Origin of the sequence: Methylobacterium sp. E-065, from assembly GCF_022829605.1 — a bacterium.
Lineage (GTDB): Bacteria > Pseudomonadota > Alphaproteobacteria > Rhizobiales > Beijerinckiaceae > Methylobacterium.
In genome coordinates, this window is sequence record NZ_JAKSYD010000112.1 from 53,801 (window position 1) to 165,638 (window position 111,838).

Consider the following 111,838-nt stretch of genomic DNA (forward strand, 5'->3'; position numbering starts at 1 on the left):
CAGCTCGCCAGCAACTGAGCGGCCCATTCCGATCACAGCGAGCGGCGGCCCCGAGGGGCCGCCGTTTTCGTTTCCGAAGGCTCAGGCCTTCGGAACCTGCAGCGTCCCGTCGGGGCTGTGGTGATCCACCGCCTGCGGCAACGCCTCGGCCAAGGCTGGGAACAGCTGATCGATCGGGATGCCGAGCTTCTGTGCCATCTGGCGAACCTGCTCGTTGTCCAAGACCTTGTGCAGGTCGTCCGCGGTGATCGGCTCGTTCGGGCCGCGGCCGAGCCAGGAATTCACCTGGCTCTCGTAGCCGGAGCGGCGCAGCTGATCGAGCAGCGCGTTGAGGCCGCCTGGCAGCACCTGCTGGATGAGGCCGGGCAAGGCCTTCATCGCCATCTGGCCCAGCGAGCCGCCAAACGCGCCGCCAAGTGAGTCGAGCAAGCTCATGCGGGTCCCCCGTCGATCGATCGGTCCGATATCAGTCTAGGGCAGTTTGCCGACGGGGGGAGGTCGGCGCCGCGTGAACCGCAATTTAGTCGACAGCGCCAAAGGCTTGGGCCGGAATGCCGACCCGGTTCCCGCTCCCTGGTCGCCCGGTCATGAGATGCCTCGCCCCGTCCCTGCTGCTCGCGCTCTGGGCAAGCGCGGCTTTGGCGTTGCCGGCCGAGACCGCCCGGCCGACAACGCACGACCGCGCCCTCACGGACGCGGTGTTCGTCCGCCCAGTTTACGGCACCTACCGGCATTGCGGTGGCGCCTGCCTCAAGAGCGGCGAGCTGTCCTGGTTCTGCTTCCAGAAGCAGAGCTGCTACCTGAGCTGTGCGACTGCCCCGCCCCTGATGCGATGCGCCGTCCCGTAGCTCAGCGGATCTGCGTGCTGAAATTCGGCTGCGGCTTCAGCGTACCGTTCTCACTCTGCGCCGCCACCGCGGCCGGCAGGAACTCCGCGAGGGCGGTGGCCACCCGCCCCTCGGGGATGCTGAGGTCGTAGGCCAGACGCTTGGTGACCGCGTCGGGCAGGCAGGTTGCGACGGCGGAGGCCGAAACGCCCTGCCGTTCCTCGGGCAATGCCCCCGCCTTCAGCCAGGAATCCACTGCCCCGCCGTGGCCGGTCTCGCGCAGGCGGTCGAGGAAGGCCACGAGGCCGCCGGGATAAAATTTTGCCAGCGCCAAGGTCAGCTTGCCGCTGCCGGTATCCTCCAGGGCGCGGTCCATTGCGGCCACGACATCGCCGATCAGGTTCTTCGCACCATCCAGCAGGCCCATCATCTTCCCCCGTCACGCTTGCGTTGCGTGTCGGAAGGTCGGGCGCAAAACGCTGCCGGCAAGCGCATGCAGCGGATCCACGGCGGATCACGTAAGTTACGCTGCACGAAGCAGCGAGATTCATCATGAAAACCGTGTGCGCCGGCGTGCTCGAGGTCGCCTATCGAGAAGCCGGACCGCCGGACGGACCGGCTGCCGTGCTGCTCCACGGCTTCCCCTACGATGTCCACGCCTACGACGTCGTGGCCGAGCAACTCGCCGCTGCCGGCGTGTGCTGCCTGATCCCATACCTGCGCGGCTATGGTCCGACACGCTTCCTGGATGCCGCCACGCCGCGCTCGGGCGAGCAGGCTGCGCTCGGAGCGGATCTCCTCGCCTTCCTCGATGCCCTCCACATCGACCGTGCCGTGCTCGCCGGCTACGATTGGGGCGGCCGGGCGGCCTGCGTGGTCTCGGCCCTGTGGCCGGAGCGGTCCAAGGGTCTGGTGAGCTGCGGCGTCGGCTACAACATCCAGAACATCCCCGGCTCCGGGAGGCCCGTCGCGCCGGAGGCCGAGCATCGGCTCTGGTATCAATACTACCTCCACGGCGAGCGGGGCCGCGCCGGGTTGACGGCCAACCGCGACGCCTTCTGCCGCCTGCTCTGGCAGCTCTGGTCGCCGAGCTGGGCCTTTGACGCTGAGACCTTCGCGCAGACGGCCCGGTCTTTCGACAATCCCGATTTCGTGGACGTAGTGGTCCATTCCTACCGCCACCGCTTCGGCCTCGTGCCGGGTGATCCGGCCTTCGTCGAGATCGAGGCGCGGCTGGCGGCACAGCCGGAGATCGCGGTGCCGTCGATCGTGCTGCTCGGCGCCGATGACGGTGTCGGTCCGCCGCCCGCGACCGACACCGATGCTCACCACTTCACCGGCCCCTATCGGCGTGAGATCGTCGCGGGGGTGGGCCACAACTTTCCGCAGGAGGCGTCGGACGCCTTCGCGGCGGCGGTGAAGGGGCTCCTCTGAGGACCGCACAGGGGTCCGTCGCTTCGACGTTGCTTTCGGGAAGCCCCTGGCTATAGTCCGCGCGCTTTTCGATAGGTCTGTCAGCGCCGAAAACCGGCGGCAGGCCCGATCGCCATTTGCAGGAGACGCTCGTTGATCACCCCCGCCTTCGCGCAAGGGGCCGCTACGGCCGCTGGCGGAGCGGAGATCGCCTTTCAGGTGATCCCGTTCGTCTTGATCTTCGTGATCATGTATTTCCTGATCCTGCGACCGCAGCAGAAGCGGGTCAAGGACCACCAGACCCTGCTGAAATCCGTGCGCCGGGACGACACGGTCGTCACCAATGGCGGCCTCATCGGTCGCGTGACCAAGGCGTCGGACGACCAGCCCGAGATCGAGGTGGAGATCGCCCCGAACGTCCGCGTGCGGGTCGTCCGGTTGATGATCTCCGAGGTCCGCGCCAAGGGCACCGTGAAGGCCGCCTGAGCTCCCGGTTGAAACGGCCGGCGTAACGCGCCGGCCCATAAGAGAAAAAGACGGCCGATGCTGCGCTTCTCCCGTGCGAAGATCATCGCGACGCTGGGCCTGATCCTGGTGGGGCTGATGCTCGCCGTGCCGAGCTTCTTCTCCCCCGAGCAGCGCAAGGGCTTCGTCGCCAGCCTGCCGCCGTGGTTCCCCGCCTGGATCGTGCCGACACGCGCCATCGTGCTCGGCCTCGACCTGCAGGGCGGCTCGCAACTGCTGCTTGAGGTCGATCAGAACGAGCTGATCGCCTCCCAGGCCAAGGCCCTGCGCGACGACGTGCGCCGGGTGCTTCAGCAGGAGAACGTCCGCGCCGATGGCGGCATCGGCCTGCTTCAGCGCGGCGTGCAGGTTAAGATCGCGGATGACGCGGCTCGAGCCAAGGCGCTGCCGAAGCTGCAGGAATTATCGCTGCCGATCACCACGTCGATCGGCCAGACCGCCGCCCGTACCCTCGACGTCACCGAGCAGCCCGGCGGCCTGATCCGCCTGACGCTGACCGATGCGGGCATCACCGATCGCACCCGGCGGGCCGTCAGCCAGGGCATCGAGGTCATCCGGCGCCGCCTGGATTCCACCGGCACCACCGAGCCGTCGATTCAGCAGCAGGGCGCCGACCGGATCCTGATCCAGGTGCCGGGCGAACAAAATCCGGAGCGCCTGGAAAAACTCCTCGGCTCCACCGCCAAGCTTGAATTTCGCATGCTCGCCGACAGCCCGTCCGGCGACGTCGACATGTTGCCCTCCAAGGACGAGAAGGGCGCCAAGGTCCCGGTCGAGCGCCGGGTGATGGCCGATGGCGGCGAGCTGACCGACGCGCAGCCGTCCTTCGACCAGCAGTCCCACGAGCCGATGGTGAGCTTCAAGTTCAACCTGCGCGGGGCGCAACGCTTCGGTCAGGCGACCTCGGAGAATGTCGGCCGGCGCATGGCGATCGTGCTCGACAACGAGGTGGTGTCGGCCCCCGTGATCCGTTCGGCGATCACCGGCGGCTCGGGCCAGATCACCGGCAACTTCACGGTCCAGCAGGCCAACGACCTGTCGGTTCTGCTCCGGGCCGGCGCGCTGCCGGCGAAGTTCACCGTGGTCGAGCGCCGCGTCGTCGGCCCCGGCCTTGGCCGCGACTCCATCCAGGCCGGCAAGCTCGCGACCCTGGTGGCGGCAGCCCTCGTGGTCGCCTTCATGTTCGCGACCTACGGCACCTTCGGCTTCATCGCCAACATCGCCCTCATGGTCCATGTGGGGCTGATCCTGGGCCTGATGTCGGTGCTTGAAGCTACTATGACCCTGCCCGGCATCGCCGGCATCGTGCTCACCATCGGTACCGCGGTGGACTCCAACGTGCTGATCTACGAGCGCATGCGCGAGGAGCAGAGGGCCGGCCGTTCGCTCATCTCGGCACTCCAGGCCGGATTCGACCGGGCCTTCGCCACCATCATCGACTCGAACTCGACTATGGCGATCGCCGCCCTGATCCTGTTCTTTCTCGGCTCGGGCCCGGTGAAGGGGTTTGCGGTCGTCTTCATCCTCGGCATCCTGACCACGGTCATCACGGCGGTGACGCTGACCCGGATGATGATTGCGGTGTGGTACAAGACCTTCCGACCGAAGGCCCTGCCGTTCTGATTTTTTTGGAGGGTCGACGAAGGAAGCGCGGGTGGCGCGACGGACAGCCTCTCCCGTGCGGGAGAGGGTTGGGGCGAGGGATCAGGTCTCTTCGGAGAGGTCGCACCCCTCACCCTGCCCCTCTCCCTCACGGGAGAAGAGACCCGCGCCCCGGCTTCCTGCGTCGCGGCTCCTGTAGAAGAGACACGACCATGCGCCTGCTCCGCCTCTGGCCCGATGAATCGCATTTCGATTTCATGCGATTCCGGCGCTTCACCTTCCCGCTCTCGGCGCTGCTCTCGCTCGCCACGGTGGCGCTGTTCCTGACGATCGGGCTGAATTTCGGCATCGACTTCAAGGGCGGCACCCTGGTGGAGCTGCAGGCGAAGTCCGGCACGGCCGATGTCGCAGGGATCCGGCATACGGCCGTCGGCTTCGGCTTCGGTGAGCCGGAGGTGCAGGAACTCGGCAACCAGGGCACCGTGCTGGTCCGCCTGCCGCTCCAGCCCGGCGAGCAGGGTCAGACCGCGGTGATGAACAAGGCGCACGCCGCCTTCGACAAGGATTACGACTTCCGCCGCACCGAGACCGTCGGCCCGCGCGTCTCCGGCGAGCTGGTCCAATCCGGAACGCTCGGCGTCGTGCTCTCCGTCGTGGCGGTGCTGCTCTACCTCTGGTTCCGGTTCGAGCGGGAACTGGCGCTCGGCGCCATCGTGGGCACGCTCCACGACATCGTGCTGACGGTCGGCGTGTTCATCATCACCCGCATCGAGTTCAACATGACCTCGATCGCGGCGATCCTCACCATCGTGGGCTACTCGCTGAACGAAACGGTCGTGGTGTTCGATCGGACCCGCGAGCTGATGCGCCGGTACAAGACCATCCCCACCGTCGACCTGCTCAACCTGTCGATCAACTCGACCATGTCGCGCACGGTGATGACCTCGATCTCGTCCGGCCTGTCGCTGCTGGCGCTCGTGCTGTTCGGCGGTGAGGCGATCAAGGGCTTCGCCACCGTGATGCTCTGCGGCGTTCTGATCTGCACCTACTCGGCGATCTTCATCTCGACTCCGGTGTTGATCTATCTGGGGCTGATGCTCTCGGGGGCCCGCGCGGCGTCGGAGCGCTCCGGCGTCCCGCAACCGGCGGAGTAGTTCGTTTTCCGCGATGGCCGATCAGGCAAATCCGAAGACCTTCGACTCCGGCTTCGTGCCGGGGCGCCACATCATCGACACCTACGGCAATGGCGGCTTCCGCTTTGCCGGGATGTCGCATCGCGGCTCGATCCTGATGCTGCCCTCCGGCGTGCGCGCCTGGGACGTGACGGAGCCGCGGGGCATCGACCGGACGGCGCTGCGCCCGGTCCAGGCCGAGGCGGCGGGGATCGAATTGTTGCTGGTCGGCACCGGCCTCGACATCGCGGCGATCGATCCGGCCCTGCGCGGCTGGCTCAAGGATTTCGGGGTCGGCCTCGACGTGATGCAGACCGGGGCCGCGGCCCGCACCTACAACATCCTGGTGGCCGAGAACCGCAAGGTTGCCGCCGCCCTGATCGCGGTGGCCTGATGCCGGAGGTGGAGGGCCAGACCGCCGAGACCGGGCTCGCCTTCGCGCAGTCCCATTGCGAGGGCCTCGTGCGGGATGGTGATCCGGACCGCTACTACGCCACGCTCTTCGCCCCAGCCTCTGCCCGCCCGCACCTCTTCGCCCTCTACGCCTTCTCGCTGACCATCGCGCGGGTGCGCGAGGCCGTCTCCACCCCGATGGCCGGGGAGATCCGCCTGCAATGGTGGCGCGATGCCCTCCAGGGCGAGGCGCGGGGCGACGTCCGCGCCAACCCGGTGGCGGCGGCATTGGAAGAGGCGATCCGGGTGAACCGCCTCGGCCGCCAGCCCTTCGTCGACCTGATCGATGCCCGGGTGTTCGACCTCTACGAGGATCCGATGCCCCGGGTGAACGACCTGGAGGGCTATTGCGGCGAGACCGCCTCGGCGCTGTTCCGGCTGGCGAGCCTCGTGATCGGCAACGGCATCGAGCCGGGCGGCGCGGGGGCTGCCGGGCATGCCGGCGTCGCGTACGGCATCACCGGCTTGCTGCGCGCCCTGCCCTGGCACGCCCGATCGGGGCAGGTCTACCTGCCGGCCGAGATCCTCGATCGCTACGGCGTCACCCGCGAGGACATCGTCACCGGCCGTGGTGGCCCCGGCCTGCTCCGGGCCTGCGCCGACCTGCGCGCCCTCGCCCGGCAGCACCTGAAGGCCTTCGAGGCGGCGCGCCTTACCATCGCGCCCTCGGCCGGCGCCGCGTTCCTGCCGGTCGCCTTGGTGGATTTGTATCTCGCCGCCATGGAGCGGGCCTCCTACGACCCGCTCAACACGCTCGTGGAACTCCCGCGCTGGCGGAGGCTGTGGCGCTTGTGGTGGGCGGCGCGGCGGATTGGGTGAGCGGTGGCCAGTTGCGCTCAGGTCATCGGTACGGCCGTGACGAAATGGGCGTGCCCTTTCGCGTCTATGCGCCAGACCGTTCGGATACGCGGGGCACGCCCGTCCGGCATGATGATGGCTCCCTCGAAGATCAATTTGACGTCCCCGCGCGTCGAGACCGTCTCGCCGACGAAGGAGGTCTCGGTCGGATGATCGAGCAGTGCTGACGAGAGCGAGAGCGGCTCGCCGAGATGGAAGCCGAAGCGCTTGAAGAACCGCGCCTTGGAGCCGCCTTCGATGTGGGATTCGTCGAGCAGATATCCGTCGATCTTGCGCGGGTCGAGCGACCAGCTCCGCGGCCAGTCCGGACGGCTCAAGCGTTCGCCCGCTTCACGAGGCGGAGGTCTGTCGCCTCGACGGTAGCGAGCGCGCCGGCCGGCTCCGCGAACTCGACCTCGTAGGCCTCGCCATCACGCCAGATTCCGACGATCGTGCCCTCGGACCCCGCCTCCATCGTGACGCCGTCATCCGTCATCGCGGCGGCTTTCAAGGCCACCCGATCGAGGTCCCGGAGGTCCGATCGCAGCTCGTTGCGTCTGACGATGTAATGCGCGTCGACGGTCATGCCGGCAGGATGACCAGTCGGCCGCCGCGGCACAAGAGGCACTCGATCAGAGAAGCCGCGCCAGCCCCGGCATCAACGCCGCGAGACGCACCGCCGGGCCGGGCTCCGCTTCTGCCTGGGGCGAGGCCAGCACGGCGGCCCGGCACAGCTCGGCGCCGCTGAGGCCCGTCACCAACCGTCCGCCGGGTTCGAGCGCCGCGCGCCAGTGCGGCGGGATCGCCGCCACGCTGCCGTGCACGAGGATCCGGTCGAAGCCGCCATCCGGCAGCTCCGGTGCCAGCCCATCCGCCCGCACGACATGCGCCTCCGGCAGCGCCGCGAGCCGCCGCGTTGCCTCGACGGCGAGCGTCACCGAACGCTCCAGGCTCAGCACCGCGCCGGCCCCGAGCCGGGCGAGCAACGCCGTCACGTAGCCCGAGCCGGTGCCGATCTCGAGCACGCGCTGGCCCGGCTCGATCCGCAGCAAAGCCAGCATCACCGCCACCGTCGAGGGCGCCGTCATGGAGGCGCCGCAGGGCAGCGGCAGGGCGATGTCCCGCCTTGCATGCTCCCGGTACTGCTGGGGCGCGAAGGCCTCCCGCGGCACCTGCTCCATCGCCCGCAGCACCGCGGTGTCGCGCAGGCCCCGACCCCGGAGCGCCATCACGAAGGCCGCGTTCCCGGCAGCCGCCTCCAGGCTGCCCAGATCGATCACTCGGCAAACGCCTGCGCGAAGCGGGTCAGGGTCGGCTCGTCGGTGAGATCGAGGCGCAGGGGCGTCACCGAGATCCGCTTCTCGGCGATGGCCTTGAGATCCGAGCCGTGGCCGGGCTCGAACCGGGCCTTGGCGAAGGCCAGCCAGAAATACGGGTTGCCGCGCCCGTCGACGCGCGCGTCGATCGACAGCAGCGCCTGGTTGCGGAAGCCCTGCGCCGCCACCGCGATGCCCTGCACGTCGGCCGGCTCGCAATCCGGAAAGTTCACGTTGACCAGTATGCCGGGCTCGATCCCGGTCTCCAGGATCTTTTTGATGACTTCCGGCCCGTGCGTCCGCGCGCAATCCCACTTGAGGGCGCCGCGCCCGCCCGCCCCGTAGGCCTGGCTCATCGCGATCGAGCGGATGCCCAGGATCGTCCCCTCCATGGCGGCCGCGATCGTGCCCGAATAGGTTACGTCCTCGGCGACATTCTGGCCGCGGTTCACCCCCGACAGGACGAGGTCCGGCCCGTGATCGGCCAGGATGTGGCGCACGCCCAGGATCACGCAGTCCGACGGCGTGCCCTTCACGGCGAAGCGCTGCTCCGAGACCTGCCGCAGCCGCAGCGGGTCGTTGAGCGAGAGCGAGTGCGAGACGCCCGATTGGTCGCTCTCCGGCGCCACGACCCAGACGTCGTCCGAGAGTTCCCGGGCGATCTCCTCCAGGGTGGCAAGGCCCGGCGCGTGGATGCCGTCGTCGTTGGTGACCAGGATGCGCATCAGCGGGTGCCCTCGATCCGGTTGAGCCCGCCCATGTAGGGGTGGAGCACCGACGGGATCGTGATGCTCCCGTCCGGGTTCTGGTAGTTCTCCATCACGGCGATGAGCGCGCGGCCGACGGCGACGCCCGAACCGTTCAGGGTGTGCACGTAGGCCGGCTTGCCGTCCTTGCCGCGGTAGCGGGCATTCATCCGCCGCGCCTGGAACTCGCCGCAGACCGAGCACGAGGAAATCTCGCGGTGGGTGCGCTGGCCAGGCACCCAGACCTCGATGTCGTAGGTCTTTTGGGAGGCAAAGCCCATGTCGCCGGTGCAGAGGGTCATCACCCGGTAGGGCAGATCCAGCTTCTTCAGGACCGCCTCGGCGCAGGTCAGCATCCGCTCGTGCTCGTTGGCGGATTCTTCGGGCGTCGTGATCGAGACCAGCTCGACCTTGTTGAACTGGTGCTGGCGCAGCATGCCGCGCGTGTCCCTCCCCGCCGCTCCGGCCTCGGCCCGGAAGCACGGGGTGAGCGCGGTGAAGCGCAGGGGGAGTTCTTCTTCGCGGAGGATCGACTCACGCACGAGGTTGGTTAGCGGCACCTCGGCGGTGGGAACGAGCCAGAAATGCTCGTCGCTGACCGGCGCGGCCTCCGCGTCGGCCTGCCCCTGCAGCGCCTTGACGTAGTCGAGGCCCTTGAAGACCGAGAACTGATCGTCCTCGAATTTCGGCAGCTGCGCGGTGCCGAACATCGCGGCATCGCGCACCAGCACGGGTGGCGCCACCTCCAAGTACCCATGCTCCTGCGTGTGCAGGTCGAGCATGAACTGGCCGAGCGCCCGCTCCAGCCGGGCGAGCTGGCCCTTCAGCACCACGAAGCGTGAGCCGGACAGCTTGGCCGCCGCCTCGAAATCCATCAGGCCGGCCGCCTCGCCGAGTTCGAAATGCTCCTTGCCCTCGGTCAGCCGCTCGCGGGTGGAGGCGTGGCTGCGATAGAGGACGTTGCCGTGCTCGTCGGCGCCCTCTGGCACGTCGGCTTTCGGCCGGTTCGGGATCGCGGCAAGCCGGTCCGCCAGCGCCGTGTCGGCCGCGTCCTGTGCCGCCTTCAGCTCCGGCTCGGCCGCCTTCAGCGCAGCGACCTCCGCCATCAGTGCGGCCGCGCGCGCCTCATCCTTGGCCTTCTTGGCGCCGCCGATTTCCTTGGCCAGCGCGTTGCGCCGCTCCTGGTTGGCCTGCGCGGCCGAGACCGATGATTTCCGCGCCTCGTCCAACGCGATCAACGCGGCCGAGAGCGGCGCGAGGCCCCGGCGGGCGAGGTCGCGGTCGAAAGCGTCCGGGTTCTCCCGGAGGGCGCGGATGTCGTGCATCGAGTCGGCTCGGGTCTTTCGCGCGGCGTCGGCGCGCGGGCCTCGCTTTGCCGCATCGCGTCCGGTCGGACAAGCGCGCGCCGGTCAGTCCTTCGGCGGTGCGAGCTTGAGCTGGTCGATGACCCAGAGCCACGTCCCGTCCGCCTGCTCGCGGGCGACCTCCACCGAGAAGGCGCCCTTGGGCAGCTGGGCGAAGGTCATGGCCAGCGATCCGGTGCGGAGGGGCGGTAGGGTCTCGGGCGCCGGGAAGTCGGATTTGCGCGCCAGCAGGTCGGTGTAGAAACTGCGGATCTCGGCATGGCCAGTGGCCACCACGCGGCCGGCTGCCAGCACCGCCTCGGGCTCGTAGAGGGCGACGAGCCCCTCGACGTCGCCCGCATTGGCGCGCTGGTTGAACAGGGTGGCCAGCGTTTCGGGGGCGCGGGCGGGCTCACGTGGATCCGACATGGCGTCTCCTCCTCCGATCCGGTCGACCGGTTGGCGTTTCGGGAATGCGCCGGGCGGCGGATCTTTCCGCGGGCGGGCTCATTTCAGGCGGGTCCCGTCGCGATCCGTCACCGAAACGGAGACCGGGATCCCGGCCTTCACGCTCTCCGAGACGGTGCAGAACCGCTCGAACTGCTCCAGCACCCGGTCGATCCGTGGCATCTCGGCGGCGACCGCACCGAGGCCGATCCGCACATCGATGCCGGTGATGCGCAGGCGGCCTTCGGCGTTGCGGTCCATTTGGCATTGCGCCTCGGCGACGACCCCCCGCGCGTCCTGCCGGAATTTTCCGAGGGCAAAGACCAGGCTGGCGCAGAGGCAGTTCGCGACGCCGGAGATCAGGATCTGCTCGGGGAACGGTCCGGTCCCGCCGCCGATCGGGGGCGCCTCGTCGGTCAGGAGCGCCGGTAGGACGCCGCCGAAATCGACGGTGAAGATGTAAGCATCGACCTGGGTGATTCGGATCTTCGGTCCCGCGTCCATCGCTGTCCTCGTCATCGTTTCTGGCAGGTCGAGCGACGATCTGAGTAGTGCGACGGGCCCCCTCTCCCGTTCGAGATAGGGCTGGGGTGAGGGATCAGGTTTTTCCGGATGGTTCATACCCCTCACCCTGTCCCTCTCCCGCAGGGGGAGGGGACCCGCGATCGTTCCTCTCCCGCCATCGCGAGTGCCGGTCGGAGGCCTATCGGTCCGATCCTCGCGAAGTCTCCAACGCCCGATCGCGGTTCGCGTTCGGATGGTTGCGCCATGCATCCGCAACCGGATGCTTTCCGCCGACCTTCCCCGTAGAACCGGCCCCTAACCGCCGCGAACCCGAACCCCCCGATCCCATGACGAGCGCCCCGACCCTCGACACCCTGATGCCGCTCCTGGAGCGCATCGCCACCGCGCTGGAGCGGGCCGCGCCCCCGGCCCCGCCGGCCTTTGACCCGAACGCCGCCGATGCTTTTTTGTGGGGACCGGAGCGCCGGCTCACCCCGGTGTTCGAGGTGGCCCGCGTCGAGATGCGGCTGCTCACCGGCATCGATCGCGCCCGCGACACCCTGGTGGAGAACACTGAGCGCTTCGCCCGCGGCCTGCCGGCCAACAACGCCCTGCTGTGGGGCGCCCGCGGGATGGGCAAGTCGTCGCTGGTGAAGGCGGCCCATGCGGAGATCAACGCCCGCCGGCCCGCCGGATCGCTGCCGATGAAGCTCGTCGAGATCCACCGCGAGGACATCGAGGCCCTGCCCGACCTGATGGCCCTGCTGCGGCCCGACCCGCACCGCTGGCTCGTCTACTGCGACGACCTCTCGTTCGATGCCGACGACACCTCGTACAAGTCGCTCAAGACGGCCCTCGATGGCGGCATCGAGGGGCGGCCCGGGAACGTGCTGTTCTACGCGACCTCCAACCGCCGGCACCTGCTCGCCCGCGACATGGTGGAGAACGAGCGCTCGACCGCGATCAACCCCGGCGAGGCTGTGGAGGAGAAGGTCTCGCTTTCGGACCGGTTCGGCCTGTGGCTCGGCTTCCACAAATGCAGCCAGGACGAGTATCTGGCGATGATCACTGCCTACACGGAGCGCTATGGCCTCGACGTTCAGCCCGAGACGCTGCGGGCGGAGGCCCTCGAATGGGCCACGACCCGCGGCTCCCGCTCGGGGCGCACTGCGTTCCAGTTCATCCAGGATCTCGCGGGGCGGCTCGGCCGGACGCTGGATTGAGCGGCATCCCTGGATCGCTTTTGGCCTCGGCTTTCCCAACCCTCCGCCTCAGGATGAGGTGGGGATTGGGGATTTCCGCCGCCGTGAGCCGCGCGACGGCGATGGACGGCCTTCGATAATCGATCGAGGCCGACAGCCAGACCGTGCGCGGCGCCCCGAGGATCAGCGCGCCGTTCGGGTTGGCGATCCAGTAACGGCTGTCGGCGATGTTGCTCACGCGCGCAGCGTGACGGGCTTGCCGCCGAGCGCCGTGGCGTAGCGCAGGCCGAGATCGACGGAGGTCCAGTCCGGGATCTTCTTCAGGCCCGTGGCGGCGCTACCGTCGTAGGCGCCGCCCGGCGACGTCGCCTAGCGGGCGACGCGGAGCGCCGCACCCCGCGACCACGCGCAGATCCGGCCGCCGGATCAGCGCCCGCTCGACCCGAATCCGCCTGCACCGCGCTCCGAGCCCGGGCTGGCCTCGCCCTCCAGCACGGTCAGGACCGGCCGGGCAATGCGCGTGAAGACCAGTTGGGCGATCCGCTCGCCGGGCTCGATCCGGATCGGGGCGGACTCGGCGCGGTTCCAGGCGGAGACCATCAGCGGCCCCTCGTAATCGGCGTCGATCACCCCCGTGCCGTTGCCCAGCACTAGCCCCTCCCGGTGGCCCCGGCCGGAACGCGGGAAGATCAGCCCGCACCACGCCGGATCCCGGATCAGCACAGACAATCCAGCCGGGATCAGGACCGGTGTCCCTCGGGCTGGCAGATCGAGCGGGGCATCCAGGCAGGCATGCAGATCGAGGCCGGCGGCCGCCGCCGAGCCCCAGCGCGGGAAGCCCCAGCCGGTCAGGCGCGGGTCGAGGATCCGCAGGCCGACTTCGGGCAGCGCGCTCACCCGCCGAGCCGCTCGATCGCGTTGGCGAGCGCCAGAATTCGCCGAGCCGACTCGACGTGCAGACGCTCGACCATTTTCCCGTCTACGGCAACCACTCCGCGATCACGGTTCTCCGGTGCTTCGAAGACGTCGAGCATCCGCCGCGCGCCCGCGACGGTCGCGGCATCCGGCCCGAAGGCGGCATTGGCCGGGCCGATCTGGCTCGGGTGGATCAGCATCTTGCCGTCGAAGCCAAGGGCGCGGCCCTGCGCGCATTCGGCCTCGAAGCCGGCCGCATCGTTCAGATCGGTGAAGACGCCGTCGATCGCCTCGATCTCGTAGGCCCGCGCGGCGGCGAGCACCGTCATCAGCCAGTGCGTGAGGGCGGCGCGCCCCGGCGGCGGGATCCGGGCGGCCTTCAGCAGGTCGTTCGGGCCAATCACCAGAGCGGCGAGCCGCCCGTCGACATCCCGCGCCGCGCCGGCGATCTCGGCCGCGTTCAACACCGCCATCGGCGTCTCGATCATCGCCCAGACCCGCGTCGCCGCCGGCGCGCCGAGCCGGCGCAGGCGTGAGCCGACGGCGATCAGCGCGTCTGAGGTGCGCACCTTCGGCACCAGGATGGCGTCCGGGGCGGCGGCGGCGAGAGCCTCGAGATCGGCCTCGCCGTCCTCGGTCTCCGGCGAATTGATCCGCACCACGACCTCGCGGCGGCCGAAGCCCCGGGCGGCTACCGCAGCGGCGACCTGCGCGCGGGCCGCTTCCTTGGCGTCGGGGGCTGTCCCGTCCTCCAGATCGATCAGGATCACGTCGGCGGGCAACGTGCGCGCCTTTTCCAGCGCCCGTGCGTTGGAGCCGGGCATCGCCAGCACGCTGCGGCGGGGACGGATCTCGCTCATCACGCTTCTCCCGATTCGGCGGCGGCCTTTGATGCGGATAGCGGTCCGCGCCAGCCCGGACAAGAACGCAGCCCCGGCCAGGTTCCGGCGCAGGCGACAGGAGGATTGCGATGGCGCGGTGGATCGCGGGACTCGACGGCTGCCGGGGTGCCTGGGCCGGGGCGCTGCTCGATCTCGACGACCCCGACCGGCACCGCTGCGCCCTCTTCCCGGACGTGGCGGCGCTCCTCGACGCGCCGGAGCAGCCGCTGGTGATCGGGATCGACGTGCCGATCGGCCTGCCGGACCGGATCGTCGGGGGCGGCCGGGCGGCCGATCTGGCGGCGCGCGCCAAGCTCGGTCCGGCGCGGTCGTCGGTCTTTCCAATGCCGCCGCGGTCGGCCGTCTACGCATCCGACTACGACACCGCCAAAGCCCTCTCCCGGGCGGCGAGCGACCCACCCTTCGCGCCCTCGATCCAGGGCTACAACATCTTCCGGTATGTCCGCGCGGTGGACACGCTCCTGCGGGCTCGGCCAGAGTTGCGCGACCGGATCCACGAGGTTCACCCGGAGGTGGCGTTCCACGCCCTCAACGGCGACCGGCCCCTCGGCCTTCCGAAGAAGGGGCGCAACGCCCGCCTGGGGCTCGATCGCCGGCGGGAACTCCTGTCCGCGGCGGGGCTGCCGGCCGCGCTGCTCGAAGCCCGGGTCAAGGGCGTCCCGGAGGACGACCATCTCGATGCGCTGGCCGCTTTGGTGGTGGCGCAGGATATCGCGGCGGGCCGAGCGCGGCCGCTCCCCGACCCGCCGGCGCAGGATGGGCACGGCCTGCCCGTGGTGATCTGGGCACCGGCCCTGCGGGGGCCGCCGATCCCCTGAACCAAGCGCGCGTCAGCGCCGCGCCGCCCGGGCCGGCGGCGGCGTGAACGCGCCGCTCCAAGCGGTGGTCTGATCCGTCGGTGACGCGAAGACTGTGGTGAACGCTCCGGTGCCCTTCAGGCCGGCGAACGCGCCCGTCGCCTTCCCGACCTTGAACGTGCCCGTGGCGGTCATGCGACCCTGCGCATCGGTGTTGACGCGACCAGTATAGGGGCTCGTCGAGGTCCCGTCCGGCGTGGAAAAAGTGATCGTGCCTTTCACCGGGCCCTGCCCCCGATCCATCGTCACGGTCTCCACGATAGTGACCTGGGCGTTGTCGAAGGGCTGGCCGGGGCTCTTGTTGAGGCCGGAGCCGCGTTCCTCGATTCGCATCTGGCCCGGCGCTATCGGCTGCATGGTCTGGTTGTCGTAGTGCATGGTGAAGGTGCCGCCCATCGGCATCGCGGCGGCGGCGGTCGCTCCGGCGATGAGGGTCAGGGCGGTACTGGATCGGGTCCACGCGCGCAGCATCGTAGCCTCCCTCCGGTCAGGTTACATCAGGTCTCGGTTCAATGTGATGTGCGAATATTATATTCGTGCATGTAAATCTGTCTGTCAATGCAAAAAATTTACATCAATACAGTATTGAATTCGATCAAGCGTGCACAATAATGCACGTCCGGTTTACCGATGTAATCCCGAACGTCGCCCGGCGGACCTTACGTCCCTGGCCGCGTGTCATGATCGCCGGATGGTGCAGTGGCGCGGCGAGGCCGGAGCGATGCAGCAAACGGGACGACATCCATGTCCGGCGCGATCCTTGCGCCCTAGCTTTGGCCACATGAAAGCTGCGCCCACTCTCGCCATCCGCCACGTCGCCCGGGCAATCGTGCTCGATCCGCACGACCGGATCCTGTTGATCGCGTACGCCTCCGTGCACGCCAAGGGGCCGGATGGAGCGCCGCTGCGGTTCTGGTTCATGCCCGGCGGCGGCCTTGAGCCCGGCGAGGATCACGTCACCGCCTGCCGCCGGGAACTCGGGGAGGAGATCGGCCGCACCGACGCGGCGATCGGCCCGCAGGTCGCTGCGTGCGACGGGCCGTTCCATCTGTTTCGCCAGCCCCGGGATGCCCGCGAGCGCTACTTCCTCGTCCGCCTGCCCGACGACCGGGTCGACACCAGCCGCCTCGCCGAGACCGAGGATAACCCCGTGCTCGGCACCCGCTGGTGGCCGATCGCCGAACTGCGCGCGAGCAGCGAACGCGTCGAGCCGGCCGGTCTCGCCGATCTCGCGGCCGATCTCGCCCGCGGGATTATCCCGGCCCGGCCCCACGTTCTGACTTGGCAAAGATCCTGATTTCAGCTGTATCACGATCGATAACGCAACGGAGCTGCTTTGATGTTTCCTGTCTATTTGACTGAAGGGTACCGGTCGTTCCTTGAGCAGCGCTTTCCGGCCGAGCGCCGCCGCTTTGCGCAACTGGCCGAATCGCAGACGCCGGAGATTCTCGTCATCAGCTGCTGCGACAGCCGGGTCTCCCCCAGCGCGATCTTCGATGCCGGACCGGGCGAGCTGTTCACGATCCGCAACGTCGCCAACCTCGTGCCGCCCTATCAGCCGGACGAGAATTACCACGGTACCTCTGCGGCGCTGGAATTCGCCGTTCAGGCCCTGCAGGTGAAGCATATCGTCGTGCTCGGCCATGCCACCTGCGGCGGCGTGAAGGCCTACGCCCAGAAGGCGAAGCCGCTCTCCGAGGGGAACTTCATCGGCAAGTGGGTCTCGCTCGTGGAGCCCGCGGTGGCGAAGGCCGGCGATCCCGAGGCGCCGAACTACCTGACGCGCCTCGAATACGCCGTGGTGGCGCAGGGCCTCGAGAATCTGATGACCTTCCCGTTCGTCAAGGAACGGGTCGATGACGGCCGCCTCCAGCTCCACGGCGCGCATTTCGGCGTGTCGACCGGGTCCCTGGTCGTGCGCGATCCGAAGACGGGGGCGTTCCAGCCGCCGCTCGACACGGCCGGCCTGCAGGTCCGCTCGGCTGCTGCCGTCACGTGTGACTGACGTCGTGGCGGCGCATCGACCCGCGCCGCGCACACCCAAAAAGAAAGGCGGCTCGCCTGCGCGAGCCGCCCGTCCTGCCGGCCCAGCTCAAGCCGGGCCGGCACGATTGCGATCGACCTTACCGAGCGCCCGCGAGGCGCTGCGCGTGGTCGTAATGCATCTGCAGGGCCGGCAGGGCCTGCTGGGCGTAGTTGCGCAGGGCCGGGTTCGGACCACCCTGGGCGTAAGCCTGGGTCATCCCAATGGCCATCTGATGCGCCTCGATCTGCTGCGTCGCGTAGAGCCGGTCGAAGCGCGGGCCGGACGGGGTCGCCGACAGCTCGGACAGCATCGCCTGTTGCTGCGGGCTCGGCTGCACGAGGGTGGAGGCCCCGGTCGCCATCATGTCACTGCCGACGCGCCCACCGGCCGCCGCACCGTTCGCTGCGCCCGCGCCCGCGCCCTGGAGGCCGCCGACCGGGCCGCCCGACAGGGTGCCGCCGACCACGCCGGTCGCCGCACCGACGCCGGCGCCCACGGCGCTGCCCGCCACCGCGATCGGAGCCGTGATCAGGCCGCCGAGGCCCGGATCGCCCCCCGCCATCGCGCCGGGCTGACCGCCGGCCAGCGCCACGTTGGCAGCTTGGTGATCGCGCAGCGCCTCCTGAGCGTAGGACCGAATGCGCGGATTGCGCGACTTGGACAGAGCGATCTGGGAGGACTGGATCTCGAACGCATTCGACTGCATCGACTGCAGACGGAAATCGTTGGCGCCCTGTGCCAGAGCCGGGGTCGAAAGCGCCAGAACAAGCGCGGAGGCGGCGGCGTAATTCTTCAGCATCAGAAACCTCATAACGAGATGGATGCGCGAACGGGCATGGAATATCCGGCGGAGATCGAAGACCTCACGCGGCGCGTTCGCGGAATACTCTCTCAACGGGACCAACGACCTATGGTTCCTGCCGGTTTCACCGCAGGTCCGCTTGGTGGTTGAGGATACGCTTCGGCGCGCCTCAGGCCGCACGCTGGATTCCGGCTGCCACAGGAGCCTGGTGGCGAGACCCGGAACGTGCCCGCGCCGACCGGCGAGCGCCGGATGATCCTCGTCCCGATCCAGATCCTGCGCGGCGTCGCCGCACTGATGGTGGTCTGGCACCATGCGCGGCACGAAGCGGAACTCCTGGCGCAGCGCGGCTCCCCAGCCCTCGATCCGGGCACACTCCTGCCCTGGTGGGGCGGCGTCGACCTGTTCTTCGTGATCTCCGGCTTCGTCATCGTCCTGGCGAGCGGGGCCCTGTCTGGAGTGCCGGGCGGCCGGGTCCGGTTCTTGGCGCACCGGATCGCTCGGGTGGTGCCGCTCTACTGGCTGGTGAGCCTGCTCTATCTCGTCCTCGCCCTGGCCCGTCCGGACGTCCTCGGGGAGGCTGCCGCCCTCGTCCACGATCCGGCCGCCCTGCTGGCGAGCTTCCTGTTCTGGCCGGCCGCCCGACCGGACGGCACGATCCAACCCCTCTACGGCCTCGGCTGGACCCTGAACTACGAAGCCTTCTTCTACGGGCTCTTCGCCGCCGGGCTCGGCCTGGGGCGGCGCGGCGCGGTGGTCTGGCTCGTCGCGGCCCTGGCGCTCCTCGTCACCGCCGGGACCGTTCGGCCGGACCTGCCCCTGCCGCTGCGCTTCTGGGCGAACCCGATCGTGCTCGAATTCGCCGCCGGGGCCGGGCTCGCCCTCGCCTATCAGAGCGGGGTGCGACCTGCCGTCCCGATGCGTGCCGGCCTGGCGGGGCTCGGCCTCCTCGGCTTAATCCTGGCGGCCCGGCTGCTCGCCGATCTCGGCGAGGCCGACGGCTTTCTGCGCCCGCTCCTCGTGGGCATGCCGGCCGCCCTGCTCGTGGCATCCGCCCTCGGGCCGGGGCGCGATGCGGCGCAGGTCGCGCGTCTGCCGGCCCCGATCCGCGTCCTGGCGATGCTCGGCGATGCGTCCTACGCTATCTACCTCGTGCATCCGTTTGCCCTGCGGCTCGCGCGCGAAATCCTGGTGCGGATCGGCGCGGCGTCGGCGCTGCACCTGTACGGCGCCATGGTCCTGATGCTGACGGCGAGCGTCGTGGCCGCCCTCGTGGTTCACCGGTTCGTCGAGCTGCCGTTGACCCGCCGGGTTCGACGGATCCTCGACCCCGGAACCGCGTAAAACCGTGTGCCCTCTGGAGCGGACCCGGTTCCCCACGGGCGCCAGCCGGATTAGCCTCGATCCCGAGGAGGACGAAGCCATGAAGACGCTGCTCGTACCCGTCGCGATGCACGACGCCCTACCCTCTGTGTTCGAGACGACGCGGCTTGCCGCGACGCGTTTCGGCAGCCTGATCGAGGGGGTTTCGTTGCGCCCTGCGCTGGCCGAATACGTCCCCGTCGATATGGTTGGCGGCATGACATGGCTGCGGGACGAAGAGGCCGACCGGGCCGAGGCCGAGGAGGCGGGCGGTCGCTTCGTCGCCTTCATGGACGCGGCCGGCATCCCCCGCCACGCCCGCGACGGACTCTGCATACCGGAGCGCGTGCCGGATGCCGGGCCGCGCTACCGCTGGCGGCAGGACGTGCCGACCGGCGACGCATTCCTCGGCCAGTACGCCCGGCTGTTCTCGGCCACGGTGGTCGGCCGCCCGGGCACCACCGACAACGCGCCGCGCATGACCACCTTCGAAACCGCCCTGTTCGAGAGCGGCCGGCCGATCCTGCTCGCGCCCCCAGCCCCACCGGCGAGCCTCGGCGACGCCATCCTGATCGCCTGGAACGGATCCACCGAGACCGCGCGCGCCGTCGCCTTCGCGATGCCGCTCCTGCGCAAGGCCCAGCGGGTGCTGGTGCTGAGCGTCGAGGGCGGCATGGTGCCGGGCCCGACCGCCCAGGACCTCGCCCAGGCGCTGGCCTGCGAGGGGGTGGAGGCCGCACACCGCGCCCTGCCGGCGGGGCGGCGCGCGCCCGGCGAGACCTTCCTGGCCGAAGCCAAGGCCTTCGGCTGCGACCTACTGATCAAGGGTGCCTACACCCAGAGCCGCCTCCGCCAGATGATCTTCGGCGGCGTCACCAGCCACGTGCTGGCCCACGCCGACATGCCGGTGCTGATGGCGCATTGAGCTGCCGGACTGCGTCCCCTTGCTGGAACCGGGGCAATTGCCCTTGCGTTCGGCTCCCGCCCGCCCAGACCCCGCAAGGACACCCGTGACGAGCCTCGTGAAGCGCAGCCTCCTCGCCGCCCTGATGATGGCGGCGTCCGTCACCGCCGTGCGGGCCGAGCCCATGGTGGCCCGGTTCCGGGGCACGGTGGTGCGGGCCGAGTCCGACCGCATCCAGATCCGGCGGCCTAGCGGCAGCACCCTCACCCTGCGGATGGATCCGAAGACCCGCGTCTACGCGGTGAACGGGTCGGACTTGCGGGCGATCAAGCCGGAGAGCTACGTCAGCGTGATCGGTGCCGCGGGCGCGGACCCGCGTCGCGCCACGGCGGTGACGTTGTACTCGCCCTCCGAACGCGGCTTCGAGGCCGGGACTCAGTTGTGGGATACGGCACCCGGGGCGACGCTGACGGCCGGCAGGGTCGCCGACCTGCAGCGCGGGTCGACCCTGCGGCTGGCCCTCTCCTACGAGGGCGGGCAATCCGCGTTCGAGATCCCGAACGATACGCCGGTGACCCAGTTCTCACCCGGCGAGCGCGCCCTGCTCCAGCCCGGCGCAGCCGTGACGATCTTCGCCGGGTCGGACGCGGACGGTGCCCTCGATGCCGGGACGATCGCGGTCGGCCGGCAGGGTGCCATCCCGGGCCTCTGAAGTTTCGGCAGGGGCCGCGTCACCGTTCCCGCGCTCAGACCGCGCGCGGAATGCAAAGCTGCGCTACATCGGTCTGCGATGACCGATTTCGCCTTCGCTCTCGATCCGCGCTTGGCCGCCGACACCGTCGAGGTCGGTGATCTCGCCCTGTGTCGGGTGCTGCTGATGGATGATGCCCGATTCCCGTGGCTGATCCTGGTGCCCCGCCGTGCCGACCTTACCGAGATCACCGACCTGCCCGAACCGGATGCGGCCACCCTGTGGCAGGAGATCCGCATCGCCACGGGTGTGATGCAGGCCCTGGCCAAGCCCGACAAGGTGAATGTCGCGGCTTTGGGCAACGTCGTGGCGCAGCTCCACGTCCACGTGGTCGGCCGCTTCCGGTCCGACCCGGCCTGGCCCGGCCCGGTCTGGGGGTTCGGGACGCGCACGCCCTATCCGCTTCACGCCCGCGCGCAGCTCATCGAGCGCGCCGGTGCCCTGTTCTCCGCAGCCTGACTTCGCGCATGACCGATCCCCGCGACACCCTCGGCTTCGTCCGGAACCGCCTCGACCGTCATTCGGCCGAGCAGCCCGAAGAGGCAGTGCCGGCCTTCGATGCGCCCGACGCGCGCCTCGTCCTGCTGTGCGGCGACCGGTTCGTGCTGCGCGGGGACACCGCGCTGATCGCGCCCGACATCGCGGCCGACTTCCTCGCGGGCCCGCGGATCTTCCTCGGGCACCGGGACGGGCGGCCGGTCTTCGCGCTGGCCGCGCCCGCCGAAGCCGCGGAGCGCTTCGCGGGGCACGACACCCGCACCCTCGACCTGCGCAGCATCGCCACGGACTCCGCCGTGGAGGCGGAGGAGCTGGGCCTGCTGGCGGTCGCCAAGTCGATGCTCGACTGGCACGCGCGCCACGGCTTCTGCGCCAATTGCGGGACCGCCACGGTTTCGAAGGCCGGCGGCTTCCGGCGGGAATGCCCCTCTTGCGCCGCTCATCACTTCCCCCGGGTCGATCCCGTGGTGATCATGCTGGTGCGCCGGGGCGATGCCTGCCTGCTCGGCCGCGGCCCGCATTTCCGGCCGCACATGTATTCCTGCCTCGCGGGCTTCCTGGAGCCCGGTGAGACGATCGAGGATGCGGTTCGCCGCGAGGTGTTCGAGGAGACGCATATCCGCGTCGGCGCGGTGAGCTATCGGACCTCGCAGCCCTGGCCGTTTCCCTCGTCGCTGATGATGGGCTGCGCCGCAGAGGCCCTGGACGAAGCGATCGTGACCGATCCGGCCGAGCTGGAGGATGCCCGCTGGTTCACCCGCTCCGATGTCGCCGCCATGCTGAACGGCACACATCCGGAAGGCATCCAGGCCCCACCGCCCATGGCGATCGCCCATTACCTGATGCGCGCCTTCGTGGCCGGCGAGACCTGAGAGGCGCCTCAGCCCGGACCGCCCGCACGCCGGCTCGAATCGTCCGCGGGGTTGATGAGGTTCCGCCTGAACGGCCCGGAGCCGCTGACCTGCAGTTCCGCTGGCTCATCGGTGGTCCAGAGGGAATGGGACATATCCTCCAGAAGGTCGACGAAGTCTCCGGTCTTCAGCACCGTCCCGTTGGTCGTGTCGAGGGTGCGGCCGTGCGCCTGAGAGATCGAGGCCGAGAGGATCGTCAGTGTCCCGGGCTTGGAATGGGTCTGCGGTGCGATCACCGTGCCGGCTGGGACCTTCACCCGCAGGACGAACAAGCCGGGCTTCGACAGGTCGCTCGCAACCTGGCTGAGCGGCGTGCCTTTCGGCAGGTTCGGCGGCCCCGGCTCGTAGCTGGCGGAGGCTCCGTCAGGCACCACGGCCATCCCGCCGTGATCGGCCGCCGAAGCCGGGCCGAAGCCGCTGCCAAAGGCTTCGGATCGTCGGGGCGAAAGCCCTGCGTGATAAAGAATTCCGTTTTGGGCCCGCCATCTGGATGCGCCCGGTCGAGTAAGTAGTGAACGATCTTCTCACGGGAAATCAGCACGTTCCTGAAAGGAGCGCGGGAGCCGATCAAAAATTTGGCTCTGCAATCACTTCGAACTGGTTCGGCTGGAGCGTGATCAGAGCCGCATACGGCCGGGTGAACTCCACCTCGTAGGCGGCGCCGCGAGCCCAGGTGCCGACGATCGTCCCTTCGGATCGGGCCGGAAGGACCTGCCCGTTCTCGATCTCCTGGGGGCTGGTGAGTGCGATGCGGCTCAGCTCACGGATCGCGGCACCCTGCCCCAAGCTACGGGCATATTAGGTCGAGTCGAGCGACATTCCGTAAGCCTACCGCGGATCCCTGTGACCGGCAAAGTCGCCGATTCAGATAGGTGCAGTGATCGACTGACACGTCCGCCAGGAAAGCTTCAGCTCGCGACCCGATCGGGAGCCACCTCGGCCGACATCGCGCCCCGCATCTCGGAGAATGCCTCGCCCACCATCAACAGCGCCGGCCCATCGACACCTGCGGCCTCCACCCGGTCGGCGAGGTCGGCGGCGGTGCCGCGCACGGCCTGCTGGTTCGGGCGGGTGGCGTTGAACACCAACAGCGCCGGCGTCGCGGGGGCAAGCCCCTCCTCGACCGCGCGGGCGAGCAGGGCCCGCAGGGTGCGCTTGGGCATATACACCACCGTGGTGACGCTCGGATCGGCGAGCGCCCCCCAGTTCAGGTCGTCCGGCAGGGCGCCACGGCGGTCGTGCCCGGTCACGAATTGCAGGCGCCGCGCCGCATCGCGATGGGTAAGCGACACACCCAGCGCCGCCGCCGCCCCCTGCGCCGCCGAGACGCCTGGCACCACGGTAACCGGAATGCCGGCTGCCCGGCAGGCCTCGATCTCTTCGCCGGCTCGGCCGAAAACCAGCGGATCGCCGGATTTCAGCCGCACCACCTGTTTGCCCGAGCGGGCGAGCTGCACCATCAGCGCGTTGATATCGTCCTGTCGGCAGGAGGGGCCGTGGCCGGTCTTGCCGACCAGCATGGTGCGGGCCTCGCGGCGGGCGTAGTCCAGGATCTCAGGGGCGACGAGGTCGTCGTATAGGATCACGTCGGCGTTGCGCAGCGCCCGCAGCGCCTTGAGGGTCAGGAGCTCCGCGTCACCCGGGCCAGCGCCCACCAGCGTCACCGCTCCGCCTTTCGGCGCGGCCTCCGTTTCGCCGAGAAGCTCGGCGAGGTCCGTGTCGGTCGGCGCCCGGTCGGGTTCCGCGAAAGCGCGGTCGGTGAAGCGCTCCCAGAAGGCGCGGCGCTCCGCGAAGCCGTGGAAGCGTGCCGTCACGCCGTCCCGCCAGTCGCGGGCTGCGCCCATCCAGCGGGCGAATCCGCGGGGCAGCATCGCCTCGATCCGAGCGCGCACGGTCTGGCCGAATACCGGGGCGGCGCCCTCCGTCGAGATGCCCACCACCAGCGGCGAGCGATTGACGATGGCGCCGAACTTCACGTCGCAGAGATGCGGTCGGTCGACCGCATTCACGATCGCGCCGGTACCGCGAGCGGCCGCCACGAAGGCGACGCACTCCGTTTCGTCTTCCATCGCGGCGATGCAGAAGGCCGAGCCCCACAAGTCGTCGGGGGTCCAGGCGCGTTCGTGCAACACCACATGGCCGTCGACGATCTCACCCGGAACCGCGCGCAGCTCCTCGCTGGGTTCTGGGGCGTAGACGTCGACATGGGCGCCAGCGGCGGCGAGCAGCTTGACCTTCCAGGGCGCGCCGCCGGAGGAGCCGGCGAGCACGACCCGCTTGCCGCGCAGGGGCACGAAGACGGGCAGCACCGCCAGTGGCTCCAAACCGGCGGCTTTGGTCTCGCGGGGCGCGCGGGCCGCGCGCAGGGGGGTCTCGGTCACGGGCCTGTCCTGGATCGTCTCGAACCGGCCGGCCTCGTCCACCTCCTCATCCTGAGGTGCGGCGCAGCAGCCTCGAAGGTGGGCTCCAGGGATCGCGCGGCCGGCTGGAGAGCTCCTTCGAGGCGGTCGCTGCGCGCTCACACCTCAGGGTGAGATGGTCTGGTTGGACGGGCCGGTCTGTCCTCCCATCTGAGTGTATCAGATAATCACGCGGCGCGGGCGGTCTGCCCGGCCAGCATCTTGCGGATCTCCGGTATGCAGGAGCCGCAATTCGTTCCGGCCTTGCAGACGGCGCCCACCGCCTCAACCGATCCGGCGCCCGCCGCGATGGTGGCGGCGATCACGTCGGCGCCGACGCCGTGACAGGCGCAGACCACCGGGCCCGCCGAAGCCGTGGCGGCCCGCCCGGAGAGCAGCGCGAGGCGCTCGGGCGTCTCGGGCTCCTCTGCGGCGAACAGGGCCTTGGCGGCCTCCCAGTCGGGACGCGCACCGGCAGGCGCGTAGGCGAGGCTGGCGACGAGGCGCATGCCGTCATAGACCGCGCAGCGATAGCGGTCGCGGGCGTGGTCGGCGTACTCGGCCAGCTCACAGCCCCGCAGCGCCTCGCTCTGGATCAGCCCACGCACCATCATGGCGACGGCTCGGGAGCTGTCCTGCGTCGCGAATTGCACGCCCCAGCCGCCGGTGATCGCCGCTCGCGCCCACCACCAGCCCTCCGGTAGCGCCACCTGCGCCCGGGACAGCAGGAAGCCGCGGGCGCGATAGGCGATCGGCGCGATGAGGGCCGGCGTCGCCTTCAGCTCCGGCTGGCCCGAGACCGGATCCGGCATGCCGCGCACCAGGGCGCCGACCCGGGCCTTCGACGCGAAGGCGCCGCCCCAGTGCATCGGCATGAACAGGTTGCCCGGGACCACCGTGTCGGTGACCGTCACTTCCAGTTCGGCCTCGCCGTGCTCGGTGGCGAGTCGCGCGATGCCGCCATCCGTGAGCCCGAAGGCGGCTGCGTCGTCCGGATGCACCTCGACGAACGGGACGGCGCGGTGCGCCGAGAGGCGCTGGCTCTTACCTGTGCGGGTCATCGTGTGCCAGTGGTCGCGCACCCGGCCGGTGTTGAGCACGAAGGGGAATGCCTCCGACACCGCCAACGCGAGGGCCGGCGGCTGCACGGCGACGAAGCGCGCGCGCTGGTCGAACGTGTAGAACCGCCCGTCGCCGAACAGGCGCGCCTTGCCCTGTGGGGCGCCCCTCGGTCCGGATCGCTTCGGGATCGGCCATTGCACCGGCAGGTTCACGTCGTAGGCTGCGTCGCTGAGGTCGGTCAGCGCGCCGAGATCGAAGTCGCGGGTGCCGTTGTTCTCGTAGGCCGAGAGGCCAGCATGCTCGCGGAAGATCGCGGCCGCGGAGTCGAACCCGAAGGCCCGGCCGTGGCCGAGCCGGCGGCCGACTTCCGCAAGAACCGCCCAGTCGGGCCGGGCCTCGCCGGGGCTCTTGAGGAACCGGCGCTGGCGCGAGATCCGGCGCTCGGAATTGGTGACCGTGCCGTCCTTCTCGCCCCAGGCCTGGGCGGGGAGCAGCACGGTGGTCTTGCCGAGACCCTGGGCAGTGTCCGAATCCGCCACCGCCTCGGAGACCACGTACAGGTCGAGGCTGGTGAGCGCCTCCCGGATCACGTCGGCCCGCGGCATCGAGACCAGTGGATTGGTGCCCATCACCCACAGCGCTTTGATCTTGCCCCGCGCGACCGCCTCGAACAGCGCCACCGCCTTCATGCCCTCGCCGGTGATAATCCGCGGGGCGCCCCAGTAGCGACGCACCCGGTCGACCTCCTCGGGGGCGAAGTGCATGTGGGCGGCCAGCATGTTGGCGAGCCCGCCGACCTCGCGCCCGCCCATGGCGTTGGGCTGGCCGGTGAGCGAGAACGGCCCGGCACCGGGCTGCCCGATCCGGCCGGTGATCAGGTGGCAGTTGATGATGCTGTTGCCCTTGTCGGTCCCCTGCGCCGACTGGTTCACCCCCTGCGAGAAGGCCGTGACCACCCGGCGGGTGCCGGCGAACAGGGCGTAGAACGCGGCGATCTCAGCCTCCGGCACGCCAGTGGCGGCAGCCACTGCGGCGACGTCCGGCGCGATCTGGCGGGCGCGATCGAGGGCGGCATCGAGGCCGGCGGTATGGGCCTCCACGAAGGCGCGATCGCGGAATCCGTTGTCGGCGAGGTAGACCAGCAAGCCCGAGAACAGCGCCGTGTCGGTCCCTGGCCGGATGCCGAGGAACAGGTCGGATTCCTGCGCGGTCTGGGTCCGGCGCGGATCGATGACGACGAACTTGGTGCCGCGGCGCTCCTTGGCGTCGGCCATGCGGCGGAACAGGATCGGGTGGCACCACGCGGTGTTGGAGCCGACCAGCACGATCAGGTCGGCCTCATCGAGATCCTCGTAGCAGCCCGGCACCGTGTCGGAGCCAAACGCCCGGCGGTGGGCCGCCACCGCGCTCGACATGCACAGCCGCGAATTGGTGTCGACGTGGGGCGTGCCGATAAAGCCCTTCGCGAGCTTGTTGGCGACGTAGTAATCCTCGGTGAGGAGCTGCCCGGAGAGGTAGAAGGCAATCGATTCCGGGCCGTGTTCCTCGGCGACCGCGCTGAGCTTTCCCACGATCGTGTCGAGGGCCGCATCCCACGAGACCTGCGCGCCGTCGACCTGCGGGTGAAGCAGGCGGTTCTCCAGCGACAGGGTCTCGCCAAGCGCCGAGCCCTTCGAGCACAGGCGGCCGTAATTGGCCGGATGTTCGGCATCGCCCGCGATGGCGGCGCCGCCCTGCCCGTCCGGGGTCGCGAGCACGCCGCACCCGACCCCGCAATAGGGGCAAGTGGTCCGCACCGTCGGCGCCGCCGCAGGCTGGGTCATGGCTTCCGTCCTCGAAGGGTCGTCCTAGGCACGAGCAAGCTTCGCGCCGGTGTTCCCCGCCCCCTTGCGGGGAGGGGTCAGGGGTGGGGGTGGCGCAGAAGGCACCGCCCGAGTCCCATCCTGCGCCACCCCCACCTCCAGCTCCTCCCCGCACGGGGGAGGAGAGAGCGGCGTGCTCAATACACGTCCGCCTGATACCGGCCGGCCTTCCTGAGCGCCGCGAGATACGCCACCGCGTCCTCCGGGCTCTTGCCCCCGTGCTGCGCCGCCACGTCGATGATCGCCCGCTCGACATCCTTGGCCATGCGCTTGGCGTCGCCGCAGACATAGAAATGCGCGCCGCCCTCCAGCCACTTCCACAGATCGGCGCCGTTCTCGCGCATCCGATCCTGGACGTAGGTCTTCTCGGTGCCGTCGCGCGACCATGCCAGGGACAGGCGGGTCAGCACCTTGTCGTCCTTCAGCTTGGTCAGCTCGTCCTTGTAGAAGAAGTCGGTGGCCTGCCGCTGGTGGCCGTAGAACAGCCAGTTGCGGCCGGGCGCCTGCGTGGCGGCGCGCTCGCGGAGAAAAGACCGGAACGGCGCGATGCCGGTGCCGGGGCCGCACATGATTACGTCCTTCGACAGATCTTCCGGCAGCCCGAAGCCGTGGGCCTTCTGGAGGTAGATCTTCACCCGGGTCTGCTCAGGCAGGCGCTCGCCGAGATGGGTCGACGCGACGCCGAGCCGCAGCCGCGAGCGGTGATTGTAGCGCACCGCATCCACGGTCAATGAAACGCGGCCGACATCCATCTTGGGCGAGGACGAGATCGAGTAGAGCCGCGGCTGCAGCTCATCCAGGGCCTCCAGGAAGACCTCGGCGTCGGGCCGGGCGCCCGGGAACTTGTGCAGGGCGCCGAGCACGTCGAGATAGGCGGCGTCGCCGTCCGGATCCTCGCCGGAGGCGAGCGCCTGCGCCTTCTTGCGGGCCGCGCCCGAGGTGAGCAGCGACAGGAGCTGGTAGAGGTTGTCGGGCGCGGCACCCAGCGCGTAGTTGATCAGCAGGTGCTCGCGCAGGGTCTTTTGCCCGATCACCCGCTCGGGCCGGGCGCCGAGTTCCGCGATCACCGCGTCCACCAGAGCCGGGGCGTTGGCGGGGAACAGGCCCAGCGAGTCGCCCGCCTCGTACTGGATCGGCGTGCCGTCGAGGCCGATCTCGATGTGCCACGTCTCCTTCTCGCCGCCCGGATCGTTGAGGCGGCGGCGGGACAGGAACAGCGCCTCGACCGGGTTCTCACGGCAGAAGCCGAGCGGGCCGAGATCGGCCGCCGCCTTCGGGGCATCGTCGTCCGCCTTCGGGGCCGCGGGGGCGCCTCCGGCGGCGCCGAACTCCTCGTCCAGCTTCTTGAGCATGCGCAGGGTCTCTTTGCCGCCGGGCTGGCAAAGGTTCAGGCGCGCCTCGTTCTTGAGGAAGATCGCGTTGGCGTAGTCGGCACAGTTGTAGCCACACTGGCCGCAATCCTGCTGGGCCATGGCGGCCATCAGCTTCTGCGGCTCGGGGCGGTCCTGGGCCATCGCCATCCGATCGCCGATCGGCACGGACGGGTCGTGCCAGGGCGCATCGTCGTTGTCGGCCAGCTTCGGTCCCGTCGCGGGGCCTTCGCCGGGCGCGAGCGCCGTCGCACCCGCAACGGCGGGGCCGAGCAACGCCGCGAAATAGCCCGAGAGCCAGGCGCGCTGGTCCTCGTTGAAGGGCGCGGTCTCGGGGATCAGGACGAGGGGGGGCGAGACGTGCTGGGTCATGCGGCGGCCTTCAACGCGGGCTGGTCCTCGGCGGCGTCGCGGAGCGCCTCCGCGCCGGTGCGGCTGGTGAAGGCCTGGAAGCTCTCCTCCGGGCCCTGGCGGCGGTCGAGATAGGCCCGCAGCAGCGCCTCCACCCGGGAGGGGCAATCCTCGGCCTTGACGGCCTTCCAGATCTCTGTGCCGATCTTCGGGTTCTCGGCGAAGCCGCCGCCGACCACGATGTCGTAGCCCTCGACGGTATCGCCCTCCTCGGAGACGACGACCTTGGCGCCGATCAGCCCGATATCGCCGATGTAGTGCTGGGCGCAGCTGTGGTGGCAGCCGGTGAGGTGGACGTTCACCGGCACGTCGAGATTCGGCATGGCCGTCTCGATGTGGTCGGCGATGATGAGCGCGTGGCCCTTGGTGTCGGAGGCCGCGAACTTGCAGCCGCGGGCGCCCGTGCAGGCCACCAGGCCCGAGCGGATGCCGGCAGCCTTGGTGGTGAGGCCGAGGCCTTCCACGCGGGCCTCGACCTCGGCGACCTTCGCATCCGGAACACCGGAGAAGATGAAGTTCTGCCAGACCGTCAGGCGGATCTGGCCGTCGCCGCATTCCGACGCGATCTTGGCCAGCGCCCGGACCTGATCGCTCGTCATCTTGCCCACCGGCAGGACCACGCCGATCCAGTTGAGGCCCGGCTGCTTCTGGGCGTGGACGCCGACATGGGCGTAGCGGTCGGTGGCTTTACGCGGGGCGACGTGCTCCGGCGCGACCCGGTCGAACTTGCGGCCGAGCTTGTCCTCGACGGCAGCGAGGTACTTGTCGAAGCCCCAGGCGTCGAGGACGTACTTCATCCGGCTCTTGTTGCGGTTCGTCCGATCACCGTTCTCGATGAAGACGCGGATGATCGCGTCGGCGACCGCGTTGCAATCCTCCGGCTTCAGCACGATGCCGGTGTCGCGGGCGAGGTCCCGGTGGCCCGAGATGCCGCCGAGCACGAGGCGCATGTAGATGCCCGGCGGCACGGAAGCGCCGTCCAAGACTTCCACCGCCTGGAAGCCGATATCGTTGGTCTCCTCCAGGGTCGGCATCACGCCGCTGCCGTCGAAGGCGACGTTGAATTTGCGTGGCAGGCCGTAGAGCGAGCGGTCGTTGAGGATCCAGTTGTGCCAGGACTTCGCCAGCGGGCGCGTGTCCAGCAGCTCCTGGGCGTCGATGCCGGCGGTCGACGATCCGGTGACGTTGCGGATGTTGTCGGCGCCCGAGCCCTGCGCCGTGAGGCCGATATCGGTGAGCCCGTCGAGGAAGGGCTGGGCGTGCTCGGGGCCGATCTCCCGCACCTGCAAATTGGCCCGGGTCGTCACGTGGACGTAGCCGCCACCATGCTGATCGGCGAGGTCGGCAACGCCCGCGAACTGCCAATGGTGCAGGATCCCGTTGGGGATCCGCATCCGGCACATGTACGAAACCTGATTGGGCGCGACCCAGAACATCCCGTGGTAGCGCCAACGGAAATTGTCCTCGGGCTTCGGCTGCTTGCCGGCTGCGGCCTCCTGGATCAGGCGGTTATGGCCGTCGAACGGGCTCTCGGCGCGCTTCCACTTCTCCTGCTCGCAGAGCTTGCCACCGTCCTTGACGGTCTTGTCCTGCGCCTTGATGTGAATCGCATCCGGCCCGGTCGGTTCGGCGGGCGGGGCCGAGGCCCCTGCCCCGCCGCCCGCGAGGCCGCCGGTCATGCGGACGGCGGCGATGCCGGAGGCGAAGCCTTCGAGATAGCGCTTCTGCTCGGCCTCGAACGCGTCCGCGGCGGTCTGAGTGATGGTCTCGGACATCCCGTGCCTCCTTAAGCGGCCAGCGGCTCGGGCGCGGGGCACCCGAACATCAAGTCGTCCACGTTCTCGATCGGATCGCCTGTGCGGATCAGGCGCTTGCAGGCGGCCTGCTCGGCGATGTCGCCCACGAACACGGCGCCGATCAGCTTGCCCTCCCGCACCAGCAGCTTGCGGTAGAGCCCCGCGCCGGGATCCGAGAGCACGATCGCCTCGGCATCCTCGGGCGTATCCACGATGCCGGCCGAGAAGACCGGCAGGCCGGAAACCTTGAGGCTTGTCGACAGGGCCGTGCCCCGGTACTCGGCCGGTTGGCCGGCGAGGTGTCGGGCCAGCGTCTCGGCGTGCTCGTAAGCGGGCTCGACGAGGCCGTAGACCATGCCGCGATGCTCGGCACACTCGCCCAGCGCAAAGATGCGCGCGTCCGAGGTGGTCATCCGATCATCGACCGTGATGCCGCGGCCCGTCGCGAGTCCGGCGGCCTGCGCCAGCGCCATCGAGGGACGCACGCCCACCGACATCACCACGAGGTCGGCCGGGAGGACGGTGCCGTCGGCCAGGATAAGGCGCTCGACCCGGTTGTCGCCCTCCACCCGGGCGGTATCGGCTTGGAGTATGACACGCACGCCGCGGGACTCCATGGCGCGCTTCACCAGCCCGGCGGCGTGGTGGTCGAGCTGGCGCTCCATCAGCCGGTCCATGACGTGGAGCAGGGTCGTGTCGACCCCGAGCCGCGCGAGGCCGACCGCGGCTTCGAGGCCCAGCAGACCGCCGCCGATGACGATCGCGCGGGCATGCTGCACCGCTGCTCTGCGGATCGCCGCGACATCGGCGAGGTCGCGAAACGTGATGATTCCGGGGAGATCCATGCCGGGCTTCGGCAGGCGGATCGGCAGGGACCCGACCGCAAGGACGAGCTTGTCGAAGGGCAGGACGTGGGTCTCGCCCACGACGACCAGCCCGTTCTCCCGGTCGATCTGCGTGACGGGCGCGCCGGTGATCAGGCGGATGCCGTGGGCCGCGTACCAATCGAGGCCGCGGAATGCGCAAGCCGCCTCGTCGACCTCGCCGCCGAGCAACGAAGAAAGGAGGACCCGGTTATAGGCAGCCTGGGGTTCGGCGCCGACGCAGGTTACGTCGAACCGGCCGGGGCAGCCCTCGGTCAGGCGCTCCAGGAAGCGCAGCGAGGCCATTCCGTTGCCGATTACGACCAGTCTCTCGCGCGGCAAGCCGGTTTCGGCGCGCGCGTCGTGGATGCGTGGTTCGCTGGATGATGTCGCCATCGCTCGATCGCGTCTGGAACCTCGATTGCAGGGTCGTTGGCGGACCGCCCACGAAAAAGCCGCTGCCGGTGATCTCCCGGCGGGCTTCGTGCCTCAGGAGGACCGGATCAGCGGCCTCGCTGACGGCGCTGCCCGTCGCCGTTGACGGACGTCTGATATGAAGCAGCTTTTGTGCCAGCCCGGCGATCGGCTCGGCGCGCCATCGCGAGCGGCTGAAAAGCAGTTTGGTTGCAGGAAGCAATCGGTCTCAGCGCGCAACGCGCGCTGCACAAAAATCGGGCGTTGGCCGTTAAATGATCAGGCGCGACGCTACCGGCACGGGCTGCAATCGAGCCATGGCTGCCGAGCGTGCGCAACCGCGTTGCGGTCAGTCTGAGGTGAGGGATAAAATTTCCCGGATCGCACTGCCGTTGAGCAGGCGCGGGTTTCGAGCATGCCGCCGCCGATAGGGCCGACGCAGCGGGATTCGCCCGTTAAATCAGAACGGAGAGAACGGCCAGCAGACCGATGGTCGGCATCGCCCCGATCATCAGGGCCCAATACCATCCGCGACTCATGCCGGCGCGCCGGTTGTCGTTGTTCGCCCGGGGAGGCCTGCCGCCCCGGTAGATATGACGACGAAGCTCATCGCGCATGCGAGGATGCGACGAATAAGAGCCAGTATCGAGTTTGCGGCATCCGGGCATGGCGCATACACAACGGGCCACGCTGTCCGACGTTCCGCACCGTCCGGGCGCGGCGCCACTTATTGGAGACGAAAGTGGCGGCCTGTCGCCCGGCTAGAGTTCGGCGACCGCCGCACGGTAGAGATCCGGCCTGTAGACGGTCGTGATCGCGTCTTCGAGCGCGGTCTGATCCGCGATCTGACGCGCGGCCTGCATCTGCTCGAGAAGCCACACCGCATCCGCCGGCCGCGGCTCCTGAATCGCTGCACCGAACGATGGCCCTGCACCGGCGGTGGGCAACTCGGCCGATCCGTCCGCGAACGTGCGGGCGATGATGGTCGCGTCGAGATCGAGGTAGGGCCGACGGGCGAGGCGGTTGATCAACTCCCCGCGGTTCTGGGGATCGGCGCACCACCGCCCGGCCCGCGCCACCGCGCGCACCAGCGGCAGGATCGTGCTGTCGAGCCGCTCGGAGACGGCGAGCACCTTCTCGGGGGCATCCGGAGCGAGAGCACTGCCGAGCACCGCGATGCGCCCGTGGCCCGCGGCGGCCGCCACGTCGTTCCACGGGGCGCCCGCACAGAAACCGTCCACGAGGCCCCGCGCCAGGGTCTCGACGCTGTACTGGGGCGGCACCACCACGGTGCGGAACGCCCCCGGATCGAGGCCGCCGGCCTCAGCGAACAGCCGCAATTGGTAGCTGTGGCACGAGAACGGATGGACGGTGCCCAGCGTCAGGGGCCGGCCCGCCGCGCGTCGCTCCTCCGCCACGCGGGCGAAGGCGCGGGCGATTTCGGCGGGTTCCTCATGCTCTGGGGCCATCGCTTCCCAGAGGCTCTGCGCCAGGGTGATGGCGTTGCCGTTGACGCTGATCTGCATCGGCACGATCAGGTCCGAGGGCGGCCCCGACAGGCCGAGCCGGCTCGCCAGCGCCAGCGGCGCCAGCATATGGGCGCCGTCGAGATGGCCGAGCGCCAAGCGGTCGCGCAGGGTCGCCCAGGACGGCTCGGCGGTAAGGTCGAGTTCGAGGCCCTCCGTTCGGGCGAAGCCGAGTTCGTGCGCCACGATCAGCGGCGCGGCATCGCAGAGCGGGACGTAGCCGAGCTGGAGCCTCATCCGAGCAGGTCCGCGGTGGTGACGATCGCGCGGGCGATGTCGGCGATCTTGCGCTTCTCGTTCATGGCCTTGCGGCGCAGCTGCTTGTACGCCTCGTCCTCCGTGAGACCCTTCATGCTCATCAGGATGCCTTTGGCGCGCTCGATCAACTTGCGGTCGGCGAGTTCGCCCCGCGCCTCGGTGAGCTCCCGCTGAAGCCGGGCGAAGGCGTTGAAGCGCAGGATCGCGATATCAAGGATCGACTTGATCCGCTCCGCCCGCAGACCGTCGACCACGTAGGCGGAGATCCCGGCATCGACGGCGGCCTGCATCATGGTGGTGTCCGAGCGGTCGACGAACATCGCCACCGGCCGCTCAACCTGCCGCGACACCCCCGACATCTGCTCCAGGATATCCCGGCTTGGGCTCTCCAGATGGATCACCACCACATCGGGCTTGAGGGCGGTCACGCGCTCCATCAGGTCGGCGGTGTCGGGGATGACGACCACGCGGCCGACCCCGGCCGCGCGAAGGCCCTCCTCAAGAATCGCCGCGCGGGCGCGGCTCGGGTCGATCACGGCGACGGTAAGGCTTGTTTCGGTCATCGGAGCCCGGTTCGGGGCGGGTTGGCCCGAACCGGGCCCACACGGCCAAGCAAGGTGTATGCCCTCTTCCGGGCCCACGGGAAAAGCGGGATCCGGCGTCATCTCTCGCCATTCTGTACCGAGCTGCAACGCCCGCGAAAAGAAATGGTCTAGCTTCCGCCGCAATGCGGAGGCTCCCTGGGTTTGTCGGAGCGGACGAGGTGATCGGTGATTCGGATGCGCAGGCCAGATCAGCCCGCTCTCACGGAGGCCGGCGCAGCCCGCGTCACGATGCCGTTCCTGCCGACCTTGGCGGTGATCGCCCTTCTGGGTGTGGCGTCGTTCTACTGCCCATCCTCCAATCCAAATCTCGCGGCGCTGGCGGAACGCGCGCTGTCCGATCCGCTGACCACGGCATCCCTTGCGCCGGTCGCGTCTGCGCCTGCCGCGACGTCGTTCGTGCCGGTGCCGACCATCGCCGCGGCCGCGGGCCGCCTCCCCGCGACCCTGGCTTTCGCCGAAGCATTTCCGCTCGACGATTCGGCTTCGCAGCCAGCTCGTTCGCAGCCCCATGTCGCGGCGGTAGTCCGTCCGGCGCCGCGTCTCGCCGCGAACCGGCGCCCTTGCCCGGGACGACGGTGCCCGGAGACGCCCCTACGCGGCACCGATCCATTTGCTGCCGCCCACGCGGAAGCCGCGGATGCGGCCGGACGCGACGTGATCCCGGGGCAAGCTCTACCGTTTGCGGATGCCGTGGCCGATGCGGTGACAGAGTCGGTGACCGATACCCTGGCACCGGCCGCCCGTGTCGTCGGCGACGCCGCCGAACTCATGCGCACTGGCGCCGCGGTGGTCCGGGGCTCCGTGTCGCTGGCGGTGGCCGACTGCCTGCGCTGACTGCCCGGCGCGGACGCGGCGTCTCCAAGCTCGACTGAACAAACCTCTGGACCTGTCGGACCGCCGTCCTAGGTGCGTTGCGGCAGACGGTCCGGGTTTCCGGCCGCTGGCTGGAGCCGGGGCCGCATGGCTGCACGCATCGAAGATTACGCGCTCGTCGGCGATTGTCGCAGCGCGGCGCTGATCAGCCGACTGGGCAGCGTCGACTGGCTGTGCTGGCCGCGCTTCGATGCGGCTGCCCTGTTCACCAGCCTGCTCGGGACCGAGGCGCACGGTTTCTGGAAGATCTTCCCGGAGGCGGAGCACGTCGAGACCCATTGGGCCTACCGGCCGGGTAGCCTCGTGCTGGAGACGCGGCACATCACCCGGCAGGGCGAGGTTCTGGTCACCGACTTCATGCCGGTCGGCGACGGATCGCATCTCGTGCGGCTCGTGGAGGGTGTCCACGGCCGCGTCGCCATGCGGATGGAGATGGCGGTCCGGTTCGATTACGGCTCGGCGGTGCCCTGGGTGTCTCGCTCGGAACTCGGCGACCTGCGCGCCGTCTCCGGCCCCCACAAGGTCGTATTGCGCACCGACGTCCATGTGAAAGGGTCGGATGCGCAGACCACCCTGGCCGAATTCACCGTCCAGGCCGGCGACAAGCACCGCTTCGTCCTGAGCTACGGCCCGTCCCATGAGGACGACCCGGTGGCGATCGAGCCCCGCAAGGCCCTGGACGCCACGGACCAGCATTGGCGCGAATGGTCGAGCCGTGCCGCCGGTGGGACCGCCTGGGATCGGATTCTGCAGCGCTCGCTTCTGACCCTGAAGGCCCTGATCTACGAGCCGACCGGCGGCATCGTGGCTGCGCCCACCGCCTCCCTGCCGGAGGGGCTCGGCGGCGAGCGCAACTGGGATTATCGGTTCTGCTGGCTGCGCGATTCGACGCTGACGCTGATCGCCCTGATGGATGGCGGCTATATCGACGAGGCGGCCGCCTGGCTCGGCTGGCTCCAGCGGGCCGTCGCCGGGAACCCCGAGCAGGCGCACATCCTGTATGGAATCGGCGGCGAGCGGCTGCTGCCCGAGATCGAACTCGACTGGCTGCCCGGCTACGAGAATTCGAAGCCCGTGCGGATCGGCAACGCTGCAGCCAGCCAGTTTCAGCTCGATGTCTACGGCGAGTTGTTCGACGCGCTCTATCAGGCCCATGCCCGCGGCCTGCCGGTAAGCGAAGACGGGCTGCGCGTCGGCCTCGCGATCCTCGGACACCTGGAGAAGGCTTGGCGTCAGCCCGATGAGGGCATCTGGGAGGTGCGCGGAGGCCCGCGCCACTTCACACACTCGAAGGTGATGGCCTGGGTCGCGTTCGACCGGGCGCTACGCATGCACGAAATGCACGAAACGGGCGCCACCGAGGAGCACGCGAAGCGCTGGCGCACGGTCCGGGACACCATTCACGCCGAGGTCTGCGAGAAGGGGTTCGATCCCGAACTCAACAGCTTCGTCCAGTCCTACGGCGCGAAGGCGCTGGACGCGAGCCTGCTGCTGATCGCCCATACCGGCTTCCTGCCGCAGGACGATCCCCGGGTGGTCGGCACCGTGGAGGCGATCGGCAAGGGCCTGATGCGGGACGGCTTCATCCTGCGCTACGAGACCGAGGGCCAGACCACCGACGGCCTCTCGGGCAACGAGGGGGCTTTCCTGCCCTGCACGTTCTGGTACGCCGACAACCTGATCGGCCTCGGCCGGAGGGACGAGGCGCGGGCGATCATCGAGCGCCTGATCGGCATCTGCACCGATCTCGGCCTCGTCAGCGAGGAATACGACGTGCAAGCCAAGCGCCTTGTGGGTAACTTCCCCCAGGCCTTCACCCACGTGGCGCTCGTCAACACGCTCCTCAGCTATACGCGCGGCGAAGGGCCGGCGGATCGACAGGGTGGTAAGGGCAACGGAGCTCCCCCCGCCGTCCTGCGGCGGCGCGAAGCCGACAAGCGGCACGCGTAAGGCGAACTGGAAGACGTAAAACCATGAGCGGTGCTGACACTCCCGCCAAGGCGGCCCTCGCTGAGATCGACACGCTCAGCATCAACACAATCCGCACGCTCGCGATCGACGCGGTGCAGAAGGCCAATTCCGGCCATGCCGGAGCGCCGATGGGCCTTGCGCCGGTGGCCTACACCCTGTGGAACCACTACCTGCGCTACGATCCGGCGCATCCGCACTGGCCGAACCGCGACCGGTTCGTGCTGTCCTGCGGCCACGCCTCGATGCTGCTCTATGGGCTGCTGCATCTGGCAGGCGTCGCCGAGAGCGACGGCGGCAATGCCCCGGCGGTCACGCTGGAAGACATCAAGAAATTCCGGCAGCTCGACAGCCGGACGCCGGGCCATCCGGAATACCACTTCACCACCGGCGTCGAGACCACCACGGGACCGCTCGGCCAGGGCGTGGCCAACTCGGTCGGCATGGCGATGGGCAGCCGCTATCTCGGCCAGCACCTGAACCGGCCCGGTCTGCCGCTGTTCGACTACAACGTCTACGCGATCTGCTCGGATGGCGACCTGATGGAGGGCGTGGCCTCCGAGGCCGCCTCGCTCGCCGGCCATCTGCGGCTCGGCAACCTCTGCTGGATCTACGACGACAACACCATCACCATCGAAGGCCACACCGAACTCGCCTTCGGCGAGGAGGTCGCGACCCGGTTCCTGGCCTATGGCTGGCAGGTGCTGCGCGTCGCCGACGCCAACGACGTGCCGACGCTCGCGGGCTCTATTGAGGCGTTCCTGGCCACCAACGATCGGCCGACGCTGATCATCGTCAAGTCGGTGATCGGCTACGGCGCGCCGAACAAGCAGGGCACCCCGAAGGCCCACTCGGACGCGCTCGGCCCAGACGAGGTGAAGGGCGCCAAGCGCGCCTATGGCTGGCCGGAGGATGCCCAGTTCCTCGTGCCCGATGGGGTCGAGGAGAATTTCCGCGATGGCATCGGCATGCGGGGTGCCGCACTCTACGCTACGTGGCAGGATCTGCTCGGCAAGGCGAAGGAGGCCGATGCCGACCACGCCGAGGACCTGAACGCCCTGCTGGAGGGCCGCCTGCCGGAGGGCTGGGACCGGGACATCCCCGTCTTCGAGCCCGACGCCAAGGGTCTCGCAACGCGCGAATCCTCCGGCAAGGTGCTGAACGCCATCGCCCAGCATGTGCCGTTCCTGCTCGGCGGCTCGGCGGATCTGGCGCCGTCCAACAAGTCGAACCTGACTTTCGACGGCGCCGGCTCGCTCGGCCCGTTCTCGCCGGGCGGCCGCAACCTGCATTTCGGCGTCCGCGAGCACGCCATGGGCTCGATCGTGAACGGGCTCGGCCTCTCGGGGCTCAGGGCCTACGGCGCGACCTTCCTGGTCTTCGCCGATTACATGCGCCCGCCGATCCGGCTCGCCGCACTCATGGAGCTGCCGGTCTTCCACATCTTCACCCACGATTCGATTGGCGTGGGCGAGGACGGGCCGACCCACCAGCCGGTGGAGCAGCTCCTGTCGCTGCGTTGCATTCCCGGGCTCATCACCCTGCGCCCGGCCGACGCCAACGAGGTGGCCGAAGCCTACCGGGTGATCTTCTCGTCGAAGAACCAGCCGGTGGTGCTCGCCCTCTCCCGCCAGCCGCTGCCGACGCTCGACCGCACGAAGTTCGGCGCGGCTTCGGGAACCGCGAAGGGGGGCTACGTGCTGGCCGATTGCGAGGGCACGCCCGACGTGATCCTGTTGGGCGCCGGATCCGAGGTGCAGCTCTGCGTCGGTGCCTACGAGGCGCTGATTGCGGACGGCGTGAAGGCCCGGGTGGTGTCGATGCCGTCCTGGGAGCTGTTCGAGCGGCAGGATCAAGCCTATCGCGACTCGGTTCTGCCGCCCGCCGTGAAGGCGCGGGTGGCGGTCGAGCAGGGCAGCGTGATCGGCTGGGACCGCTATGCCGGCTCCGAGGGCGCGATCATCGGCATGCACACGTTCGGAGCGTCTGCGCCGATCAAGGATCTCCAGACCAAGTTCGGCTTTACCCCCGAGAAGGTGCTGGAGGCGGCGAAGGCCCAGGTAGCCAAGCACAAGAAGTAGGCCAACGGCTTTCCGCCTCCCCCTTGCGGGGAGGGGTCAGGGGTGGGGGTGGCGCAGGATCGAGCGCTCGGGTGCCTTCTGCACCACCCCCACCTCCCACTCCTTTCCGCAAGGGGAAGGAGAGCGCGTTCCGGGTCCGGGACGCGGCACGCGAGACGAGGAACCGACATGAACGCGCTCAAGGCCCTGCACGACGAACAGGATCAAGCGGTCTGGCTCGATTTCGTGGCCCGGGGCTTCATCGAGAAGGGTGAACTCAAGCAGCTCGTGGAGCGCGACGGCCTGCGCGGCGTCACCTCCAATCCGTCGATCTTCGAGAAGGCGATCGGCCACTCGGACGAGTACGATGCGAGCATCAAGGCCGTGCAGGAGACCGGCGACAGCCGGGTCATCGACCTTTACGAGGGCTTGGCCATCGCCGACATCCAGGCCGCCGCCGACGTGCTGCGCCCGGTCTACGAGGCGAGTGATGGCGCCGACGGCTACGTCAGCCTGGAGGTCTCGCCCTATCTCGCCCTCGACACCGAGGAGACGCTGGTTGAGGCGCGGCGGCTGCACAAGGCGGTTTCCCGCGACAATCTGATGGTGAAGGTGCCGGCTACGCCGGAGGGTATCCCGGCGATCCGGCAGCTCACCAGCGAGGGCATCTCGATCAACGTCACCCTGCTGTTCTCGCAGGAGGCCTACGGGGCGGTGGCGCGCGCCTTCATCGACGGTCTCGACGAGCGCGCCAAGGCTGGCCACGACGTCTCACGGATCGCCAGCGTGGCGAGCTTCTTCATCAGCCGCATCGACGTGCTGGTCGACAAACTGCTGGACGAGAAGATCGCCCAGGCCAACGACCCGGACGAGAAGATCGCCCTGGAGCAGCTCAAGGGCAAGGTGGCGATCGCCAACGCCAAGCTCGCCTACCAGCGCTACCGGTCGATCTTCGCAGAGCCGAAGTGGACTGCGCTGGCTGAGAAGGGCGCCAAGGCGCAGCGGCTTCTCTGGGCGTCCACGGGCGTGAAGAACAAGGCCTATTCCGACGTGCTCTACGTCGAGGAGCTGATCGGCCCGAACACCGTCAACACCATGCCGCCGGCCACCATGGACGCGTTCCGCGACCACGGCGTCGTACGGGCGACCATCGAGGAGGACGTGCCGGGCGCCGAGGCCGTGATGGCGCGCCTCGCCCGCACCGGCATCGATATCGAAACGATCGCCGAGCAGCTGGTGCGGGAGGGCGTCCAGCTGTTCATCGACGCGGCCGACAATCTGCTCGGCGCCGTGGCGGGCAAGCGCGCGGCGCTGCTCGGTCATCGCCTCGATGGTCAGAGCCTCGCGCTCGACGCGACGCTGGCGAACGAGGCGAAGAAGACCGCCGAAACCTGGCGCGCCAGCGGCGCGATCCGCCGGCTCTGGGCGGGCGATGCCACGGTCTGGTCCGGCCAGGACGAAGCGAGCTGGCTCGGCTGGTTGCACATCGTCGAGGAAGAGCTTGAGAAGGCCGCCGACTACGCCGCGTTCTCAGATTGGGTGAAGGCCCAGGGCTTCACCGATGCGGTGGTGCTGGGCATGGGCGGATCGAGCCTCGGCCCGGAAGTTCTGAGCCTGACCTACGGCCAGCGCGAGGGCTTTCCGAAGCTGCAGATCCTCGATTCGACCCATCCCGATCAGGTGCGTGCCCTGGAGGCGAGCATTGACCTAAAGCGGACGCTGTTCATCGTCGCCTCGAAGTCCGGCTCGACGCTGGAGCCCAACGTGTTTCGCGACTACTTCCTGGGCCGCGCCAAGGACGTGCTCGGCGAAAAGGACGGCGAACACTTCGTGGCTGTCACGGATCCGGGCTCCGATATGGAGCGCGCCGCCAAGGCGGATGGGTTCAAAAACATCTTCTACGGCATGAAGCAGATCGGCGGGCGCTACTCGGTGCTCTCGGCCTTCGGGCTGGTGCCGGCCGCTGCGATGGGCCTCGACGTGAAGGCGATGCTGGAGACCGCCCGCATCATGGTCCGCTCCTGCGGGCCGGTGGTCCCCCCGGCCGTGAACCCCGGCGTCCTGCTCGGCACCGCCTTGGGTGCGGCGGCGCTCGCAGGGCGGGACAAGGTGACGGTCATCGCGTCGCCCGCGATCGACAGCTTCGGCGCCTGGGCCGAGCAGCTGATCGCGGAATCGACCGGCAAGCAGGGCAAGGGCTTGGTGCCGGTGGACGGGGAGCCCGTCGGTGTTCCGGCGGTCTACGGCCACGACCGGTTCTTCCTCTACCTGCGCCTCGACGGCGGGGCCGAGGTGGCACAGGACGAGGCCCTGCGCGCCCTGGAGCGCGACGGGCACCCGATCGCCCGGATCACCCTCGATTCCATCGAGCAGCTGCCGCAGGAGTTCTACCGCTTGGAGATGGCGACTGCGGTGGCGGGTGGTGTGCTCGGCATCAACCCGTTCGATCAGCCGGATGTCGAGGCCAGCAAGGTCGAGACCAAGAAGCTGTTCGCCGAGGCCGAGGCCAGCGGGTCCCTGCCCTCCGAGACGCCGCTGTTCGCGGACGATACGATCGCCCTCTACGCCGATCCGAAGAACGCCGAGGGGCTGAAGCAGGCCGCGGAGGGGCTGGACGCGGCGCTGAAGGCGCAGGTCGCCCGGCTCAAGGACGGGGATTACCTCGCCCTCCTTGCCTACGTGCCGCGCGACGAACGGACGGCCGGAATCCTACAGGAAGCGCGGATCGCCATCCGGGATGCCCGGAAGGTCGCGACCTGCCTGGAATTCGGGCCGCGGTTCCTGCACTCCACCGGCCAGGCCTACAAGGGCGGGCCGGATACTGGCGTGTTCCTGCAGATCACCGCCGATCCGTCGCAGGACCTGCCGATCCCCGGCCGGAAGCTCGGCTTCACCACCGTCGTGGCCGCGCAGGCACGGGGCGATTTCGCGGTGCTGGCCGAGCGCGGCCGACGGGCGCTTCGGGTCCATATCAAGGGCGATCTCGAGACCGGCCTGAAGCGCATCGCGGCGGCGCTCAAGGCCGCGGTGGCGTAGGCACCCTTCTCTCCTCCCCGGCGATCCCGGGCTTGCCCGGGATCGCTCAAGCCTGCGGGGAGGAGCCGAAGGTGGGGGTGGCGCAGAATAGGACGCGCCGCTCGATCCTGATCCACCCCCAATCCCTGACCCCTCCCCGAAAGGGGGGAGGGGAAATCCGGAGGAGAGCAGCGATGCAACTCGGCATGATCGGCCTCGGCCGGATGGGCGGCAACATCGTCCGGCGCCTGCTGCGCGACGGGCACACAGCCGTGGTGTTCGATCAGAACCCGGAGGCCGTCGCGGCTCTGGTCGAGGCTGGCGCCGTCGGCGCGTCGAGCCTGGAGGATCTGGTCGCCAAGCTCGAAGCGCCGCGCGCCGCCTGGGTCATGCTGCCGGCGGGTGCGATCACCGAGCAGGCCGTCGAGACGCTCACGGGCCTCATGGAGTCGGGCGATTGCATCATCGACGGCGGCAACTCCTTCTATGGCGATGATGTCCGCCGCGGCCGCGCGCTGAAGCAGAAGGGCCTGCACTATGTCGATGTCGGCACGTCAGGCGGTGTCTGGGGCCTCGATCGCGGCTACTGCATGATGATCGGCGGCGATAAAGGGACCGTCGACCGCCTCGACCCGATCTTCAAGACGCTTGCCCCCGGCATCGGCGACATCCCGAAGACCCCGAACCGCGAGGGGCGCGATCCGCGCGCCGAGCAGGGCTACATCCATGCCGGGCCGACCGGCGCCGGCCACTTCGTCAAGATGGTTCATAACGGCATCGAGTACGGGCTGATGCAGGCCTATGCCGAGGGGTTCGACATCCTCCGCCATGCCAATTCGGAGGGTCTGCCGGAGGAGCGCCGCTTCGACCTCGACCTGGGCGACATCGCCGAGGTCTGGCGCCGCGGCAGCGTCGTCTCCTCTTGGCTCCTCGACCTGACCGCCCAGGCGCTCGCCGGTGACGAGCAACTCTCCGACTTCTCCGGCCACGTCGACGATTCCGGCGAGGGTCGCTGGACCATCAACGCCGCCATCGAGGAGGGTGTACCGGCGACCGTGCTGTCCGCCGCCCTGTACCGCCGCTTCCGCTCGCGTGAGCACGAGAGCTACGCCGACAAGCTGCTCTCGGCGATGCGCAAGGGCTTTGGCGGACACCAGGAGCCGAAGAAGTAGGGGCGCCCGATGAGCCTTCCCGCCGGTACCCATGTCCTGACGGACTCGCAGGCCGTCGCCCGCGAGGCGGCCGAGCGGCTGATCGTGGCCTGCGGCGAGAATCAGTCTGAGCGCATCGCGATCTGCCTCTCCGGCGGATCGACGCCGAAGGTGCTGTACGGCCTCCTGGCCGGTCCGGACTACGCCAGTAGGGTCCCGTGGCAGCGGATCCACTGGTTCTTCGGTGACGACCGGGTCGTCCCCTGGGACGACGCGCGCAGCAATGTCCGCATGGTCCGGGAGGCGTTCGGCCACGGCGCCACGATCCCGCCGACGCATCTGCACTTCATTCCCTCGGATGCGGGTGCCGAGTCCGGCGCCCACGCCTACGAGCGCACGCTGTTGGATTTCTACGGGGCCGACAGGCTCGATCCCGCCCGTCCCCTGTTCGACCTCGTGCTCCTCGGTCTCGGCGAGGACGGGCACACCGCCTCGCTGTTTCCCGGCAAGCCGGCCGTGGCGGAGACGGAACGGTTGGTGGCGCCGGTGCCCGAGGCCGGGCTCGCGCCGTTCGTGCCGCGCATCACCCTGACGTTTCCGGCGTTGGCCTCGTCTCGGCACGTGCTGTTTCTCGTGACCGGCGCGGGAAAGCGTGCGGCGTTGGCCCGTCTTGCCGCCGGCGAGGACCTGCCGGCAGGCCGCGTCACCAGCGCGGGCGAGATCGCGTGGGTGCTCGACGCGGCGGCGGCTGGCTGAACCCGGGTCGTTACGATCTGGCAAGGCTGGCGCGCTAGCCTGTACCGGTCAGAGGCGTCGCGCCCATCATGGGGTGGCGCCGGCCCTTGCGAAGCCGGGTGAGATGCACGCGGGCACCCTCGTCCTCTTCACCGACCAGCAACCGGTCCGCTCCGATTTCCTGGGCGCGCTTCAGGGGATCGCCCCCTGTATGGTGCTAGGCGCGTCCGAGACTCCGCCCCCCGGCCCGTATCGCGCGCTCGTGGTCGATCTCGACCTGTTGCAGCCCTCGCCGCTGACCGGCCTGCGGGCCCTCATCGCGAACGCACCCGGGCTGCCGCGTGTGTTTCTGATGCGCAGCATGGGGCAGCGCAGCCTGTCGGCGGCCCGGGGGCTGGGAGCGTGCCTCTGCCTGCCCGCCGAGACGCCGGTCGACACCATCGTGGCAGCCCTTCGGACCCAGATCGGTTCGGCGGAGCCGCAGCGACCGAAGGGCGGCCTATCCCCCGTCGCCTGGGCCGCCGATGCGACGGGCGCAGTCATCGCCGATCTGCTCTATGCCGCCCGCAGATCGGGGGCTGTCGATGCCGCGCGGATCGACGAGGGCCTGGAACCGGTGATCGAGGCGGTCGGCGTCGGCGGCCTCTCGTCCTGGTTGGCGACCGTTCGAGCTTACGACGACGCCACGTACCAGCATTGCCTCCTCGTGACGGGCCTCGCGGCGGCCTTCGCGCTCGATCTCGGCTTCTCGGTCGCGGACCGCCAGCAGCTCGTGCGCGCCGCCCTGGTCCACGATGTCGGCAAAGCCCGGATCCCTCTGGCGATCCTGAACAAGCCGGGCCCGCTGGACACGCACGAGCGGGCCGTGATGCGCGAGCACGCGGCCGTCGGCCACGCGATCCTGGTCCAGGCCGGCGGGTTCGACGAGCCCGTGCTCACCGTGGTCCGCCATCATCACGAGATGCTCGACGGTTCGGGCTATCCCGACGGGCTGCGGGGCGAGGCTATTCCCGACATCGTCCGGCTAATCACGATCTGCGACGTCTACGCGGCCCTGGTCGAGCGCCGCCCCTACCGGGCGCCCCTTCCGGCGGTCGCCGCCATGGGGATCCTTCGGGGCATGGAGGGCAAGCTGGACCCAATCCTGGTTCAAGCCTTTGCGCGTGCGGTCGACGGGTCCTGATCGATCGGCGAGCGCCTGTCTTCGCGTGCGCGGTTGCACGGCGCAATGAGTTTTCTCCAAAGCCACGAATTGGGCAATCCCGTTGCCCACTCACAAGCCGATCAAGTCAACAACGCAAACACGCGTGGGAGCGTCCGCGATACGATAGCCATCGCTGCAATGGCCGCAGCGAAGGAGATCTGACATGGCGCATTCGGTCACCTCCGCCGAGGTCGCAGCGATGATGGCGGATCTTGCGGTGTCGGCCCGCCATACGCCGGAGACCTATCTCGCTGCCGCGCGGAACACGCTGCTGCGGCTTCTGTCCCGGCCGGAATTGCTCGATCCGTCCCGCCTCGTTGGCCGGGGCGAGGGCCTCAGCCGCAATCTGCTGTTCGGCACAGAGACGATCAGCGTGTGGGCCATGGTGTGGGCGCCCGGCACGGTGACGCCGGTGCACGATCATCACTGCTCGTGCTGCTTCGGGCTGCTGCGCGGTTCGCTGCGCGAGACGTGGTATCGGCCGATCAGCGACACGCATGCGGTCGCGACCCTGGACACCGTCCGCCAGCCCGGCTTCGTCGCCTGCATGATGCCCTCTGGGCCGAACCTGCATCGGATCGCCAATGACGGGCCGGAGGCTGCGGTCTCGATTCACGTCTACGGCTACGATCACCGGGCCCAGGATTCTTCGATCCACCGGACCTACGAAATCGCGGCGGGCTGAAACGCCGCTTCGGCCTTACGCCACGTAGAGGGTCGGGACGGCGGTCGTGTACTTCATCTCCTCCATGGCGATGGAGGAGGACAGGTTCGAAAACTCGAGCTTGGCGATGAGCCGCTGATAGACCGCGTCATAGGCCTCGATGTCGGGCACGACGATGCGCAGCAGGTAATCGATCTCGCCGGTGAGGCGCCACGCCTCGACGATCTCCGGGAAGTCGGCCACGATCCTGCGGAACGCCTCGGACCAGTCGGCGGCGTGGCGCGGGGCCTTCACGGCAACGAACACCGTCGTCGGGACGTTGACCTTCCGCCGGTCGACCAGCGCGACCCGGCCGCGGATCACCCCGGACGCCTCCAGCTTCTTCACCCGGCGCCAGCACGGCGCCGCACTGACGCCGACCCGCTCGGCGAGTTCGGCCACGGGCAGCGTCGCGTCCTGCTGGAGGATATCCAGGATCTTCCGGTCCACCGCGTCCATGCGATCCAGGCTCCTGTCCGGCGGGTCCCGGGGCTACAGGACGAAGTGCTTCGAGAGCTTGAGCCCCTGCGCCTGATAGTTCGATCCGGCGCCCGCGCCGTAGAGGGTCTCCGGCACGTCGAGCATGCGCTCGTAGACAAGGCGGCCGACGATTTGGCCATCCTCCAGCAGGAACGGCACGTCGCGCGAGCGCACCTCCAGCACGGCGCGTGCCCCCGCGCCCCCTGCCCCGGCATAGCCGAAGCCCGGATCGAAGAAGCCCGCGTAATGGACCCGGAACTCGCCGACCAGCGGATCGAACGGCACCATCTCGGCGGCGTGGTCCGGCGGGACCTGCACGGCCTCCTTCGAGGCCAGGATGTAGAACTGCCCGGGATCGAGGATGAGGCTGCCCGATCCGTCGGCCGCCAGCGGCTCCCAGAAGTCGGCCGCGCGGTGGCGCCCGGGGGCGTCGACATCCACGAGCCCGGTGTGGCGCTTCGCCCGGTAGCCGATCAGCCCGTCGAACCCGGCGAGGTCGACCGAGACCGCCACGCCCCCCTGGAGGGACGGATTGCCCACATCGACCAGGGCCGAGCGGGCGTGGAGCAGCCCGAGTTCGGCCTCGTTCAGCCGCGGCGCCCCGCGGCGGAAGCGGATCTGGGATAGGCGCGAGCCGGTGCGGACCAGGACCGGGAAGGTGCGTGGCGAGATCTCGGCGTAGAGCGGGCCGTCATAACCGGGCTCGACCTGATCGAAGGCCTCGCCCCGATCGGTGATCACGCGGGTGAACACATCGATGCGCCCGGTGGAGCTCTTCGGATTGGCCGCCGCTGCGAGATCGCCGGGCAGCGCCAGACGCTCCTGTAACTCCGCGATGTAGACGCAGCCGGTCTCGAGAACCGCGCCCGGCCGCAGGTCGATCGTGTGCAGGGCCAGGCGTTCGACGCAGGCTTGCACCGTGCGGCCGGCCCCCGGCAGGAAGCTCGTGCGCACCCGGTAGGCGGTGTCGCCGAGGCGCAGGTCGATGCTGGCCGGCTGAATCTGATCGGCCGCGAACGGGCTGCCGGTGCGAATCCCGCCCGCCCGCGCCAGCGCCGCGATAGCCTGAGCCGGCAGGATGCCGCTGCGGCTGCCGGCGCCCGCATGGGGCCCGTCCGTGGCTGCACCCGCTGTCATCGCGCCCGTACCTCTCTTGCGCGCCGCCGGCCGGTCCGCGTCCGCCTTCGTTTTCCTCCGGGACTGGCTAACGCGGCCTTAACCGTTTCCTCCGTCGGCCCAGCGCAGCCGAGAAAGGATAGGCCGACGCAGCGGACCGGTGCGCGCTTCGTGACCGCGCGAGGTAGTCCGCCGCAATTGACGGGGATTCCACAGCCAACTACCACCGCGCAGGAAGCGCGTTTCATTCTGCTTCGCGAATCGTACCGTCCGCAAGAGGGCCAAATAGGGCGATGTACAAGGCCGAGACGCGGGGAATTAGTGTCACCGTCCAGTCTCGCTTCGTCGAAGAGGAATCTTCGCCGGGTGAGAGCCGCTATTTCTTTGCCTATACGGTCGAGATCGTGAACAACGGCAGCGAGCAGGTCCAGCTCCGCTCGCGCCACTGGCGCATCATCGACGGGCACGGCTCCTGCCAGGAGGTGCGCGGCACCGGCGTGGTCGGCAAGCAGCCCGTGCTGGAGCCAGGCGAGTCCTTCTGCTACACCAGCGGCTGCCCGCTCAACACGCCCGACGGGTTGATGGCCGGCAGCTACACCATGGCGACGGTGGCCGGCGAGAGCTTCGAGGCTGAGATCCCCGCCTTCTCCCTTGATAGCCCGCACGTCCGCCGCAGCCTTCATTGAGGCCCCGGTCTGGGGCCTCGCCCCGGAGGAACCCATGCCTGCGACCGGCGAGCGGCTGAGCCCGCTCGACATGCTGGCCCGCCTCGTGTCGTTCGACACCGAGAGCGACAAGTCCAACCTCGCCCTGATCGATTCGGTCTGCGCCTACCTGGACGGGTGGGGCGTGCCGTACCTGCGCCTGCCGAACGCCGCCGGCGACAAGGCGGCAATCCTCGCCACGATCGGCCCGATGGTCGACGGCGGCGTGGTCCTCTCCGGCCATACCGATGTGGTGCCGGTGGTGGGGCAGGCCTGGAGCACCGACCCGTTCACCCTGCGCGTCGCCGACGGCCGGGCCTACGGGCGGGGCGCCGTCGACATGAAGGGTTTCGACGCCCTGGCGCTCGCCCTGGTACCCGACATGCTGGCGGCTGACCTGAAACGGCCGATCCACATCCTGCTCTCCTACGACGAGGAGACGACCTGCCTCGGCTCGATGGACGGGATCGCCCGCTTCGGTGCCGATCTGCCCCGGCCGGGCGCCGTGATCGTCGGCGAGCCCACCGGCATGGAGGTGGCGGACGCGCATAAGAGCATCGTGACCTGCCTCACCACCGTGCATGGCCGCGAGGCGCATTCGGCCCGTCCTGCTTTGGGGGCCAATGCCGTGTCGGCCGCCTGCGAGTTGGTGGCCGGCCTCAACCGGATCGCCGACCTGATGATCGAGCGGGGTGACGCCTCCGGCCGGTTCGATCCGGCCGCCACCACGGTCCATGTGGGGACGATCCAGGGCGGGACTGCCCGCAACATCATCGCCAAGGAATGCCGCTTCCACTGGGAGTATCGCGGCCTGCCGGACCTCGACCCGGCCGAGATCCCACGGCTCTTTGCCCAAGAGGTGGAGCGGGTGACCCGGGAACGGCTCAACCGCTACGGCGATTTCGGGCGGATCGAGACGCTGGAGGAGGTCGATATTCCGGGCCTCGCCCCCGATCCAGGCTCGGCGGCGGAGCGCCTGTGCCTGCGGCTCGCCGGGCGCAATCGCACCGTGGCGGTACCCTACGCCACCGAGGCCGGCCAGTTCCAGGCGGCCGGGCTTCCGACCGTGGTCTGCGGCCCCGGCGACATCGCCCAGGCGCACCAGCCCGACGAGTTCATCACCCTGGACGCCCTCGGCCAGGGCGAGCGTTTCCTGCGCGACCTGATCGGAGCCTGCGCGTCATGAAGGCGCTCACCGACATCACCATCAAGCTGCGGCCGCTGGAGCGGGAGGACCTGCGCTTCGTCCACCAGCTCAACAACAACGACAGCATCATGCGCTACTGGTTCGAGGAGGCCTACGAGTCCTTCGCCGAACTGCAGCAGCTCTACGAGCGCAACATCCACAATCAGGGCGAGCGCCGCTTCATCGTGGCCGATCCGACCGGTGAGCCGGCCGGGCTGATCGAGTTGGTGGAGATCAACCACCTGCACCGGCGCTGCGAGTTCCAGATCGCGATCCATCCGGGCTTCCAGGGCCGGGGCTACGCGTGGCAGGCGACCCGGATCGCCATGGACTACGCGTTCAGCGTGCTCAACATTCACAAGCTCTACCTGCACGTCGATCGCGAGAACGCCCGGGCCGTGCGTATCTACGAGCGCTGCGGCTTCCAATCCGAGGGGGTGCTCAAGGACGAGTTCTTCGTGAACGGCCGCTATCGCGATGCCGTGCGGATGTGCCTGTTCCAGCCCGACTACCTGAGGGCTCGCGGCGGCGGCGATATCGCGGAACCCGTATTGAAGGTCTAAGGGAGGGGCTCGGAAAGCCCCTCCCCCGGATCCATCGCTTAGTTGCGCCCGGCACCCGGCTGACCGCCGGTCCGGCTGCCACCCTGGACGCCGCCCATGTTGCCACCGCCGGTGGCATTGCCCTGCATGCCGCCGCGCTCACCGCCCGTCCGACCACCCTCGGCGCCGGACTTCATGCCGCCCTGCGCATTGCCGCGGTCGGAGGCGTTGCGGATACCGTCCCGCTGGTTTCCGCGCATCTCGCTGTTGCGCATGCCGTCGTTCCGGCGATTGCGATCAGCATTACGCTCCATGCCCTGCTCGTTCCCGCGATCCGCCCGTCCGACGTTTCGACCGTTGTCGCGACCCTCGGTCCGCGAGGCGTTGCGGATGCTGTCCCGATCCCGCTCGCCGCGATTGTCGAACCGGGCGCCCGCGCGCTGCTCGGAGCGGAAGCTCGCGCTGACGGCAGTCCCGCCGCTCAGGCGCCGATACTCCGCGGAGCCATAACGGACTCGCTGGCCGCGAATCGTCACGAAGCGCTCCTCCTGCACCGTGACGAGGCGGCGATACTCGGGGGAGCCGTAGAGAACCCGCTGGCCCCGAACCACCACGTAGCGCGCGCGGGTGCCGGTCTCGCGGACGCTGACGAGGCGGCGATACTCCGGCGAGCCGTACACGACGCGCTGACCGCGGATGACGACGAAGCGCTCCCGCGGGCCGCGATTCTCAGTAACGATGAGTCGGCGGTACTCGGGTGAACCGTACACGACCCGGCGGCCGCCGATGAACACGAAACGGCCCTCGCGGCGGAAGCCGCCCTCGACCCGCTCCGAGCGCACGTCGGTCCGGCTGCCGACTTCGGTGCGCGCGCGGACATCGACACGGTCGCCCCGGCGATCGCCGCGCTCGGCGCGGGCGCCGTCGCGTTCCCCACCGGCATTCCGGTCGGCGGTCCGGCCGTCATTGCGGTCGCCGCGTTCGGTGCCGGCTCGATCGCCGCGGCTGCCCTGCTCGCGGCCCTGTGCTGCGCGACCCTCGTCGCCGGGTCCACGGGTTCGCTCGGCCTGCCCCGGGCCGGCGTTCCGGTCGGCGGCAGCTTGGCTGCCCTGCATCCCGCCGCGCTCGGCCCCGCCCATCCGGTCGCCCCCGGCGCCGGACTTCATGCTCGACTCAGCGCCGCCTGGATTCCCGCGGCCGGCCGTTCCAGGTCCGCGCTCGGCGCCGCCCTGTTGCTGCGCGTAGACCGAGGTGCTCATCAGCAGCGCGGCCAAACCGATCGACACTCTCCGCATGGCGTTCCTCCAATGTTGAATCTGCCACGCAACGTCGAAGGTCCGAAAACGGTTCTGGCCAAGTCTAAGAAAATTTCGCGCAACGAATACCTATATTCAGACGTTTCGCGAGGTAAGCTTGACCATTGAGAGGCCAAAAGAGCCTCCCTGCACGGCGATCAGGCCAGCTTCTACTGCTTCGGCTGGTCGGCAATCTCCGCCTCAACCATCTGTGGATCGAGATCGTAACGCCGGGAACAGAATTCACAGGTGATAACGATGCGCCCGTCATCCGCCACCATGTCGTGCCGCTCCTGGGGGGAAAACGAGCGGATCATGCCCAGCACGCGCTCGTGGGAGCAGCGGCAGGTCTCCTTCACCGGCTGACGGTCGAACACCCGCACGCCGCGTTCGTGGAACAGCCGGTAGAGCAGACGCTCGCTCGACAGATTGGGATCGACCAGTTCGTGATCCTCGATGGTGTTGACCAGCGAACGCGCCTCGACCCAGGCGTCGTCCTCCGGCGCCTCACCCGAGAGGTGCCGGTGCCCCTCCGGGATGTCGCCGGGCGGCAGATCAGCGAGGCGGGCGCGATCGATCGACTGCGGCAGGAATTGCACAAGCAAGCCGCCGGCCCGCCAATGCCCGGCCCCCTCCTCCACGGCCTCGGCCACGGCAAGGCGGACCTCGGTCGGGATCTGCTCGGACTGACGGAAATACTGGTGCGCGGCCTCCTCCAGGCTCTGGCCCTCGAGGGCGACGACGCCCTGGTAGCGGCTGGCGGTGGTGCCCTGGTCGATGGTCATGGCGAGGTGCCCGGCGCCGATCAGGTCGGCATCCTTGAGCGGGCCGGAGCCGAGGGTGGCGACGCGCTCGGCGTCAAACCGTGCGGTGGCGCGCAGGCGATCGGGCGCCTCGAAATCGACCACGATCATCGCCACCGGACCGTCGGTCTTGGTCTGGAGCTGGAAGCGACCCTCGAACTTCAGGGAGGAGCCGAGCAGCACGGTTAGCGCCGCCGCCTCGCCGAGCAGGCGCGCGACCGGGTCCGGATAGCCGTGCCGGCGCAGGATCGTGTCGACGGCGGGACCGAGCCGGACGATGCGCCCGCGCACGTCCAGCGCCTCCACGGCGAAGGGCAGCACGGCATCGTCGTCGCCCACATGGCCGTTGCCGGCGTGCGATTGCGTTGGGGTTCCTGAGGTCATGCCCTCTCCGATCGATTTGCCCGGCGAGACGGGGATCCGTCGTCGCGGCGGGCCGAGCGTCGTGAGGGGCTGACCTGAGTGGAACGATCCCTCACCCCGCCCGGGCCCTGCGGCTGAACGGGCGCGCAGCGCCACGCCCGTCGCCGGGATGCCACCTGTCGGCAGCCGTGATGGGGATACGGGCCGCGCATGCCGCCCGCTCGATCCTATATGGTGCGCCCAAGCCGCGGGCGCGAGCCCGAATTCAGAGGCCGCTGGCGCGTAGGCACCAAGCCAGGATGCCCTTCTGCGCGTGGAGGCGGTTTTCGGCCTCGTCGAACACCACGGAGCGCGGGCCGTCCATCACCTCGGCGGTCACCTCCTCGCCGCGATGGGCCGGCAGGCAATGCATGAAGATCGCGTCCGGCTTGGCCGCCGCCATCAGCTTGGCGTTGACCTGATACGGGCTCAGCAGGTTGTGCCGGTGGGCCTCGTCGTCGTCGCCCATGGAGACCCAGCAATCGGTGACGACCGCATCCGCGCCATCCACGGCCGCGAAGGCATCCGTGGTGACGTTGAGCCTCGCGCCCTCCTGCTTGGCCCAGGCGATCAGTGCGGCTGGGGGCGCCAGCTCGGGCGGGCTGGCCACGTTGAGGGTGAAGTCGAACCGGGCCGCCGCGTGGACCCAGCTCTCCAGAACGTTGTTGGCATCCCCCGACCACGCCACGGTCCGGCCCTGGATCGGTCCGCGATGCTCCTCGAAGGTCAGCACGTCCGCCATGATCTGGCAGGGATGCGAGACCTTGGTCAGCGCGTTGATCACCGGCACGGTGGCGTGCTCGGCCAGTTCCAGCATCTGCCCGTGATCGAGGATGCGGATCATGATCGCGTCGACGAAGCGCGACAGCACCTGCGCGGTGTCGCCGATCGTCTCGCCCCGGCCGAGCTGCATCTCGGAACCCGTGAGCATCAGCGTCTCGCCCCCGAGCTCGCGCATCGCCACGTCGAACGAAACACGGGTGCGGGTCGAGGGCCGGTCGAACACCATCGCCAGGGTCTTGCCCGTGAGCGGACGCTCGGCGGCGCGCTCGCCCTTGCGGCGCACCGCCTTGATGGCGGCGCTGGCATCGAGGACCCGGCGCAGCTCCGCCCCGGAGAAATCCTTGAGGTCGAGGAAATGACGGGGGCCGGCACTGTTCGGGTGCGGGGCCTGGGCCTTCGCCCGGCCGTTCATCTGGGCTTTCATCGCGTCACAATAACTAGAGTCCGCTCAACGATCACCTGATCATGAACCGTACTCTACCTCCTTGTAGGGGCATTTCCGTCAGGCACGGCGGAATCGACCGTGTCCGGAAACGCTTCGGACCGCCCGCCGCGGGGCGGCGGGCGGTGTTCATGGGTCCCCGGCTTGGGCCTACTCGGCCGCGCCGCGCACGGCCTCGAATTCGGATGCCGCCGCCTCCAGGCGCTGGACCGCCGCGTCGATCTCGGCCGCGCCGATGGTCAGCGGCGGCAGCAGGCGGACGATGTTGTCGCCCGCCGGGATCACCAGCAGATGCACGTTGCGCGCCGCAGCGGCGAAATCGGTGTTCGGTACGCCGAGCTTGAGGCCGAGCATCAGCCCCTCGCCGCGGATCTCTTCGAAGACATGCGGATGCCGATCGCGAAGTGCTGCGAGCTTCTGCTTGAGCAACAGGCCGGAATGGGCGACCTGATCGAGGAAGCCTTCGCCCAGCACCACGTCCAGCACCGCGTTGCCCACCGCCATGGCGAGCGGGTTGCCACCAAAGGTTGTGCCGTGCGTTCCCGCGGTCATGCCCCGGGCGGCCTCGCGCGTGGCGAGGCAGGCGCCCATCGGGAAGCCGCCGCCGATGCCCTTGGCGGCGCTCATGATGTCTGGGGTGATGCCCGACCATTCATGGGCGAACAGCTTGCCGGTGCGGCCGATTCCGGTCTGGACCTCGTCCATGATCAGGAGCAGGCCGTTGGCGTCGCAAATCGCGCGCAGGCGCCGGAGATCGGCGTGGGGGATCACCCGCACGCCGCCCTCGCCCTGGATCGGCTCGATCATCAGCGCGGCCGTCTCCGGTCCGATCACCGCTTCGAGGGCCGCCCAGTCCCCGGCGGGGACCTGATCGAACCCCTCCACCTTGGGCCCGAAGCCCTCCATGTATTTCTGCTGCCCGCCGGCCGCGAGCGTCGCCAGCGTCCGCCCGTGGAAGGCGCCCGCGAAGGTCACGATGCGGTAGCGCTCCGGATGGCCGCCGACCGCGTGGTACTTCCGGGCGATCTTGATCGCCGCCTCGTTGGCCTCGGCCCCCGAGTTGCAGAAGAACACCACGTCGGCGAAGGTCGCCTCCGCGAAGCGCTGGCCGAGGCGCTCGCCGCCGGGAATCTCGAACAGGTTCGAGGTGTGCCAGATCCGATTCGCCTGCTCGGTCAGCGCACCGACCAAGTGGGGATGGGCGTGGCCCAGCGCGTTCACCGCGATGCCGGCGCCGAAATCGAGGTATCGCTCGCCGCCCTCCGTAACGAGCCAAGCGCCTTCGCCGCGCTCGAAGGCGAGCGGCGCGCGGACATAAGTCGGCAGAAGGGCTGACGTCACGGATGCCATCTCCGTTTATCGATCGATCCCGGAGCAAGCGTTAGCCGGCTCCAAATGAAATTGCCGCCTCAGTCAGGGGCGGCACGCGCGCGATTACTATGAAAGCGCGCGGCCCTGTCAACGATTCAATGTTCACCGCATCCGCGCGGCAGGTCTGCGCGATGCTTCGGAACACCCAAATTCTACCCGTCGCATGGGCGGCACCCCTTGCCTGAAAGGGTCCGGCCATGCTCCTGCTCCGGCGGATTTCGATCAGCGACGGAGCCTCCGATGAGCACGATCAAGGAACGCCTGCAGACGCTCGGTCTCACCCTGCCGAAAGCTGCTGCGCCAGTGGCGAATTACGTGCCGTTCGTCCGCAGCGGCAACCTCGTGGTGATCTCCGGCCAGGTCTGCTTCGGCGCCGACGGCGCCATCGCGGCGGAGCATAAGGGCAAGGTTGGTGGCAACGTCTCGGCGGAGGCCGGCAAGGCGGCCGCCCGGCTCTGCGCGCTCAACGTCCTCGCCCAGCTCGAGGCCGCGGTGGGCGACCTCGACCGCGCCGTGGAGCAGTGCGTCAGGCTCGGCGGCTTCATCAACGCGGCGCCGGGCTTCTCGGCGGTGGCCGGGGTGATGAACGGCGCCTCCGACCTGATGGTCGAGCTGCTGGGCGACCGGGGCCGGCACGCCCGTTCCACGGTCGGCGTCGCCGAACTCCCCCTCGACGCCGCCGTCGAGGTCGAGGCGATGTTCGAGGTCCGCTGACAGTGGCGGCTCCCGCCTGGCTGACCGCGCGTCCGATCGCCCATCGCGGGCTGCACGACCGGGCTGCGGGCCGGCCAGAGAACACACTGGCCGCGGCCCGGGCGGCCGTTGCGGGCGGCTTCGCCATCGAGTGCGACGTGCAGCTCAGCCGCGACGGCGAGGCGATGGTGTTCCACGACGCCGCGCTCGGCCGTCTGACCGGAGCGAGCGAGGCGGTGGCCGAGCGTTCGGCCGCCGATCTCGCGTCTCTGGCGATCGCCGGGACCGCGGAGACGATCCCGACCCTGTCGGCCTTCCTGGCAGCCATCGGCGGGGCGGTGCCCGTGATCATCGAGGTGAAGTCTCGCTACGACGGCGACCTGCGGCTCGCCACCCGCGCCGCCGAGGTGGCGGCCGCCTATGACGGGCCGGTGGCGCTCAAATCCTTCGACCCGCAGGTGGTCGGGGCCCTGCGCGACCTGTGCCCGACGATTCCCCGGGGGATCGTGGCGGAGACGACGCAGGACGATCCGGTCTACGCGGCGCTGCCGCCGAGCCTGCGCCGGGCGCTGTCCGACCTTCTGCACTTCGCTGAGACCCGGCCCGACTTCCTGTCCTGGCGGGTCGACGACCTCCCCTGCGCGCCGACCTACCTGTGCCGGCTGCTTGGGCAGTTCCCCGTGATGGCCTGGACGGTGCGGACCGCGGATCAGCGCGCCCGTGCGGGCGCACACGCGGACCAGATGGTGTTCGAGGGGTTCGTGCCGTAAATTTTCCTACGGACCATCCGTTTCGAGCTCTTCAGATGAAAGCCGTCACACGCCATTCGACCGAGATGCCCCCGCGAAGGGTTCGGCTCTGCAGGGTGGCGGCCGTCACCGTGCTCCTGTTCGCAGCGACCCCTGCATCGGCGGCCGACCCGTGCGAGCGCCCCACCCAGGCGGATCTCAACGAATGTGCGGCAGCCGATTATGGGGCTGCCGATAAGGCGCTGAACGCCGTCTATGGCCAGCTGATGAACAAGATCGGCCCGAAGGCGAAGGACAACCTGCGCGCGGCTCAGAAGGCTTGGCTGCCGTTTCGGGACGCCACCTGCGCCCTCGAAAGCATGGGCCTCGATGGCGGCTCCGCCTACGCGATGGAGTACAACGGCTGCCTCAAGGGACTGACTGACCAGCGGATCAAGGTCCTGAAGGGTTACCTCGACTGCAAGGGAAGCGACGACCTAATCTGCGTCAGCCGCCTGAGCGACTGATGGGCCCGAGCCAGGAACGCGCCCAATCAGAAACGGGAGTAGCCGCTCGGGGCACGGCTATCTGAACGGAAGTTCAAGGCAGCTTGCGCAGCCCGTCGAGGAAGGTCGAGACTTCCCGGCGGCTCCACGACGCGCCATTGATCCAGAAGTTGAGCAACACGGCGTGGTTCAGGTGCACCCAGGCGATCACCTGCGGTGCGGCTGCCCGGGAGACGGGCGTTTGAATGAAATCGTCCCGTACCTTGAGATCGACTTCGACGGAAACGATCAGGCAGGGCAAGGTCCGTCCGGCCCGGCCCGGATACCATTTCACGCGCGGCCCATGCGCGCCGAGCGCTGTCGAAATGGAAATTGTGCCCGGAACGTCTGTATCCTGCGCATCGAGGTTGCTCATTTCGCACAGAATATCCTCGACAAAGTCGTCCGGGGGGCGCCGTTCAGGTGCCCTACGGAACCGAAGGTCTGTCCGCGGGCGAGTCACACTAGCTCCTGATTTGTCCCTGGCCGACATCCGGAGATCGTGCGACCCCGTCGCTTTCATCACAAGGCGTTCCTTTCACCGCGCGCATCCGTCCGCTTGCTCCTGTCCCGGCAGGGATTAGATTCGGGTCTATGAAGCAAGAACCCGGGCCGACGCCGGAAACCCCCACGCTCACCGTGCGGGCGCTGCCCGGACTGAAGGAGATCGGCGCGGCGGAATGGGATGCCTGCGCCTTCTCCGCCGAAACTCTGGCAGCGGGCGACGAGACCCACAACCCGTTCGTCTCCCACGCCTTCCTGTCGGCGCTCGAGGATTCCGGCTGCGTCTCGCGCCGGACCGGCTGGCTACCGCTCCATGTCTCCGTGGAGCGCGATGGCGAGCGGCTCGGAGTCGTGCCCTGCTACCTGAAATCGCACAGCCAGGGCGAATACGTGTTCGACCACGGCTGGGCCGATGCCTACGAGCGCGCCGGCGGGTCCTATTACCCGAAACTCCAGGTCAGCATCCCGTTCACGCCAGTGACCGGACCGCGCTTCCTGATCGCTCCGGGAGCCGATCCGGACGAGGCCACGGCCGGTCTCGTCGCGGGCCTGCGGGCACTCCGGGGCGAGACCAAGGCCTCCTCGATCCACGTGACCTTCATGCGCGAGGCCGAGTGGGACCGGGCCGGCGCCGCGGGCTTCCTGCAACGCACCGACCAGCAGTTCCACTGGGAGAACGACGGCTACGCCACGTTCGACGACTTCCTTGCCGCCCTGGCCTCCCGGAAGCGCAAGAACATCCGCAAGGAGCGCCGCGACGCGCTGGCCCCCGGCATCACGGTTGAGCATCTGACCGGTGCGGACATCACCGAGGCACACTGGGACGCGTTCTATGCGTTCTACACGGACACGGGCTCGCGGAAATGGGGCCGGCCCTACCTCAACCGGAAGTTCTTCACGTTGCTGTCGGAGCGCATGGCCGACCGCGTGCTCCTCGTGATGGCCAAGCGCGCGGGGGACTACATCGCGGGTGCCATCAACCTGATCGGCGATACGGCGCTCTACGGCCGCAACTGGGGCTGCATCGAGGACATCCCGTTCCTGCATTTCGAGGTCTGCTACTATCAGGCGATCGATTTCGCGATTGCCCGGGGTCTGAAGCGGGTCGAGGCGGGTGCGCAGGGGGAGCACAAGCTCGCTCGGGGCTACCGGCCGGTGCTGATGCACTCCGCCCACGATATTGCCGACCCGGCGCTGCGCCGCGCGGTGGCCGATTACTTGCAGCGGGAACGCGCCCACGTCGCCGAGGCGGTGGACGTCCTCGACACCCTGACGCCGTTCCGGCGCACGGAGACGGGGGAAACCTGCAGCGGCCCGGCACCCTCCCCAACACCCGACCCCGAGAGTGCGTAAGACATGAGTCCGATCGACCACATCAAAGCCTATGCCGACGAGCTGACGGCCTTGCGCCGCGATCTCCATGCCCATCCGGAGCTCGGTTTCGAGGAGGTGCGCACGTCCGGTATCGTTGCCGACATGCTGGAGAAGCTCGGCTGCGAGGTGCATCGCGGAATCGGCGGCACCGGTGTGGTGGGCCTGCTCAAGGGCCGCACAGACAACGGGCGCCGGATCGGCCTGCGCGCCGACATGGACGCCCTTCCCATCGAGGAGGAGACCAACCTCCCCTATCGCTCAACCTATGCGGGCAAGATGCACGCCTGCGGGCATGACGGTCACACCACGATGTTGCTCGGCGCCGCTCGCTACCTCGCGGAGAGGCGCAACTTCGACGGCACCGCGGTGTTCGTGTTCCAGCCCGCCGAGGAGGGCCGCGGCGGCGCCCGGGCGATGCTGAAGGACGGGCTGTTCGAGCGCTTCCCCTGTGACGAGATCTACGGCCTGCACAACCAGCCAGGCGGCGGCGCCGGCACGATCAAGCTGCGCCCCGGCCCGATCATGGCGGCGGCCGACTTCTTCGACATCCACATCCGCGGCAAGGGCATCCACGCCGCTCAGCCGCATCGGGGCACCGATCCGATCATCGTTGCCACCGGCCTCGCTCAGGCGCTGCAATCGATCGTGTCGCGCAATGCCGATCCGCTGAAGTCGATCGTGCTGTCGATCACCCGGATCGAGGCCGGCTCGGCCTACAACGTGATCCCGGAGACCGCGCATCTCGCCGGCACGATCCGCACCTTCGATCCGGAGATCCGCGCGCTCGCCGGCACCCGCATGCGCGAGCTGGCGGCGGGCTTCGGCACGGCCTACGGCGCCGAGGTCACGGTCGATCTGCAGGACGTGTTCTCGGTGCTGGAGAACGCCCCGGAGCAGGCTGCGGCCGCCACCGAGATCGCGACCGAACTCCTCGGTGCCGACAAGGTCGAGCCGAACGTCACGCCCAAGATGGGCAGCGAGGATTTCGCCGACATGACCATGGCGGTGCCCGGTGCCTATGTCTGGCTCGGCGCCAATCCAGGCCCCGGCTTGCACAATGCCGGCTACAACTTCGATGATTCGATCATCCCGGTCGGCAGCGCGTTCCTGGCCCGCATGGTCGAGCGCCGCACGGCCGCCTGAGGCTCGGGGCCGCCACGGCGGCTCTTGCGAGGTTTACAAATCCGTCCCTGCCAACCGCAACTGTCCCCTCTCCCGTGCGGGAGAGGGTTGGGGTTAGGGGTCAGGTCTCTCCCGAGGGGTCGCACCCCTCACCCTGTCCCTCTCCCGCCCGCGCGAAGGGACCCGCGCTTGATCCCACGGCCGTATTGCGGAAGAGCATGGCTGAGTTCGCTCAGGCGGCTCTGGCTCGAAGCGCCGTTATGGTACGGGTGAAAACGGCGGGATCGTCAAGGGCGCGGGCCAGAACGATGGCCCCCTGGATCTGGGCGACGATCTCCTCCGCGAGGGCCGTGCTTCCCGCGATGTCCCGGCCCGACCGCTCGAGGGCGCCGGCCAGGGCCGCTACCCAGCGCGCAAAGTAGCTCCGCACCGCCTCGCCGAAGCGGTCGCGCTCCGAGCCGAGCGCCACGACCCCCACAAGGCAGACCCGCCGGCCGGAGCGGAAATACGTCTCGACTGCGTCGAACATCACCGACACCGCCTCCGCGGGTTGTTTCGCCTCGCGAAGGGGTGCGTAGAGGTTGGCCTCGAACCACTCGTCGATCTCTGCAAGCACGCAGGCCGCCATCTCGGCCTTCCCGCCGGGGAAAAGGTTGTACAGGCTGCCCTTGCCCAGGCCGGTGGCTCGGCTGATCGTTGCGAGGCTGGCGCCCTCGTAGCCGTGCTCGCGAAACACCTCCGCGAGCCTCTGGAGCGTTTCGGCCCGGCCGGTCACTGTGGTCAGAGGCCGAGATCGGTGAGGCCAGGATGATCGTCGGGCCGGCGGCCGAGCGGCCAGTGAAATTTCCGGTCGGCTTTGGTGATCGCCAGATCGTTGATGCTGGCGATCCGGCGGCGCATCAGGCCGTGGGCGTCGAACTCCCAGTTCTCGTTGCCGTAGGAGCGGAACCACCGCCCCTCCGCATTGTGCCACTCATAGGCGAAGCGCACCGCGATCCGATCGCCGCTGAAGGTCCAGACCTCCTTGATCAGCCGATACTCGAGTTCCCGATCCCATTTGTGCGTGAGGAACGCCACGATGGCTTGGCGCCCCGTCAGGAACTCGCTGCGGTTCCGCCAGACGCTGTCTGGCGTGTAGGCGAGCGAGACGCGCTCGGGATCGCGCCCGTTCCAGGCATCCTCGGCCATGCGGGCCTTCTGGGCGGCGGTCTCGGCCGTGAAGGGGGGAAGGGGCGGACGGTCGGACATCGTTCACGTCTCCAGCGTTTGTACCGATCGGTACAAACTGGGCGCCCCGCGTGCCGCCTGTCAACCGATTTCTGCGCGTTCCCGTGATCGTCGGCGTTCCGCCCGGAACGCCGAGGGGGGTGCGCCGACCTGTCTGCGGAACATCCCCGCGAAGGCGCTCGGGCTTGCGCAGCCGAGGGTCAAAGCCACATTGATGACCGAGCCGCCGCGGGTCCTGGTGCCCAGATCCCGATCGGGTCCGGATCAATCCATGGGACAGTTTGCGCGAAGCTGATCGTGTCCCGGTAGCCCCGCTTCTGGAGCACCGGATCGACCTCCTGCTGGGGCAGACCATCGCGCGCCCCGAGTTCGGTCAAACGCGGCGTCAGATCAGACAAGGTGTCGGGCGCGCGGCGCCGGTGCAAGTCGACAGGCGGCGGCTTCGGTGCGTATCTCGGCGTCTCGCGGGATCGCGAGCCACGAGGCAGTGAGATCGGGCAGGCCCATGTCGCCGGAAGTACGGGAATCGCGCACTGCGCTCATCCTGCTGGCCCTGTCGGTCGGCGCCGTGCTGCTCTTCGGCGCGTTCACGCTGCTGACGCAGATCGGCTAGCCGCGTTGGGCCCTACTGGACCAGCACGGCCTGGCTGCAGAGCACCCCGTCCACGTCGACATCCGCGTAGCCGAGGCGCAGGCCGAGACTTCGTAGGGTGCTGTCCAGGACGAGGTCGAGGGTCGGCGCCAGGGCGGCGAAGGTCGCGCTGAGCGACGTCTGCAGCAGCGGACTCACGCCGATGCCGTTGATGTTCAAAGCCAGGCTGCCCAGAAGGCTGCCGGTAAGGGATTGGGTCAAACCGCTCGACGACACCGTCTTCACCGTATGATTGGTGATGTCGGCCTCGTTGAAGACGAGGGTCTGCGTGGTCGATCCGATGGTCATCACGGCACGTCCCGACACGTTCACCAGGGGAAGCGCGATCAAGGTTGCCGGCTGCGACAGGTTCGGACTGGTGTTGCCGCCGGTGATGGCGCTGCGCGGGACGTTGGCCACCGCCAGGGTCGCGAGGCCGGTCTGGGCGCTGATCGTGACCTGGCGCGCGCCGCCGATGCAGCTCAGCGCCTGGAGCGTCGCCTGCGCGGGGGCGACCTCGGCGTAGATGGGTATCGTGAGCGTTCCAAGCCCGAGGGGGGCGGAGGCCGTGGCCTCGATCAGCAGCCGGGTCTGCGCCGTCTGGATCGTCGCGTTCGGCCCCCCCGGCCGGACCCAGCCCGAACTGCGGCGGCGCTCGCCGATCGCCACGGTCAGGCGGGTGGAGAGAAGGCCCGGTATCGTGGCCCCCAGATCGACCGAGACCTGGTTCTGGCCATTCGCCAGCGCGGCAGTGGCGCCCAGGACACTCATCACATCGACAGTGGCGCCCGCGAGGCCCCTCTGGGGCGCCAGCGCCGCGGCATCGCCGAGGGGATCCACTTGGCCGATCGGGACCGTCGGACCGGCATTCGGCAGCGCGTTCAGGATGCCCGTCAGGGCATTGACCGCGCCGTTGTTGCCCTGCGCGGCGACCCGAAGCGCCATCAGGATCTGCCCGACGCTGGCATTGGCCTGCGCGAGGTCGGCGTAGTTCGCCGCTGAGAGATTCAGGCTCGTCGCCAAGGCATCGAGGACCCGCAGCCCGTCGACGCGCGTGCCGAGAAGCGTATTGTAGTCGTTCACGCTCAAGGACAGCTGTGTGCCGAGCATCGCACCCAGCAAGGCATTGGTGATGCCGTTGCTGACTTGGAGCGTGCCGGATCCAATGCTGAAGGCCGCGAATTGCGCGCTGGCGGCCGTCCCGACGACACGGAGCGGAATCGACCCGGCAAGCCCGATCGTCCGTCCGAAGGTGATCGGTACCGCCGTCGACAGCCCGACCCGAACGGCGTTGGCCGGGCTCGACCCCGGGTGAAAGCGGTTGGCCGGTGCAACCCCTGGTACGCTCGCGTCATAGGTGCCGGGATCCACCGTGGCGACCGCGCTGCCGTAGCCGTTGTCGCCCAGCGATCGGCGCGCCATCGTGTTGGCCTGGGTCGGATCGATCGCCCCCATCATCGCGGCGATGTCGGCCGCCGCCTGCGCCTTGCGCCGTTCCTGGAACACGAGGCCCAGATCGACCCCAACGGCGCCGGCCGCCAACAGGAACGTGCTGCCGAGCGCCACGAGAATCGCGACGTTGCCGCCCCGAGCCTTGCCGAAGCGGTGCAACCGGCTCGTGATCCAGCCGGTCACAGGCCCCCCTTCCTCACACTGATGGTGCTGCGCAGGATGGTGGGCAGCATCGGGAGCAGGCGCGAGAAGGCGTTGATGCCCAGGGATGCGGTGTTGGCGGAGAGCGTGACGGTGTAGATCGTCGCGTCGTTGGGGTCGGATCCGACCTGCACGGCAACGCTGCCCGGCCGGAACATCGCGCCTGTGCTCAGGCTGCGGTTCACGGTGTTCTGCGCGAGGGTCGCACGCTCCGTGTCGGTGATGCCGGCTACCGACGCGCGCGCCGCTTCCGCAGCGATCTGGCGCAGGTTGTGGGCCGCCCCGAGGCAGATCCCGAGCATGCCGATCCCGGCGAAGAGCAGCAGGAGCATTGGTGCCACGAGGGCGAACTCCACCGCGGAGCTGCCGCTGCGGCAGGTGAGTCCGGCGGTTGTCGGGCGATGGAGCAGGCGTCTGATGCCCATCGGTCTACCTCTAAGAGTTGTGCTCGATTTTCCCTTTCAATCTATCGTGGCGCCCGAATCCTAACCAAGGGTTGTGTATTCAAAATAAGAGCGCGGTTAATAACGGTATTCGGCTGCCTCAGATTGCGACAGACGCGCGCAGTTCGCCGATTCCAGCGGGGTCGAAAGCGACGCTCTTGACGATGGCGTGGACCGGCTGCCCGATCGTGAGCCCGAGGTCGCGGACGGCCGCCCGGGTGATGCGCGCGACGAGATGCGCGTCGTTGCACGCGATCTCCACGGCCATTTCGGTGCCCGAAGCGGTCATCCCGCTGATTCGACCGGCCAGGATGTTGCGCGCGCTGAGGCCCCGGGGCGGCGTGGTCGCAATCAGCACGTCGCGGGCGGGAATACGCACGCGCAGGCGCGTCCCGATCGGGCGCGCGAGCCCCGGCACCAGCAGGCGCCCCGCGGCGCCGGTAAGGCGCGTAAGACCAGTGTCCGGATCGATCGCCTCCACAACCATGTCGAGCAGTGCGCCGGCTTCGGCGTCGTGGACCGGCGCGAGATCGGCCCGGCGCAGGATCGCTTCCGCGGACCCGACGGCGGCCACGTGGCCCGCCTCCAGAACGACGACCGTGGTAGCGAGTCGCGCGACCTCCGAGACCGCGTGGCTCACATAGACGATCGGCACGCCGGCCTCGTCGCGCAGGCGCTCGATCGCAGGGAGGATCTCGGCCTTGCGGGCCTCGTCGAGGGCCGCAAGGGGCTCGTCCATCAGCAGGAGGCGCGGCCGGGCCAGGAGCGCCCGTCCGATGGCGACCCGCTGGCGCTCGCCGCCGGAGAGCCCGGCGGGCCGGCGGTCGAGCAGATGACCGATGCCGAGCATGCCGACTACCGCGTCGAGGTGCGCGGGGTCGGCCCGGTGGCGGGCAAAGACGCGACCGTAGGCGAGGTTGGTTCGTACGCTGAGATGCGGAAACAGCCGCGCGTCCTGAAACACCACGCCCACCCGTCGGCGATGGGGCGGCAGGAAGAGGCCGGTGCGCGTATCCACCAGCGTGGTGCCGTCCACGACGATCCGACCTCGATCGGGCCGGGCGAGCCCGGCGATCAGGTCGATCAGCGTGGTCTTGCCTGAGCCCGAGCGCCCGAACAGCGCCGTCAGCCCCGGCCCGGCCTCGAAGGCCGCGTCGAGCGCGAAGGCGCCGCGGCGCAGGGCGACATCGACCTGGATGCTCACGCGCGGCGACTCGGGTAACCAACGGTGCGGCGTGGTCCTGCGCCGGCAGGAACACAGTCGCGATGATCACGGTCCATCATCTTGAAAACAGCCGCTCGCAGCGCGTGCTCTGGCTGCTGGAGGAACTCGGGCTGGCCTACACGGTGAAGCGCTATGCGCGCGATCTCCGGACCATGCGGGCGCCGCCGGACCTTGTCGCCATCCACCCGCTGGGCAAGGCGCCCGTGATCACCGACAACGGGGTCGTGGTCGCGGAGACCGGGGCGATCGTCGCCTACCTGACCGAGAAGGCGGGGGGCGCCCTGGTGCCGGCGGCCGAGACGGAGGCCCGCAGGCGCTATATCTATTGGTTGCATTACGCGGAGGGGTCGGCGATGCCGCCGCTCCTGCTGAAGCTGATCTTTTCCCGCCTCGCGCCGGGTAGTCCGTGGCTGCTGCGGCCCCTCGTTCGCCGGGTCGCCGGGACGGTGCTGCGTGGCTTCGTCGATCCCGACCTGCGCCGGCATGCGGCCTTCTGGGATTCGGAACTCGCCGAGGGTCCCTATCTCTGCGGCGCGGATTTCACCGCCGCCGATATCATGATGAGCTTTCCGCTGGAGGCGTTCGCGGCCCGTGGCACCGGGGTGGGGCCGCGGGTCCTGGCGTGGCTGGAGCGCGTTCACGCCCGCTCCGCTTATCGCCGAGCCCTGGAGGCGGGCGGCCCCTACGCGTATGCCGGCACCGACGGGTCGCCGACCTGATAATACGGGGCGCGCCGCAGGCTGTGTGAAGGGCGGGACTGAAACGGCCAACTAGCCCGCGCCCAGCTTTCGTCCCAGCCGATTGGCCAGGAACTCGGAGGCGAGCAGCGCCGTCACCGAGATAGCGATCGACACCAGGGTGAGGCGGAGCGCAGGCCCCTCCCCGCCTGGAACCTGGGTCAGCGTATAGATGGCCGAGGGCAGCGTCTGGGTCTCGCCCGGGATGTTCGACACGAAGGTGATGGTGGCGCCGAATTCCCCCATCGCTTTGGCGAAGGCCAGCACGGCGCCCGCGATGCAGCCCGGAAGGCTGAGCGGCAGCGTGACGGTGAGGAAGACCGACAGAGGGCTCGCGCCCAGAGTCCCGGCCGCCTGCTCGATCCGGCGATCCACCGCTTCGATCGACAGCCGCATGGCCCGCACCATCAGCGGGAAGCCCATGATCGCGCAGGCCAAAGCCGCCCCGGTCCAGCGGAACGCCAGGACGACCCCGACCTCCGCCAACAGGCTTCCGACCGGGCCGCGCCGGCCGAAGGCCAGGAGCAGCAGGTAGCCGGTCACCACAGGGGGTAGGATGAGCGGCAGGTGGACGAGCCCGTCGAGGAGCGCCCGCCCGGGAAAGCGGCGTCGGGCCAGGAGCCATGCGGTCGCGAGGCCGGGCCCGAGGCTCGCGAGCGTCGCGACTGCGGCCACCTTGAGGCTCAGGGCGACGGCGGTCCACTCCGCCGGGGTCAGGTCCAGCATGGCGGGGCTCCAACCGCTACCGGCCGGCAGCGGGGGCCTCGACCACCGAGAAGCCCTGGCGCTCGAAGGCGCTCTGGGCCGCTGGGCCGCGCAGATAGGTCAACAAGTCGGCGGCATCGGGGTTACGCGAGTCCTGGGTGATGGCCGCCGGATAGACGATCGGGGGATGGCTGTCGGGCGGGAATGCGGCCAGCACCTGCACGCCGGGATCGGCGGCTGCATCTGTGGCGTAGACGATGCCGAGCGGTGCTTCGCCCCGGGCGACCAAGAGTAGGGCCGCGCGCACATTGTCGGCCTGGGCCACCTGCCCCTTCACGGCCTCCCAGGCCCCCAGCTTCTCCAGGGCCGCCTTGCCGTACCGGCCGGCCGGGACGGCATCAATCGTCGCCATGGCGAGCTTGCCGCCGCCGAGCAGCTTGGTCAGCGTCGTGCCGAGATCCGGCGCCAGGGCGACCCGGGGATCGGAACCCGCGTTCTTCGGCCCTGGGGCGATCAGAACCAGCGCGTTGCGCAACAGGTTGATCCGCGAGCCCGGCTTCAGCAGGCCGGCCCGGGCCACATCGTCCATCCAGGCTTGGTCCGCCGAGATGAACAGGTCGGCAGGCGCGCCCGCCTCGACCTGCTTCGCGAGGGTGTTCGAGCCCGCATAGGAGATGCGTGCGGTCTTGCCGGTTTCCTTCGCCCAGGCCAGGGTCGCATCGTCCAGCGCGTTCTTGAGGCTGGCCGCCGCGAACACCACGACGGGATCCCCCGCCTGCGCCGCGTGGGACGCCGAGCCGAGCGCCAGCGCCCCGAGGGTGAGCGCGACAAGGAGGCGTCGGGTCGGGCACATGGCTGAAGGTCCCCTTTGTCGCCGTCCGTAATATCCGGCCGGGTATGACGGGGAGCATAAACATCGCTTGGCGCCCGGCCAACAACCGGCGCGCAGCGCGGTGACCCGCGCGCGTGCGGCGCTCAGCCATGCGCCGGGTCGCCGGGCTCCTTCGGAGCATTCTCCGCGCGATGCAGGCGGCTGAGCAGGACGAGAAGGTGCCCCGGCAACGGCCCATCGGGGGTCGGGCCGCCGAAAAGCCGTTCACGCGGTGGGCGCGCGGGCGCCGACGGCTCGGTGACGACCACGGGCCCGAAGCGGCCGGAACGTCTGGACTTGGTCACGCGGTACGCACCCTGCTTCATCGCGTTTCACGTCGAAAGCCGGCCAAAAACGTCGCTCCGTGGAGCGGGTTCCGCTCGGTTGCGCTGTGCCCTGTGGTTAACGCCCGGGCACGATGCCGCATTCCTGTGCGTGCGCATTGGCGATTCGCGGTCCGGCTTTTCACCAGGTCCGGGGGTCGCGCCGCTCGGTCGATCCGGCCTCCGGCAACGAAGTCATGCCGGCCGCCACGACGAGTCCCCACAGCCACGCGGCGCAAGTGGTGGCACTGGCGAGTGCGACACTGATGAAGAAGGGGGCGGTCATCGGATATGTGTGCCTGTCAAAACTGGCGCGCCAACTCACGAATGAGTGGCGTGCCGGAGTTGAGGGGTCTGGCTTCGGGAAGCCGAGACTGTCTAACCACACATTTTTGACCGAGATAGTGATTTAGAACGTCAACGAAATGAGTATTGCTGCTTGTGTCTCCAGCGCAACAAACCGCGCCGCGACCGTGAGGGCCCCGGCCGATCCCGCCGGGCGGCGTCGGTTTTTTCGCATCGGCATCCGCTTGCCCCCTGTGATGTCGCGCGCGTCGGCGTTACAGCCCGGACCCATGCTGGAAGGTTTGCCGCCCCATCGCCCGTCCCACGTCCTGTGCCTGCTGACCGACGAGCGCTCGGCGCGGGCCATGACCGATCTTCTGGGCGAGATGTTCGATCCCACCGAGACCGCTGTCGCGGCTTTCGAGGATGAGGATGGACGCACGTGGCGGCTCGAAGCCTATTTTGCGGATGCACCCGATGAAGACTACGTCCGCGCACTGATCCGGCCGGTGATCGGCGACGCGGCCGACGCGGCCGAATTCCGTACGATCGACCAGCAGGATTGGGTGCGGGCGTCGCTGGAGGGGCTGAAGCCCGTCCGGGCCGGGCGCTTTATCGTTCACGGCTCGCATGACCGGGATGCGGTGCGCGCCAACGATCTGCCGATCGAGATCGAGGCGGCGCTGGCCTTCGGCACGGGGCACCACGGGACGACGCTCGGCTGCCTGCGGGCGCTGGTCCAGGTGCTGAAACGGCGGCGGCCAGCCCATATTCTCGATGTCGGCACCGGCACCGGCATCCTGGCCTTCGCGGCCGCCAAGGCGTTGCGCCAGCCCATCGTGGCCGGCGATCTCGACGCGGAGGCGGTGCTCACGGCTCGCGAGAACGCCCGCGCCAACGGTCTCGGCCCCTATCTCAAGCTCTATCTCGGCCCCGGCGTGCGCCACCCGCTTGCGGCCCGTCCGCGCCATTTCGATCTGGTCTTCGCCAACATCCTGGCGCGGCCGCTGCGGCTCCTCGCCCCCTCGCTGACGCGGGTGGTGGCACCCGGCGGCGTTCTGGTCCTGTCCGGCCTGATCGAGCGCGATGTCCCGGGCGTTCTCTCGGCTTACCGGCACCAGGGCTTCGCCCTCGTGCGCCGTGGTCTGATCGAGGGCTGGGTCGCCCTCGTGCTGATGCGCGGCGGCGCGGCCGCGCGCCCCGTGCGACGCCATCGGCGCTGAACCGCGCGCATGCCGGTGCGATGGGCCGGCGTAAGGCCCGTGCCGGTCTCCGACCCGTTAAATGTCCGCGCGGATCACGTTTGCTCGATGCCGGCGCCCTCAGCGCCCGGCTCGGACCTTGCCGGGCGGGCAGACACGGCTGGATCCGGCCTCGGCCGGCTGCGCGTGAGCCGGATCCTCGAAGCACTGCGACACCGGCGCGCCAAGCGCGGCCATCAGGGCACGCAGGCCCTCGATCCACTCCTCGACCTCCGCGAGCGACGCGAAGCCCTCACGGCGAACGACAGTATCGGGTTCGACCGTCACGATGGCGTCGAAGCAGCCATCCGGTCTGTCGCTGATCCGGTAGTAAACGCGACGTGCCATGATCCCGAGATAGGCCAAAACCCACGGCGTGATAAGATTGTTCGCGATTTTTTCATGTTGAATAAGGGATGCGCGTCACCAGTTGCTGGCCTGCGCGCGGCATGATGGCGTTCGGCTGACAACCTGTACGGGCATCCTGCGCGCCCTCACCCTGCATTCCCGATGCTGGGTCGGTTGCCATGCCGGCGGCGAGCGCTCTACCCTCCCGCCATGATCGAGCCGCCACCGTCCCAACCACGCCAGCGCTTCCAGACCTTCGAAGATCCGGGCCATCGCAAAGGGCCGGAACGGATCGAGGCTCTGAGGGCCGCCCTGCGTGAGACGGGGGTCGACGGTTTCGTCGTGCCGCGTGCCGACGAGCACCAGTCCGAATACGTCCCCGCCGACGCCGAGCGCCTCGCCTGGCTCACGGGGTTCACCGGGTCGGCCGGGACAGGGGTGATTCTGGCGGAATTCGCAGCCCTGGTGGTGGATGGCCGCTACACGCTACAGGCGCCCGAGCAGGTCGATACCGGCATGCTCACGATCGTGCCGTTGGCCGAAACGACGCCCGAGGCCTGGATCGGAGCCAATCTCAAGCGCGATCAGGTGCTGGGCTACGACCCGTGGCTGCACACACCGGACGGATTGACCCGCCTGGAACGGGCGGCCACGAAGGCGGGCGGTTCCCTGCGGGCCGTGCCGAACCTCGTGGACGCCGTCTGGGCCGGTCGGCCGAAGCCGCCGGCCGGCCGGGCCATCCGCCATCCGGACGCGCTGGCGGGCGAGGCAGTCGCCGACAAGCTCGCCCGGGTGCGGGACAGCCTGACGGAGGCCGGCTGCGACGCCCTGGTGATCTCGGATCCGCACAACCTTGCCTGGGCCTTCAACCTCCGCGGCGCCGATGTCGGACATACGCCTCTGGCCCTCGGTTACGCGATCCTGCCGCGCGAGGGGCAGGCGCGCCTTTTCCTGGCCTCGCCGGTCGTCGATCAGGACCTGCGCGTCGCCCTCGCGCCCCTCGCCGAGATCCTACCGCGGGCCGAGCTCGAGGATGGGCTAGCCTCGCTCAGCGGCGCCCGGGTCCGGCTTGATGCAGCCACGGGCGCGGTCGCCCTCAAGGAACGGATCGAATCGGCCGGCGGCACGGTCGATGTCGGCAAGGATCCGATCACCGCGATGAAGGCGGTCAAGAATGCCGCCGAGATCGCGGGCGCGCGCGCCGCCCATCTGCGCGATGGGGCCAGCGTCGTCCGCTTCCTGGCGTGGCTTGACGCGGCCGCCGTGGCCGGCGGCCTCACCGAGATCGCCGCGGTCGAGGCACTGGAGGATTTCCGCGCCGCGGGCGGCGATCTGCGCGACGTCTCGTTCCCGACCATTTCGGGATCCGGCCCCAACGGGGCGATCGTCCACTACCGGGTCACCCGCGCCAGCGACCGGGCGGTCCGGGCGGGCGAGCTGTTCCTGATCGATTCCGGTGCGCAATACCCGGACGGCACCACCGATATCACCCGCACTGTCGCGGTGGGCGCGCCGAGCGCGCCGATGCGCGATCGCTTCACCCGGGTGCTGAAGGGCCATATCGCCATCGCCCGAGCGGTGTTTCCCACCAAGACGACCGGCGCGCAGATCGATGCCTTCGCCCGGGCGCCCCTGTGGCAGGCGGGGCTCGATTTCGATCACGGTACCGGCCACGGGGTCGGCGCCTTCCTGTCGGTGCACGAGGGGCCGCAACGGATTGCCAAGACCGGCACGGTGGCGCTAGAGCCCGGCATGATCCTGTCGAACGAGCCGGGCTACTACGCGGCCGGCGCCTACGGCATCCGGATCGAGAACCTCGTTCTGGTCGAGACGCGTGCCATCACGGATGGCGAGCGCCCGATGCTCGGCTTCGAGACGCTGACGCTGGCGCCCTACGATCGGAATCTGATCCAGACCGAGCTGCTCGAACCGGGGGAGCGCGCCTGGATCGACGCCTACCATGCCCGAGTCCGCGAGGCCCTGTCGCCGGAACTGGATGCCGGAGCGCGCGACTGGCTGGCACGCGCCACGGCGCCGCTGCCCGGTTGAGGCTGCGACGCGCGACCGCCACACCCCTTCGTGGTAAGCGCGTCGTCACGGAACAGCCCGAACGCCGGGCCTGAAACCGCGGCCGCCCGGCGCGCGAAGGGACAGCATGATCCGCCGCCTCGTCCTCCCGATCCTGGTCCTCGCCGCGAGCCTGTCGGCGGCTCTGGCGCAGGGCCTGCGCACGCCGCCGGATCTTGTGCGGTCGAGCCTCGTGGCCGAGGCCGCCGCGGTGGCGGGGGCGCAGCCCTTCACCCTTGCCGTGCGGATGCAGGTGAAGCCCGGCTGGCACGTCTACTGGCGCAACCCGGGGGATTCGGGCCTGCCGCCCGAGGTGACCTGGACCCTGCCGGCCGGCTTCAACGCCGGGGCGCTCCAGTGGCCGGCGCCGGAGCGGATCCCGATCGCGACGCTGATGAACTACGGCTACGAGGGTGAGGTCACGCTCCTCGTCCCCGTGACGCCGCCTCCGAGCCTTGATCCGGCCAACCCGGTGCAGATTCAGGCCAAACTGACCTACCTCGTCTGCGAGACCGAGTGCGTGCCGGGCTCCGCGGATCTCGCCCTCACCTTGCCGGTGGGCGAGCCGCGTCCCGACCCGGACAACGCAGACCTGTTCGTCCGCGCCCGGGCCGCTCTCCCCACCCCTGCGCTCTGGCCGCTGAGCCTGTCGAGCCAGGGCGACACCCTGCAGCTCGATTTCGCGGCGTCGGGGCTCAAGCCCGACACGATCCGGAACGCCGCCTACTTCCCGTATGCCGAGACCGCGATCGACAACGCGGCCGCGCAGCTGATGGCGGTCGACGGCACCGGGCTGCACCTCACCGTCGCGCGGAGCAGCCCGACCGAAGCGGCGCCCACGGCCCTTCCGGGTGTGCTGACCCTGGACGAGGTGACGGAATCCGGCAGCCGCCGCCTCGCCTTCGCGTATGGCGACGAGCCGGTGCTTCCGACCGCGACCGCTCCGCCGGACCCCGTTGCGGCGAGTCCGACCGGGGCCGCCGCGCCCGAGTTCGATCTGCTGACGTTTGCCGCGGCCGCCGCCTTCGCCTTTCTCGGCGGCCTCATCCTCAACCTGATGCCCTGCGTCTTCCCCGTCCTGTCGATCAAGGTGTTGAGCCTCGTGCGGCATGCGGGCGAGGGTCCGGCCCGCCTGCGCCTGCACGGCTTCGCCTATACGGCCGGCGTGTTGGCGAGTTTCCTTGTTCTGGCTGGAGTGCTCATCGCCCTGAAGGGCGGAGGGGCGGCGATCGGCTGGGGGTTCCAGCTGCAATCGCCCCTGGTCGTGGCCGGGCTCGCCTATTTGCTCTTCGCGATGGGCCTGAACCTGTCCGGCGTGGTCGAGGTCGGAGGACGGCTCGCGGGTGTCGGCGATCGCCTGGCCCGACGGTCTGGCCTGAGTGGGTCGTTCTTCACGGGCGTGCTGGCCACGCTGGTGGCGACGCCCTGCACGGCGCCGTTCATGGGCTCGGCTGTTGGCTTCGCACTGACCCAGAGCGCAGCCGTGGCGCTTGCCGTGTTCGCGAGCCTCGGGCTCGGCCTCGCTCTGCCGTTCTTGGCTCTCACCCTCTGGCCCCCGGCCCTCCGGGCGCTGCCGCGGCCGGGTGCCTGGATGGAGACGCTCAAGCAGGTGCTCGCCTTCCCGGTTTACGCCACCGTGGCCTGGCTGGTCTGGGTCCTGGCGCAGCAGGTCGATCCGCGCGGCCTTCTGGCGGCCCTGATCGGCCTCGTGCTGGTGGGTTTCTCTGCTTGGGCCTGGGAGCGCGGGCGCGCCGCCGCCCCCGGGGCACGCCGGATCGCGCAGGTCAGTGCGGCGCTCGCCCTGATCGCCGTGGTGGCCCTCGTGTCCACCCTCCCACAGGACCGTGCCACGCCGACTGCGCAGGCCGCCGCCGGCGGGATCGAGCCGTTCACGCAGGCCCGCCTCGACGCTCTGGCGGCTGCGCACAAGCCGGCCTTCGTCAACATGACCGCCGCGTGGTGCATCACCTGCGCGGTCAACGAGACGACCTCCCTGTCCACGAAGGCCGTGCGGGCCGCGTTGGCCGAGCGGGGCATCACCTATCTGAAGGGTGACTGGACCAACCAGAACCCAGAGATCACGCGCCTTCTGGAGAAGCACGGCCGGAGCGGTGTTCCGCTCTACCTGCTCTACAAAGGTGCCGGCGAGCCCCAGGTGCTGCCCCAGATCCTCACCGAGGGCACGGTGCTCCAGGCTCTGGCCTCCGTGCCGGCCGCTAACCGGAGCGCTGCGCTCATCCGCTGATCGGGGTTCCCAAAGGGCGGCTGCCCTTTGGCAGGGTGTCGGGGCGGAGCCCTGACGCTCGGGCTTCGTCCAACATCAGGGCTCTGCCCTGCACCCGCAAAAGGTCTCGACCTTTTGAAACCGGGACTTGGCGACTCAGGCTTCGAGGGAGAAGGTTTCGTCGAAGGCGTAGCCAGAACCGCGCACCGTGCGGATCGGATCGGTCTGGCGTGGGCCGTTCAGCGCCTTGCGCAGGCGTCCGACATGGACGTCGACGGTGCGCTCGTCGATGTAGACGTCGTGACCCCAGACCCCGTCGAGAAGCTGCTCGCGGGAGAAGACCCGGCCCGGGGCCAGCATCAGGAATTCGAGCAGCCGGAACTCCGTGGGGCCGAGGTGCAGCTCCTCGCCGGCCCGACGCACCCGATGGCCGGTGCGGTCCAGTTCGAGGTCGCCGGCGGCCAGACGATCGGAAACATGGGCCGGTTTGGCCCGGCGCAGGAGCGCGCGGATGCGGGCGAGCAGTTCCGGAACCGAGAACGGCTTGACGATGTAATCGTCCGCGCCCGTCCCGAGACCGCGGATCCGGTCACCTTCTTCGCCCCGGGCGGTCAGCATGATCACCGGCAGCCGCTCGGTCTCCCGCCGGGCCCGGATTCGGCGGCAAAGCTCGATTCCGGACAGGCCGGGCAGCATCCAGTCGAGCAGGACCAGGTCGGGCATGCGCTCGGCCAGGAGCAGTTCCGCATCGTCGCCCCTTGCCGCTGAATCCACCAGGAAGCCCTCGGCTTCCAAGTTGTAGCGCAGCAGCGTGGTCAATGCCTCCTCGTCCTCGACGATCAGGACTTGCATACTCACCTTCGATGACCCGTTCTCGCGGCGGACGCGGCAATGGTGCCGGAGGCTCCGCCCAGCCTCAACCCAAACCGACCGTCACGGCGGCGACGCCCCCAGGATCCTGCGCTCCGGGAAGCGCTTCACGGCGCCAGCCCCCCATCCACCGTCACGTAGTTCGACGCATCGTTCTTCGGTCGCTCGCCGGCGAGCGTCTCGCCCGTGGCGAGGTAGTGGATCGTCTCGGCGATATTGGTCGTGTGATCGCCGATGCGCTCGACGTTCTTGGCGCAGAACAAAAGGTGCGTGCAGAACGAGATGTTGCGCGGATCCTCCATCATGTAGGTCAGGAGCTCGCGGAACAGGGAATTGTACAGCGCGTCGATCTCGCCGTCGCGTTCCCACACGTCGTGGGCCGCCTCGATATCGCGGCTCGCATAGGCGTCCAGCACGTCCTTCAGCTGGCCCTCCGCGAGGTCGCTCATGTGGCGCACGCCAAGCACGATCTTCTGCGCCGGCGCCTGATCGGAGATCGCCACGACGCGCTTGGCCACGTTCTTGGCGAGATCGCCGATCCGCTCCAGGTCGCCGGAGACGCGGATCGCCGAGATGGTCTCGCGCAGGTCGATCGCCAGGGGCTGCCGCCGGGCGATCAGCAGGACGGAGCGCTCCTCGATGTCCCTCTGGAGGGCGTCCAGGCGCTTGTCGGCGAGGATCACCGCCTGGGCGAGCCCGTCGTCGCGGCGCACTAGGGCGTCGGTCGCCTCAGTGGTCATCTTCTCCGCCACGCCGCCCATCTCCGAGATCGAGCGACGGAGGTTTTCGAGATCGGTGTCGTAGGAGGTAACGATATGGCCGGGCATGAGTGGATCCTTCGATGGGGGCCAGGACGTGTGATCCCACCCGGTTGCCGCGATCCCACCCGGCCGCCGCGGCGCCCGGGTCGCGATGGCGCGGAAACCGGTCTTCGAAACAGCTTAGCCGAAGCGGCCGGTGATATAGTCCTGCGTGCGCCGCTCGGTCGGGTTCATGAACATTTTTTCGGTTTGTGAGAATTCAATCAGCTCGCCGAGATACATGAAGGCGGTGAACTGCGAGATGCGCGCCGCCTGCTGCATGTTGTGCGTGACGATCGCGATGGTGAATTCGTCGCGCAGCTGCTCGATCAGCTCCTCGATCCGGCCCGTCGAGATCGGGTCCAGCGCCGAGGTCGGCTCGTCGAACAGGATCACCTCCGGGCGCTGGGCTACGGTGCGGGCGATGCACAGACGCTGCTGCTGCCCCCCCGACAGACCCATGCCGGACTGCTTGAGCTTGTCCTTGACCTCGTCCCAGAGCGCCGCCTTGCGCAGCGACGCCTCGACCCGGTCGTCGAGCTCCGATTTCGGCAGCTTCTCGTAGAGGCGGATGCCGAAGGCGACGTTGTCGTAGATCGACATCGGGAAGGGCGTCGGCTTCTGGAACACCATACCGACCCGGGCGCGGAGATCGTTGAGATCGACCTTCGAATCCAGGATGTTGACGCCGTCCAGCAGGATCTCGCCCTCGGCGCGCTGCTCCGGATAGAGGCTGTAGATCCGGTTGAAGGTGCGCAGCAGCGTCGACTTCCCGCAGCCCGACGGGCCGATCAGGGCGGTCACCTGCCGATCATGGAAGTTGAGGTTGATGTCCTTCAGGCCGTGGAACTGGCCATAGTAGAAGTTCAGCCCCTTCACGGCGATCCGGACGGGCGCCTTGGTGTCGGCACCGGCCTTGGCGGAAGGCTGCATAAGGGGCTCGGCGGCGGTCGCTGCAGCATGGCTCATCGGGCTAATCCTTCGGCTCGCGCTTCAGCGGGCACGCTGCGGCTTGATCACCAAGCGGGCGATCACGGAGAGGGCGAGGATGGTCATGGTGATCAGGAGCGCTCCGGCCCAGGCCAATTGCTGCCAGTTGGCATAGGGCGAGAGCGCGAACTGGTAGATCATCACCGGCAGGTTCGGGACGCCACCCATGAGGTCGGGGCTGAACCAGCTGTTGTTGTTGAGGGCGGTGAACAGGAGCGGCGCGGTCTCGCCGGCGATGCGGGCCAGCGCCAGGATGATACCCGTCACGATGCCGGCCGAGGCGGCGCGCCAGCTGACCTTCATGATCACCATGGAGGGCGGAGCGCCGAGCGCCGCGCCGGCCTCGCGCAGGGTGCCCGGCACGAGGCTCAGCATGTCCTCGGTGGTCCGCACGATCACCGGCGTGGCGATGATCGCGAGCGCGATGCCGCCGGCCCAGCCGGAATAGCTGCCCATGGGCCGCACCATCAGCGTGTAGACGAACAGGCCGATCAGGATCGACGGCGCCGAGAGCAGGATGTCGTTGAGGAAGCGGATCAGGACGGCCAGCTTCGAGGTCCGGCCGTATTCCGCCAGGAAGGTCCCGGCCATCACGCCGACCGGGGTCGCGATGACGATGCCGATCGTGGTCAGGATCAGGCTGCCCAGCACCGCGTTGGCGATGCCGCCACCCTCGCTGCCCGGACCCGGGGTCGGTTGCGTCAGCAGCGTCGGCGTGAAGCCGCGCACGCCTTCGACGATCAGCATCAGCAGGATCGAGCCGAGCACGATGATGCCGAGCAGCGTGGCGAAGGCGCAGAAGCCGCGGAGTATGGCGTCCGCCCGGCGCCGGCCGGGGCGGACCCGGCTCTGCACGAGCGGCGGCGCAGCGAGTGTGTTGATCGCGTCCATGGGGCTCCTCAAGCAACCCGCACGCGTGACGTCAGGATTCGCGCGGCGATCAGGACGATGAAGGTGATGACGAACAGGATGCAGCCGAGCGCCATCAGGGCGTTGAGCTGCATGCCGTCCGCCTCGTTGAATTCGTTGGCGATCCGGGACGCGATGGTCGAGCCGGGATCGAAGATCGAGGCCGAGAGGCGGTTGGCGTTGCCGACCACGAAGGTCACCGCCATGGTCTCGCCGAGCGCACGGCCGAGGCCGAGCATGATCGCGCCGATGATCGACACCGAGGCGTGCCGGATCAGGACGAAGCGCGTCACCTCCCAGGTGGTGCAGCCGACGCCGTAGGCGCTCTCGCGCAGGATCGTGGGGATCTGGTCGAGCATGTCGCGGGCGATCGAGGCCACGAACGGCACGATCATGATCGCCAGGATGATGCCGGCGGTGAGCACGCCGACGCCCGAGGGGATGCGGGCATACAGCACGGTCCCGACGATCGGCAGGCCCTCGACGACGTTCGAGATCGGGATCTCGACGAAGCGGGCGAAGAGCGGGGCGAAGATGAACAGGCCCCACATCCCGTAGATGATGCTCGGCACGGCGGCGAGCAGCTCGATCGTCATCGCGACCGGCTTGCGCGCCCAGCCGGGGCAGAGCTGCGTCAGGTAGATGGCGATGCCGAGTGAGACCGGGACGCCGATCACGAGGGCCAGGAGCGCCGACATCACCGTTCCGATCACGGCCACGAGCGCGCCGTACTGTTCGGTCCCGACGTTCCAGACGCTGGAGGTCAGGAAGCCGAAGCCGAATTCCCGGAAGGCCGGCAGGCCGCCGTAGACGATGGAGCCGATGATCCCCACGAGGACGGTCAGCACCAGCAACGCCGCGCCGTACGCGCAGCCGCGGAACACGGCGTCCATGTTCCGGCTCGGTCCCTTCCGCGCCGCCGACGTACGGGTTCGGCCGAGGGCAATCGTTTCAGTCAAAGCAGACATCCGCGGTTCTCTGCGAAGGATAACGTGGTAGCGCGGCGGGATCTCAGAAGCGAGGGAGGAGGTCGAAGCCTCCTCCCCGTTGGGCTTACATGTTGTAAACCGGCTTCCCGTCCTTGCCCTTCACGTTCTTCCACTCTTCGTGGATCAGTGCCACGACGTTGTCCGGCAACGGAACATAGTCGAGATCCGAGGCAAGCTTGTCGCCGTTCTTGTACGCCCAGTCGAAGAACTTGAGCACATCGGCGGCCTTGGCCGGATCGGCCGGGTCCTTGTGGACCAGGATGAAGGTCGCCGCCGTGATCGGCCACGCATCCTCGCCCGCCTGATTGGTGAGCGAGATGCCGAAGCCGGGGGCCGACTTCCAGTCCGCGCTGGCGGCCGCCGCCTGGAACGCCTTGTCGTCGGGCTGCGGGAACTTGCCGGCTTTGTTCTGCAGCAGGGCGTAGGCCAGCTTGTTCTGCTTGGCGTAAGCCGACTCGACGTAGCCGACGGAATTCGGCACCTGCTTCACGGTGGCGGTCACGCCCTCGTTGCCCTTGCCGCCCTGACCGACCGGCCAGGAGATCGTCGTGGCCGCGCCGTACTCCTTCTTCCACGTCTCCGAAGCCTGGGACAGGTAGGTGGTGAAGATGTTGGTCGTGCCCGAGGCGTCGGAGCGGTAGACCGGCGTGATGTTCGTGTCGGGCAGCTTCAGACCGTCATTGAGCTTCGCGATCCGCGGATCGGTCCACTTGGCGATCTTCCCGGCGTAGATGTCGGCGAGCACGTCGCCCGTCAGCTTGAGCTTGCCCGGCTCGATTCCGGCGATGTTCACCACCGGCACCACGCCGCCCATCACGGTGGGGAACTGGACGAGGCCGTCCTTGGCCAGCTGCTCGCCCTTCAGCGGCGCATCGGTGGCGCCGAAATCGACCGTCTTGGCCTGGATCTGCTTGATCCCGCCGCCGGATCCGATCGATTGATAGTTCAGACCCGAGCCGGATTCCTTCCGGTAGGCCTCGGCCCACTTCGAGTAGACCGGGAAGGGGAACGTAGCCCCGGCTCCGGTGATGTCGGCGGCCAGCGCCGCAGACGCCAGCTGTACCGTCGCAAGGCCGACGGCGAGCGCGTAAGCGAAGGGTCTCATGGAATCTCCGTTGCCGTCGGGCTAGAGCCTGCGCTGCCCCGCCGGCATGCTCATGCCCGCGGCAGAGCCTTGCGGCCGATCCTTGAGAGATCCAGCGCCAGCCGCCCGATGGCTGCGCGGTTACGACAGGTAGATGACACCGGCATGACATCGCGCCGCAGGTCGTGCGGCACGGTTCGCGGGTCTCGCGCGTTCCTACCGGCAACGGCACGGGAAGGGACTGGGAACCGTGGAGGGCGAACACGCCGATTCAGCGACGGAAACCGATCCGAACTGGCTTGCCCTGCATGCCGAACGGGAGGCGGTGGAGCGCGCCCTGACCCTCGCGCAGGCACGTCAGAAGTTCAGCGGCGATCCGGAGGCGGCTGCGGCAGCGCGGCGCGAGGAGGCGGATCTGCTGAAAGATCTCGACCGGGTCCTCACCCTGATTCGAGCAGCCGAGTATCGGCGGCGGCCTGGGGCGCGCCGCTGGTGAAGCGTTCGAAAGCCGGATCGCGTTAGCCGACCCGACGCAGCTCCCGCTCCTTCTGGCGCAGGCGCAGAAGCAGCTCGACATGGGTGTCGGTGATCGGCTGCGTATCGACGCTGCCTTCATAGACGGTGCGCAGCGAGAGGCCGAGCCGACGCGTGTCGATCGTCCGCTTCGGAGGCTGTCCCACGTGCGAAAGTTCCTCGGAATCGACGCCTGACAGCTTCATGGCTCCCTCTCGTCCTTCGGCCGCTCCAGATCGCTGCGGCGCCGGGATGCGAAGAGAGTCACCAAGAATGGTTAACGAACCGTTACCGTGAACCAATGGTTAAGCTTACCTGTCAGTTAACCGTCAGCGCCTTGAAGAAGCCGCGCAGCCGCCGCGCGGGCTTCATCGGTCACCGTTGCCCCCGCGAGCATCCGGGCAATCTCCTCCCGGCGCTCGGCCACCGGCAGGCTGGCGACCCGGGTAGCGACACGGCCGGCCCCTTTCACGGGCGCCTTCGCGATCAGGAAATGCGTCTCGGCGCGAGCCGCGACCTGCGGCGCATGGGTGACGGCAACCACCTGTACGGTCGCGGCCAGGCGTGCCAGGCGCAGCCCGATGGCATCCGCGACGGCACCGCCGACGCCGGTGTCGATCTCGTCGAAGATCAGGGTTGGGGCCGAACCCTTGTCGGCCAGCACCACCTTCAGGGCGAGCATGAACCGCGACAACTCGCCGCCCGAGGCGACCTTCATCATCGGTCCGGGCTTGGTGCCGGGATTGGTCTGCGCCCAGAACTCGACCCTGTCGGTGCCGGCCGGATCGCGCGATTCCGGGTCGGTGACGATCTCGGTGATGAACCGAGCGCGCTCGAGCTTCAGGGGTGGCAGCTCGGCCTTCACGGCGGCGTCGAGTTGCTTGGCGGCGCGGCGGCGACCGGCACTCAGCTTCTCGGCGGCCTCGGCATAGGCAGCCTCCGCGGTGGCAAGAGTCTGTTCGAGGCCTGCCAGTGCCGCTTCGCCGGCATCGATCGCCGCAACGTCGCCGGCGTAGCGCTCGGCAAGCACCGCAAGATCGTCGGCCGCGACGTCGTATTTGCGGGCGCCCGCCCGCAGCGCGAACAGCCGTTCCTCGACCCGCTCGAGGTCGCGGGGATCGAACTCGGTCTCCGCCACCGCCGCGTCGAGCACGGCACGGGCCTCGTCGAGGGCTACGATCGCCGCGTCGAGGGCGTTGACGCAGGGATCGACGAGGGCGGGGAGCTGCGACGCGCGGCGCTCCAGTTTGCGCAGGGCGGCCGAGATGTGGGGCACCCCGGAATGGGTCCCGCCCACCGCTTCCAACGCCGCATTGAGTTCGCGCGCGACCTTCTCGGATTGCTGCATGATGCTGCGGCGTTCGGCGAGCTGAGCCTCCTCGCCGGGTTGCGGCGCGAGTGCGGCCAGCTCCTCCACGGCGTGACGCAGAAAATCGGCCTCCTTGCGGGCCGCCTCCACCCGCGCGCGGTGCTCGGCGAGGTCGGATCGGGCGGTGCGGACCGCGCGGGCGGCCGCCGCGACCTTGGTGAGCTGGCCCTGTAGGCCGCCGAACGCATCGAGGATCGCCCGGTGCGAGGCCGAATCGGCCAACGCCCGGTCGTCGTGTTGTCCGTGGATCTCGACCAGGGCCGCGCCGATCGCGCGCAGGACCTGGACGCCCACCGGCTGGTCGTTGACGAAGGCGCGGGTGCGGCCGTCCGCCATCTGGCTCCGGCGCAGGATCAGATCGCCCTCCGTGTCGATCTCGGCCTCCGTGGCGATCCGGCGAGCCGGATGGTCCAGGGGCAGATCGAACACGGCGGTGACGACGCCCTGCGCCTCACCGTGCCGGACGAGGCGGCCATCGCCACGCCCGCCCAGCGCCAGCGCGAAGGCGTCGAGCAGGATCGATTTGCCCGCGCCCGTCTCCCCGGTCAGGACGCTGAGGCCCGTCCGGAAATTCAGTTCGAGACGGTCGATCAGAACGATGTCGCGGATCGCGAGCTGCGCCAGCATGCGGCGGGGGCATTCCTCAGGAGGGGACCGCAGACATAAGGCCGTCGCGGCGCCGATTCACCCCAAAAATGCGACGCACAATGGGAAAGGCCCGGAGCGAACGCTCCGGGCCTCAATGTGTTCGTGGCGGCCGACCTGTCCTATCAGGGTTTCGAAAGGTCGAGAGCTTTGGAAACCCGGCAAGCAGGTCAAACCGCTTTTCACTCGGCCGATGCGGTCTTACCGGCGACCGAGCGGTAGATCTTCGACAGGAACGAGGCCTTCTCCTCCCGCGGCTCGAGGCCGTTCTGGGCGAGGAGCGCATGCGCGTCCTTGTACCAGGAGCTGTCCGGGAAGTTGTGGCCGAGCACTGCGGCGGCGTTCTGCGCCTCCTGGGTGATGCCGAGCGCCCAGTAGGCCTCGGTCAGGCGCTCCAGCGCCTCCTCGGCGTGGCGGGTGGTCTGGTACTTGGAGACCACGTCACGGAAGCGGTTGATCGCCGCCGGGAAGTTGCGCCGCTCCAGGTAGAAGCGCCCGACTTCCATCTCCTTGCCGGCGAGCTGATCGCGGGTGATCTGGATCTTCGCCTTCGCGTCGATGGCGTATTCCGAGGTCGGATACTTCTGGACGAGTTCCTGAAGCGCCGTCAGCGCCTTCTCGGACCGCTCCTGATCGCGGGTCACATCCGGGATCTGCTTATAGTTCGACATCGCCATCAGGTACTGCGCGTAGGCCGCATCCTTGCTGGCCGGGTGCCGCTGCAGGTAGCGCTTCGAGGCGCTGATCGCGTCGTCGTACTTCTGGCCTTCGTAGTTGGCGTAAGCTGTCATGAGCAGCGCCTTCCGGGACCACTCGGAATACTGGTACTGCTTGTCGAGGCTGTCGAACTTCTTGACCGCGCCGTCGTAGTCGCTGTCCTCAAGCTTGGCCAAGCCATCGCTGTAGAGCTTGTCGGCCGGAATGTCCGGAACGACCTCCGGCTTGTACTTCTCGGAAAACAGATTGGTCGGGTCGAAATCGCAGCCGCCCAGGCCCAGGCCGAGGATGGCCACGAGAGGCGCCGCGAAGGCTGCCGCCCGGCGGAAACGAATGGTGACAGGCATCTGGCGCTCTTTCCCGGAAGCGGCGCCATCCCGCGCCGTCATGCCATCGCGTGCGTGGATCCGGCCTTCTGAGCCGAACCCGCCGTTCACGGACCGTTAAACCGTGACGTTTGATTCGGGCACGAAAGCGGCAAGGCTGAGGCGGTACGGAACGATCGCCAAGTGTGGCTTGCGGACCACAGGTTGATCGTCAGAGGTCGCCCGCGAAGGCGGCGATGCCCAAACCGACGCCGAGTTCCGAGAGGACGGTCTCGCGGCGCGGGCCCTGCGCCTCGACGATCGCGTAATTGGCCCGGTCGGCCAGAAGGGCGGAGAGGACACCGACATTCATCCGGTGGCCGCCGCAATAGGAGCGGTACGCGCCCTGGATCGGCAGGCCGGCCAAGGCGAGGTCGCCGATCGCGTCGAGGATCTTGTGGCGGACGAATTCGTCCGGGAAGCGCAGACCTTCGGGGTTGACCACCGCGGTCTCGCCGACCGCCACGGTGTTCTCCAGGGAAGCACCGAGGGCGAAGCCCGCCTTCCAGTAGCGTTCCACGTCCCGCATCATCCCGAAGGTGCGGGCACCGGCGATCTCACGGCGGTAGGTGGCGGGCGAGAGGTCCATGGCCCGGCGCGAGCGGCCGATGACCGGGCTCTCGAAATCGATCTCCACATCGAGGCGGAAGCCCCGGTCGATCGGCCGGAGTTCCGCGAAGGACCGGCCGGTCTCGATGCGGACGTGTTGCAGCACCTTGAGCCAGCGCCGGGGCGCGCCGCATGTGGCGATTCCGACTTGATCGATCGCCTTCACGAAGGGAAGTGCAGAGCCGTCGAGGATGGGCATCTCGGGCCCGTCGATCTCGATCAGGGCGTTGTCGACGCCCAGCCCGTAGAGGGCGGACATCAGATGCTCGACGGTTGCCACCGCCCCCGTCTCGACGTCGCCCAGGACGGTGCAGAGCTCCGTGGCGGAAACGAGGGCGTGATGCGCCTTGATCAGGCGGTCATTGCCGTGGGGCGTGCCGGTGCGGAGGAAAGCAATACCGTGATTGGCGGGTGCGGGCCTGAGCGTGATCTCGGCGGGGTTCCCGGAATGAACCCCGATACCCGAGAGAGTCGCCGGCCCTTTAAGGGTCGTCTGTTTCAGCGTACGCATTCCTTAGCCCCCGGCCGCGATCAGGCTCCGCCATTCCAACCGGGAATGGGCGAACACTGACTGATCCGTCCGCTGCTTGATGCCCCTGCTCACGCGATCAGGTTGTATCCCGATGCATGTCTCGTCGGTCTTGATGCTTCTATAGCTGCACCGCACAGGGCAGCCAAATCACGGATTCTTACGCTCTGTTACAGACACGCTTGCGGTCCGGCAGACGCAAAATGCTGTGAGATCAAGGGCTTAAAAAGTGGTTAACGCGTGGCTAACCCAGGGCCGATCTGTGTCATGGATGCACCACGGGTCCCCGCTTCCCACAGCTCAAGCATCTGCGAGCGCGCCAAAGTCCCAGATGGCCCTAACCTGAAGTTGAATATGTCCCACGCGAAAGGCCGGCGGTCGCCCGCCGGCCCTCCCCGTCGCCGCAGTGCAGCGGCTGATTAATTCGCCTGGCGGCGGAGGAAAGCCGGGATCTCCAGCTGGTCGTCGTCCATCATCCGGCTCTGGGGCGCGACGCGGCCCTGGGCGTCGAGATGGCCCTGGGCCGGACGGTATTGCGGGACTGCTGGCGTGGCCGGTGCGCGCGGTGCCGGCGGCACGTGGGGCTGGGCCATCTGGGGCAGCGGCGCGGCCGGGTTCGCCCGAGCCGCGGGCGCACCCTCGATCTCGTCGCGCCGACCGCCGAAGCCCACCGTAGCCAGCCGCCGCAGGAGCGAGGTCCGCTTCGATTCCGGAGCCGCCTCCTCCGCCGCGCGATTGGCCAGGATCTGGTTCTGGGCGATCGGCGGCAGCTCGTGGATCTGCGGCATGCGCGGGGCGCGGGCGAGCGGCGTGCCGCCCGGGGCGGCCGGGCGCGGCGGCACGAACGGGCCTGCCTGGTACTGCGGCGCGGGCTCGGCCGGCAACGGCGCGGGCGGCGGGGTGAAGTGGGCCGCAGCGCGGGGCTGAACCGGAGCGAGCACCACGTCGTCGCGGTTCATCGGGGCGGCGGGCTCGCGGTTGACCAGCGCCTCGGACCGCATCTCGGGGGCCTGAAGCGGCGCGGGGGCCGGCATCTGGCTGGTGATGGGGGCCGGAGCGACCGATTCCGCGCGGATACTCGGCACCGGCGAGGCGGCGCGCGTACGGGCCTCGGCGCGCAGGCGCTCGGCAACCTCGGCGATACGCTGCTCGGTCTCGGCGATGGCCGGGTTGTTGGGCGAGTTCGCCGAGATCAGGGCCGGCTCGATGCCGGTGGCAACCACCGACACGCGGATGATGCCGTCCAGGCTCTCGTCGAAGGTGGCGCCCAGGATGATGTTGGCGTCCTGATCGACCTCCTCGCGGATGCGGGTGGCGGCCTCGTCGAGCTCGTACAGGGTCAGGTCGGAGCCGCCGGTGATCGAGATCAGCAGGCCGCGGGCGCCCTTCATCGAGACGTCGTCGAGCAGCGGGTTGGCGATGGCGGCCTCCGCGGCGCGGTTGGCGCGCTTCTCGCCCGACGCCTCACCTGTGCCCATCATGGCCTTGCCCATGCCGCGCATGATCGCCCGCACGTCGGCGAAGTCGAGGTTGATGAGACCCTCCTTCACCATCAGGTCGGTGATGCAGGCGACGCCCGAGTAGAGCACCTGGTCGGCCATCGCGAAGGCGTCCGCGAAGGTGGTCTTCTCGTTGGCGACCCGGAACAGGTTCTGGTTCGGGATCACGATCAGGGTGTCGACCGCGGCCTGCAACTCCTGGATGCCGCTCTCGGCGGTCCGCATCCGGCGGACGCCCTCGAACTGGAACGGCTTGGTGACGACGCCGACCGTCAGGATTCCCATGTCGCGGGCCGCCCGGGCGATGACCGGCGCCGCGCCGGTGCCGGTGCCGCCGCCCATGCCGGCGGTGATGAAGCACATGTGTGCGCCCGAGAGCTGATCGCGGATCTCGTCGATCACCTCGTCGGCGGCGGCCGAGCCGACCTCCGGGTGCGAGCCGGCGCCGAGGCCCTGGGTCACGCCCAGACCCATCTGGATCACCCGCTCGGCCTTCGAGGAGGTGAGCGCCTGCGCGTCGGTGTTGGCCACGACGAACTCGCAGCCCAGCAGGCCCGACTCAATCATGTTGTTGACCGCGTTGCCGCCGGCGCCACCGACGCCGAAGACGGTGATGCGGGGCTTCAGTTCCCGGATGTCCGGCGCCTGGAGGGTGATGGCCATGGTGTCGAGCCTCTCGCTAACTGTGCTGTCCGTGCGACGCCGTGGCGCCGGATACTCTTCGACCCACCCGTGGGGTGGGGGCGAAACCTAGAAGCTGTCCCGGAGCCAGCGGCCGACCCGGTTCAGGTAGTTGTCGGTTCCGGTGGCCGCGAAGGCGCTGTGCCCACGCGGCTCGAAATGCTCGGCATGGGCAACCTGCGGGTAGACCAGCAGACCGACCGCCGCCGAGAAGGCCGGGCCCTTGGCGGCTTCCGGCAGGCCGCGGATCCCGAGGGGGCGGCCGATCCGAACCTGACCCTGGAGGATGCGGCGAGCGACCTCCGGCAGGCCGACGAGCTGGCTGGCGCCGCCGGTGAGCACCACCCGCCGGCCGGCTTGCGCCGCGAAGCCGGCCTCGCGCAGCCGGTCGCGCACCAGCTCGATCACCTCCTCGACCCGCGGCTTGATGATCCGCACGAGCTGCGAGCGCGGGATGTGGGCCGGGGCCTCGCCCTCGTCCTCGCCGACGCCGTGGACCGCGATCATGTCCCGGTCGTCGGAGGGGGTTGAGAGGGCCGAGCCGTAGAGGGTCTTCAGCCGCTCGGCCGCCGCCATGCGGGTCGAGAGCCCCCGGGCGATATCCATGGTGACGTGGTGGCCGCCGACCGCCACCGCGTCCGCATGGACGAGGTGCCCGCCCGAGAACACGCCGACGCTGGTCGTGCCACCGCCCATATCGACGACGCAGACGCCCATCTCGGCCTCGTCGTCGACGAGTGCCGAGAGGCCGGCCGCGTAGGGCGTGGCGATCACCGCCTCGACCCCGAGATGGCAATGCTCCACCGCCAGCATGACATTGCGCGCCGCAGCCAACTCGCTGGTGACGACGTGCAGATCGACGCTCAGCGCCTCGCCGATCATGCCCGACGGGTCGATCACCGCACCCTGCCCGTCCAGCGCGTAGCCGGTAGGGAGCGCGTGGAGCACGGCCCGGCCGGGGCTGACGCCGTGGGCGCTCGCGGTCTCGAGCACCCGCTCGACGTCGCTGCCCGTGACGGTGCCGGAGCGGACGTTCACCCGCGCCTGGAAATGCTGGGAGGCCAGCCGGCCACCCGACATGTTGACGATGACCGACTGGACCTCGACCTTGGCCATCCGCTCGGCGGCGTGGACCGCCTGACGAATCGCGCCCTCGGCGGCGGCGAGATCGACGATGGCGCCGCCCTTCAGCCCGAGCGAGCGCTGATGGCCGATGCCGATGATGCGCGCGAGGTGCGTGCGGCCGCGCAGCGTGGAGAGCGCTTCGGCGGGCTGCAGCTCGGCGATAAGGCAGACCACCTTGCTCGTCCCGATGTCGAGCACCGAGAGGGTGGTCGAGCGTCGGGCCGAGAGCGGCTTCAGGCGCGGTGTGAGGCCGTGTTGGCTGTGCATTGACGCTACCAAACGCGGGGTGCGGGACGGGCGGAGATCGATCGGAAGGGCATCAGCTGGCCGCGCCCTTCTTCTTCGCCTTCTGGGCTTCCGCGCGGGTTGCGGCGGCCTCCTCGGTCAGGCGCACCACGACGCGGTCCGACATGCGCAGATCCACCGCGATGATGTCCTTTTCCAGGAGGCCGGCCTCGCGCTCGAACCGAACGAGACGGGCGAGCGCGGCGGCCGGGTCGACCTCGGGCAGGCGTACATCGACGCCGTCGAGCTTGAGGGTCCAGCGCCGGCCGGAGACGTAGGTGCCGGCCTTGATCCGGTCGGCGAGCGGGCCGGCGGCGGCGACCAGCGCCAGGTATTCCGGCAGCTTGGTGTTGGCCTCTTCGCCGACCACCAGGGGCAGGCTGGCGTAGCGGTCATCCCGCATCGCGTCGATCACCGTGCCGTCGGCCGCGATGACGCTGAGCTCACCGTTCTTCTGCCAGAGGGCGGCGGGCTCGCGCTCCACCTGGGTGATGGCGATCTCGTTGGGGTAGATCTTGCGCACCGAAGCCTGGGCGATCAACGGCACGCGCAGCAGCTTCTCGCGCACGGCGCCGACGTCGAGGAACGGCACCGAGGAGCGCCAGTCGATGCCGGCCGCAGCCAGGACTTCGCGATCGTACATCCGGGAGATGCCCGAGATGGTTACGCGCTCGACGCCGAAGCCGAGTACCCGCGCCGCGATATCAAGGGGGCGTCCCTGCTCGGCCACGAAGGAATCGTAGCGCCCGCTCGCCACGAAGCCGGCAAGCGCAAAGGCCGCGAAGGTCATGGAGACGGCGACGGTTCCGGTCCCGCGGGACAGGCGTGCGCCCAGGCGCTGGCCGGAGCGCGCGCGGCGAACCGAGAGCGACCGGGACGGGAGCCGGCCCATCACAGCCCCGGCGAAACGCGCGGGACCGCTTCGGCCGGCGGCGTCGCCGCTCAGCGATTCAGGGAAGCGTCCTCCACCATCCATCGGACGAGCTCACCGAAGCTAAGGCCCGCATGGGCCGCCATATCCGGCACAAGGCTCGTCTGGGTCATGCCGGGTTGCGTGTTGACCTCGAGAACCACGAGTCGGCCGGTTCCACCCGGCGTGTCGTCGAATCGAAGGTCGGCACGGCTGACGCCCCGGCAGCCCAGTGCTTGATGCGCCGTTAACGACAGTTCTTGGACACGCTGGTAAACATTTGGTTTAAGTTCGGCCGGCAGCACGTGGACCGAGCCCCCGGGCGCATATTTCGCGTCGTAGTCGTACCAGTCCCCCGTGGCGGCCTTCACCTCGATCACCCCCAGTGCCTTGTCGCCCATCACCCCGCAGGTGAGTTCGCGGCCGGCTATGTAAGGTTCTGCAAGGACTTGCTCGCCGTAGGTCCAGGCGTCCGAGCCCAGGATCTGGGGCGGATGCGAGCGCCCGTCGCGGACGATGATCACCCCCATGGATGAGCCCTCGGCGATCGGCTTCACCACGTAGGGTGGCGGCAGGGCGTGTGTCCGGGCGGCCTCGTGACGGTTAACGATCCGGCTCTCCGGCACGTCGATGCCGGCCGCGCGCATGGCGGTCTTCGCCCGCTCCTTGTTCATGGCGAGCGACGAGGCGAGGACGCCGGAGTGGGTGTAGGGGATCTTGAGGATCTCCAGCAGGCCCTGGATCTTGCCGTCCTCCCCGTCCGGGCCGTGCAGCGCGTTGAAGGCCACGTCGGGCCGGAGCGCGGTCAGCACCGTGGCGATGTCGGGCCCGACATCGACGCGCGTGACCCGATAGCCCTCGCCTTCGAGGGCGTCCGCGCAGGCCTTGCCGGAATTGAGCGACACTTCCCGCTCGGCGGAGGTGCCGCCCAGGAGGACGGCGACGTGCTTGGACATGGGGGGCTCCGGGGCGAGACTTTGTGGGGGGGATCGGCTCATGCCGGGCCGATCAGGCTCTTAATTGCAATGAAAACCTGGGCGGCCGTGTCGGCCGGCAGCGTCCCGATACGGCGCAGGATTCGGGTGGGCTCGATGCAGGCGATCTTGAGCGGGCGAACCACGGAAGCGACGCTGAGGCCGGCCGCGGTACCATCGTCGATGCGGACATCACCCATGGCCTGCGTGTTGCGCGCACTCGTGATCATCGCGATCCAGACGTAGCCGGCTTCGGCCACAGCCGGCCCCGATACGATGAGGGCGGGGCGCCGCTTCTCCGCCAATCGATCGGAATAGGGAAACGGAACGACTACGACGGTCCCGGCCGGCAGCTCAGAGGTCGGCATAGTCTTCATCGTCGATCGGGCCGGCCCATTCCGTGAAGGCCACGAACGGATCCTCCCCGTCAGGGGGAGCCTTGTCGATTCGGATGCCGTCCGGCGTGATCCGGTAGCGCAGGCGGTCCCCCGGCCGGATCGCAAGGTGCTCCCGCACCTCCGGTGGCAGCACGGTCTGGCTCTTCACCGAGACTTTTGAATATGCGGTCCGTGCGAGTTGATCCGCCATGTCGATCCCCCAGCGCCGCCGGACTTACATCTTACCGTCTTACCGCCGAAGTCGCCAATCCGATCCGCCGGATCTCCCAGCGCAGTTCGACGCCGCTGGTCTCCCGCACCCGCCGCCGGACTTCTTCGCCCAGCCCTTCGATGTCGTCCGCGGTGGCAGCGCTGGTGTTGATCAGGAAATTGCAATGCATCTCGCTGACCTGGGCGCCGCCCCGTGTCAGCCCCCGGCAGCCGGCAGCGTCGATGAGCTGCCACGCCTTGCCGCCCGGCGGGTTGGCGAAGGTCGAGCCGCCGGTGCGTTCGCGGATCGGCTGGGCGGCCTCGCGGGCGGCGGTGACCCGCTCCATCTCGGCCTCGATGGCGGTCCGGTCGCCGGGCTTTCCGCGGAACCGGGCGCGGGTGAAGATCACGTCCTCCGGCGCGTCCGAATGCCGATAGGAGAAGCCCATCTCGGCGTGGCTGAACGTGCGGAGCGCGCCCCGGCGGTCGAGGCCGGTTGCCTCGATCAGCACGTCGGTGGTCTCGCCACCATGGGCGCCGGCATTCATGCGCAGCGCGCCGCCGATCGAGCCCGGGATACCGCGGTAGAACGCGAGCCCGTCGAGCCCGGCCTCGGCGGCGGCCTTCGCGAGGCGCATGTCGGGAACGGCTGTGCCGACCGTCAGGGTATCGCCGTCGATCGCGATGCCACCGAACGTCTTTCCCCCTAAGCGGATCACCACGCCGGGCACGCCGCCGTCGCGGACGATCAGGTTGGAACCGAGGCCGATCACCGTCACCGGCACGTCCGGCTCAAGGGCGGCGAGGAGGCGGGCGAGATCCTCCTCATCAGCCGGGGTGAACAGCACCTCGGCCGGTCCGCCGACGCGGAACCAAGTGAGATCGGCCAGCGGATGCTCGGCGAGCAGGCGCCCGCGGAGATCGGGGGCGGCGGCGCGGATTCGGTCGTGGAGGGATGCGGTCATTGGTGTTTCTCCCCTCGCCCCGCTTGCGGGGAGAGGGATGCGACGACCTTGTCGTCGTCGCATCGAGGCGGCAGCCGAGGGTGAGGGGGCGGTTCCGGATGTGACTCGACCGGAGCCGCCCCCTCACCTTCGCCCTGTGGGCTCGCCGCGCCGACGACGGGGTCGTCGCGGCCCTCTCCCCGCGCGCGGGGAGAGGGGGGAAGCGCGGCCAGGATGGTGTCCAAGGCACCGATGATGTTGTTCACAATCTCTGCGTTCCAGCATCGCAGGATGCGATAGCCCTGCGTGGCCAGCCACGCGTCGCGAACGCGATCATGCTCGCTGTCGGCATGCTGGCCACCGTCGAGTTCGATGATCAGTCGAAGATCCCGGCAGCAGAAATCTGCGACGTATCGGCCGATCGACTCCTGACGGGTGGAACTTGAAACCAGCCAGACGCCGGTCGCGCAGGCGATACCAGAGGCGGCGTTCTGCCTCGGTCTGCGTCTCGCGTAAGCCCCGCCGGAAACGACTCCGTTCCGGATCGGCTTCGCGCATCCCCTCACTGCCCCCGCGCCGCCAGCTCATCCGGCAGCGCATAAGCCCATTGGGTGATCGTGCCGGCGCCGAGGAACACCACGTAATCGCCCGGCTTGGCGAGGTCGGCGATGATCCCGGCCAGCTCCTCCGGCCGCTCCAGCGCCCGGGCGTCCCGGTGGCCGCGGGACCGCAGGCCCGCCACGAGGCTGTCGCGGTCGAACCCTTCGATCGGCGCTTCGCCGGCCGCGTAGACCGGGGCGACGATCACCGTGTCTGCGTCGTTGAAGCAGGTGCAGAAATCGTCGAAGAGCGATTGCAGCCTTGTGTAGCGGTGCGGCTGCACGATCGCGATCACCCCGTGCTCGGTCGAGGCGCGGGCGGCCTTGAGCACCGCCTTGATCTCCACCGGATGGTGTCCGTAATCGTCGAAGATCGTCGCGCCGTTCCATTCGCCGGTTCGGGTGAAGCGCCGCTTCACGCCGCCGAATCCGGCGAGTGCGTTGCGGATCGCCTCGGGCTTCACGCCGAGTTCGTGCGCCACTGCCAAAGCCGCGGTGGCGTTGAGCGCGTTGTGCTTGCCCGGCATCGGTAGGACCAGATCCTCCATCTCCATCCGGTAGCCCGGACGGCGGTCGCGGATCATCACCCGGAAGCGGCTCTGGCCGCCGCGCAGGTCCACGTCGATCAGGCGCACGTCGGCCTGCGGATTCTCGCCGTAGGTGATGATCCGCCGGTCCTCAATATGGCCGACGAGGTCCTGCACCACCGGATGGTCGGTGCACATCACGGCGAAGCCGTAGAACGGGATGTTGTCGATGAAGCGCCGGAACGCGTCCTTGACCGCCTCGAACGAGCCGAAATGGTCGAGATGCTCGGGATCGATATTGGTGACGATCGCCACGTCGGCGGGCAGCTTGAGGAAGGTGCCGTCGGATTCGTCGGCCTCCACCACCATCCAGTCGCCCTCACCCATCCGGGCGTTGGTGCCGTAGGCATTGATGATGCCGCCGTTGATCACGGTCGGATCGAGGTTGCCGGCATCCAGCAGGGTCGCGACCAGGGACGTGGTCGTGGTCTTGCCGTGCGTGCCCGCGATGGCGACGCAGGATTTGAAGCGCATCAGCTCGGCCAGCATCTCGGCCCGGCGCACCACGGGCAGGCGGCGCTCCCGGGCGGATTCCAGCTCCGGGTTGTCACGCTGGATCGCCGTCGAGACCACGACCAGCGCGGCCTCCGCGACGTTGTCGGCATTGTGACCCACGAAGGTGCGCATGCCCTTCTCGGCGAGACGGCGGACATTGGCGTTGTCGTTGGCGTCCGAGCCCTGCACCGTGTAGCCGAGATTGTGCATCACCTCGGCGATGCCGGACATGCCGATGCCGCCGATGCCGATGAAGTGGATGGGACCGAGCTTGTCGGGCAGCTTCATGGGTCGAACCGTCTGGTGGCGGGATCGCCGGTGCGGAATCCCGTAAGGATCAGGTGCGGGCCGCCGTCTTGACGACGACCTCGGCCAGCCGTTCGGCGGCATCATGGATGCCCGCGCTTCTGGCCGCATCGGCCGCCGCGGTCAATTTTGCCGGCGTTGCGAAGCAGGCGGTCAGCTCTGCGGCGAGGCGATCCGGGGTGAAGTCCGACTGCTTCACGGCCAAAGCGGCGCCGATGGCGTCGAGGGTCGCGGCGTTGGCAGCCTGGTCTTGATCGAGCGAGCCGGGCAGCGGCACGAGGATCGCCGGACGACCGATCGCTGCGAGTTCCGAGACCGTCGAGGCGCCCGAGCGCCCGACCACGAGGTGGCTTGCCGCCATCCGGGCGGGCAGGTCTTTAAAGAACGGCGCCGCCTCGATCCCGGCGAGACCCATCGCAAGGTAGCGGTTCTGCACCGCCGTCAGATCCTCGGGTCGGACCTGCTGCACGAGGTGCAGCCGGGCGCGCAGGGCGTCAGGCAGGCGCGCGAGCGCCTCGGGCACGACCTCGCCCATGACCCGGGCACCCTGGCTGCCGCCGAATACCAGGAGGCGCAGAACGTCACCGTCGCCGAAGGCAGGGTACGCGACCTTCGCGGCCTCGATCACCGCTGGGCGAAGCGGGTTGCCGGTGTGGATGCGCGGTGCCTTCGCCTTGTCGGGCACCCCGCGTACCACCTTGAAGCCCGTGGCGATGGTGCGCGCGCCCCGCGCCAGGAAGGCGTTGGCCCGGCCCATCACGGCGTTCTGCTCGTGCAGGATCGTCGGGACCCGCAGGATCTGGCCGGCCAGGACCGGAGGCACGGTCGGGTAGCCGCCGAAGCCCACGATGGCGGCCGGGTTGATCCGGCGGATCTCCTTGGCAGCGACGCCGAAACCGCGGCCGAGCGTCAGAACGGCATTGGCCCGTTTCAGGGGCGAGCGGCCCGAGGGCGTCGCGGACGCGATGGTGATGACCTCGGAAGCCGGGAACTCGGAGGCGATCGAATCGACCCGGGCATCGGTGGCGAGCGCCACTCGGATGCCGCGGGCGCGGAGCGCGTGGGCGAGGCTCTCGGCCGGGAACAGGTGGCCGCCGGTGCCGCCCGCGCAGAGCAGGATCGTGGGGGTGAAGACCGTCACCGCATCACTCCGGCCACGGTGGCGGGTGCGGTGCCGGGGGGCTTCTGGCTGAGCAGGATGGTGCGCGGACGCTTCCGGGTCAGGGCGACGAGGAAGCCCGTGCCGAGCGCCAGGGATATCAGCGACGAGCCGCCGTAGGACACGAAGGGCAGCGTCATGCCCTTGGCAGGCATCAGCTGGGTGTTCACCGCCATGTTGATGCACGCCTGCAAGCCGAAGAGTGTGGTCAGGCCGGTGATCGCCAGCCGCGAGAACGTGTCGTCGGTGCGCCGGGCGAGCTTGAGGCCGCGCAGCACGATGAAGGCGAACAGCGCCACGAGGCAGAGGCAGACGATCACGCCGAACTCCTCGCCGGTGACTGAGAAGATGAAGTCGGTGTGGGCGTCCGGCAGGTGCCGCTTGGCCACGCCCTCCCCCGGCCCGGTGCCGAACCATCCGCCCGAGCGGAAGGATTCGCGTGACCAGAAATCCTGGAAGCCACCGCCGGAATCCCGGTCGAGGAACTTGTTGAAGCGCTCGCGCACGTGGTGGAAGAACAGGTAAGCCGCAAACACGCCCCCGAGCCCGAGCACCCCGAGCACCGCGACCCAGATCAGGTGCAGGCCGGCCACGAAGAACAGCGCGCACCACACCATGGTAATCAGCATGGTCTGGCCGAAATCGGGCTGAAGCAGCAGCGGCACGATGGTGATCGGCAGGAGCAGCATCGCCAGGAAGCCGCCGGGCATGTCGCGGCGCTGCGCCCCCTCCGAGAACGCCCACGCGGACACCACCACGAAGGCCGGCTTCACGAATTCCGAGGGCTGGAGGCCGAAGGGGCCGAACTGGATCCAGCGATGTGCGCCCTTGATCTCGGGGCCGAACTTGCCGGCGAGCAGGCAGAGGGCGACGCCGCAGATCCAGGTGACCAGGGCCAGCCGGCGGATGCCGCGCAGGGACAGGAACGAGACCGCGCAGATCAGCAGGATGGTCGGCGCGAGGTACATCGCCTGCCGGTTCAGGAAGTAGAAGGTCGGCAGGCCGATGCGCTCGGCGACCGGCGGGCCGCCGCCCATCAGGAAGACGAGGCCGGCGACCATGAGCGCGAACAGGGCCGCGAGCAGGCCGCGGTCCACGGTCCACCACCAATCTGTCAGGGGGGTGCGTTCAGCACGTGACATCATGCCGGGTAACGACTCCAGTCCGTGCGAACGACGATCCGCGCGGGTCGGGCTGGATCCTGTGCAGGAATGGTAAACGGAGCCTTATGGCGGGCCGCGTCCGCGCGCGCTGCGGCGGCGACGGATCAAGCATACTGGTATCCGAATACTGGACTTAAGATACGCTATGTTAATTTTGGTAACGCAACTTGCGGGTGTATTTACCCGGCGACACGGAGCGTGAGGCGTCCGGTCCGCCAACCGGAAGTCGGCACGCCATGTTCAAGACCCTGAACGTCCGTGAAGCCCAGGTCAAGCTCGCGGCCCTCGACCGGGTCCAGGGCGTGATCGAATTCGATCTGAACGGCCGGATCCTCTCGGCGAACCAGAACTTCCTCGATGTCGTCGGCTATACGCTGCCCGAGATCGTCGGCCAGCATCACAGCCTGTTCCTGGAGCCGGCCCAGCGCGACTCGGCCGACTATCGGGCGTTCTGGGAACGGCTGCGGGCCGGGACGTTCGAGACCGGGCAGTTCCAGCGGAGCGGTCGCGGCGGCCGCCCGATCTGGATCCAGGCCTCCTACAACCCGATGCTCGACGGTCGCGGCCGGCCCTACAAGGTGGTGAAGTTCGCCACCGACATCACCCGGCAAAGGACCGAAGAGGCCGATCGCGCCGGCCAGATCGCGGCGATCGACAAGGTGCAGGCGGTCATCGCCTTCGACCTCGACGGCACCGTGATCGAGGCTAACGACAACTTCCTGGCGGTCATGGGCTATGACCGCACCGAGGTCGTGGGGCAGCATCACAGCCGGTTCGTCGAGCCGGGCTACCGGGACAGCGAGGCCTACCGCGCCTTCTGGGCGGCTCTGCGCAACGGAAGCTATCAGGCGGCGCAGTTCCGCCGGATCGGCAAGGGTGGCCGCGAGGTCTGGATCCAGGCCTCCTACAATCCGATCCTGGATGCGGCCGGGCGCCCCTACAAGGTGGTGAAGTTCGCCACCGACATCAGCGAGCAGGTTCGCCTGTTCGCCGACCTGCGCACGCTCATCGATCAGAATTTCGGCGAGATCGAGCAGGCCGTGTCGCATTCGACCCAGGCGGCCGTGCTGGCCTCCTCGGCCGCCGATTCGACCTCCGGCAATGTCCAGACCGTTGCCGCTGCCGCCGAGGAACTGGCGGCGTCGGTGGCCGAGATGTCCCAGAGCATCGTGCGCTCCCAGAGCGCCACCGACACCGCCTATGCCTGCGTTCAGGATGCCGACGCCCATACGAAGCGGCTCGCCCTCACCGCGACCGCGATGACGGGCATCGTCGGCTTGATCCAGAACATCGCCGGCCAGATCAATCTGCTGGCGCTCAACGCCACGATCGAGGCGGCGCGCGCCGGCGAGGCCGGACGGGGTTTTGCCGTGGTGGCGTCCGAGGTGAAGGCTTTGGCCGATCAGGCCGCCCGCGCCACCGGCCAGATCAACGGCGAGATCGCCAGCATACAGCGGGTCTCGCAGGAGGTGGTTGTGGCGCTGGGCTCGATCGGGGCTTCGGTCTCGGTGATGCGGGAGACAGTGGTGGCGACGGCGGCCGCCATCGAGGAGCAGAGTGCGGTGACGCGCGACCTTGCCGAGAACATGCAGAGCGCCTCCGGCGCGGTCACGGCGATCACGGGCAATATCGGCGCGATCGTGCAGTCGGTGGCCGGCGTCTCGCAGGCGGTGGGGACGACCCGCGAGGCCGCCAAGGTACTGGCGCGCTGAGCTTCCCTCAGTCGAGCGCCTGCACCAGCTCGCGGAACCGGTTGCCGCGCACTTCGAAGTTCGGAAACTGATCGTAGGACGCGCAGGCCGGCGAGAGCAGCACCACGGGCTCCGGGGCGCCCGAGGCTGCGGCGTTCTCGGCGGCCTTCGGCACCGCCACCTCCAGCGTCTCGCAGCGGGTGTAGGGCACGGCGCCGTCCAGGGTCGCCGCGAAGGCGTCGGACGCCGCACCAATCAGGTAGGCATGGGCGACCCGCTCGAAATACGGCACCAGCGGGAAGATTCCCCCATCCTTGGCCTTGCCGCCGAGGATCCAGTGGATGTCCCGGAAGGCCAGGAGTGCCTTCTCGGTGGAATCGGCGTTGGTCGCCTTGGAATCGTTGACGAACAGCACGGGGCCGCGCCGTCCGACCTCTTCCATCCGATGCGGCAGGCCCGGGAACGAGGTCAGCCCGGCCTGGATCTGCTCGCCCGACAGACCGAGCGCTCGCGCCACCACCGCCGCGACCGCCGCGTTTTGCCAGTTGTGGGCGCCCCGCAGCGAGCCGATCCCGTTCACATCGGCGAGCGCCGTGCCGTCCGGTTCGCGGACGATGCCGTCGCGCACCGTCAGGGCATCGGTGGCGAGCACCTCACCGTGGGGCACGTGGACACGCACGAGGTCGATGCCGCGCCTTTCGGCGATGGTGCGGCTCGGCGCATCGTCGATGCCGACAATCGCGAGCCCTGCGCCCTGGATCAGACGCTCCTTGATGGCGGCGTACTGCTCCATGGTGCCGTGACGGTCGAGATGGTCGGGGGTGATGTTCATCAGTACGCCGATGCTCGGGTCGAGGCCCGGCGTGAGGTCGATCTGGAAGGACGACATCTCGATTACGTGGACGCGGTCCGCGGAGGGCGGCTCCAGCGACAGGATCGCGGTGCCGATATTGCCGCCCATCTGCACGTCGCGGCCCGCCTGGGCCAGGACATGGGCGATTAGCGCCGTGGTGGTCGATTTGCCGTTGGTCCCGGTGATCGCCACGAACGGTGCCCCCGGCGCCTGCGCCCGGCGCTCGCGGCAGAACAGCTCGATGTCGCCGATGATCTCGACGCCGGCTTCCTTGGCAAGGCGGACGCTCCAATGCGGTTCCGGGTGGGTCAGGGGAACGCCTGGGCTCAGCACCAGGGCGGAGAGGCCTGACCAGTCGGACACACGCAGATTCTCGATACCGATTCCAGCGTCCTGCGCGCGGACGCGGCTGTCGGCGTTGTCGTCCCACGCCCGCACATCGGCACCGCCCGCCTTCAAGGCCAGCGCCGTGGCGAGTCCGGAGCCGCCGAGACCGAACAGGGCAACGGTTTTTTCCTGAAAGACGGTGACGGGTGTCATGCGGAACTCTGGATGCGGCAGTCGATCCGACCGGTCCCACTCACGCCCTCATCCTGAGGTGCTGCGCAGCAGCCTCGAAGGAGGGCTCCAGGGCTCGCGCGGCTGGCTGGAGGCCTCCTTCGAGGCCTCCGCTACGCTCCGGCACCTCAGGATGAGGGCCAGACAGGGATCTGGCCGCTCAAGACAGTTATTTAGCACACTTCTTCAGCGCAGCTTCAGCGTCGCCAAGCCCGCCAGCGCCAGGATCACCGCGATGATCCAGAACCGGATCACGACCTGCGGCTCCTTCCAGCCCTTCTGCTCGAAATGGTGGTGGATCGGCGCCATCCGGAAGACGCGCTTGCCCGTCAGCTTGAACGAGGCGACCTGGATGATCACCGACATCATCTCCAGGACGAACAGGCCGCCAACGATCGCCAGGACGATCTCGTGCTTGGTCGCCACCGCGATGCTGCCGAGCAGGCCGCCGAGCGCGAGCGAGCCGGTATCGCCCATGAAGATCTGGGCCGGCGGTGCGTTAAACCAGAGGAAGCCGAGGCCGGCTCCGATCACCGCGCCGCAGACTACGGCGAGTTCGCCTGTGTCGCGGACGTAGTTCACCTGCAGGTAGCTCGCCGTGAAGGAATTGCCCACGAGGTAGGCGATGAACCCGAAGGTGCCGCAGGCGATCATCACCGGCACGATGGCGAGCCCGTCGAGTCCGTCGGTCATGTTCACGGAATTGCCGGCGCCGACGATCACGAAGGCGCCGAACAGCGGGTAGAACCAGCCGAGGTTCAGCAGCGCGTCCTTGAAGACCGGGAAGGCGAGCTGGTTCTGCAGCGCGGAGGGGGAATAGACCGCGACGGTGACGCAGGCCGCGAGCGCGATCACAGCCTCCAAGGCCAATCGGAACTTGCCGGAGAAGCCCTTGTGCGACTGCTTCGTCACCTTGAGGTAGTCGTCGTAGAACCCGATCGCCCCGAACCCGAGCGTGACGGTCAGCGTCACCCAGACGTAGTGGTTGCGGGGGTTGGCCCACAGCAGGATCGCCACCACGGCGCCCGCCAGGATCATCAGGCCGCCCATGGTCGGGGTGCCGCGCTTGGTCAGCAGATGGGTCTGCGGCCCGTCCTCGCGGATCGGCTGACCCTTGCCCTGCCGGATCCGCAGGAGCGAGATGATCCAGGGGCCGAACCAGAACACGAACAGGCCCGCCGTGAACAGCGCGCCGCCGGTGCGGAAGGTGATGTAGCGGAACACGTTCAGCGGCGTGAAGCTGCCGCTCAGTTCCGAGAGAAGGTACAGCATGCGGGCGCTCGGCCCCTTCGTTCAGGCGAGGGTTTCAGGGAGCGGCACCGATCGTCCATGACGCTGGGCCGCATCGATCAACTCAGGCGCGCGATCAGGGGGCCGTCGCGAGGGCGCGCCGCGCCGGGTCGTCCGCGTAGCGGGCTTTCAGCGCGTCGACAATCCGGCCCATGCGGCTGCCGTTCGATCCCTTGATCATGACGGCATCCCCGGGCCGCAGGATCCGCGTGATCGGCTCGATCAGGTCGGCGGCGGTGTCGGCCGCGCCGGCTCGGCGGCTGACCGGGAGCGCCTCGAACAGGTGGCGCGTCAGCGGGCCGGCCGCGAAAACGAGATCGATATGCGCGGCCTCGACCGCCTCGGCGAGGCCGCGATGGAGGTCCGGGGCGGCGGCGCCGAGTTCCAGCATGTCGCCGAGCACCGCGATGCGGCGCCCGCGCGGTCCGGTCTCGATGCCGGCGAGCGTCGCCAACGCCGCCCGGACCGCCGCCGGGTTGGCGTTGTAGCTCTCATCGATGAGGTAGGCGGTGCCGCCGTCGATCTCGAGGGCGGTCCGCGCCCCGCGCCCGGCGGGTGGGGACAGCGTGCCGAGCGACAGCGCGGCCCGGGCGAGGTCGGCGCCGAGCGCGTGGATCACCGCCATGACGCCGAGCGAGTTCAGCGCCGTGTGCCGGCCGGCGGTCCCGAGCTTGTAGGTGACGGCCTCACCCATCACCACCGCGTCCACCACCGAGAGATCGGGGCGCAGCACGATCCGCTGGGCGCGGACATCGGCCTGCGGGTGCTCACCGAAGCTGACGATCCGGCCGGCCCGGGACGCCTGCGCGTGGGCGACGAGGCGGTCGAAATGCGGGCCGTCCCGGTTGATAATGGCGACGCCGCCGGGCTGGAGCCCGGAGAAGATCTCGCCCTTGGCATCCGCGATGGCGGCGAGCGAGGCGAAATGCTCGATATGGACCGGCTCGACCGTGGTGATCAGGGCGATGTCGGGGCGAACCTGCGCGGTCAGCGGCACGATCTCAGCGGCGTGGTTCATGCCGATCTCGAACACGCCGTAGCGCGTCGAAGCGGGCATCCGGGCCAGCGTCAGCGGGACGCCCCAATGGTTGTTGTAGGAGGCCGCCGAGGCATGGGTCTCGCCCTGCTCGGACAGGACGTGGCGCAGGGCCTCCTTGGTGCCGGTCTTGCCGACGGAGCCCGTTACCGCCACCACCTGAGCCGTGGTTCGGGCGCGGGCGGCCGCGCCGAGGCGGACCATCGCGGTCAGGACCGGATCCTCGCCGATCTCCGGCACCGCCAGCAGGGGGCCGTGCGCCGCCAGCGCGTCGGCGCGATCCTGGCGCACCAGTGCGGCGCCGGCTCCGCGCCCCAGGGCGTCGGCGACGAAGTCATGGCCGTCGCGCGCCTCGCCCCGGATGGCGAAGAACAGGTCGCCGGGTTGCAGCGTCCGGGTGTCGATCGAGGCGCCGCCGATCGGCTGCTCGGCGCCGATCAGGCGGCCGCCGGTGGCGGCTTCGAGCTCCGCGCGGGTCCAAAGTGCGGTCATGGTCAATCCCCGTCGCCGTCAGGCGGCCGCGTCGGCGATGGCGGCACGCAGGATCGCGTGGTCCGAGAACGGTAGGGTGCGATCTCCCACGATCTGGCCGGTTTCATGACCTTTGCCGGCTACGACCAGCACGTCGCCGGGCCCGAGGCGGTCCACGGCTGTCCGGATCGCCGCTTCCCGGTCGCCGATCTCCTCGGCGCCCGGGGCCGCGGCCAGGATCGCTTGGCGGATCGCGGCGGGCTCTTCGGTGCGCGGGTTGTCGTCGGTGATGATGACCGTGTCGGCGAGACGCTGCGCGATGGCCCCCATCAGCGGGCGCTTGCCCCGGTCGCGGTCGCCACCACAGCCGAACACCACCACGAGCTGGCCGGACGCGAAGGGGCGCAGCGCCGTCAGCACGCTCTCCAGCGCCTCGGGCTTGTGGGCGTAGTCGACGAGGCAGAGGCCGCCCCGCGCCTCCCCGATCCGCTCCATGCGGCCGGGCACGCCGGTGAGATGGTCCAGAGCGGCGAACACACCGTCCGGGTCGGCTGCGCCGGCCGGGGTGGCGAGCGCGAGGCCGGCCGCCACCAGGGCGTTCTCGACCTGGAATTGACCGACGAGCGGCAGACGCAACGTGCGGACGCGTTCCCGTTCGATGAGCCGGACCGCCTGGGCGAATCCTTCCGTCTGGACGGACTCGATCCGCAGGTCGCGGCCGGCGCGGCCGACCGTGCGCACAGGCCGCCCGGCCTCCCCGGCGGCGGCAATCACCCGGTCGGAATAGGCCCCGTCGGCGTTGACCACCGCCGGGCACCCTGCTGGCAGGAGCTCCGTAAAAAGCCTCATCTTGGCTGCGAGATACTCTTCGATGCTCGCGTGATAATCGAGGTGATCGCGCCCGAGATTGGTGAAGCCCGCCGCAATGAGCCGTACGCCATCGAGGCGGCGCTGCTCGATTCCGTGCGAAGACGCCTCCATGGCGAGGTCGGTCACGCCCTCCTGCGCCAGGCGCGCCAGGGTCTCGTGCAGCGTCACCGGGTCCGGCGTGGTGAGCGAGCCGTATTGCGCACCGCGGTTGGTGACGATCCCGACGGTGCCGAGGCTCGCCGCGTCGCGGCCGAGGCGGGCCAGGATCTGGCGCACGAAGTCGGCGACGGAACTCTTGCCCGCGGTGCCGGTCACCGCCACCACGCTGTCCGGCTGCGATCCGGCAAACCGCGCAGCGGCCAGCGCCAGAGCCCTGCGGGCGTCCGCTACGGGCACCCAGGCCACCGCCTCCGGCAGATCAGCCGGACGCGCGCCCTCACCCGCCACCGCCACGGCGCCGCGATTGGCCGCCTGGGGGGCGAACCGACGCCCGTCAGCCTTTGTACCTGGCACGGCGACGAACACCGTGCCGGTGGCGACCTGCCGGCTGTCGGCGGTCAAGCCCGTCACCGCCAGATCCGCGGTGCCGATAGGGGCTTCTGGGAAGAGATCGGCGAGCCGGGCCGTCATGACACCTCCCTCACGGACCGCCGAGCTGATTGATATGGTAGGCGTTGAGCTTGACCATCTGGGGGAACGGACGCACCGGCGGCTCGAATTGCGGCGGCAGGCCCAGGATCGGCGCCACGCGCTCGATCACCTTGCCGGTGACCACGCCCGCGTTCCAGGCCGCTGTCGCGTAGCCGCCGGATTCCGGCAGGCCCTGCGGCTCGTCCATGATGGTGACGAACAGGTATTTCGGGTCGTTCATCGGCGCCGCCGCCATGAAGGTCGTGAACAGGCGGTTGTGGATGTAGCGGCCGCCGATCACCTTCTCGGCCGTGCCGGTCTTGCCGCCCACGAAGTAGTACGGGATCGCCGCCTTCTTGGCCGAGCCCTCGGAGGCGTTGAGGCGCATGATGTAGCGCATCGCCTCGGAGGTCGCACCCGACAGGACGTGGGTGGAGCGTGCCTTGTCGTCGGGATTCGCCTTGAGGAAGGTTGGGGTGATCAGGTCGCCGCCATTGGCGATGGCCGCCACGGCCGACGCCGCCTGGATCGGTGCCACCGCGATGCCGTGGCCGAACGCGATGGTGATGGTGTTGATCTCGGTCCAGCGGGACGGGACGATCGGTGCCGCGCTTTCGGGCAGCTCGGTGCGCAGCCGGTCGAGCAGGCCCATCTTCTTCAGGAACGCCTTGTGGCCGGGCACGCCGACGCCCAAGGCCATCTTGGCCGAGCCGATGTTGGAGGAATGCGTGAACACCTCCGGCATGGTGATGACCCGGTTGGTGCCGTGATACTCGTGGATCTTCTGGCGGCCCCAATTCAACACGCCGCCGCGGGTGTCGAAGGTCGAGTTGACGTTATACTTGCCGGAATCGAGCGCCATGGCGAGCGTCATCGCCTTGAAGGTCGAGCCCATTTCGTAGACACCGACATTCATCCGGTTGATCCGGTCGGGCGAGAGCGCGTCCTTCGGGTCGTTCGGGTCGAAGTCGGGCATCGAGACCAGGGCGATGACCTCACCGGTCTTCACGTCGAGGATCATCGAGGCGCCGGCCTTGGCCTTGAAGTGGTCGATGCCCCAGGCCAGCTCGTCGCGCACCGCGAATTGGGCGCGCAGATCGATCGAGAGCTGCACCGGCTTCAGGTCGGCCTGCTTGTTGATCAGCCCGAAGCTGTTCAGCGCCTGCAGACCGGTGGAGTCGATGTACTTTTCCATGCCGGCGATGCCGACGCCGTCGAGGTTGGTGGCGCCCAGGATGTGGGCGGCCGCAGTCCCGTTCGGGTAGACCCGCTTGTGGTCGGGCAGGAAGCCGATGCCCGGGATGCCGAGCCGGTGAACCTCGGCCTGCTGCTTCGGGGTCAGCTCGCGCTTCACCCAGACGAAGCCCGCGCCGCTGCGGCCCTTTCGCGAGGACAGCTTGGCGCGCAGCTCCGAGGCATTCAGCTCGGGGAGCACTGCGGTGAGCAGCTCGACCGCCTCATCCTTGTCGTAGATGTTGCCGGGTTCGGCGAAGACCGAGACGGTGCGGATGTCGGTGGCCAGGATCTCGCCGTTCCGGTCGACGATGTCGGGCCGGAACGCCGTCGAGGAAGCGGCCGCTACCCGGTGCTCCTGGCTGGGCGGCTCCCCGAAGATCGCCATCGCCAGGAGCTTCGCCGAGATCGTGCCGAACACGCCGACGAAGACCAGCCCGACGAGCGCGACGCGCATGTGCGACCGCTCGATCGCCAGCCGGAACATGCTGCGCACGAACGCCTTGGCGCGGTCGGCGCGCGGCTCCGGCGGCAGCGCCTCCTCGGGGATCGGGCGCGGCGCGGAGGCGGCAAGCGCCAGGGCGGCGGCCTCCAGAAGCGCAGCCTCGTGCTCCGACACGCCGGTGTCCGGCGCCGCAGCGGCTTCGTCTGGGGTCTGGTCGGTGTCTTGGGACACGGGTGACTACCTCGAAGCGCTCGTCGGGGTGCGGGTCGTGGTGACGGTGCGGGTGATCGAGCCGGTGGTGCGCGGCTCGGGTCCGCCCTTGTCCTTGGGGGTCGCGGTGGCGGCGAGCAGCCGGCCGATTTCGTCGCCGCGCTCCTGCCGGGCGGGCAGGTCCGAGAGACGCGCCAGATGGCTGGTGCCGATCGGTTCCAGGGCAAGGTGCTTGTCGACGGCGGCCTGGAGGCGGTCGGGCCGCGTGAGGAGCTGCCACTCGGCGCGCAGCACCGCGATCGCCTGGCGCTCCTTGTGCAGCGCCGTCTGCAGCTTCGAGACCTGACCGCCCTGATAGAGCGTGTCGTACTTGATCGAGTAGGCGTAGATCGCCGAGGCCACGAGCCCGACGACCGCCAGAAGGTTGAGAAGGCGGATCATCGGCGGTGGCCCCCGCGGGCGGCTTCGGGAAGGCTCGCGAGTCCGGTCAGCGCCGCCAGCGGCTCCGGCACCGCGGATTCCGTACGCGCGGCGGCGCGCAGCTTGGCCGAGCGGGCGCGCGGGTTGCGCGCGATCTCGGCCTCGCCCGGCAGGACCGGGCCCTTGGTCACGAGGTTGAAGCTCCGCGTAACCTCGGCTTGCGTGCCGGGCTGGTGCCGTGAGCCCTGGGCGGACCGGCCGCTGCGGGCGGCAAAGAACTGCTTGACGATCCGGTCCTCCAGGGAATGGAACGTCACGACCGCGAGCCGCCCGCCGGGCCGGAGCACCCGCTCGGCCGCGTGCAGCGCCCGCACCAATTCGCCGAGTTCATCGTTGACCGCGATCCGCAGGCCCTGGAACGTCCGCGTCGCCGGGTGGATGTGGCTGCCGGGCTCGACCCGGACCACGCCGGCGACCAGCTCGGCGAGCTGCGCAGTCGTCTCGATCCGGCCGCGGCGGCGGGCCTCGTGGATGGCCCGCGCGACGGCACGCGAGCGCCGCTCCTCGCCGTAATGGTAGATGATGTCGGCCAACGCCGTCTCTTCGGCCTCGTTGACGAGGTCCGCGGCGCTCGGGCCGTCGCTGCCCATGCGCATGTCGAGGGGGCCGTCGAAGCGGAACGAGAAACCGCGCTCCGGCGCGTCGAGCTGCATGGACGAGACGCCGATATCGAGCACGACGTAGTCCGCCTGCGCCTCACCCGCCTCGGCGAGGAGGGTGTCGAGTTCGCCGAAGCGGCCAGAGACCAGACGGAGGCGACCCTTGGCGGCGGTGACCAGGGCCTGCCCGGCCGCGATCGCGCTCGGGTCCCGGTCGATGGCGATGATGTTCAGGGCCGGATCCCGCTCCAGAAGCGCGCCTGTGTAGCCGCCGGCGCCGAACGTGCCGTCGACCGCGAGGCCGCCGTCGGTTCGCAACGCGGCCGCCACTTCGTCGAGCAGGACGGGGATGTGCGGCGCGCCCGCACCGCGCTGGTTCGCCGGGTCGTGACCCTCCGGCAGGGGACGCCGCCGGGTCATGCGCGCCTCGGCGTGGCGACGCGGAACGGGGCGGGATAGCTGCGCGGTCCGGAAAGCCGGTCGCGAATGCGGCTCAAGCGTCTCATGGTGCCCTGGGCCGGGCCGCCCGAGGGCGGCACACGTGACGGGAACGGCACCGGATGCAGCGTGCGCAAAACGCCGCGCACGGAGGGGCCCTGCGGCGAGGCAGGTTGCGCCCGGCGATCCGATACGCGCCGTTGACGGGAGGATGCCGGGTATCATGGGCCTCGGAGGATCGTCAACGGACACGCTTGGCGCTGCCGCGCGAACCGATCTGACCCCCGCAAGGTTAACCGAAGGTTTTTACCGCGCGGAAAATCGCACGTCCGCACAGGCCGTCGCGGGCGATGTCCGCCTGCGGTAAGCCCTTGTGCCCGTGCGAAATTTCCGGTGGCGGTGGATCAGCCGGCCTATAAGCCGGGTTCTGTAGGGCCGGCGCACTTGCGCACGCCGACGTGGCGGCCATTCCTCTGGGACGGTCGTTGCCGACCGCCTCGAGCAACCAACCCGGGCGACTGGCCTGGAGAGAAGGCCTGCCCCTCTCGCGAAGGGCGCGCCGCCCCTATTCGGTCTTGCTCCCGGTGGGGTTTGCCATGCCGTCCGCGTTGCCGCGTCCGCGGTGCGCTCTTACCGCACCCTTTCACCCTGACCCCGGACGCGTCCGGGGCGGTCTGCTCTCTGTGGCACTATCCCTGGGGTCGCCCCCGCCGGACGTTATCCGGCACCGTCTCTCCATGGAGCCCGGACTTTCCTCCCCGGACGCGTGAAGCGTCCGGAGCGGCCGCCCGGCCGGCTGATCCAGCGGGCAGATGCGCTCGCGGATCAGTCCGGGTCAAGGACGGATCACCAGGTGCCGGTGTTCTCCATGGAGGTCCAGGGCTCCTGCGGCTCCTTGGCGCCCCCCTTCTGGAGGATCTCGATCGAGATGCCGTCCGGCGACTTCACGAAGGCCATGTAGCCGTCGCGGGGCGGCCGGTTGATCGTCACGCCCTTGTCCCGAAGCTGGGCGCAGAAGGCGTAGATGTCATCAACCTGATAGGCGAGGTGCCCGAAATTGCGGCCGCCCGAGTAGGTCTCCGGGTCCCAATTGTAGGTCAGTTCGACCAGCGGGGACTTCGTCTCCTTGGCCCGGGCGGCATCGCCGGGGGCCGCCAGGAAAACCAGGGTGAAGCGGCCCTTCTCGTTCTCGACGCGCCGGACCTCCTGCAGGCCGAACGTGTCGACGTAGAAGGCGAGCGCCCTGTCGAGATCGGCCACCCGGACCATGGTGTGCAGAAATTCCATCGCGGGAGATCCCTCTGTTGCGGCGAGGGCCATCACGACGCCCTCAGGAAGACCGACATGGCCTGCTCGGCCGCGGTTCGTCGCACTTCTAGCTAGAGCGCGCCCCGGACCGCGGGTAGACCGGATGCGGCTTGGGCCCGGAGCACACGGCCGGCGCGGCCGCGTTGCACCGGGCGCGCCGAGCGACCAGAAGGGACCGCAGCAAACACCCGAAGTGAGGGCCGCATGCGCACCGAGACGCCGCCGCTGATCCGCTTGGAGGAGTACCGTCCGAGCGACTACCTGATCGATCGCGTCGATCTCGACATTCGCCTCGATCCGCACGCCACCCGGATCGACGCAACCCTGGCGCTGCGCCCGAACCCGGCCGGCATCCCGGATGCGCCCCTGAACCTCGACGGCGATGACCTGCATTTGGTGTCGGTGGCCCTCGACGGCGCTGCGCTCGCATCGGACGCCTACACGGCGTCCCCGGCGGGCCTGAGCCTGCTCGCCCCGCCCCGAAAACCCTTCACCCTGCGGCTCGTCACCGAAGTCGATCCCACCGGCAACACCAAGCTGATGGGGCTCTACCGCTCAAGCGGGGTCTACTGCACCCAATGCGAGGCCGATGGCTTCCGCCGCATCACCTACTTCCTCGACCGCCCCGACGTCATGGCTGTCTACACCACCCGGATCGAGGCCGACCGAAACGAGGCGCCGGTTCTGCTGGGCAATGGCAACCTCGTCGAATCGGGCGCGGTCGGCACCGACCGGCACTTCGCGGTCTGGCACGATCCGCATCCGAAACCCGCCTACCTGTTCGCCCTCGTCGGCGGCCGGCTGGGGAAGGTCGAGACCCGCTTCACCACCATGGAGGGGCGTCCCGTGACCTGCGCGGTCTATGTCGAGCCCGGCAAGGAGCCCCGGGCGGACTACGCCCTCGACGCCGTGATCCGCTCCATGGCCTGGGACGAGACGGCGTTCGGCCGACCCTACGACCTCGACGCGTTCAACGTCGTGGCCGTCTCGGACTTCAACATGGGCGCCATGGAGAACAAGGGGCTCAACATCTTCAACGACAAATACGTGCTGGCGAGCCCCGAGACGGCGACCGACGGCGACTACGCGGCGATCGAGGCGATCATCGCCCACGAGTACTTTCACAACTGGTCGGGCAACCGCGTCACCTGCCGCGACTGGTTCCAGCTGTGCCTGAAGGAGGGCCTGACGGTCTTCCGCGATCAGGAATTCTCCTCCGACATGCGCTCCCGGCCGGTGCACCGGATCGCCGAGGTGCGTGGCCTCCGGGCGCGCCAATTCCCCGAGGATGCCGGGCCGCTGCGCCATCCGGTCCGGCCCCGGGCCTATGCGGAGATCAACAACTTCTACACGGCGACCGTCTACGATAAAGGCGCCGAGATCGTCCGGATGCTGCGCACCCTGATCGGCACGCAGGCGTTCCGAACCGGCATGGACCGGTACTTCGCTGACAATGACGGGAGCGCCGCCACCGTCGAGGATTTTCTCTCGGCCTTCGCAACCGTCACCGGGCGCAATTTCACGGCCTTCGCCCGCTGGTACGAGCGCCCCGGCACGCCGCGCTTGTCGATCTCCGGCCACTACGATCCGCAAGGCGCCCGCTACACCCTGCGGCTCGCACAGAGCCTGCCCGATGCCGACGGGCAAGAGGGGCCGCCGCTGGTGATCCCGGTCGCCCTCGGCCTCGTCGGCGCGTCGGGACCGCTGACCGATGCGACCTGCGCCCAGGTGCGGGACGGCGTGTTCGTCCTCGACCGTCCGGAGGCCGAGATCGTCTTCGAGGGCGTCACCGAGGAGCCGGTGCCGTCCGTGCTGCGGGACTTCTCGGCGCCGGTCCGCCTCGACCTCGCGTTGACCGATGCACAACGCATGCGCCTGCTGGCGCATGACAGCGACCCGTTCAACCGCTGGCAGGCCGCGCAGGACGTCGCCCTGCGGCTGATCCTCGAACCCGATGCCGGCCGCATGGAGGCCTTCGCAGAGGCGCTCGGCCGTTTCCTCGACGGCGAGGCGCTCGCCGATCCGGCCTTCGCGGCCCTGGTGCTGGCGCTGCCGAGCGAGGGCGAAGCCGCCGACGCCCTGCCGGCCGACGTCGATCCAGATGCGATTCATCGGGCGCGCTTCGAGCTGCGGTCCTATCTCGGCCAGACGCTAAGGCCGCGCTTCGAGCGGATCGACGCTGCCCTCGCGCCGGTTGCCGGGGCGCCCTACAGCCCCGACGCGGCCTCGGCGGGACGCCGATCGCTCCGCAACGCCGCCCTCGACCTGATCGCGGCGGGTGACCCCGAAGCCGGCGCGCGACGGGCCGCCGAGCGGTTGGCGGACGCCACCAACATGACCGATCGCCTCGCCGCCCTGGCCACGCTGGCACTGATCCCGGGCGAGGCCCGCGAGGCGGCGCTCGCGGACTTCGCCGCGCGCTATGCCGACGAACCCCTCGTCCTCGACAAGTGGTTCGCCATCCAGGCCCAGATCCCCGAAGCCGGGACATTGGAGCGAATCAGCCGGCTGCAGGGCCATCCTGCCTTCACGCTCACCAACCCGAATCGGGTGCGCGCCCTGATCGGCAGCTTCGCGTTCGGCAACCCGACTCAGTTCGCGAGGGCCGACGGCGCCGGTTTTTCGTGCGTGGTCAAGACAGTTGCGGCGCTCGACTCGACCAATCCGCAGGTTGCAGCGCGCATGCTGACGGCCTTCGGATCCTGGCGTCGGCTGGAAAAATCGCGGGCGGCCAAAGCCGCCGAAATGCTCAACGGGATCAAGGCGATCCCGGGCCTCTCCCGGGACTCCGCCGACATTCTCGCGCGTACCCTGGGAGGCGGCTAAGCACTTGCATTTACGATATAAATTGATTCTTCGGCACCGTTGCAACAAGCGCTCGGCGTCAAGCCCGTATGGTAAAAAAGCCGTGGACAAACCGCCCCGCGGGGTGATTGTATTCACACAGATTCGGGGGGCCGAGCGCTCCGCCCAGTCGCAGTTTCCACGGGCGAGGTTCGGCCATGCCGGAGGCGGGTTCCGCTTCCTTCTCCGCGCGTGCGGATTCGACTCGTGCCGTTTCCTGGCCAGGTCGCACGCCGGAGACCCGGTTCGGCCAAGCTGAACGCTGGCTGCGCTTTGCCGTGCCGGGAACGCTGGCGGTCTTTCTGGCCTGCCTGTGCGGGCTCGCCGCGCTCCACATCCGGGGCCAGCGTGCTGAGATCCTGGCTGTCGCCCAGGCTGAGCTCGAAGGGTTCGCACGCTTGGCCGCGCGGGCCATCGGTCCCACCGGAAGCGTGGGCGCGGATCTGCGCCCTCTGATGCCGGAGAGCGGCCGGCATCCGGGCCGGCGACTGCTGCTGATCCGGCCCGACACCCGCATCG

At 69.1% G+C, this 111,838-nt stretch carries 111 protein-coding genes, 1 other RNA gene and 1 pseudogene (2 of these 113 cut by a window edge); 41 read left to right on the forward strand and 72 right to left on the reverse strand.

What is annotated here, in order from left to right:
- Window positions 1-18 carry the 3' portion of a peptidoglycan DD-metalloendopeptidase family protein gene (locus MKK84_RS13470; RefSeq protein ID WP_243920415.1) on the forward strand. Its footprint begins 1,494 nt before the window's first position, so the window shows 18 of its 1,512 coding nt (coding positions 1,495-1,512); its start codon lies off the left edge, out of view; it ends in the stop codon at window positions 16-18.
- Window positions 19-81: 63 nt separating this feature from the next.
- Here the strand turns inward: MKK84_RS13470 and MKK84_RS13475 are convergent, their stop codons facing one another.
- A complete protein-coding gene (locus tag MKK84_RS13475; RefSeq protein ID WP_243920416.1) occupies window positions 82-435 on the reverse strand; it encodes a YidB family protein in 354 nt (117 codons plus the stop codon).
- A 152-nt stretch (window positions 436-587) separates the two neighbouring features.
- Here MKK84_RS13475 and MKK84_RS13480 point away from each other — a divergent pair, with 152 nt between their 5' ends.
- Complete coding sequence (locus tag MKK84_RS13480; RefSeq protein WP_243920417.1) at window positions 588-848, forward strand: hypothetical protein; 261 nt, start codon at window positions 588-590, stop codon at window positions 846-848.
- Window position 849: 1 nt separating this feature from the next.
- Here the strand turns inward: MKK84_RS13480 and MKK84_RS13485 are convergent, their stop codons facing one another.
- Complete coding sequence (locus MKK84_RS13485) at window positions 850-1,257, reverse strand: YidB family protein (RefSeq protein ID WP_243920418.1); 408 nt, start codon at window positions 1,255-1,257, stop codon at window positions 850-852.
- A 122-nt stretch (window positions 1,258-1,379) separates the two neighbouring features.
- On the opposite strand from MKK84_RS13485, the gene MKK84_RS13490 reads away from it, so the two are divergent.
- The 6 genes from MKK84_RS13490 to MKK84_RS13515 all read left to right on the forward strand — a co-directional run bounded on the left by MKK84_RS13490 (window position 1,380) and on the right by MKK84_RS13515 (window position 6,811).
- Window positions 1,380-2,261, forward strand: a complete 882-nt coding sequence (locus MKK84_RS13490) for an alpha/beta fold hydrolase (protein ID WP_243920420.1) — start codon at window positions 1,380-1,382, stop codon at window positions 2,259-2,261.
- Window positions 2,262-2,393: 132 nt separating this feature from the next.
- Window positions 2,394-2,726, forward strand: coding sequence for a preprotein translocase subunit YajC (gene yajC / locus MKK84_RS13495; RefSeq protein ID WP_243920422.1), 333 nt, complete (start codon window positions 2,394-2,396; stop codon window positions 2,724-2,726).
- Window positions 2,727-2,783: 57 nt separating this feature from the next.
- The gene (gene secD, locus MKK84_RS13500) at window positions 2,784-4,388 is read left to right on the forward strand and encodes a protein translocase subunit SecD (RefSeq protein ID WP_243920424.1); all 1,605 of its coding nucleotides are present in this window, start codon (window positions 2,784-2,786) and stop codon (window positions 4,386-4,388) included.
- A 191-nt stretch (window positions 4,389-4,579) separates the two neighbouring features.
- On the forward strand, window positions 4,580-5,521 hold the full coding sequence (secF, locus tag MKK84_RS13505) for a protein translocase subunit SecF (protein WP_243920426.1): 942 nt from the start codon (window positions 4,580-4,582) through the stop codon (window positions 5,519-5,521).
- A 13-nt stretch (window positions 5,522-5,534) separates the two neighbouring features.
- A complete protein-coding gene (locus MKK84_RS13510) occupies window positions 5,535-5,933 on the forward strand; it encodes an Mth938-like domain-containing protein (RefSeq protein WP_243920428.1) in 399 nt (132 codons plus the stop codon).
- A complete protein-coding gene (locus MKK84_RS13515) occupies window positions 5,933-6,811 on the forward strand; it encodes a phytoene/squalene synthase family protein (RefSeq protein WP_243920430.1) in 879 nt (292 codons plus the stop codon). Before MKK84_RS13510 ends, MKK84_RS13515 begins: the two co-directional genes overlap by 1 nt.
- A 17-nt stretch (window positions 6,812-6,828) precedes the next feature.
- On the opposite strand, the gene MKK84_RS13520 is transcribed toward MKK84_RS13515, so the two are convergent.
- The 7 genes from MKK84_RS13520 to MKK84_RS13550 all read right to left on the reverse strand — a co-directional run bounded on the left by MKK84_RS13520 (window position 6,829) and on the right by MKK84_RS13550 (window position 11,185).
- Entirely contained in the window at window positions 6,829-7,167 is a 339-nt protein-coding gene (locus MKK84_RS13520) for a DUF6883 domain-containing protein (RefSeq protein ID WP_243920432.1), read from the reverse strand.
- Window positions 7,164-7,415, reverse strand: a complete 252-nt coding sequence (locus MKK84_RS13525; protein WP_243920434.1) for a DUF4926 domain-containing protein — start codon at window positions 7,413-7,415, stop codon at window positions 7,164-7,166. The genes MKK84_RS13520 and MKK84_RS13525 overlap by 4 nt, the downstream gene beginning before the upstream one ends.
- A gap of 46 nt (window positions 7,416-7,461) precedes the next feature.
- Window positions 7,462-8,109 carry a protein-L-isoaspartate O-methyltransferase family protein gene (locus MKK84_RS13530; RefSeq protein ID WP_243920435.1) on the reverse strand — a complete coding sequence of 216 codons (648 nt, stop codon included), beginning with the start codon at window positions 8,107-8,109 and terminating at the stop codon, window positions 7,462-7,464.
- On the reverse strand, window positions 8,106-8,870 hold the full coding sequence (gene surE, locus MKK84_RS13535) for a 5'/3'-nucleotidase SurE (RefSeq protein WP_243920437.1): 765 nt from the start codon (window positions 8,868-8,870) through the stop codon (window positions 8,106-8,108). The genes MKK84_RS13530 and surE overlap by 4 nt, the downstream gene beginning before the upstream one ends.
- Window positions 8,870-10,216 (reverse strand): serine--tRNA ligase, encoded by a 1,347-nt coding sequence (serS, locus tag MKK84_RS13540; RefSeq protein WP_243920439.1) that lies wholly within the window; start codon window positions 10,214-10,216, stop codon window positions 8,870-8,872. The genes surE and serS overlap by 1 nt, the downstream gene beginning before the upstream one ends.
- Before the next feature lie 84 nt (window positions 10,217-10,300).
- Entirely contained in the window at window positions 10,301-10,663 is a 363-nt protein-coding gene (locus tag MKK84_RS13545; RefSeq protein WP_243920441.1) for a YybH family protein, read from the reverse strand.
- 78 nt (window positions 10,664-10,741) lie between these two features.
- Window positions 10,742-11,185: an OsmC family protein gene (locus tag MKK84_RS13550; protein WP_243920442.1), complete on the reverse strand. Its 444-nt coding sequence runs from the start codon at window positions 11,183-11,185 to the stop codon at window positions 10,742-10,744.
- Window positions 11,186-11,532: 347 nt separating this feature from the next.
- Between MKK84_RS13550 and MKK84_RS13555 the strand changes: the two genes are divergently transcribed.
- Window positions 11,533-12,408: an ATP-binding protein gene (locus MKK84_RS13555; protein WP_243920443.1), complete on the forward strand. Its 876-nt coding sequence runs from the start codon at window positions 11,533-11,535 to the stop codon at window positions 12,406-12,408.
- Here the strand turns inward: MKK84_RS13555 and MKK84_RS13560 are convergent.
- The 3 genes from MKK84_RS13560 to MKK84_RS13570 all read right to left on the reverse strand — a co-directional run bounded on the left by MKK84_RS13560 (window position 12,365) and on the right by MKK84_RS13570 (window position 14,162).
- Entirely contained in the window at window positions 12,365-12,625 is a 261-nt protein-coding gene (locus MKK84_RS13560; RefSeq protein WP_243920444.1) for a hypothetical protein, read from the reverse strand. The genes MKK84_RS13555 and MKK84_RS13560 overlap by 44 nt on opposite strands.
- A gap of 188 nt (window positions 12,626-12,813) precedes the next feature.
- A complete protein-coding gene (dut, locus tag MKK84_RS13565; RefSeq protein WP_243920445.1) occupies window positions 12,814-13,284 on the reverse strand; it encodes a dUTP diphosphatase in 471 nt (156 codons plus the stop codon).
- Entirely contained in the window at window positions 13,281-14,162 is an 882-nt protein-coding gene (locus MKK84_RS13570; protein WP_243920446.1) for an HpcH/HpaI aldolase/citrate lyase family protein, read from the reverse strand. Before MKK84_RS13570 ends, dut begins: the two co-directional genes overlap by 4 nt.
- A 110-nt stretch (window positions 14,163-14,272) precedes the next feature.
- Between MKK84_RS13570 and MKK84_RS13575 the strand changes: the two genes are divergently transcribed.
- Complete coding sequence (locus MKK84_RS13575; protein ID WP_243920447.1) at window positions 14,273-15,022, forward strand: DUF429 domain-containing protein; 750 nt, start codon at window positions 14,273-14,275, stop codon at window positions 15,020-15,022.
- 12 nt (window positions 15,023-15,034) lie between these two features.
- On the opposite strand, the gene MKK84_RS13580 is transcribed toward MKK84_RS13575, so the two are convergent.
- Window positions 15,035-15,532, reverse strand: a complete 498-nt coding sequence (locus MKK84_RS13580) for a hypothetical protein (RefSeq protein WP_243920448.1) — start codon at window positions 15,530-15,532, stop codon at window positions 15,035-15,037.
- 310 nt (window positions 15,533-15,842) lie between these two features.
- Between MKK84_RS13580 and MKK84_RS13585 the strand changes: the two genes are divergently transcribed.
- Window positions 15,843-16,358 (forward strand): NUDIX hydrolase, encoded by a 516-nt coding sequence (locus tag MKK84_RS13585; RefSeq protein ID WP_243920449.1) that lies wholly within the window; start codon window positions 15,843-15,845, stop codon window positions 16,356-16,358.
- A gap of 42 nt (window positions 16,359-16,400) precedes the next feature.
- A complete protein-coding gene (locus tag MKK84_RS13590) occupies window positions 16,401-17,066 on the forward strand; it encodes a carbonic anhydrase (protein WP_243920450.1) in 666 nt (221 codons plus the stop codon).
- A gap of 118 nt (window positions 17,067-17,184) precedes the next feature.
- Here MKK84_RS13590 and MKK84_RS13595 read toward each other — a convergent pair whose 3' ends face one another.
- A complete protein-coding gene (locus MKK84_RS13595; protein ID WP_243920451.1) occupies window positions 17,185-17,886 on the reverse strand; it encodes a DUF4142 domain-containing protein in 702 nt (233 codons plus the stop codon).
- A 255-nt stretch (window positions 17,887-18,141) separates the two neighbouring features.
- On the opposite strand from MKK84_RS13595, the gene MKK84_RS13600 reads away from it, so the two are divergent.
- The 5 genes from MKK84_RS13600 (at window position 18,142) to nudC (ending at window position 22,276) form a co-directional block, all read left to right on the forward strand.
- Complete coding sequence (locus MKK84_RS13600) at window positions 18,142-19,233, forward strand: acyltransferase family protein (protein ID WP_243920621.1); 1,092 nt, start codon at window positions 18,142-18,144, stop codon at window positions 19,231-19,233.
- Between the two features lie 79 nt (window positions 19,234-19,312).
- A complete protein-coding gene (locus tag MKK84_RS13605) occupies window positions 19,313-20,176 on the forward strand; it encodes a universal stress protein (RefSeq protein ID WP_243920452.1) in 864 nt (287 codons plus the stop codon).
- 85 nt (window positions 20,177-20,261) lie between these two features.
- Window positions 20,262-20,867: a hypothetical protein gene (locus tag MKK84_RS13610; RefSeq protein WP_243920453.1), complete on the forward strand. Its 606-nt coding sequence runs from the start codon at window positions 20,262-20,264 to the stop codon at window positions 20,865-20,867.
- A 78-nt stretch (window positions 20,868-20,945) separates the two neighbouring features.
- The gene (locus MKK84_RS13615; protein WP_243920455.1) at window positions 20,946-21,365 is read left to right on the forward strand and encodes an HIT domain-containing protein; all 420 of its coding nucleotides are present in this window, start codon (window positions 20,946-20,948) and stop codon (window positions 21,363-21,365) included.
- An 8-nt stretch (window positions 21,366-21,373) separates the two neighbouring features.
- Window positions 21,374-22,276, forward strand: a complete 903-nt coding sequence (nudC, locus tag MKK84_RS13620; protein WP_243920457.1) for an NAD(+) diphosphatase — start codon at window positions 21,374-21,376, stop codon at window positions 22,274-22,276.
- An 8-nt stretch (window positions 22,277-22,284) separates the two neighbouring features.
- Here nudC and MKK84_RS13625 read toward each other — a convergent pair whose 3' ends face one another.
- The 10 genes from MKK84_RS13625 to MKK84_RS13665 form a co-directional block, all read right to left on the reverse strand.
- Window positions 22,285-22,686 (reverse strand): cupin domain-containing protein, encoded by a 402-nt coding sequence (locus MKK84_RS13625; protein WP_409566498.1) that lies wholly within the window; start codon window positions 22,684-22,686, stop codon window positions 22,285-22,287.
- Entirely contained in the window at window positions 22,569-22,856 is a 288-nt protein-coding gene (locus MKK84_RS35910) for a DUF6883 domain-containing protein (protein ID WP_409566503.1), read from the reverse strand. The genes MKK84_RS13625 and MKK84_RS35910 overlap by 118 nt, the downstream gene beginning before the upstream one ends.
- 26 nt (window positions 22,857-22,882) lie before the next feature.
- Entirely contained in the window at window positions 22,883-23,101 is a 219-nt protein-coding gene (locus MKK84_RS13630; protein WP_243920461.1) for a DUF4926 domain-containing protein, read from the reverse strand.
- Window positions 23,102-23,223: 122 nt separating this feature from the next.
- Window positions 23,224-24,696, reverse strand: coding sequence for a siroheme synthase CysG (gene cysG, locus MKK84_RS13635; RefSeq protein ID WP_243920623.1), 1,473 nt, complete (start codon window positions 24,694-24,696; stop codon window positions 23,224-23,226).
- 206 nt (window positions 24,697-24,902) lie between these two features.
- Window positions 24,903-27,599: a nitrate reductase gene (locus MKK84_RS13640; RefSeq protein ID WP_243920463.1), complete on the reverse strand. Its 2,697-nt coding sequence runs from the start codon at window positions 27,597-27,599 to the stop codon at window positions 24,903-24,905.
- A 176-nt stretch (window positions 27,600-27,775) separates the two neighbouring features.
- Complete coding sequence (locus tag MKK84_RS13645; RefSeq protein WP_243920464.1) at window positions 27,776-29,380, reverse strand: sulfite reductase subunit alpha; 1,605 nt, start codon at window positions 29,378-29,380, stop codon at window positions 27,776-27,778.
- Window positions 29,377-31,194 carry a NirA family protein gene (locus MKK84_RS13650; protein WP_243920465.1) on the reverse strand — a complete coding sequence of 606 codons (1,818 nt, stop codon included), beginning with the start codon at window positions 31,192-31,194 and terminating at the stop codon, window positions 29,377-29,379. Before MKK84_RS13650 ends, MKK84_RS13645 begins: the two co-directional genes overlap by 4 nt.
- Window positions 31,195-31,205: 11 nt before the next feature.
- A complete protein-coding gene (locus MKK84_RS13655) occupies window positions 31,206-32,474 on the reverse strand; it encodes an NAD(P)/FAD-dependent oxidoreductase (RefSeq protein ID WP_243920466.1) in 1,269 nt (422 codons plus the stop codon).
- Between the two features lie 779 nt (window positions 32,475-33,253).
- Window positions 33,254-34,255, reverse strand: coding sequence for a CmpA/NrtA family ABC transporter substrate-binding protein (locus MKK84_RS13660; protein WP_243920467.1), 1,002 nt, complete (start codon window positions 34,253-34,255; stop codon window positions 33,254-33,256).
- Complete coding sequence (locus MKK84_RS13665; protein WP_243920468.1) at window positions 34,252-34,839, reverse strand: ANTAR domain-containing response regulator; 588 nt, start codon at window positions 34,837-34,839, stop codon at window positions 34,252-34,254. Before MKK84_RS13665 ends, MKK84_RS13660 begins: the two co-directional genes overlap by 4 nt.
- A 216-nt stretch (window positions 34,840-35,055) precedes the next feature.
- Between MKK84_RS13665 and MKK84_RS13670 the strand changes: the two genes are divergently transcribed.
- The 8 genes from MKK84_RS13670 to MKK84_RS13705 all read left to right on the forward strand — a co-directional run bounded on the left by MKK84_RS13670 (window position 35,056) and on the right by MKK84_RS13705 (window position 46,572).
- The gene (locus MKK84_RS13670; RefSeq protein WP_243920470.1) at window positions 35,056-35,715 is read left to right on the forward strand and encodes a hypothetical protein; all 660 of its coding nucleotides are present in this window, start codon (window positions 35,056-35,058) and stop codon (window positions 35,713-35,715) included.
- A 126-nt stretch (window positions 35,716-35,841) separates the two neighbouring features.
- Window positions 35,842-37,704 (forward strand): glycoside hydrolase family 15 protein, encoded by a 1,863-nt coding sequence (locus MKK84_RS13675; RefSeq protein ID WP_243920472.1) that lies wholly within the window; start codon window positions 35,842-35,844, stop codon window positions 37,702-37,704.
- 23 nt (window positions 37,705-37,727) lie between these two features.
- Window positions 37,728-39,803 (forward strand): transketolase, encoded by a 2,076-nt coding sequence (gene tkt, locus MKK84_RS13680; RefSeq protein WP_243920474.1) that lies wholly within the window; start codon window positions 37,728-37,730, stop codon window positions 39,801-39,803.
- 168 nt (window positions 39,804-39,971) lie between these two features.
- Entirely contained in the window at window positions 39,972-42,818 is a 2,847-nt protein-coding gene (locus MKK84_RS13685; protein ID WP_243920476.1) for a bifunctional transaldolase/phosoglucose isomerase, read from the forward strand.
- Window positions 42,819-42,991: 173 nt separating this feature from the next.
- The gene (gene gnd, locus MKK84_RS13690) at window positions 42,992-43,969 is read left to right on the forward strand and encodes a phosphogluconate dehydrogenase (NAD(+)-dependent, decarboxylating) (protein WP_243920478.1); all 978 of its coding nucleotides are present in this window, start codon (window positions 42,992-42,994) and stop codon (window positions 43,967-43,969) included.
- A gap of 9 nt (window positions 43,970-43,978) precedes the next feature.
- Window positions 43,979-44,704: a 6-phosphogluconolactonase gene (gene pgl, locus MKK84_RS13695; RefSeq protein WP_243920480.1), complete on the forward strand. Its 726-nt coding sequence runs from the start codon at window positions 43,979-43,981 to the stop codon at window positions 44,702-44,704.
- A 103-nt stretch (window positions 44,705-44,807) separates the two neighbouring features.
- Window positions 44,808-45,866 carry an HD-GYP domain-containing protein gene (locus tag MKK84_RS13700; protein WP_243920482.1) on the forward strand — a complete coding sequence of 353 codons (1,059 nt, stop codon included), beginning with the start codon at window positions 44,808-44,810 and terminating at the stop codon, window positions 45,864-45,866.
- 184 nt (window positions 45,867-46,050) lie between these two features.
- On the forward strand, window positions 46,051-46,572 hold the full coding sequence (locus tag MKK84_RS13705) for a cysteine dioxygenase family protein (RefSeq protein ID WP_243920484.1): 522 nt from the start codon (window positions 46,051-46,053) through the stop codon (window positions 46,570-46,572).
- Window positions 46,573-46,587: 15 nt separating this feature from the next.
- Here the strand turns inward: MKK84_RS13705 and MKK84_RS13710 are convergent, their stop codons facing one another.
- Together MKK84_RS13710 and MKK84_RS13715 are read right to left on the reverse strand one after the other, a co-directional pair.
- On the reverse strand, window positions 46,588-47,049 hold the full coding sequence (locus MKK84_RS13710; RefSeq protein WP_091719498.1) for an Lrp/AsnC family transcriptional regulator: 462 nt from the start codon (window positions 47,047-47,049) through the stop codon (window positions 46,588-46,590).
- Between the two features lie 33 nt (window positions 47,050-47,082).
- A complete protein-coding gene (locus tag MKK84_RS13715) occupies window positions 47,083-48,207 on the reverse strand; it encodes a 2'-deoxycytidine 5'-triphosphate deaminase (protein ID WP_243920487.1) in 1,125 nt (374 codons plus the stop codon).
- A 272-nt stretch (window positions 48,208-48,479) separates the two neighbouring features.
- On the opposite strand from MKK84_RS13715, the gene apaG reads away from it, so the two are divergent.
- Genes apaG through speG form a run of 3 tightly spaced genes read left to right on the forward strand, consistent with a single transcriptional unit; the run spans window position 48,480 to window position 50,639 of the window.
- Window positions 48,480-48,872: a Co2+/Mg2+ efflux protein ApaG gene (gene apaG / locus MKK84_RS13720; RefSeq protein ID WP_243920488.1), complete on the forward strand. Its 393-nt coding sequence runs from the start codon at window positions 48,480-48,482 to the stop codon at window positions 48,870-48,872.
- Window positions 48,873-48,906: 34 nt separating this feature from the next.
- Entirely contained in the window at window positions 48,907-50,076 is a 1,170-nt protein-coding gene (argE, locus tag MKK84_RS13725) for an acetylornithine deacetylase (protein ID WP_243920489.1), read from the forward strand.
- A gap of 14 nt (window positions 50,077-50,090) precedes the next feature.
- Window positions 50,091-50,639 (forward strand): spermidine N1-acetyltransferase, encoded by a 549-nt coding sequence (gene speG / locus MKK84_RS13730; RefSeq protein ID WP_267355999.1) that lies wholly within the window; start codon window positions 50,091-50,093, stop codon window positions 50,637-50,639.
- Window positions 50,640-50,677: 38 nt separating this feature from the next.
- On the opposite strand, the gene MKK84_RS13735 is transcribed toward speG, so the two are convergent.
- The 4 genes from MKK84_RS13735 to MKK84_RS13750 form a co-directional block, all read right to left on the reverse strand.
- The gene (locus MKK84_RS13735; protein WP_243920491.1) at window positions 50,678-51,913 is read right to left on the reverse strand and encodes a hypothetical protein; all 1,236 of its coding nucleotides are present in this window, start codon (window positions 51,911-51,913) and stop codon (window positions 50,678-50,680) included.
- 170 nt (window positions 51,914-52,083) lie between these two features.
- Entirely contained in the window at window positions 52,084-53,100 is a 1,017-nt protein-coding gene (locus MKK84_RS13740) for an Hsp33 family molecular chaperone (RefSeq protein WP_243920492.1), read from the reverse strand.
- A 244-nt stretch (window positions 53,101-53,344) separates the two neighbouring features.
- On the reverse strand, window positions 53,345-54,325 hold the full coding sequence (gene argF, locus MKK84_RS13745; RefSeq protein WP_243920493.1) for an ornithine carbamoyltransferase: 981 nt from the start codon (window positions 54,323-54,325) through the stop codon (window positions 53,345-53,347).
- 168 nt (window positions 54,326-54,493) lie between these two features.
- Window positions 54,494-55,684, reverse strand: coding sequence for an aspartate aminotransferase family protein (locus MKK84_RS13750; RefSeq protein WP_243920494.1), 1,191 nt, complete (start codon window positions 55,682-55,684; stop codon window positions 54,494-54,496).
- 270 nt (window positions 55,685-55,954) lie between these two features.
- Between MKK84_RS13750 and MKK84_RS13755 the strand changes: the two genes are divergently transcribed.
- Genes MKK84_RS13755 through MKK84_RS13765 form a run of 3 tightly spaced genes read left to right on the forward strand, consistent with a single transcriptional unit; the run spans window position 55,955 to window position 57,662 of the window.
- Window positions 55,955-56,428, forward strand: a complete 474-nt coding sequence (locus MKK84_RS13755) for a RidA family protein (protein ID WP_243920495.1) — start codon at window positions 55,955-55,957, stop codon at window positions 56,426-56,428.
- 2 nt (window positions 56,429-56,430) lie between these two features.
- On the forward strand, window positions 56,431-57,177 hold the full coding sequence (locus MKK84_RS13760) for a glycerophosphodiester phosphodiesterase family protein (RefSeq protein ID WP_243920496.1): 747 nt from the start codon (window positions 56,431-56,433) through the stop codon (window positions 57,175-57,177).
- Window positions 57,178-57,212: 35 nt separating this feature from the next.
- Window positions 57,213-57,662 (forward strand): lysozyme inhibitor LprI family protein, encoded by a 450-nt coding sequence (locus MKK84_RS13765; protein WP_243920497.1) that lies wholly within the window; start codon window positions 57,213-57,215, stop codon window positions 57,660-57,662.
- Window positions 57,663-57,735: 73 nt separating this feature from the next.
- Here the strand turns inward: MKK84_RS13765 and MKK84_RS13770 are convergent, their stop codons facing one another.
- Window positions 57,736-58,056 carry a hypothetical protein gene (locus MKK84_RS13770; RefSeq protein WP_243920498.1) on the reverse strand — a complete coding sequence of 107 codons (321 nt, stop codon included), beginning with the start codon at window positions 58,054-58,056 and terminating at the stop codon, window positions 57,736-57,738.
- Between the two features lie 218 nt (window positions 58,057-58,274).
- On the opposite strand from MKK84_RS13770, the gene MKK84_RS13775 reads away from it, so the two are divergent.
- Both MKK84_RS13775 and MKK84_RS13780 read left to right on the forward strand, forming a co-directional pair.
- A complete protein-coding gene (locus MKK84_RS13775; protein WP_243920499.1) occupies window positions 58,275-59,537 on the forward strand; it encodes a GNAT family N-acetyltransferase in 1,263 nt (420 codons plus the stop codon).
- Window positions 59,538-59,540: 3 nt separating this feature from the next.
- Window positions 59,541-60,701, forward strand: coding sequence for a M20 aminoacylase family protein (locus tag MKK84_RS13780; protein ID WP_243920500.1), 1,161 nt, complete (start codon window positions 59,541-59,543; stop codon window positions 60,699-60,701).
- Window positions 60,702-60,912: 211 nt separating this feature from the next.
- Here the strand turns inward: MKK84_RS13780 and MKK84_RS13785 are convergent, their stop codons facing one another.
- From MKK84_RS13785 to modC, 5 genes are all read right to left on the reverse strand, one after another.
- Window positions 60,913-61,455 (reverse strand): TetR/AcrR family transcriptional regulator, encoded by a 543-nt coding sequence (locus MKK84_RS13785; protein ID WP_243920501.1) that lies wholly within the window; start codon window positions 61,453-61,455, stop codon window positions 60,913-60,915.
- A gap of 5 nt (window positions 61,456-61,460) precedes the next feature.
- Window positions 61,461-61,928 carry a DUF1348 family protein gene (locus MKK84_RS13790; protein ID WP_243920502.1) on the reverse strand — a complete coding sequence of 156 codons (468 nt, stop codon included), beginning with the start codon at window positions 61,926-61,928 and terminating at the stop codon, window positions 61,461-61,463.
- 604 nt (window positions 61,929-62,532) lie between these two features.
- Window positions 62,533-64,173: a TadG family pilus assembly protein gene (locus tag MKK84_RS13795; protein WP_243920503.1), complete on the reverse strand. Its 1,641-nt coding sequence runs from the start codon at window positions 64,171-64,173 to the stop codon at window positions 62,533-62,535.
- Complete coding sequence (locus MKK84_RS13800) at window positions 64,170-64,616, reverse strand: TadE family protein (protein ID WP_243920504.1); 447 nt, start codon at window positions 64,614-64,616, stop codon at window positions 64,170-64,172. The genes MKK84_RS13795 and MKK84_RS13800 overlap by 4 nt, the downstream gene beginning before the upstream one ends.
- Window positions 64,617-64,734: 118 nt before the next feature.
- A complete protein-coding gene (gene modC / locus MKK84_RS13805; RefSeq protein ID WP_243920505.1) occupies window positions 64,735-65,838 on the reverse strand; it encodes a molybdenum ABC transporter ATP-binding protein in 1,104 nt (367 codons plus the stop codon).
- 62 nt (window positions 65,839-65,900) lie between these two features.
- Here modC and MKK84_RS13810 point away from each other — a divergent pair, with 62 nt between their 5' ends.
- Complete coding sequence (locus MKK84_RS13810) at window positions 65,901-66,578, forward strand: glutathione S-transferase (protein WP_243920506.1); 678 nt, start codon at window positions 65,901-65,903, stop codon at window positions 66,576-66,578.
- Between the two features lie 51 nt (window positions 66,579-66,629).
- Here MKK84_RS13810 and modB read toward each other — a convergent pair whose 3' ends face one another.
- From modB to MKK84_RS13830, 4 genes are all read right to left on the reverse strand, one after another.
- Window positions 66,630-67,322: a molybdate ABC transporter permease subunit gene (gene modB, locus MKK84_RS13815; protein WP_243920507.1), complete on the reverse strand. Its 693-nt coding sequence runs from the start codon at window positions 67,320-67,322 to the stop codon at window positions 66,630-66,632.
- Between the two features lie 16 nt (window positions 67,323-67,338).
- Entirely contained in the window at window positions 67,339-68,154 is an 816-nt protein-coding gene (gene modA, locus MKK84_RS13820) for a molybdate ABC transporter substrate-binding protein (RefSeq protein WP_243920508.1), read from the reverse strand.
- A 122-nt stretch (window positions 68,155-68,276) separates the two neighbouring features.
- Window positions 68,277-68,498: a hypothetical protein gene (locus MKK84_RS13825; RefSeq protein WP_243920509.1), complete on the reverse strand. Its 222-nt coding sequence runs from the start codon at window positions 68,496-68,498 to the stop codon at window positions 68,277-68,279.
- 139 nt (window positions 68,499-68,637) lie between these two features.
- Complete coding sequence (locus MKK84_RS13830; RefSeq protein ID WP_243920510.1) at window positions 68,638-68,781, reverse strand: hypothetical protein; 144 nt, start codon at window positions 68,779-68,781, stop codon at window positions 68,638-68,640.
- Window positions 68,782-69,070: 289 nt separating this feature from the next.
- Here MKK84_RS13830 and MKK84_RS13835 point away from each other — a divergent pair, with 289 nt between their 5' ends.
- A complete protein-coding gene (locus MKK84_RS13835; protein ID WP_243920512.1) occupies window positions 69,071-70,003 on the forward strand; it encodes a 50S ribosomal protein L11 methyltransferase in 933 nt (310 codons plus the stop codon).
- 99 nt (window positions 70,004-70,102) lie between these two features.
- On the opposite strand, the gene MKK84_RS13840 is transcribed toward MKK84_RS13835, so the two are convergent.
- Window positions 70,103-70,369, reverse strand: coding sequence for a hypothetical protein (locus MKK84_RS13840; RefSeq protein ID WP_243920514.1), 267 nt, complete (start codon window positions 70,367-70,369; stop codon window positions 70,103-70,105).
- A gap of 210 nt (window positions 70,370-70,579) precedes the next feature.
- Between MKK84_RS13840 and MKK84_RS13845 the strand changes: the two genes are divergently transcribed.
- Window positions 70,580-72,418 (forward strand): aminopeptidase P family protein, encoded by a 1,839-nt coding sequence (locus MKK84_RS13845; RefSeq protein WP_243920516.1) that lies wholly within the window; start codon window positions 70,580-70,582, stop codon window positions 72,416-72,418.
- A gap of 106 nt (window positions 72,419-72,524) precedes the next feature.
- Complete coding sequence (locus MKK84_RS13850; protein WP_243920518.1) at window positions 72,525-74,681, forward strand: protein-disulfide reductase DsbD family protein; 2,157 nt, start codon at window positions 72,525-72,527, stop codon at window positions 74,679-74,681.
- 135 nt (window positions 74,682-74,816) lie between these two features.
- On the opposite strand, the gene phoB is transcribed toward MKK84_RS13850, so the two are convergent.
- The 6 genes from phoB to pstS form a co-directional block, all read right to left on the reverse strand.
- Window positions 74,817-75,512 (reverse strand): phosphate regulon transcriptional regulator PhoB, encoded by a 696-nt coding sequence (gene phoB, locus MKK84_RS13855; protein WP_243920625.1) that lies wholly within the window; start codon window positions 75,510-75,512, stop codon window positions 74,817-74,819.
- Window positions 75,513-75,637: 125 nt separating this feature from the next.
- Window positions 75,638-76,357, reverse strand: coding sequence for a phosphate signaling complex protein PhoU (gene phoU / locus MKK84_RS13860; protein WP_243920520.1), 720 nt, complete (start codon window positions 76,355-76,357; stop codon window positions 75,638-75,640).
- A 114-nt stretch (window positions 76,358-76,471) separates the two neighbouring features.
- A complete protein-coding gene (pstB, locus tag MKK84_RS13865; RefSeq protein WP_243920627.1) occupies window positions 76,472-77,263 on the reverse strand; it encodes a phosphate ABC transporter ATP-binding protein PstB in 792 nt (263 codons plus the stop codon).
- Window positions 77,264-77,323: 60 nt separating this feature from the next.
- A complete protein-coding gene (gene pstA, locus MKK84_RS13870) occupies window positions 77,324-78,211 on the reverse strand; it encodes a phosphate ABC transporter permease PstA (protein ID WP_243920522.1) in 888 nt (295 codons plus the stop codon).
- Window positions 78,212-78,219: 8 nt separating this feature from the next.
- Complete coding sequence (gene pstC / locus MKK84_RS13875) at window positions 78,220-79,197, reverse strand: phosphate ABC transporter permease subunit PstC (RefSeq protein ID WP_243920523.1); 978 nt, start codon at window positions 79,195-79,197, stop codon at window positions 78,220-78,222.
- A gap of 85 nt (window positions 79,198-79,282) precedes the next feature.
- Window positions 79,283-80,323 (reverse strand): phosphate ABC transporter substrate-binding protein PstS, encoded by a 1,041-nt coding sequence (pstS, locus tag MKK84_RS13880; protein WP_243920525.1) that lies wholly within the window; start codon window positions 80,321-80,323, stop codon window positions 79,283-79,285.
- Window positions 80,324-80,552: 229 nt separating this feature from the next.
- Between pstS and MKK84_RS13885 the strand changes: the two genes are divergently transcribed.
- A complete protein-coding gene (locus MKK84_RS13885; protein WP_243920527.1) occupies window positions 80,553-80,798 on the forward strand; it encodes a hypothetical protein in 246 nt (81 codons plus the stop codon).
- Between the two features lie 22 nt (window positions 80,799-80,820).
- Here the strand turns inward: MKK84_RS13885 and MKK84_RS13890 are convergent, their stop codons facing one another.
- From MKK84_RS13890 to MKK84_RS13960, 16 genes and pseudogenes are all read right to left on the reverse strand, one after another.
- Window positions 80,821-81,021: a hypothetical protein gene (locus tag MKK84_RS13890; RefSeq protein ID WP_243920530.1), complete on the reverse strand. Its 201-nt coding sequence runs from the start codon at window positions 81,019-81,021 to the stop codon at window positions 80,821-80,823.
- Window positions 81,022-81,137: 116 nt separating this feature from the next.
- On the reverse strand, window positions 81,138-82,811 hold the full coding sequence (gene recN / locus MKK84_RS13895) for a DNA repair protein RecN (protein ID WP_243920532.1): 1,674 nt from the start codon (window positions 82,809-82,811) through the stop codon (window positions 81,138-81,140).
- 200 nt (window positions 82,812-83,011) lie between these two features.
- Entirely contained in the window at window positions 83,012-83,893 is an 882-nt protein-coding gene (locus MKK84_RS13900) for an outer membrane protein assembly factor BamD (RefSeq protein WP_243920534.1), read from the reverse strand.
- Between the two features lie 190 nt (window positions 83,894-84,083).
- Window positions 84,084-85,031, reverse strand: a complete 948-nt coding sequence (gene lpxC / locus MKK84_RS13905; RefSeq protein ID WP_243920536.1) for a UDP-3-O-acyl-N-acetylglucosamine deacetylase — start codon at window positions 85,029-85,031, stop codon at window positions 84,084-84,086.
- A gap of 437 nt (window positions 85,032-85,468) precedes the next feature.
- Window positions 85,469-87,211 (reverse strand): cell division protein FtsZ, encoded by a 1,743-nt coding sequence (gene ftsZ / locus MKK84_RS13910; protein WP_243920538.1) that lies wholly within the window; start codon window positions 87,209-87,211, stop codon window positions 85,469-85,471.
- A gap of 87 nt (window positions 87,212-87,298) precedes the next feature.
- Window positions 87,299-88,621: a cell division protein FtsA gene (ftsA, locus tag MKK84_RS13915; RefSeq protein WP_243920540.1), complete on the reverse strand. Its 1,323-nt coding sequence runs from the start codon at window positions 88,619-88,621 to the stop codon at window positions 87,299-87,301.
- 52 nt (window positions 88,622-88,673) lie between these two features.
- Window positions 88,674-89,615: a cell division protein FtsQ/DivIB gene (locus MKK84_RS13920; protein WP_243920542.1), complete on the reverse strand. Its 942-nt coding sequence runs from the start codon at window positions 89,613-89,615 to the stop codon at window positions 88,674-88,676.
- On the reverse strand, window positions 89,582-90,505 hold the full coding sequence (locus MKK84_RS13925; protein ID WP_243920544.1) for a D-alanine--D-alanine ligase: 924 nt from the start codon (window positions 90,503-90,505) through the stop codon (window positions 89,582-89,584). Before MKK84_RS13925 ends, MKK84_RS13920 begins: the two co-directional genes overlap by 34 nt.
- Before the next feature lie 38 nt (window positions 90,506-90,543).
- Window positions 90,544-90,891 carry a type II toxin-antitoxin system PemK/MazF family toxin gene (locus tag MKK84_RS13930; RefSeq protein ID WP_243920546.1) on the reverse strand — a complete coding sequence of 116 codons (348 nt, stop codon included), beginning with the start codon at window positions 90,889-90,891 and terminating at the stop codon, window positions 90,544-90,546.
- Window positions 90,878-91,111, reverse strand: a complete 234-nt coding sequence (locus tag MKK84_RS13935; protein ID WP_243920548.1) for an AbrB/MazE/SpoVT family DNA-binding domain-containing protein — start codon at window positions 91,109-91,111, stop codon at window positions 90,878-90,880. Before MKK84_RS13935 ends, MKK84_RS13930 begins: the two co-directional genes overlap by 14 nt.
- A gap of 31 nt (window positions 91,112-91,142) precedes the next feature.
- Entirely contained in the window at window positions 91,143-92,075 is a 933-nt protein-coding gene (murB, locus tag MKK84_RS13940) for a UDP-N-acetylmuramate dehydrogenase (RefSeq protein ID WP_243920550.1), read from the reverse strand.
- Window positions 92,072-92,434 carry a DUF559 domain-containing protein gene (locus MKK84_RS35695; RefSeq protein ID WP_313899336.1) on the reverse strand — a complete coding sequence of 121 codons (363 nt, stop codon included), beginning with the start codon at window positions 92,432-92,434 and terminating at the stop codon, window positions 92,072-92,074. The genes murB and MKK84_RS35695 overlap by 4 nt, the downstream gene beginning before the upstream one ends.
- A 97-nt stretch (window positions 92,435-92,531) precedes the next feature.
- Window positions 92,532-92,654, reverse strand: a pseudogene (locus MKK84_RS35915) (hypothetical protein); the annotation flags it as partial.
- Window positions 92,617-94,023, reverse strand: a complete 1,407-nt coding sequence (gene murC, locus MKK84_RS13950) for a UDP-N-acetylmuramate--L-alanine ligase (RefSeq protein WP_243920552.1) — start codon at window positions 94,021-94,023, stop codon at window positions 92,617-92,619. The pseudogene MKK84_RS35915 and the gene murC, both read right to left, overlap by 38 nt.
- 49 nt (window positions 94,024-94,072) lie before the next feature.
- The gene (gene murG / locus MKK84_RS13955; RefSeq protein WP_243920554.1) at window positions 94,073-95,182 is read right to left on the reverse strand and encodes an undecaprenyldiphospho-muramoylpentapeptide beta-N-acetylglucosaminyltransferase; all 1,110 of its coding nucleotides are present in this window, start codon (window positions 95,180-95,182) and stop codon (window positions 94,073-94,075) included.
- Complete coding sequence (locus MKK84_RS13960) at window positions 95,179-96,345, reverse strand: FtsW/RodA/SpoVE family cell cycle protein (RefSeq protein WP_243920556.1); 1,167 nt, start codon at window positions 96,343-96,345, stop codon at window positions 95,179-95,181. The genes murG and MKK84_RS13960 overlap by 4 nt, the downstream gene beginning before the upstream one ends.
- A 254-nt stretch (window positions 96,346-96,599) precedes the next feature.
- Here MKK84_RS13960 and MKK84_RS13965 point away from each other — a divergent pair, with 254 nt between their 5' ends.
- Window positions 96,600-98,075: a PAS domain S-box protein gene (locus tag MKK84_RS13965; RefSeq protein ID WP_243920559.1), complete on the forward strand. Its 1,476-nt coding sequence runs from the start codon at window positions 96,600-96,602 to the stop codon at window positions 98,073-98,075.
- Window positions 98,076-98,082: 7 nt separating this feature from the next.
- On the opposite strand, the gene murD is transcribed toward MKK84_RS13965, so the two are convergent.
- From murD to MKK84_RS14010, 9 genes are all read right to left on the reverse strand, one after another.
- Window positions 98,083-99,447, reverse strand: coding sequence for a UDP-N-acetylmuramoyl-L-alanine--D-glutamate ligase (murD, locus tag MKK84_RS13970; RefSeq protein ID WP_243920561.1), 1,365 nt, complete (start codon window positions 99,445-99,447; stop codon window positions 98,083-98,085).
- A 204-nt stretch (window positions 99,448-99,651) separates the two neighbouring features.
- Complete coding sequence (gene mraY, locus MKK84_RS13975) at window positions 99,652-100,737, reverse strand: phospho-N-acetylmuramoyl-pentapeptide-transferase (RefSeq protein ID WP_243920563.1); 1,086 nt, start codon at window positions 100,735-100,737, stop codon at window positions 99,652-99,654.
- Window positions 100,738-100,831: 94 nt separating this feature from the next.
- Entirely contained in the window at window positions 100,832-102,283 is a 1,452-nt protein-coding gene (locus MKK84_RS13980) for a UDP-N-acetylmuramoylalanyl-D-glutamyl-2,6-diaminopimelate--D-alanyl-D-alanine ligase (protein WP_243920565.1), read from the reverse strand.
- Between the two features lie 18 nt (window positions 102,284-102,301).
- A complete protein-coding gene (locus tag MKK84_RS13985; RefSeq protein ID WP_243920567.1) occupies window positions 102,302-103,762 on the reverse strand; it encodes a UDP-N-acetylmuramoyl-L-alanyl-D-glutamate--2,6-diaminopimelate ligase in 1,461 nt (486 codons plus the stop codon).
- 10 nt (window positions 103,763-103,772) lie between these two features.
- Window positions 103,773-105,671, reverse strand: coding sequence for a peptidoglycan D,D-transpeptidase FtsI family protein (locus MKK84_RS13990; RefSeq protein WP_243920569.1), 1,899 nt, complete (start codon window positions 105,669-105,671; stop codon window positions 103,773-103,775).
- A gap of 6 nt (window positions 105,672-105,677) precedes the next feature.
- Window positions 105,678-106,091, reverse strand: coding sequence for a hypothetical protein (locus MKK84_RS13995; protein WP_243920571.1), 414 nt, complete (start codon window positions 106,089-106,091; stop codon window positions 105,678-105,680).
- Window positions 106,088-107,149 carry a 16S rRNA (cytosine(1402)-N(4))-methyltransferase RsmH gene (gene rsmH / locus MKK84_RS14000; RefSeq protein WP_243920573.1) on the reverse strand — a complete coding sequence of 354 codons (1,062 nt, stop codon included), beginning with the start codon at window positions 107,147-107,149 and terminating at the stop codon, window positions 106,088-106,090. The genes MKK84_RS13995 and rsmH overlap by 4 nt, the downstream gene beginning before the upstream one ends.
- 418 nt (window positions 107,150-107,567) lie before the next feature.
- Window positions 107,568-107,967, reverse strand: an RNA gene (gene rnpB, locus MKK84_RS14005) — RNase P RNA component class A.
- Window positions 107,968-108,013: 46 nt separating this feature from the next.
- Complete coding sequence (locus MKK84_RS14010; RefSeq protein WP_243920576.1) at window positions 108,014-108,454, reverse strand: VOC family protein; 441 nt, start codon at window positions 108,452-108,454, stop codon at window positions 108,014-108,016.
- Window positions 108,455-108,679: 225 nt separating this feature from the next.
- Here MKK84_RS14010 and pepN point away from each other — a divergent pair, with 225 nt between their 5' ends.
- Window positions 108,680-111,301, forward strand: a complete 2,622-nt coding sequence (gene pepN, locus MKK84_RS14015) for an aminopeptidase N (RefSeq protein WP_243920578.1) — start codon at window positions 108,680-108,682, stop codon at window positions 111,299-111,301.
- A gap of 176 nt (window positions 111,302-111,477) precedes the next feature.
- On the forward strand, window positions 111,478-111,838 hold the start of the coding sequence (locus tag MKK84_RS14020; RefSeq protein ID WP_243920580.1) for a PAS domain-containing sensor histidine kinase. 1,982 nt of this gene lie beyond the right edge of the window; the window shows 361 of its 2,343 coding nt (coding positions 1-361); it begins with the start codon at window positions 111,478-111,480; its stop codon lies beyond the right edge, outside the window.

Bases quoted from the DNA above. Each gene is read 5' to 3' on its own strand.
- MKK84_RS13475 (WP_243920416.1), bottom strand. From the start codon at position 435: ATGAGCTTGCTCGACTCACTTGGCGGCGCGTTTGGCGGCTCGCTGGGC.
- MKK84_RS13480 (WP_243920417.1), top strand. From the start codon at position 588: ATGAGATGCCTCGCCCCGTCCCTGCTGCTCGCGCTCTGGGCAAGCGCG.
- MKK84_RS13485 (WP_243920418.1), bottom strand. From the start codon at position 1,257: ATGATGGGCCTGCTGGATGGTGCGAAGAACCTGATCGGCGATGTCGTG.
- MKK84_RS13490 (WP_243920420.1), top strand. From the start codon at position 1,380: ATGAAAACCGTGTGCGCCGGCGTGCTCGAGGTCGCCTATCGAGAAGCC.
- secD (WP_243920424.1), top strand. From the start codon at position 2,784: ATGCTGCGCTTCTCCCGTGCGAAGATCATCGCGACGCTGGGCCTGATC.
- secF (WP_243920426.1), top strand. From the start codon at position 4,580: ATGCGCCTGCTCCGCCTCTGGCCCGATGAATCGCATTTCGATTTCATG.
- MKK84_RS13510 (WP_243920428.1), top strand. From the start codon at position 5,535: ATGGCCGATCAGGCAAATCCGAAGACCTTCGACTCCGGCTTCGTGCCG.
- MKK84_RS13515 (WP_243920430.1), top strand. From the start codon at position 5,933: ATGCCGGAGGTGGAGGGCCAGACCGCCGAGACCGGGCTCGCCTTCGCG.
- MKK84_RS13525 (WP_243920434.1), bottom strand. From the start codon at position 7,415: ATGACCGTCGACGCGCATTACATCGTCAGACGCAACGAGCTGCGATCG.
- surE (WP_243920437.1), bottom strand. From the start codon at position 8,870: ATGCGCATCCTGGTCACCAACGACGACGGCATCCACGCGCCGGGCCTT.
- serS (WP_243920439.1), bottom strand. From the start codon at position 10,216: ATGCACGACATCCGCGCCCTCCGGGAGAACCCGGACGCTTTCGACCGC.
- MKK84_RS13545 (WP_243920441.1), bottom strand. From the start codon at position 10,663: ATGTCGGATCCACGTGAGCCCGCCCGCGCCCCCGAAACGCTGGCCACC.
- MKK84_RS13550 (WP_243920442.1), bottom strand. From the start codon at position 11,185: ATGGACGCGGGACCGAAGATCCGAATCACCCAGGTCGATGCTTACATC.
- MKK84_RS13555 (WP_243920443.1), top strand. From the start codon at position 11,533: ATGACGAGCGCCCCGACCCTCGACACCCTGATGCCGCTCCTGGAGCGC.
- MKK84_RS13570 (WP_243920446.1), bottom strand. From the start codon at position 14,162: ATGAGCGAGATCCGTCCCCGCCGCAGCGTGCTGGCGATGCCCGGCTCC.
- MKK84_RS13575 (WP_243920447.1), top strand. From the start codon at position 14,273: ATGGCGCGGTGGATCGCGGGACTCGACGGCTGCCGGGGTGCCTGGGCC.
- MKK84_RS13580 (WP_243920448.1), bottom strand. From the start codon at position 15,532: ATGCTGCGCGCGTGGACCCGATCCAGTACCGCCCTGACCCTCATCGCC.
- MKK84_RS13585 (WP_243920449.1), top strand. From the start codon at position 15,843: ATGAAAGCTGCGCCCACTCTCGCCATCCGCCACGTCGCCCGGGCAATC.
- MKK84_RS13590 (WP_243920450.1), top strand. From the start codon at position 16,401: ATGTTTCCTGTCTATTTGACTGAAGGGTACCGGTCGTTCCTTGAGCAG.
- MKK84_RS13595 (WP_243920451.1), bottom strand. From the start codon at position 17,886: ATGCTGAAGAATTACGCCGCCGCCTCCGCGCTTGTTCTGGCGCTTTCG.
- MKK84_RS13600 (WP_243920621.1), top strand. From the start codon at position 18,142: ATGATCCTCGTCCCGATCCAGATCCTGCGCGGCGTCGCCGCACTGATG.
- MKK84_RS13605 (WP_243920452.1), top strand. From the start codon at position 19,313: ATGAAGACGCTGCTCGTACCCGTCGCGATGCACGACGCCCTACCCTCT.
- MKK84_RS13615 (WP_243920455.1), top strand. From the start codon at position 20,946: ATGACCGATTTCGCCTTCGCTCTCGATCCGCGCTTGGCCGCCGACACC.
- nudC (WP_243920457.1), top strand. From the start codon at position 21,374: ATGACCGATCCCCGCGACACCCTCGGCTTCGTCCGGAACCGCCTCGAC.
- MKK84_RS13640 (WP_243920463.1), bottom strand. From the start codon at position 27,599: ATGACCCAGCCTGCGGCGGCGCCGACGGTGCGGACCACTTGCCCCTAT.
- MKK84_RS13645 (WP_243920464.1), bottom strand. From the start codon at position 29,380: ATGACCCAGCACGTCTCGCCCCCCCTCGTCCTGATCCCCGAGACCGCG.
- MKK84_RS13650 (WP_243920465.1), bottom strand. From the start codon at position 31,194: ATGTCCGAGACCATCACTCAGACCGCCGCGGACGCGTTCGAGGCCGAG.
- MKK84_RS13655 (WP_243920466.1), bottom strand. From the start codon at position 32,474: ATGGCGACATCATCCAGCGAACCACGCATCCACGACGCGCGCGCCGAA.
- MKK84_RS13660 (WP_243920467.1), bottom strand. From the start codon at position 34,255: ATGAGGCTCCAGCTCGGCTACGTCCCGCTCTGCGATGCCGCGCCGCTG.
- MKK84_RS13665 (WP_243920468.1), bottom strand. From the start codon at position 34,839: ATGACCGAAACAAGCCTTACCGTCGCCGTGATCGACCCGAGCCGCGCC.
- MKK84_RS13670 (WP_243920470.1), top strand. From the start codon at position 35,056: ATGCGCAGGCCAGATCAGCCCGCTCTCACGGAGGCCGGCGCAGCCCGC.
- MKK84_RS13675 (WP_243920472.1), top strand. From the start codon at position 35,842: ATGGCTGCACGCATCGAAGATTACGCGCTCGTCGGCGATTGTCGCAGC.
- tkt (WP_243920474.1), top strand. From the start codon at position 37,728: ATGAGCGGTGCTGACACTCCCGCCAAGGCGGCCCTCGCTGAGATCGAC.
- MKK84_RS13685 (WP_243920476.1), top strand. From the start codon at position 39,972: ATGAACGCGCTCAAGGCCCTGCACGACGAACAGGATCAAGCGGTCTGG.
- gnd (WP_243920478.1), top strand. From the start codon at position 42,992: ATGCAACTCGGCATGATCGGCCTCGGCCGGATGGGCGGCAACATCGTC.
- pgl (WP_243920480.1), top strand. From the start codon at position 43,979: ATGAGCCTTCCCGCCGGTACCCATGTCCTGACGGACTCGCAGGCCGTC.
- MKK84_RS13700 (WP_243920482.1), top strand. From the start codon at position 44,808: ATGCACGCGGGCACCCTCGTCCTCTTCACCGACCAGCAACCGGTCCGC.
- MKK84_RS13705 (WP_243920484.1), top strand. From the start codon at position 46,051: ATGGCGCATTCGGTCACCTCCGCCGAGGTCGCAGCGATGATGGCGGAT.
- MKK84_RS13710 (WP_091719498.1), bottom strand. From the start codon at position 47,049: ATGGACGCGGTGGACCGGAAGATCCTGGATATCCTCCAGCAGGACGCG.
- MKK84_RS13715 (WP_243920487.1), bottom strand. From the start codon at position 48,207: ATGACAGCGGGTGCAGCCACGGACGGGCCCCATGCGGGCGCCGGCAGC.
- apaG (WP_243920488.1), top strand. From the start codon at position 48,480: ATGTACAAGGCCGAGACGCGGGGAATTAGTGTCACCGTCCAGTCTCGC.
- argE (WP_243920489.1), top strand. From the start codon at position 48,907: ATGCCTGCGACCGGCGAGCGGCTGAGCCCGCTCGACATGCTGGCCCGC.
- MKK84_RS13735 (WP_243920491.1), bottom strand. From the start codon at position 51,913: ATGCGGAGAGTGTCGATCGGTTTGGCCGCGCTGCTGATGAGCACCTCG.
- MKK84_RS13740 (WP_243920492.1), bottom strand. From the start codon at position 53,100: ATGACCTCAGGAACCCCAACGCAATCGCACGCCGGCAACGGCCATGTG.
- argF (WP_243920493.1), bottom strand. From the start codon at position 54,325: ATGAAAGCCCAGATGAACGGCCGGGCGAAGGCCCAGGCCCCGCACCCG.
- MKK84_RS13755 (WP_243920495.1), top strand. From the start codon at position 55,955: ATGAGCACGATCAAGGAACGCCTGCAGACGCTCGGTCTCACCCTGCCG.
- MKK84_RS13765 (WP_243920497.1), top strand. From the start codon at position 57,213: ATGAAAGCCGTCACACGCCATTCGACCGAGATGCCCCCGCGAAGGGTT.
- MKK84_RS13770 (WP_243920498.1), bottom strand. From the start codon at position 58,056: ATGAGCAACCTCGATGCGCAGGATACAGACGTTCCGGGCACAATTTCC.
- MKK84_RS13775 (WP_243920499.1), top strand. From the start codon at position 58,275: ATGAAGCAAGAACCCGGGCCGACGCCGGAAACCCCCACGCTCACCGTG.
- MKK84_RS13780 (WP_243920500.1), top strand. From the start codon at position 59,541: ATGAGTCCGATCGACCACATCAAAGCCTATGCCGACGAGCTGACGGCC.
- MKK84_RS13790 (WP_243920502.1), bottom strand. From the start codon at position 61,928: ATGTCCGACCGTCCGCCCCTTCCCCCCTTCACGGCCGAGACCGCCGCC.
- MKK84_RS13800 (WP_243920504.1), bottom strand. From the start codon at position 64,616: ATGGGCATCAGACGCCTGCTCCATCGCCCGACAACCGCCGGACTCACC.
- MKK84_RS13810 (WP_243920506.1), top strand. From the start codon at position 65,901: ATGATCACGGTCCATCATCTTGAAAACAGCCGCTCGCAGCGCGTGCTC.
- modB (WP_243920507.1), bottom strand. From the start codon at position 67,322: ATGCTGGACCTGACCCCGGCGGAGTGGACCGCCGTCGCCCTGAGCCTC.
- modA (WP_243920508.1), bottom strand. From the start codon at position 68,154: ATGTGCCCGACCCGACGCCTCCTTGTCGCGCTCACCCTCGGGGCGCTG.
- MKK84_RS13825 (WP_243920509.1), bottom strand. From the start codon at position 68,498: ATGAAGCAGGGTGCGTACCGCGTGACCAAGTCCAGACGTTCCGGCCGC.
- MKK84_RS13830 (WP_243920510.1), bottom strand. From the start codon at position 68,781: ATGACCGCCCCCTTCTTCATCAGTGTCGCACTCGCCAGTGCCACCACT.
- MKK84_RS13835 (WP_243920512.1), top strand. From the start codon at position 69,071: ATGCTGGAAGGTTTGCCGCCCCATCGCCCGTCCCACGTCCTGTGCCTG.
- MKK84_RS13840 (WP_243920514.1), bottom strand. From the start codon at position 70,369: ATGGCACGTCGCGTTTACTACCGGATCAGCGACAGACCGGATGGCTGC.
- MKK84_RS13845 (WP_243920516.1), top strand. From the start codon at position 70,580: ATGATCGAGCCGCCACCGTCCCAACCACGCCAGCGCTTCCAGACCTTC.
- MKK84_RS13850 (WP_243920518.1), top strand. From the start codon at position 72,525: ATGATCCGCCGCCTCGTCCTCCCGATCCTGGTCCTCGCCGCGAGCCTG.
- phoB (WP_243920625.1), bottom strand. From the start codon at position 75,512: ATGCAAGTCCTGATCGTCGAGGACGAGGAGGCATTGACCACGCTGCTG.
- phoU (WP_243920520.1), bottom strand. From the start codon at position 76,357: ATGCCCGGCCATATCGTTACCTCCTACGACACCGATCTCGAAAACCTC.
- pstB (WP_243920627.1), bottom strand. From the start codon at position 77,263: ATGCAGCCTTCCGCCAAGGCCGGTGCCGACACCAAGGCGCCCGTCCGG.
- pstA (WP_243920522.1), bottom strand. From the start codon at position 78,211: ATGGACGCGATCAACACACTCGCTGCGCCGCCGCTCGTGCAGAGCCGG.
- pstC (WP_243920523.1), bottom strand. From the start codon at position 79,197: ATGTCTGCTTTGACTGAAACGATTGCCCTCGGCCGAACCCGTACGTCG.
- pstS (WP_243920525.1), bottom strand. From the start codon at position 80,323: ATGAGACCCTTCGCTTACGCGCTCGCCGTCGGCCTTGCGACGGTACAG.
- MKK84_RS13890 (WP_243920530.1), bottom strand. From the start codon at position 81,021: ATGAAGCTGTCAGGCGTCGATTCCGAGGAACTTTCGCACGTGGGACAG.
- recN (WP_243920532.1), bottom strand. From the start codon at position 82,811: ATGCTGGCGCAGCTCGCGATCCGCGACATCGTTCTGATCGACCGTCTC.
- MKK84_RS13900 (WP_243920534.1), bottom strand. From the start codon at position 83,893: ATGCCTGTCACCATTCGTTTCCGCCGGGCGGCAGCCTTCGCGGCGCCT.
- lpxC (WP_243920536.1), bottom strand. From the start codon at position 85,031: ATGCGTACGCTGAAACAGACGACCCTTAAAGGGCCGGCGACTCTCTCG.
- ftsZ (WP_243920538.1), bottom strand. From the start codon at position 87,211: ATGGCCATCACCCTCCAGGCGCCGGACATCCGGGAACTGAAGCCCCGC.
- ftsA (WP_243920540.1), bottom strand. From the start codon at position 88,621: ATGCACAGCCAACACGGCCTCACACCGCGCCTGAAGCCGCTCTCGGCC.
- MKK84_RS13920 (WP_243920542.1), bottom strand. From the start codon at position 89,615: ATGGATGGTGGAGGACGCTTCCCTGAATCGCTGAGCGGCGACGCCGCC.
- MKK84_RS13925 (WP_243920544.1), bottom strand. From the start codon at position 90,505: ATGTCCAAGCACGTCGCCGTCCTCCTGGGCGGCACCTCCGCCGAGCGG.
- MKK84_RS13930 (WP_243920546.1), bottom strand. From the start codon at position 90,891: ATGCCGACCTCTGAGCTGCCGGCCGGGACCGTCGTAGTCGTTCCGTTT.
- MKK84_RS13935 (WP_243920548.1), bottom strand. From the start codon at position 91,111: ATGGCGGATCAACTCGCACGGACCGCATATTCAAAAGTCTCGGTGAAG.
- murB (WP_243920550.1), bottom strand. From the start codon at position 92,075: ATGACCGCATCCCTCCACGACCGAATCCGCGCCGCCGCCCCCGATCTC.
- murC (WP_243920552.1), bottom strand. From the start codon at position 94,023: ATGAAGCTGCCCGACAAGCTCGGTCCCATCCACTTCATCGGCATCGGC.
- MKK84_RS13960 (WP_243920556.1), bottom strand. From the start codon at position 96,345: ATGATGTCACGTGCTGAACGCACCCCCCTGACAGATTGGTGGTGGACC.
- MKK84_RS13965 (WP_243920559.1), top strand. From the start codon at position 96,600: ATGTTCAAGACCCTGAACGTCCGTGAAGCCCAGGTCAAGCTCGCGGCC.
- murD (WP_243920561.1), bottom strand. From the start codon at position 99,447: ATGACACCCGTCACCGTCTTTCAGGAAAAAACCGTTGCCCTGTTCGGT.
- mraY (WP_243920563.1), bottom strand. From the start codon at position 100,737: ATGCTGTACCTTCTCTCGGAACTGAGCGGCAGCTTCACGCCGCTGAAC.
- MKK84_RS13980 (WP_243920565.1), bottom strand. From the start codon at position 102,283: ATGACCGCACTTTGGACCCGCGCGGAGCTCGAAGCCGCCACCGGCGGC.
- MKK84_RS13985 (WP_243920567.1), bottom strand. From the start codon at position 103,762: ATGACGGCCCGGCTCGCCGATCTCTTCCCAGAAGCCCCTATCGGCACC.
- MKK84_RS13995 (WP_243920571.1), bottom strand. From the start codon at position 106,091: ATGATCCGCCTTCTCAACCTTCTGGCGGTCGTCGGGCTCGTGGCCTCG.
- rsmH (WP_243920573.1), bottom strand. From the start codon at position 107,149: ATGACCCGGCGGCGTCCCCTGCCGGAGGGTCACGACCCGGCGAACCAG.
- MKK84_RS14010 (WP_243920576.1), bottom strand. From the start codon at position 108,454: ATGGAATTTCTGCACACCATGGTCCGGGTGGCCGATCTCGACAGGGCG.
- pepN (WP_243920578.1), top strand. From the start codon at position 108,680: ATGCGCACCGAGACGCCGCCGCTGATCCGCTTGGAGGAGTACCGTCCG.